This window comes from Paenibacillus sp. FSL R10-2199 (genome assembly GCF_038000235.1).
In the GTDB taxonomy this organism is placed as follows: Bacteria; Bacillota; Bacilli; order Paenibacillales; family Paenibacillaceae; genus Paenibacillus_AQ; species Paenibacillus_AQ phytohabitans.
In genome coordinates this window covers 2,652,173-2,767,515 of the sequence record NZ_JBBOBO010000001.1, presented here as the reverse complement: position 1 = coordinate 2,767,515, position 115,343 = coordinate 2,652,173, and the positions used below count along the sequence as shown (strand labels likewise).

Annotated in this window: 86 protein-coding genes; 21 read left to right on the top strand and 65 right to left on the bottom strand. The window is 52.5% G+C overall.

Translation table 11 applies throughout. The features are described 5' to 3' along the window. Positions 1–564 precede the first annotated feature (564 nt). Positions 565–1,515 carry a ComEA family DNA-binding protein gene (locus NYE33_RS12060; RefSeq protein WP_341065917.1) on the bottom strand — a complete coding sequence of 317 codons (951 nt, stop codon included), beginning with the start codon at positions 1,513–1,515 and terminating at the stop codon, positions 565–567. A 147-nt stretch (positions 1,516–1,662) separates the two neighbouring features. Between NYE33_RS12060 and comER the strand changes: the two genes are divergently transcribed. Then, positions 1,663–2,514, top strand: a complete 852-nt coding sequence (gene comER, locus NYE33_RS12055; RefSeq protein ID WP_042139487.1) for a late competence protein ComER — start codon at positions 1,663–1,665, stop codon at positions 2,512–2,514. Positions 2,515–2,722: 208 nt separating this feature from the next. Here the strand turns inward: comER and leuS are convergent, their stop codons facing one another. The 3 genes from leuS to NYE33_RS12040 all read right to left on the bottom strand — a co-directional run bounded on the left by leuS (position 2,723) and on the right by NYE33_RS12040 (position 7,107). Continuing rightward, positions 2,723–5,170, bottom strand: coding sequence for a leucine--tRNA ligase (leuS, locus tag NYE33_RS12050; RefSeq protein ID WP_076245101.1), 2,448 nt, complete (start codon positions 5,168–5,170; stop codon positions 2,723–2,725). Between the two features lie 214 nt (positions 5,171–5,384). After that, positions 5,385–5,669 carry a hypothetical protein gene (locus NYE33_RS12045; protein WP_341065916.1) on the bottom strand — a complete coding sequence of 95 codons (285 nt, stop codon included), beginning with the start codon at positions 5,667–5,669 and terminating at the stop codon, positions 5,385–5,387. A gap of 370 nt (positions 5,670–6,039) precedes the next feature. Beyond that, a complete protein-coding gene (locus tag NYE33_RS12040; protein ID WP_076245106.1) occupies positions 6,040–7,107 on the bottom strand; it encodes an AI-2E family transporter in 1,068 nt (355 codons plus the stop codon). Positions 7,108–7,335: 228 nt separating this feature from the next. Between NYE33_RS12040 and bglS (NYE33_RS12035) the strand changes: the two genes are divergently transcribed. Next, entirely contained in the window at positions 7,336–8,025 is a 690-nt protein-coding gene (gene bglS / locus NYE33_RS12035; RefSeq protein WP_371916283.1) for a beta-glucanase, read from the top strand. 191 nt (positions 8,026–8,216) lie between these two features. Further along, entirely contained in the window at positions 8,217–8,951 is a 735-nt protein-coding gene (bglS, locus tag NYE33_RS12030; protein ID WP_076245239.1) for a beta-glucanase, read from the top strand. Positions 8,952–9,015: 64 nt separating this feature from the next. Here bglS (NYE33_RS12030) and NYE33_RS12025 read toward each other — a convergent pair whose 3' ends face one another. Beyond that, positions 9,016–10,596 carry an extracellular solute-binding protein gene (locus NYE33_RS12025; protein ID WP_076245109.1) on the bottom strand — a complete coding sequence of 527 codons (1,581 nt, stop codon included), beginning with the start codon at positions 10,594–10,596 and terminating at the stop codon, positions 9,016–9,018. A gap of 143 nt (positions 10,597–10,739) precedes the next feature. Here NYE33_RS12025 and NYE33_RS12020 point away from each other — a divergent pair, with 143 nt between their 5' ends. Both NYE33_RS12020 and NYE33_RS12015 read left to right on the top strand, forming a co-directional pair. Further along, a complete protein-coding gene (locus NYE33_RS12020) occupies positions 10,740–12,467 on the top strand; it encodes a sensor histidine kinase (protein WP_341065915.1) in 1,728 nt (575 codons plus the stop codon). Continuing rightward, positions 12,445–14,052 carry a response regulator gene (locus tag NYE33_RS12015; RefSeq protein ID WP_076245112.1) on the top strand — a complete coding sequence of 536 codons (1,608 nt, stop codon included), beginning with the start codon at positions 12,445–12,447 and terminating at the stop codon, positions 14,050–14,052. The genes NYE33_RS12020 and NYE33_RS12015 overlap by 23 nt, the downstream gene beginning before the upstream one ends. Before the next feature lie 5 nt (positions 14,053–14,057). Here the strand turns inward: NYE33_RS12015 and NYE33_RS12010 are convergent, their stop codons facing one another. From NYE33_RS12010 to NYE33_RS11970, 9 genes are all read right to left on the bottom strand, one after another. Beyond that, the gene (locus NYE33_RS12010; protein ID WP_341065914.1) at positions 14,058–17,027 is read right to left on the bottom strand and encodes a GH36-type glycosyl hydrolase domain-containing protein; all 2,970 of its coding nucleotides are present in this window, start codon (positions 17,025–17,027) and stop codon (positions 14,058–14,060) included. Positions 17,028–17,059: 32 nt separating this feature from the next. After that, the gene (locus tag NYE33_RS12005; protein WP_076245114.1) at positions 17,060–17,917 is read right to left on the bottom strand and encodes a carbohydrate ABC transporter permease; all 858 of its coding nucleotides are present in this window, start codon (positions 17,915–17,917) and stop codon (positions 17,060–17,062) included. After that, complete coding sequence (locus NYE33_RS12000; RefSeq protein ID WP_081970185.1) at positions 17,914–18,894, bottom strand: carbohydrate ABC transporter permease; 981 nt, start codon at positions 18,892–18,894, stop codon at positions 17,914–17,916. The genes NYE33_RS12005 and NYE33_RS12000 overlap by 4 nt, the downstream gene beginning before the upstream one ends. A gap of 74 nt (positions 18,895–18,968) precedes the next feature. Then, positions 18,969–20,366, bottom strand: a complete 1,398-nt coding sequence (locus NYE33_RS11995; protein WP_341065913.1) for a sugar ABC transporter substrate-binding protein — start codon at positions 20,364–20,366, stop codon at positions 18,969–18,971. A 132-nt stretch (positions 20,367–20,498) separates the two neighbouring features. Next, positions 20,499–25,037 carry a carbohydrate binding domain-containing protein gene (locus NYE33_RS11990; protein WP_341065912.1) on the bottom strand — a complete coding sequence of 1,513 codons (4,539 nt, stop codon included), beginning with the start codon at positions 25,035–25,037 and terminating at the stop codon, positions 20,499–20,501. Between the two features lie 386 nt (positions 25,038–25,423). Beyond that, positions 25,424–25,633: a hypothetical protein gene (locus tag NYE33_RS11985; protein WP_039300906.1), complete on the bottom strand. Its 210-nt coding sequence runs from the start codon at positions 25,631–25,633 to the stop codon at positions 25,424–25,426. Between the two features lie 14 nt (positions 25,634–25,647). Further along, positions 25,648–26,169, bottom strand: a complete 522-nt coding sequence (locus NYE33_RS11980) for a PRC-barrel domain-containing protein (protein WP_039300903.1) — start codon at positions 26,167–26,169, stop codon at positions 25,648–25,650. 88 nt (positions 26,170–26,257) lie between these two features. Beyond that, positions 26,258–27,409, bottom strand: a complete 1,152-nt coding sequence (locus tag NYE33_RS11975) for a cysteine desulfurase family protein (RefSeq protein WP_042139499.1) — start codon at positions 27,407–27,409, stop codon at positions 26,258–26,260. A gap of 233 nt (positions 27,410–27,642) precedes the next feature. Continuing rightward, on the bottom strand, positions 27,643–28,131 hold the full coding sequence (locus NYE33_RS11970; RefSeq protein ID WP_076245120.1) for a DUF523 domain-containing protein: 489 nt from the start codon (positions 28,129–28,131) through the stop codon (positions 27,643–27,645). Between the two features lie 132 nt (positions 28,132–28,263). Here NYE33_RS11970 and NYE33_RS11965 point away from each other — a divergent pair, with 132 nt between their 5' ends. Both NYE33_RS11965 and NYE33_RS11960 read left to right on the top strand, forming a co-directional pair. Beyond that, on the top strand, positions 28,264–28,947 hold the full coding sequence (locus NYE33_RS11965; RefSeq protein ID WP_076245122.1) for an SOS response-associated peptidase: 684 nt from the start codon (positions 28,264–28,266) through the stop codon (positions 28,945–28,947). A gap of 255 nt (positions 28,948–29,202) precedes the next feature. Then, positions 29,203–31,035, top strand: a complete 1,833-nt coding sequence (locus NYE33_RS11960) for an alpha-glycosidase (protein WP_083705587.1) — start codon at positions 29,203–29,205, stop codon at positions 31,033–31,035. A 1,061-nt stretch (positions 31,036–32,096) separates the two neighbouring features. Here NYE33_RS11960 and NYE33_RS11955 read toward each other — a convergent pair. The 17 genes from NYE33_RS11955 to cymR all read right to left on the bottom strand — a co-directional run bounded on the left by NYE33_RS11955 (position 32,097) and on the right by cymR (position 53,514). Next, on the bottom strand, positions 32,097–32,276 hold the full coding sequence (locus NYE33_RS11955) for a hypothetical protein (protein ID WP_039300892.1): 180 nt from the start codon (positions 32,274–32,276) through the stop codon (positions 32,097–32,099). Positions 32,277–32,664: 388 nt separating this feature from the next. Next, positions 32,665–33,504: a carbohydrate ABC transporter permease gene (locus tag NYE33_RS11950; protein ID WP_042139506.1), complete on the bottom strand. Its 840-nt coding sequence runs from the start codon at positions 33,502–33,504 to the stop codon at positions 32,665–32,667. 23 nt (positions 33,505–33,527) lie between these two features. Beyond that, positions 33,528–34,463: a carbohydrate ABC transporter permease gene (locus NYE33_RS11945; protein ID WP_081970191.1), complete on the bottom strand. Its 936-nt coding sequence runs from the start codon at positions 34,461–34,463 to the stop codon at positions 33,528–33,530. Between the two features lie 17 nt (positions 34,464–34,480). After that, on the bottom strand, positions 34,481–36,394 hold the full coding sequence (locus NYE33_RS11940) for a GH32 C-terminal domain-containing protein (RefSeq protein WP_341065911.1): 1,914 nt from the start codon (positions 36,392–36,394) through the stop codon (positions 34,481–34,483). Between the two features lie 95 nt (positions 36,395–36,489). Further along, complete coding sequence (locus tag NYE33_RS11935) at positions 36,490–38,109, bottom strand: response regulator transcription factor (RefSeq protein WP_042139507.1); 1,620 nt, start codon at positions 38,107–38,109, stop codon at positions 36,490–36,492. 5 nt (positions 38,110–38,114) lie between these two features. Further along, a complete protein-coding gene (locus NYE33_RS11930; protein ID WP_340943087.1) occupies positions 38,115–39,896 on the bottom strand; it encodes a cache domain-containing sensor histidine kinase in 1,782 nt (593 codons plus the stop codon). Positions 39,897–40,053: 157 nt separating this feature from the next. Continuing rightward, positions 40,054–41,382, bottom strand: coding sequence for an ABC transporter substrate-binding protein (locus NYE33_RS11925; RefSeq protein WP_042139508.1), 1,329 nt, complete (start codon positions 41,380–41,382; stop codon positions 40,054–40,056). A 382-nt stretch (positions 41,383–41,764) separates the two neighbouring features. After that, complete coding sequence (locus NYE33_RS11920) at positions 41,765–43,348, bottom strand: response regulator (RefSeq protein ID WP_341065910.1); 1,584 nt, start codon at positions 43,346–43,348, stop codon at positions 41,765–41,767. Positions 43,349–43,375: 27 nt separating this feature from the next. Next, positions 43,376–45,115, bottom strand: a complete 1,740-nt coding sequence (locus NYE33_RS11915) for a cache domain-containing sensor histidine kinase (protein WP_042139510.1) — start codon at positions 45,113–45,115, stop codon at positions 43,376–43,378. 72 nt (positions 45,116–45,187) lie between these two features. Beyond that, positions 45,188–46,024 carry a carbohydrate ABC transporter permease gene (locus NYE33_RS11910; RefSeq protein WP_081970193.1) on the bottom strand — a complete coding sequence of 279 codons (837 nt, stop codon included), beginning with the start codon at positions 46,022–46,024 and terminating at the stop codon, positions 45,188–45,190. Beyond that, complete coding sequence (locus NYE33_RS11905) at positions 46,024–46,917, bottom strand: carbohydrate ABC transporter permease (RefSeq protein WP_083705588.1); 894 nt, start codon at positions 46,915–46,917, stop codon at positions 46,024–46,026. Before NYE33_RS11905 ends, NYE33_RS11910 begins: the two co-directional genes overlap by 1 nt. 70 nt (positions 46,918–46,987) lie before the next feature. Beyond that, positions 46,988–48,337 (bottom strand): ABC transporter substrate-binding protein, encoded by a 1,350-nt coding sequence (locus tag NYE33_RS11900; RefSeq protein ID WP_042139513.1) that lies wholly within the window; start codon positions 48,335–48,337, stop codon positions 46,988–46,990. Positions 48,338–48,352: 15 nt separating this feature from the next. After that, positions 48,353–49,813, bottom strand: a complete 1,461-nt coding sequence (locus NYE33_RS11895; protein ID WP_042139514.1) for a glycoside hydrolase domain-containing protein — start codon at positions 49,811–49,813, stop codon at positions 48,353–48,355. 701 nt (positions 49,814–50,514) lie between these two features. Further along, positions 50,515–50,991, bottom strand: a complete 477-nt coding sequence (locus NYE33_RS11890; RefSeq protein ID WP_042139525.1) for a hypothetical protein — start codon at positions 50,989–50,991, stop codon at positions 50,515–50,517. Then, positions 50,988–52,247 (bottom strand): DNA polymerase IV, encoded by a 1,260-nt coding sequence (locus NYE33_RS11885; RefSeq protein ID WP_042139526.1) that lies wholly within the window; start codon positions 52,245–52,247, stop codon positions 50,988–50,990. The genes NYE33_RS11890 and NYE33_RS11885 overlap by 4 nt, the downstream gene beginning before the upstream one ends. After that, the gene (locus NYE33_RS11880) at positions 52,240–52,437 is read right to left on the bottom strand and encodes a hypothetical protein (protein ID WP_081970197.1); all 198 of its coding nucleotides are present in this window, start codon (positions 52,435–52,437) and stop codon (positions 52,240–52,242) included. The genes NYE33_RS11885 and NYE33_RS11880 overlap by 8 nt, the downstream gene beginning before the upstream one ends. Before the next feature lie 657 nt (positions 52,438–53,094). Beyond that, positions 53,095–53,514: a cysteine metabolism transcriptional regulator CymR gene (cymR, locus tag NYE33_RS11875; RefSeq protein ID WP_039294546.1), complete on the bottom strand. Its 420-nt coding sequence runs from the start codon at positions 53,512–53,514 to the stop codon at positions 53,095–53,097. A gap of 319 nt (positions 53,515–53,833) precedes the next feature. Between cymR and mnmA the strand changes: the two genes are divergently transcribed. Continuing rightward, entirely contained in the window at positions 53,834–54,955 is a 1,122-nt protein-coding gene (gene mnmA, locus NYE33_RS11870) for a tRNA 2-thiouridine(34) synthase MnmA (protein WP_341065909.1), read from the top strand. Between the two features lie 157 nt (positions 54,956–55,112). On the opposite strand, the gene NYE33_RS11865 is transcribed toward mnmA, so the two are convergent. From NYE33_RS11865 to NYE33_RS11850, 4 genes are all read right to left on the bottom strand, one after another. Beyond that, positions 55,113–57,998: a glycoside hydrolase family 48 protein gene (locus NYE33_RS11865; protein WP_341068643.1), complete on the bottom strand. Its 2,886-nt coding sequence runs from the start codon at positions 57,996–57,998 to the stop codon at positions 55,113–55,115. A gap of 30 nt (positions 57,999–58,028) precedes the next feature. Then, positions 58,029–60,719 (bottom strand): glycoside hydrolase family 9 protein, encoded by a 2,691-nt coding sequence (locus NYE33_RS11860; RefSeq protein ID WP_341068641.1) that lies wholly within the window; start codon positions 60,717–60,719, stop codon positions 58,029–58,031. A 453-nt stretch (positions 60,720–61,172) separates the two neighbouring features. Next, positions 61,173–62,477: a replication-associated recombination protein A gene (locus NYE33_RS11855; protein WP_341065906.1), complete on the bottom strand. Its 1,305-nt coding sequence runs from the start codon at positions 62,475–62,477 to the stop codon at positions 61,173–61,175. 187 nt (positions 62,478–62,664) lie between these two features. Next, positions 62,665–62,946 carry a CD3324 family protein gene (locus NYE33_RS11850; protein ID WP_039294537.1) on the bottom strand — a complete coding sequence of 94 codons (282 nt, stop codon included), beginning with the start codon at positions 62,944–62,946 and terminating at the stop codon, positions 62,665–62,667. Positions 62,947–63,548: 602 nt separating this feature from the next. Here NYE33_RS11850 and NYE33_RS11845 point away from each other — a divergent pair. Then, entirely contained in the window at positions 63,549–65,564 is a 2,016-nt protein-coding gene (locus NYE33_RS11845) for a methyl-accepting chemotaxis protein (RefSeq protein ID WP_336102553.1), read from the top strand. Between the two features lie 636 nt (positions 65,565–66,200). Here the strand turns inward: NYE33_RS11845 and NYE33_RS11840 are convergent. From NYE33_RS11840 to NYE33_RS11795, 10 genes are all read right to left on the bottom strand, one after another. Beyond that, positions 66,201–68,402: a HelD family protein gene (locus NYE33_RS11840; protein WP_341065904.1), complete on the bottom strand. Its 2,202-nt coding sequence runs from the start codon at positions 68,400–68,402 to the stop codon at positions 66,201–66,203. 181 nt (positions 68,403–68,583) lie between these two features. After that, positions 68,584–69,885 (bottom strand): NCS2 family permease, encoded by a 1,302-nt coding sequence (locus NYE33_RS11835; RefSeq protein ID WP_341065902.1) that lies wholly within the window; start codon positions 69,883–69,885, stop codon positions 68,584–68,586. 234 nt (positions 69,886–70,119) lie between these two features. Continuing rightward, positions 70,120–70,878 carry a tRNA threonylcarbamoyladenosine dehydratase gene (locus NYE33_RS11830; RefSeq protein WP_039294521.1) on the bottom strand — a complete coding sequence of 253 codons (759 nt, stop codon included), beginning with the start codon at positions 70,876–70,878 and terminating at the stop codon, positions 70,120–70,122. A gap of 76 nt (positions 70,879–70,954) precedes the next feature. Then, entirely contained in the window at positions 70,955–72,733 is a 1,779-nt protein-coding gene (aspS, locus tag NYE33_RS11825) for an aspartate--tRNA ligase (protein WP_340943046.1), read from the bottom strand. A 77-nt stretch (positions 72,734–72,810) separates the two neighbouring features. Continuing rightward, the gene (gene hisS / locus NYE33_RS11820; RefSeq protein WP_042139535.1) at positions 72,811–74,064 is read right to left on the bottom strand and encodes a histidine--tRNA ligase; all 1,254 of its coding nucleotides are present in this window, start codon (positions 74,062–74,064) and stop codon (positions 72,811–72,813) included. A gap of 1,354 nt (positions 74,065–75,418) precedes the next feature. Then, the gene (locus NYE33_RS11815; protein ID WP_039294513.1) at positions 75,419–75,865 is read right to left on the bottom strand and encodes a hypothetical protein; all 447 of its coding nucleotides are present in this window, start codon (positions 75,863–75,865) and stop codon (positions 75,419–75,421) included. 33 nt (positions 75,866–75,898) lie between these two features. Beyond that, positions 75,899–76,405 carry a type 1 glutamine amidotransferase domain-containing protein gene (locus NYE33_RS11810; RefSeq protein ID WP_336102555.1) on the bottom strand — a complete coding sequence of 169 codons (507 nt, stop codon included), beginning with the start codon at positions 76,403–76,405 and terminating at the stop codon, positions 75,899–75,901. A 162-nt stretch (positions 76,406–76,567) separates the two neighbouring features. Continuing rightward, complete coding sequence (locus tag NYE33_RS11805; protein ID WP_156118723.1) at positions 76,568–76,723, bottom strand: hypothetical protein; 156 nt, start codon at positions 76,721–76,723, stop codon at positions 76,568–76,570. 168 nt (positions 76,724–76,891) lie between these two features. After that, positions 76,892–77,335 (bottom strand): D-aminoacyl-tRNA deacylase, encoded by a 444-nt coding sequence (gene dtd / locus NYE33_RS11800; RefSeq protein WP_042139538.1) that lies wholly within the window; start codon positions 77,333–77,335, stop codon positions 76,892–76,894. A gap of 37 nt (positions 77,336–77,372) precedes the next feature. Beyond that, positions 77,373–79,553 carry a RelA/SpoT family protein gene (locus tag NYE33_RS11795; protein ID WP_039294505.1) on the bottom strand — a complete coding sequence of 727 codons (2,181 nt, stop codon included), beginning with the start codon at positions 79,551–79,553 and terminating at the stop codon, positions 77,373–77,375. A 308-nt stretch (positions 79,554–79,861) separates the two neighbouring features. On the opposite strand from NYE33_RS11795, the gene uraA reads away from it, so the two are divergent. Continuing rightward, complete coding sequence (gene uraA / locus NYE33_RS11790) at positions 79,862–81,172, top strand: uracil permease (RefSeq protein WP_042139539.1); 1,311 nt, start codon at positions 79,862–79,864, stop codon at positions 81,170–81,172. 106 nt (positions 81,173–81,278) lie between these two features. Here the strand turns inward: uraA and NYE33_RS11785 are convergent, their stop codons facing one another. From NYE33_RS11785 to NYE33_RS11760, 6 genes are all read right to left on the bottom strand, one after another. After that, the gene (locus NYE33_RS11785; protein ID WP_039294499.1) at positions 81,279–81,797 is read right to left on the bottom strand and encodes an adenine phosphoribosyltransferase; all 519 of its coding nucleotides are present in this window, start codon (positions 81,795–81,797) and stop codon (positions 81,279–81,281) included. Positions 81,798–81,885: 88 nt separating this feature from the next. After that, positions 81,886–84,288 carry a single-stranded-DNA-specific exonuclease RecJ gene (gene recJ / locus NYE33_RS11780; RefSeq protein WP_341065900.1) on the bottom strand — a complete coding sequence of 801 codons (2,403 nt, stop codon included), beginning with the start codon at positions 84,286–84,288 and terminating at the stop codon, positions 81,886–81,888. 29 nt (positions 84,289–84,317) lie between these two features. Continuing rightward, positions 84,318–85,280 (bottom strand): cation diffusion facilitator family transporter, encoded by a 963-nt coding sequence (locus NYE33_RS11775; RefSeq protein WP_076245170.1) that lies wholly within the window; start codon positions 85,278–85,280, stop codon positions 84,318–84,320. A gap of 120 nt (positions 85,281–85,400) precedes the next feature. Next, entirely contained in the window at positions 85,401–86,303 is a 903-nt protein-coding gene (gene secF, locus NYE33_RS11770; protein WP_042238718.1) for a protein translocase subunit SecF, read from the bottom strand. Next, positions 86,293–87,546 carry a protein translocase subunit SecD gene (gene secD / locus NYE33_RS11765; protein ID WP_039294486.1) on the bottom strand — a complete coding sequence of 418 codons (1,254 nt, stop codon included), beginning with the start codon at positions 87,544–87,546 and terminating at the stop codon, positions 86,293–86,295. The genes secF and secD overlap by 11 nt, the downstream gene beginning before the upstream one ends. Before the next feature lie 231 nt (positions 87,547–87,777). Further along, complete coding sequence (locus NYE33_RS11760) at positions 87,778–88,029, bottom strand: post-transcriptional regulator (protein WP_042238721.1); 252 nt, start codon at positions 88,027–88,029, stop codon at positions 87,778–87,780. A 211-nt stretch (positions 88,030–88,240) separates the two neighbouring features. Between NYE33_RS11760 and spoVB the strand changes: the two genes are divergently transcribed. Further along, entirely contained in the window at positions 88,241–89,842 is a 1,602-nt protein-coding gene (spoVB, locus tag NYE33_RS11755; protein WP_076245172.1) for a stage V sporulation protein B, read from the top strand. A gap of 10 nt (positions 89,843–89,852) precedes the next feature. Here spoVB and NYE33_RS11750 read toward each other — a convergent pair whose 3' ends face one another. Then, on the bottom strand, positions 89,853–90,653 hold the full coding sequence (locus NYE33_RS11750; RefSeq protein ID WP_418793972.1) for a YetF domain-containing protein: 801 nt from the start codon (positions 90,651–90,653) through the stop codon (positions 89,853–89,855). Positions 90,654–90,975: 322 nt separating this feature from the next. On the opposite strand from NYE33_RS11750, the gene NYE33_RS11745 reads away from it, so the two are divergent. Further along, a complete protein-coding gene (locus NYE33_RS11745) occupies positions 90,976–91,368 on the top strand; it encodes a TIGR04086 family membrane protein (RefSeq protein WP_076245177.1) in 393 nt (130 codons plus the stop codon). Positions 91,369–91,460: 92 nt separating this feature from the next. After that, on the top strand, positions 91,461–92,309 hold the full coding sequence (locus NYE33_RS11740) for a phosphatase PAP2 family protein (RefSeq protein WP_256703919.1): 849 nt from the start codon (positions 91,461–91,463) through the stop codon (positions 92,307–92,309). Between the two features lie 85 nt (positions 92,310–92,394). On the opposite strand, the gene yajC is transcribed toward NYE33_RS11740, so the two are convergent. The 12 genes from yajC to NYE33_RS11680 form a co-directional block, all read right to left on the bottom strand. Next, a complete protein-coding gene (gene yajC, locus NYE33_RS11735) occupies positions 92,395–92,709 on the bottom strand; it encodes a preprotein translocase subunit YajC (protein ID WP_039294472.1) in 315 nt (104 codons plus the stop codon). Positions 92,710–92,754: 45 nt separating this feature from the next. Then, on the bottom strand, positions 92,755–93,891 hold the full coding sequence (tgt, locus tag NYE33_RS11730; protein ID WP_042139546.1) for a tRNA guanosine(34) transglycosylase Tgt: 1,137 nt from the start codon (positions 93,889–93,891) through the stop codon (positions 92,755–92,757). 21 nt (positions 93,892–93,912) lie between these two features. Beyond that, complete coding sequence (gene queA, locus NYE33_RS11725) at positions 93,913–94,941, bottom strand: tRNA preQ1(34) S-adenosylmethionine ribosyltransferase-isomerase QueA (RefSeq protein WP_039294467.1); 1,029 nt, start codon at positions 94,939–94,941, stop codon at positions 93,913–93,915. 10 nt (positions 94,942–94,951) lie between these two features. Continuing rightward, positions 94,952–97,054, bottom strand: a complete 2,103-nt coding sequence (locus tag NYE33_RS11720; protein WP_076245179.1) for a SpoIID/LytB domain-containing protein — start codon at positions 97,052–97,054, stop codon at positions 94,952–94,954. Positions 97,055–97,526: 472 nt separating this feature from the next. Then, positions 97,527–98,534 carry a Holliday junction branch migration DNA helicase RuvB gene (ruvB, locus tag NYE33_RS11715; protein WP_039294462.1) on the bottom strand — a complete coding sequence of 336 codons (1,008 nt, stop codon included), beginning with the start codon at positions 98,532–98,534 and terminating at the stop codon, positions 97,527–97,529. Between the two features lie 26 nt (positions 98,535–98,560). Beyond that, entirely contained in the window at positions 98,561–99,184 is a 624-nt protein-coding gene (gene ruvA, locus NYE33_RS11710; RefSeq protein ID WP_042139549.1) for a Holliday junction branch migration protein RuvA, read from the bottom strand. After that, positions 99,181–99,684 carry a crossover junction endodeoxyribonuclease RuvC gene (gene ruvC, locus NYE33_RS11705; protein ID WP_039294456.1) on the bottom strand — a complete coding sequence of 168 codons (504 nt, stop codon included), beginning with the start codon at positions 99,682–99,684 and terminating at the stop codon, positions 99,181–99,183. The genes ruvA and ruvC overlap by 4 nt, the downstream gene beginning before the upstream one ends. A 223-nt stretch (positions 99,685–99,907) precedes the next feature. Further along, complete coding sequence (locus NYE33_RS11700; protein WP_160311780.1) at positions 99,908–100,654, bottom strand: BofC C-terminal domain-containing protein; 747 nt, start codon at positions 100,652–100,654, stop codon at positions 99,908–99,910. A gap of 102 nt (positions 100,655–100,756) precedes the next feature. Continuing rightward, entirely contained in the window at positions 100,757–102,001 is a 1,245-nt protein-coding gene (locus tag NYE33_RS11695; RefSeq protein ID WP_341065898.1) for a serpin family protein, read from the bottom strand. A gap of 112 nt (positions 102,002–102,113) precedes the next feature. Further along, entirely contained in the window at positions 102,114–104,240 is a 2,127-nt protein-coding gene (locus NYE33_RS11690) for a CocE/NonD family hydrolase (protein WP_341065896.1), read from the bottom strand. Between the two features lie 13 nt (positions 104,241–104,253). Further along, positions 104,254–105,420 (bottom strand): dipeptidase, encoded by a 1,167-nt coding sequence (locus tag NYE33_RS11685; RefSeq protein ID WP_052422061.1) that lies wholly within the window; start codon positions 105,418–105,420, stop codon positions 104,254–104,256. A gap of 452 nt (positions 105,421–105,872) precedes the next feature. Further along, a complete protein-coding gene (locus NYE33_RS11680; RefSeq protein WP_341068638.1) occupies positions 105,873–106,841 on the bottom strand; it encodes an ornithine cyclodeaminase family protein in 969 nt (322 codons plus the stop codon). 150 nt (positions 106,842–106,991) lie between these two features. Between NYE33_RS11680 and fabV the strand changes: the two genes are divergently transcribed. From fabV to NYE33_RS11660, 4 genes are all read left to right on the top strand, one after another. Next, a complete protein-coding gene (gene fabV, locus NYE33_RS11675; RefSeq protein WP_341065894.1) occupies positions 106,992–108,182 on the top strand; it encodes an enoyl-ACP reductase FabV in 1,191 nt (396 codons plus the stop codon). Between the two features lie 166 nt (positions 108,183–108,348). Then, on the top strand, positions 108,349–108,939 hold the full coding sequence (locus tag NYE33_RS11670) for a PadR family transcriptional regulator (protein ID WP_341065892.1): 591 nt from the start codon (positions 108,349–108,351) through the stop codon (positions 108,937–108,939). After that, the gene (locus tag NYE33_RS11665) at positions 108,932–109,708 is read left to right on the top strand and encodes an EFR1 family ferrodoxin (RefSeq protein WP_341065890.1); all 777 of its coding nucleotides are present in this window, start codon (positions 108,932–108,934) and stop codon (positions 109,706–109,708) included. Before NYE33_RS11670 ends, NYE33_RS11665 begins: the two co-directional genes overlap by 8 nt. 14 nt (positions 109,709–109,722) lie before the next feature. After that, a complete protein-coding gene (locus NYE33_RS11660) occupies positions 109,723–110,181 on the top strand; it encodes a hypothetical protein (RefSeq protein ID WP_076245203.1) in 459 nt (152 codons plus the stop codon). Positions 110,182–110,301: 120 nt separating this feature from the next. Here the strand turns inward: NYE33_RS11660 and NYE33_RS11655 are convergent, their stop codons facing one another. Beyond that, complete coding sequence (locus NYE33_RS11655; protein ID WP_042139560.1) at positions 110,302–111,060, bottom strand: SDR family oxidoreductase; 759 nt, start codon at positions 111,058–111,060, stop codon at positions 110,302–110,304. A gap of 295 nt (positions 111,061–111,355) precedes the next feature. Here NYE33_RS11655 and NYE33_RS11650 point away from each other — a divergent pair, with 295 nt between their 5' ends. The 4 genes from NYE33_RS11650 (at position 111,356) to yidC (ending at position 115,308) form a co-directional block, all read left to right on the top strand. Further along, positions 111,356–112,489, top strand: coding sequence for a glycoside hydrolase family 88 protein (locus NYE33_RS11650; protein ID WP_340943000.1), 1,134 nt, complete (start codon positions 111,356–111,358; stop codon positions 112,487–112,489). A 129-nt stretch (positions 112,490–112,618) separates the two neighbouring features. Further along, complete coding sequence (locus NYE33_RS11645; RefSeq protein ID WP_341065887.1) at positions 112,619–113,050, top strand: hypothetical protein; 432 nt, start codon at positions 112,619–112,621, stop codon at positions 113,048–113,050. 143 nt (positions 113,051–113,193) lie between these two features. Then, complete coding sequence (locus NYE33_RS11640; protein WP_341065884.1) at positions 113,194–114,054, top strand: AraC family transcriptional regulator; 861 nt, start codon at positions 113,194–113,196, stop codon at positions 114,052–114,054. A gap of 411 nt (positions 114,055–114,465) precedes the next feature. Continuing rightward, on the top strand, positions 114,466–115,308 hold the full coding sequence (gene yidC, locus NYE33_RS11635) for a membrane protein insertase YidC (protein WP_336103169.1): 843 nt from the start codon (positions 114,466–114,468) through the stop codon (positions 115,306–115,308). The last annotated feature ends 35 nt before the right edge of the window (positions 115,309–115,343 follow it).

The window sequence follows — 115,343 nt, the reverse complement described above, 5'->3', positions numbered from 1 at the left end:
GCAATCTCCACTTCCTCTTAGATAGTTGTTCATTATTGTAACATAATGCAGCATTCTTTCACTATACAGCTTGTCCTAACACTAGCCTGCCAGCCGTTCTCATTACAGCATCATGCTGCGTAAACCGCAATTGCTGATAGAAACGTCGATTCTGGCGTTAAGCTCAGTTTCCGGCAGGCTCAGGCTTGACCTGTTACTATTCCCTTTCATTTTCTGGACTTAACTGTATTCTGTACAACTAAAAAGACTGAAATTCGGATGAAAAGCAGTTTAATTGCACTTCGTACACTTATATCACGATCTGCTGAGCTAAAATCGCCACACAACGTATTTTAGTTGTACGAAGTGCAACTAACTTTAAGAAATTAGTAGTTTTACAGTTTTTAGTTGTACCAAATACACTTATCTGACTGGCGGAGCATACGGTTGGGCATGGCGGGTAGGCTCGGCTCCATCAGACAACTTTGTGTAACAACAACCCGGTAATTCCCTGCCAATTGTAGTTTATACAAGCGTCAGTATGGATGCTGCCGCCCGTTCGAATCATCCAGCGGGTCCCTGGACTCAAAATGCCACCAGCGGCTTCAGCTGCTCCAGCAGCTTCGGTCCGATCCCCTTCACCTTACCCAGATCGGTCAGGCTGCGGAACGCTCCCTTGCTGCTGCGGTACTCGATAATCGCCTGCGCCTTCTTCTCCCCGATGCCCGGCAGGTCCATCAGGGCTGCGGTATCGGCAATGTTCACATTGACCCTGCCATCAGCAGCCACTGCTGGAGCTACTGCTCCTGCGGCACCTGCGGCACCTGCCGCTCCAGCGCTCCCAACTGCACCAACTGTCCCGCCACCTGCAGCGCCGCTGCCCGCCGATCCAATCACTGCACCTCCAGTTACTTCACCACCGCTAACGGCTCCACTTCCCGCTACCCCAGCCGTTCCACTTACGGCGCCATTTCCTGCTACTCCTGCCACACCACCATCTACAGCGCCACTCCCAACTGCACCAACCATCCCCCCACTAGCGGTCCCACTCCCAGCTACTCCTGCGTCCCCACCACCAACCGTTGCCCCGGCCTTACCGTTCGTATTCCCGTCATCCCCACCTGCCGCTGCCCCGGCTGTCCCCGCCGGAGCAGCAATCCCGGTGCCATTAATCACTCCGGCCTTATCACTTACAGCACTGCCCTCACCACCTCCGGCCTTATCACTTACAGCACCGCCCTTACCTCCGGCCTCACTTACAGCACCGCCCTCACCTCCGGGCGCTGCCAGCGCCTTACTACTCCCGGCACCGCTGCCACTAATAGCCGCTGCCCCTTCAGCGCCGCTCCCACCATCTTCACCACTCACCCCTGCCGTTCCCGTGCCGCCATCCGCCACCCCCAGCGCCTGCGCCATCCCGGCGTTCAGGGTCTCCCACCCGGCGATGCCGTTCTCTGCCCTGTGGTCTGCAGCCCAGACCAGACCACCGCCCAGCAGGGCAGCGGCGATGGCGCAGCCGATCATTCTTTTGCCCATGAAGCTGTCCTCCTTCAGTAAACTGGAATTTTATTCAAAAACAAGCTTAAAACCTGTCATTTGTCCAAGACTGCCGTGCATACATTGAACGAAGAGTATTCCTGTAAGCCCAGAACCCAGCAACATTAGAAAGGAGGTAACCACAGGATGAAAGTGGGATTTATCGGAACAGGCAGCATGGGCGGTCTGCTCATCGACACCTTTCTTCGTTCGGGAGCCCTTGACCCGTGTGATGTGCTGGCCAGCAACCGCAGCCCGGGCAAGCTGAGAGAGCTGAAGAAGCTTCATCCCGGAATCACTGTATGCTCGGGCAACATCGAAGCCGCGTCCGAGAGCGATATCGTGTTTCTGTGTGTCAAACCTTTGCAGTTCAAAATGTTAAGCGATGAGATTGCCCCTTACCTGCGCAGCGAGCAGATTGTCGTATCCATTACTAGTCCAGTTCAGCTGTACCATCTTGAATCCGTACTGCCCTCCAAAATTGCCAAGATTATTCCCAGCATCACCCATTCCGTCAAAAGCGGGACTTCTCTGTGCATCTTCGGAAGCAGATTAAATAAAAAAGACAGGCTGGTCCTGCTCCGGCTATTCTCATGTATTGGTGTTCCTGCGGAAATCCCGGAGAGTCATACGCGGATTGCCTCTGATTTCTCCAGCTGCGGCCCGGCGTTCATCAGCTATTTCCTGGAACGGTGGATCGAAGCGGCTGTAGAAGCAACCGGCATTGATGAGGCCCTGGTCAGCCGTCTGGCCGGTGAAATGCTGCTTGGTACAGGCAAGCTGCTGACAGAAGGCTCCTTCACCCCGCAGGGGCTGCAGGAACGGGTTGCCGTCCGCGGAGGCATTACAGCGGAAGCGCTGAACCACCTGCGTACGAGTCTGGAAGGGGTGTTCGAACGCCTGATCACCACTACGCATGACAAATACGATGAAGATGTGGAAAAGCTCGACGAGCTGTTCGGGCGCAGCAGCATCGTCCAGAGCCCACTTGACCGCTAAGGCAGCTGCGGCGATAGCCTTCTGCCAACGTCCATTGCCATAGCTTATTGCAAGGGCCGTATGCCTTGCCATCGTCCTTCCCCTCTTGCCATGCCCGCCTTATGCTACGCTCTGCCGCTCCGTTCTCCGCTTCCGGTGCACTGCCGGAAACCAATAAAACCCGCAGCACGGAGTCATCCGTTGCTGCGGGCAATGTTGCGTTCTTCGCTTAACCCACTACTATATTTACCAGCTTGCCGGGAACGGCAATAATTTTACGTACGGTTTTGCCTTCGACGGCTGCCTTCACGTTCGGCAGGGCCAGCGCATGGTTCTGCATGTCTTCCTGACCCATATCCATAGGGATCAGTGCGCGCTGAACGATTTTACCGTTAACCTGCACGACAATTTCCACTTCCGCATCTACGGTCCAGGCTTCATCATAAGCCGGCCATGCGACATAGCTGATGCTTCCTTCGTGACCCAGCAGCTGCCACAGCTCTTCGGCAATATGCGGTGCCAGCGGCGACAGCATCTGGACGAACTGTTCTGCCGCTTCTGTGGACAGGCTCTCCTGCTTGTAAGCGTCGTTGATGAAAATCATCAGCTGGCTGATCGCCGTATTGAACCGCAGATGTTCAAAGTCTTCGGTTACCTTCTTCAGCGTCTTATGCCAGGTCCGTTTGAATTCATCGGTACCGCCATCTGCCGAGATCTTAGCGCTGATGCTGCCATCTTCGTTCACGAACAGGCGCCATACGCGGGAGAGGAAGCGGTGGATGCCTTCCACGCCTTTTTCATTCCAAGGCTTAGTCGCTTCCAGCGGCCCCATGAACATTTCGTAGACGCGCAGTGTATCTGCGCCGTAAGCTTCTACGATTTCATCCGGGTTGATGACGTTGCCGCGCGATTTACTCATCTTCTCATTGTTGTTCCCCAGGATCATCCCCTGGTTCACGAGCTTGTGGAACGGTTCCTTCGTATCGACTACGCCGATATCATAGAGAACCTTGTGCCAGAAGCGGGCATACAGCAGGTGGAGCACCGCATGCTCGGCTCCGCCGATGTACAGGTCAACCGGCAGCCATTCCTTCTGCTTCTCGGGTGAACACAGCTCCTGATCATTGTGCGGATCAATATAGCGCAGGTAGTACCAGCAGCTGCCGGCCCATTGCGGCATGGTGTTGGTCTCGCGGCGGGCTTTCATTCCTGTCTCCGGATCAATTGTTTCGACCCATTCGGTTACATTCGCCAGCGGGGATTCACCTGTGCCCGAAGGCTTGATGGCATCCACATCCGGCAGTACCAGCGGCAGCTGGTCCACAGGAACGGTCTTCATTGTGCCGTCTTCCAGATGCAGAATCGGAATCGGCTCCCCCCAGTAACGCTGGCGGCTGAACAGCCAGTCGCGCAGGCGGTAGGTTACTTTGCCCTTGCCGCTGCCCTTCTCTTCCAGCCAGGCAATCATTTTGGCGATAGCTTCAGTATTCGACAGGCCATCGAGGAATCCGGAATTTACGTGCGGGCCGTCGCCGGAATAAGCCTCTTCTTCGACGTTGCCGCCTTGCACTACTTCAATAATATTCAAGCCGAACTGCTTGGCGAACTCCCAGTCACGGGTATCATGGCCCGGAACAGCCATAATCGCTCCGGTTCCGTAGCCGGCCAGCACGTAGTCGGCAATCCAGATCGGCACCTGTGCGCCGTTCACCGGATTGATTGCATAAGCGCCGGTGAAGACACCGCTTTTCTCTTTGGCCAGATCGGTACGCTCCAGATCACTCTTGCGGGAAGCCTTGTCGCGGTAGTCTGCAACGGCAGCCTTCTGCTCTTCTGTTGTAATCACATCAACCAGCTTATGCTCCGGTGCCACGACGCAATAGCTTGCTCCGAACAGGGTATCCGGACGGGTGGTAAACACTTCAAGCGTAGCCTCATGCCCTTCAATGGCAAAAGTCACCTCAGCGCCGGTCGATTTGCCGATCCAGTTGCGCTGCATATCCTTAATGCTCTCTTCCCAGTCCAGCTCATCCAGATCCTCGAGCAGACGGTCTGCGTATTCGGTAATTCTCAGAATCCACTGGCGCATCGGTCTGCGGACCACGGGATGGCCTCCGCGCTCGCTTTTGCCGTCGATCACTTCTTCATTCGCCAGGACGGTACCCAGCGCTTCACACCAGTTCACGGAAACCTCAGCTACATACGCCAGACCGCGGTTGTACAGCTGGATGAAAATCCACTGCGTCCATTTGTAGTAACCCGGATCAGTTGTGCTAATCTCGCGGTCCCAGTCGTAGGAGAAGCCCAGCGACTTGATCTGGCGGCGGAAATTATCAATGTTCTTGAAGGTAATGTCACGCGGATGCTGTCCGGTATCCATCGCATACTGCTCAGCCGGCAGTCCGAAAGCGTCCCAGCCCATCGGGTGCAGCACGTTGTAGCCGCGCATCCGTTTGAAACGGGAAACAATATCAGTAGCGGTGTAGCCTTCAGGATGGCCTACGTGCAGCCCTGCGCCGGAAGGATACGGGAACATATCCAGGGCGTAGAACTTCGGTTTGCCTGCTTCTTCACTTGTTTTGAATGTCTTGTTCTCGTCCCAGAATTTCTGCCATTTCGGCTCGATAGTCTGGGCACGGTAGCCGGTGTGGGCTTGGGTAAATGTGTTGTCGCTCATCTTATGCTCCTCCTTGGAGTGTTGCTGTCTTAGGTAAGGCTAATGTTATAAAAAGAAATACTGTAAATAAGGGTCACTGCAGAAAGTTTTGGGCTTCCGCCCGCTGTTATATTCGGATTTCCTGATTAGAACCGCTCATCGCGGTAGAAATCCGAATCTAAAGGCGGCCACTAACGTTGCTACAGCTCCAAAATTTCTATCCGTTCCTTTATCTTTACATAAGTTCTGTTAAACCAATCCGCTGGCCCTGGCGGAACAGCAAAGTCCAAGAACCCGCAATGCTTCGCTGGGGCCGGTAGGGCCTGAAAAGCCAAACCCGCCATTGATTCGCCGGGTTGGTAGGAACCCGCCCAAGCTTCGCCGGACCGGCAGAATCCGCAAAGCCCAGGCCCCGCTTCGGATCGCGGAACTGCTGGAATATCCTTGACCGTGCGGCGCCGCTGGAACCATCCCAGGCTTCCCGCCGCTCCGCCGGACTAACCGCAAAAAAACCTCCCATCCCTAGCGTATTATCGCTAGGGACGAGAGGTTTGAATTCCCGTGGTACCACCCTAGTTAGCGGCGGACATTCTTTGTCCGGCACTCACTTTGACACCCTTTAGCGGGGGTGAGGCGACGACGGTTCACACGCCGGTCTCCTTATTAATGAAGCTTAAGGAACCTGCGGCTCGCGCCGTTACTCCGAGGTGAGTTCACTGCGGTCCGTTAACCGGCTCGCACCTGAGGTGCCGGCTCTCTGCAATAACGGTCTCACGAATTAATACTCCTCTTCATCGCACTGCTATGTGTACTGCTTCTTATTCGTAATATTCACCACATTATAACCAAAAGATACATGTACCGTCAATGATTTAGCAATATCCCTGCTTTTATGCCGGCTTTCTGCGGATATAATAGGCGATGATATGCTGAATGACCACTTTACCGGCTGCGAAGAACGGCACCGCCAGAATCAGTCCGATCATTCCGGCGATCTCCCCGCCGACCAGCAGCGCGAAGATAATCAGCAGCGGATGCAGATGAAGCTTCCGTCCGACCACCTGCGGCGAAATGACGTTGCTCTCCAGCATTTGGCATAGTGTATTCACCACAGCTACCATTAGTACCAGGCGCCACGAGAGGGTTGAAGCCATTACAATGGCCGGAGCCGCACCCAGAAACGGACCCATATAAGGCACAATGTTAAAGACCGCTACCACACAGGCGAAGAGCAGCGCATAAGGCATACCGATAATCATATAGCCGATATAGGCCAGCACGCCGATGATGATGCAGACAAGAAACTGCCCGCGGATATAATTGCCAAGCGCTTCATCAATGTCCTTCAGCAGGGTGACAATCGACTTGCGGCGGGAACGGGGCAGGCAGGATACAACGGTCCGTTCGAACACATCGAAGTCCTTGAGAATGTAGAACACCAGAAAAGGCACAATGAATGCATTGAACAGGATACCGATCGTCGACGCAATATTATCAAGGAAATGGGAGATACCTTCGGCCAGGCGGTTTTCCAGCTGATAGAACCAGTTATTCATCCCCGTCTCCACGCCGGGCGGAATCAGTCTGGAGTTCATGTTCCGCATCAGACCCTGCGCATGCAGTGTCATCTCCGGCAGGTGCTCGTTTAGCTCCTCAAGCTGCTCGATGAACATGGGGATCAGGTTGATCAGAATGACCGCCAGGGAGGTGAGAAATACGGCATAGATCAGCAGGACGGCCACGCTGCGCGGCATTTTTCTCCTGGAGAGCATGGATACCACGGGATTCAGCACATATGAGATGATCATTGCCGCCAGGAACGGGGCGAGGATCGCTTTTAGAAACAGGAATATTCCCTCCAGCATGGGGCGGAGCAGCCAGACGAAATACAGAATGATCAGGGAGAGCAGCACGCCGATCATCCAGCGGAACCATTTACTTTGGGACCATTGCTCCATAATACCCCTCCTGAACATGTACAGCCTCTAACAGTCATGCAATATTAGTATGTGTGAGAGGGTAATGAAATACTCTTGCCTGCAAAAAATTGGTTTTTTGTTATTTGGGTTGGAAAGTTGGTATAGTGGCCGGCATCAAGGTCCGCTAAAATCATATTGTAAAACGCTTTCATTCCGAGGAGGGGTACTTTTATTATGAAAAGGTTAAAACGATTATGCGGTGCAGGCATGCTGTTGCTGCTTGCCGGATTGCTCACTGGAGCTCCGTCTGTTTCGGCAGCCACCGTCTTTGATGAGCCTCTGACCTACTTCAATTCCGCAACCTGGCAAAAAGCCGACGGCTATTCCAATGGCGGGATGTTCAACTGCACCTGGCGCGCTAACAATATCTCATTTACAAGCGGCGGACAGCTTCGTCTGGCACTGACCAGTCCCAGCAATAATAAATTTGACGGTGCAGAAATGCGGTCTGTCTACAAGTACGGCTACGGTAAATATGAAGTCAGCATGAAGCCTGCCAAGAACAGCGGAATCGTCTCTTCCTTCTTCACCTATACCGGACCTTCCGACGGTACGCCCTGGGATGAAATTGATATCGAGTTTTTGGGCAAGGACACCACTAAAGTCCAATTCAATTATTATACAAACGGGGTTGGCGGCCATGAAAAGATCGTGAATCTGGGATTTGACGCTTCCCAAGGTTATCATACGTATGCCTTCGATTGGCAGCAGGGCTACATTAAGTGGTATGTGGACGGCGTTCTGAAGCATACGGCCACCAGCAATATTCCGTCCCGTCCCGGTAAAATTATGATGAATCTCTGGAACGGAACGGGAGTGGACTCCTGGCTCGGTTCCTATAACGGAGCCAATCCGCTCTACGCTTACTACGACTGGCTGAAATTTACAGGCAACTAAAAACGAAATTTGGACTCCGGCGGCGCACAGAGCGCACCTGCCGGAGTCCTTTTACATCTGCCCGGAAGCCGTTATCTTCAGAATTTGTTATCCGGATTGACACATTGGTATAGCGGCCAGAGCCTGGGTTCTGTACGATAAAAGCAAGAAACATCATCACAGGAGGAACAGAATTGATACGCAACAGGTTAATCAAAGCATCCGTAGCCGTTGCTGCTCTGTCAGCAGCAGTATGGGGCCTATGGGCCTTCACTACAGCACCCCGATCCGAAGCAGGAGGCGCGAAGGACAATTTTACAGAATTCAATTCGGAGTTCTGGAAGAAAACGGATGGCTATTCCAACGGAGACATGTTCAACTGCACCTGGCGAGAAGATAACATCTCATTTGCCGGGGATGATCTTATGACCCTGTCTCTTACCAGCCGGTCCCCCGGCGAGTTCGACGGTGCAGAATACCGTTCGCTGGAAAAGTACAGCTATGGCAAGTATGAAATCCGTATGAAGCCGGCGGCCAATCCCGGTGTAGTCTCTTCTTTCTTCACGTATACCGGCCCTTCGGAAGGCGAGCCCTGGGATGAAATCGATATTGAATTTTTGGGTAAAAACACCCGCCAGATGCAATTGAACTACTTCACAGACGGCATCGGGGGACATGAAAAGGTGATTGACCTCGGCTTTGACGCGTCAGAAGAATTTCACTGGTATGGTTTCGACTGGAAGAGGGATTCCATTACCTGGTATGTAGACGGCCGCCCTGTTCATACAGCGACCGAGAGTATTCCCTTTACTCCGGGCCGTATTATGATGAATCTCTGGAACGGAACAGGTGTGGATTCCTGGCTGGAGGCTTATGACGGCAAGGCTCCGCTACATGCTTATTATGACGAATTCCGCTATACTCCAGCGCCAGACCGGGGCGAGTAAGAAGCTCCAGCGCCTCTCCGACAAGAAACCGCCTTGATGAAGGCGGTTTCTTGTCCCTGCGGACTCATCGGCGGCTGCGGTCCCAGGCATTGACCTCCGAGGTTTCGGACAATCCCCCGTAGGCCTTCCATTTGCCGACAAACTCGTCAAATTCCCCGATACCGCTGTCTGCAAAGATAATGTTTTGAAAGCTTTTTTGTTCCAGCTTCTTCAGCAGCTCACCGTCGCTCTTCATCGTCTTGGTGGGCGGTCCCGTGAACTGTTCCTTACGGGAAGCCTCCTTCTGGCCCAGCAGCACCGGGGTAATATCCTCCGGAATCTCCTTGATCACTTCGGAGGGAATTCTCGCCCCGTCGAAGGTCAGTGTGTAGGAGGCCGCCCGGATGACGCCCATCGGCAGCGCAGAGGGCTCAATGGTCGCCTTGCCGTCCGCCATTGCCCAGTCATAGCCCTCTGCAAGACCATTAATGAACTCGCCGGTGGAGGTAGCATAATAATCAAACATATAATTCTGATAGGTAAAAAAGATTTCGGGGTGCTTCATTTTCTTGTTAATCAGTATTGCTCCGTTGACAGGTAAGGTGCCTCTTCTCATAGCGGTACCTTCCGGTCCGGAGGGTATCGCAACAGCCTTGACAGACGCCTGCGGGTCTGCGGCAGTCAGGGAAGACAAAGGCCAGCCGCGCATCCAATACGGGCCGGCAATCATGCCGGCCTTGCCGGAGACAAACCGGTTGGCGGCGCCCTCTTCATCAAGCCAGGCACTGTCCGTCGACAAGTACCCCTGCTGGACCCAATGCTTCATAAGCGCGACAGCCTTCCGGGCGCCGGGCTGCACGGAACCATATTCCAGGGTTCCGTCACTCCGGCGGTTCCATTGCTCGGGAACCGTGCCAAATGCTCCAAAAATCCAGCTGCTGTCCCCCATCCAGGTACTGGGACCGTTTCGGAATCCTAACGCAAGGCCGTAAGTATCCTTTAATCCGTTGCCGTCCGGGTCCTGGTTGACAAAAGCGTCCATGACCTGTTCCAGCTCATCCAGAGTCCGCGGTGTTTCCAATTTCAGCTTGTCCAGCCAATCCTGGCGAATCCAAAGCAGCGGATCGGAGTTGTATTCGTAATCCATGATGGGAATCGCATACTTATGCCCGTCCCGCACGAAGGCATTCCATGCCGAGGTGTCCTCGGCAACAGCCTTCTTCCACACCCGGGAGGCATAATGTTCAAATAAACTGCCGACTTCCATGAATTGCCCGGAGTCAATCAGCTCTTGAATGATGGCTGCATCCCTTGTAGTGACAACATCGGGCATATTGCCTTTGGCCAGCTCAAGCCTCAGCTTGTTGGCGTAGTTCTCGGAGGTGCCGGAGATGGTCCAGAGATAACGGATACGGATTCCCAACCGTTCCTCCGCCCAGGCCGTATGCACATTATGTTCAAGGCTCTCGCCTTTTTTAAAGGTCAAATTGGGGTTCACGGAGCCCACTGTGTACAGGTCTATGGGCGGATTATATTTACCCGCTTTGACGTCAAAATGAGGCGCCGTGCTCTCCGGGGAAGCTGCCGGGAGAGTGCCCCCGGAGCTGCGGAAGGTGCAGCCCGACAATATCAGGACCAGCGCGATCAACGGCAATCTGAATTTCATGGAACCACCTGCTTTTCGTAATGTTCTGGAGGGCCGGACAACTTGTATCATAATCTTCTTCGGCATCACATGGTACACTTCTTTTATTACGGCTAACAGTGAAAGCTTCTGAAAAGGATGATTTTATGGCCTGGCGTCCGAGTTTGTTTATTAAAATGGTTGCAATCCTGCTCTCCCTTATATCAACCACACTCTTATTCTACGGATTATCCTACCGCAAGGATATCGGAGTCATCACGAGTCAGATCAAGACAACGGACCTGAATCACCTGGAGTTCCTGACCCAGCAGATGGACAACAATATCAACCAATTGGCGGGCAGCATGTATGCTCTTCAGAGAGACCCGACCATCCGTGACTACGAGCAGATCCGGCAATTGGGCCATCTTATTGACCCCGCCCAGACCATTATGACCGTGCTGGAGAAGCTCTCCCTTCAGACCAGCTCCAGTACGTGGGAGAACCGGATTGTCCTGTACAAGCCGCACAACGGTGAGACCTTGGGGTCAGATTCCTCACTCTCCTTTGATTCCTCCGTACTGGAGAATCCGCTTCCGGCAGGCTGGGAGTATATTTCTGAGGACAGGGGCAGCACTGAAGCGGGCTTCCGCCTGCTGCTGTCAGATCCCGCTACAGAAAGCAGCCCTCCCCGAGAGGCGGAACTGCTGTTGTCGATGTATTTCCCTGTATCCAACATTGAACGAATGTTCGATGCCTACCAGTCACAGAACAAGGGCGATACCTTCCTGTTCCATCCGGTTTTCGGGATGATCCTCTCCCGCAATACCGACCGGGAAATGGCTGAACGGATCACCGCAACGCTTGATTCCGCAGACGGACAGGGCACATCGGAGATCCTCAACCTCAAGAAGGGCAGCTTTCTTATCAGTTCGGTTCCTTCATCGGCCATTAACTGGCGGGTCGTGCATTATTCGCCGCTGAAGCAGATTCTTCAGCCGATCCGCAGCAGCCGTTATTTCTTCCTGACGGGATCGGCTTTTCTCCTGGTCATGAGCCTGTTGTTCTCATTGCAGCTATATCGTCAAGTGCAGCGTCCGGTTAGCCTTTTACTGCGTTCGCTCAACAGGATGAAGGAAGGACGCTGGTCTACCCGTATTCATACCAAGACCAATCCTGAGTTCACAATGCTCAACGAAGAATTCAATGAAATGGCAGAGAAAATTCAATTGCTGATTGAACAGGTCTACCTGGAGCAGCTCCGGGCCAAGGATGCCCACTTGAAACAGCTTCAATCGCAGATTAATCCGCACTTCCTCTACAATTGCCTGTTCTTTATTAAGAGTAAGGCCGTTGTCGGCGACACCGATTCGGTGGAGGCTATGGCGCTTAACCTCGGAGAATATTACCGCTACATCACCAAGGCGGACCATTCCCTCACTACGCTGCAGGACGAGCTGAAGCTGCTGGAGAATTACCTGGAGATTCAGAATTTGCGGAAACAGCGCATCCGCTATGAGATGGATATCGCGGAAGATCTGCTGGGTCTGCAGATTCCCCGGCTGCTGATCCAGCCCTTGGTGGAGAACAGCATCATTCACGGCATTGAGAAAAAGATCGGCCAAGGCTCCATTCGGATCACCGCCTCCCATACACAAGAGAGTGTCATAGTCACCGTTGCAGACAACGGAGCTGGCATGACGGATGAGGCAGTTACCGCTTTGCAGGCCCGGATTTCCGAAACGGCGCGCGAGGACGGAGGCTGCGGGCTATGGAACATCCAGCAGCGCCTCAGGTCCCATTATGGTGATTCATCCGGCCTTCTGATCGCCCCTTCACCTGAAGGCGGCTTAAAAATCACTCTTCGCATGGAGAAGAAAGAGGAACCCTATGCATCAAATTCTTCTGATTGACGATGAACCTTATGTCGTCGACGATCTATCCATTTCGCTTCCTTGGACGGAAATGGGATTTGAACAAGTCCACAAGGCTTATTCCGGATACGAGGCACTGGAGCTGCTTCAGCGTTATCCTATCGACATTGTTGTCACAGACATCAATATGCCTGAAATTTCAGGCATCGAACTAATCGCCTCCATCCGTAGCCGCTGGAAGCATATCCGGGTCGTTATGCTGACCGGTTATGCCGAATTCGAATATGCCCGCAAGGCGATTGAAGAGCAAGCCAGTGCCTATCTGCTTAAGCCAATTGCCAATGACCAGTTGGTTGCCGTTATTGGCAGGCTCCAGGAAGAGCTGCGCGGCGAATGGGAGACTTGGTCCTCCTATCAGCGGACAATGCAGACCTTCCGCGAGCATCTTCCGCTCCTGCGGGACCGGCTGCTCGGCGAGCTCCTGCAGGGGCGGAAGATGTCCAGGCCGCAGCTGCACGAGCGGCTCTCCCAATTCGATCTGCCGTTCTCCACCAGCCTGCCGGTATGCCTTGTAATCGTCAGACCGGAGGAGTTCTTCCGGCGTCAGGACATGGGCAGCATGCTGCTGTTCGAATACGCCATTATTAATATCGCGCAAGAGCTGTTTCAAGACCGGTTCCACATCTGGTCAAGCAAGGATGTCCATGATTATCTTGTATTTCTGCTGCAGCCCAGGGAAGACATTGAACCCCGCCTGAATCTGGCAGATGATATCACCCAGGCCGCCTATCAGCTGCAGAATCATGTCAGCACGCTGATTGGCGGCGGCCTTTCTGTGGTCACTACGGGTTGGGGAGGATTCCCGGATCAGGTGTACACGCTCTATCAATCCGGCATCTCAGCTATCCGCCAGCATATCGGCAGCGAAACAGGCATCTATCTGGATGCCACGGACAACAGCAGCTTTAACCCTGTAGAAATTCTCCAGCCGCTCTACGAGCCTCCGCTTTTCTTCCATTTATTCGAAGCGAACAACTGGCAGGGGATCGAAGACAAGCTGAACGCCATCGCTTCGGAGCTGGCCCGGAATCCGGACCACTCTCTTGAGCATATCCATGAGGCCCGCCTGCATCTGGAGACGGCATTCTATTATTTCGCCCATAAGAATAAGAAGATGCTGGGCGAGATCGTGGGCAATCCGCTAATGAAGCAGGCCCCCTTCCAGACGGCAGACAAGCTGCGGGAATGGGCGCTGGAGATGGTTAAGCTGCTGAAGGAGCATTTCGAATCCGAGCGGCGGGACAGCCGGACAGTCCTGATTCGGAACGTACATGAATATATTGACCGCAATATACATTATGTCTCCCTTCAGGCCATCGCCGATCACGTCCAGATGCATCCGGTATATCTGTCCAAAATGTACAAGCTTGAGACAGGCAAGCGGATCAGCGACTACATTAGTCAGGTTAAGATGGAAAAAGCGGCGTATCTGCTCATTCATACGCCGCTGAAAATTTATGAGGTTTCCGCCGAGCTGGGCTACTCCAATGCCCATTACTTTATCAAACTCTTTAAGGAGTACACGGGGATGACCCCGCATGAATTCCGTGACCGGGCATTATAACATCTTTACTCTTCAAACCGCAGCTCCACCTCATGGGTGAGCCGGTCATCCGGAGTCGGAATAAACCCATCCTCCAGCGCCCGGCCATCCAGTGTCAGACGGGCATCACCGCCGTGCATCCGGCGGAAGCCTTCCGGTTTACTGATCCGGATACAGTACGAAGATTTGCCAAGCTTGAGAGTGTAAGAGAATTCTGTCTGCTCTTCCCGCAGGATCGGACTCAGTGCGATGCCCTGCGCCGTATATTCAATGCCTAGCGCTTCCATCAGCGAGAGGGTGAGCCAGGTCGAGGTGCCGCTTAGCATCGGACCGATATTCTCACCGGTCTCGCTGTTATTATATTGAGTGCAGAATCGTGGATTTCCGCAGACTGCAAACGGATCCTCCATCGTCTTGAACGGCATGATCCGGTCCAGCAGCCAATAGCCGAGGCGGCCCAGCTCGGCAGCAAGCCCTGAATCCGAGACTTCCTTGGCACCCTTGAACATCGCAGCTGCGGCCATCATGCAGGCATGCTTGAATACGCCGCCGTTCTCCCGGTCACCCGGAAAGTATTCGTCCGAAGCTGTGTGGGTAGAGACCCGGCCCAAGGCAACCGGCGAAACCAGCTTCAATCCGAAAGGAGTCATAAGATGCGACTTCATAGTGTCCAGCATCACCGAGATCTGCGACTCATCGGCACAGCCCGACAGGATGCTCCAGCTGAAGGAGTTTAAGAAGTAAGAACCCTCGGATGCCGGATCTGCTGACAGACCGTCTCCGGCAGCTCCCAAATAAGTGTATTCGCCATCCGGGTACCGGTTGAAGAGCACGCGGGCGAAGAAATCGCCCTTCCAGGCATGCTCCTGAATACGCCCGCGCAGCTTGGCTCCGAAGCGGTTCAGCTCATCGGCATCATCCTGCTCCCCTTTGCGGGCAGCCAGAGCAGACAGTCCATCTACCGCTACCTTCAGCAGGAAGGCGTTCATGACGCTCTCGGAATAATCGCTGTCCAGTGAATCCCCGAAGACCCCGCCTGCCTGCAATTGCTCCCGGTAGAGCTTTTCCTTAGCTGGACCGTTCAGATACGTGTCATCCAGCTTAAGACAGTCGTTCCAGTCTGCGAAGTCCAGTAAGGGCAGACCGTGGCGGCCGATTGAAATCTGCCCTGAATAGACAATAATCGCCTTGAGTGTCTCGAAGACCGGCCGGCTCGCGTCTTGTCCCGCTACCGGACAAGACTCGTCCAGGAACTCGAGATCGCCGGTAAGCATTACATAGCGGTAGACGGCTTGAACAAGCCATAACGCATCGTCGGACCATTTGCCCGGCTCCTTGCCGGCCCAGAAGAAGTTATGATAGGCATAGCCCAGTTCAAACACCATGCCGGTCCATTCCTTAAGCAGACTTTTCACCAGAGCGCTTCGTCCCATGCCGACAAAATAATACATCGATGCGTACAAATCCTGGATTTCGCGGAAGCCGATCTCCCTGTAGCCCTTCTGTGTCTGGCAAAAGGAACGGGAGACAAAGCTTTGATAGAGCACCTGAAACGGCAGATTGCGGTTGACAAAGACATCGAAATTCTTGTCATCGGAGAATACCTGCAGGAACTTGCTGTAATCCCGCACGAACCCGGCTGATTCCGCCAGCGCTGATTCCGCCGCGCATGGGTCGGAGAAACGGGCGACCAGAGCCCCCACTTCATCCGCCAGCACTGTGTCATTCCAGGGCGCCCCGCTCTTGTCGGAGACAAGACCGGTCAACTGGTCAACAGCTGTCTTAGTTCCCGCAGCCGCTTGAATTTCCCCGGCTACCGCGAAGAAGCCGGGCCCCTTACGGTGCAGAATGTTACTCAGTCTGAGCGCGCCGGACGGACGGTGCAGCGAGCCTGTGCCGACAAATTCATTGTAGCTGACGCAGTATTCACGGGGCAGCACCGGTCCTTCTGGCCCGTGAACGATCATTGTGTGGAAGCGCAGATCATGACGGCCGCCTTCGGGATAATAATCCGGACTGATGGCTGCCACGGCTCCCGTATTATCCTGGAGCACTCCGCCCTGCATAATAACGTTGCTGTACAGCACATCCTCAAACAATGCACCCGGTGCGGCGGAACCGAACATTCCCGTGTAGACGATCCGCAGACGGCGGTCGGCTTCTCCATGGTTCTCAATCTCAATCCGCTGTAATTCGGTAGCCAGAGGCAGGCCCTCGTATTGAGGCAGAATAGAGATGATTCGTGTAATCTCCAGTCCGCAGCGCGTGCGGCAGGTGATTCGGGTTACATTCTGTGAATGCCGGCAGACCGCCGATTCCATTCCCTCATCTCCGGGGTCCGCGGAATAGAAGATCTGCTTCCCGTCCTCGAACAGATAGAATTGCCGGTTAGCCGGGAACCCGTTCTCCTCCTGGCGCATATCCCAGCGGGTGGCCAGCACCTGGGTGGCCGCATGTGAACGGAAGCTGCCGCCGCCCAGCCGGTCAACAACGCTTTTCGGGGTGGTCTGAAGCGGATGGGGAAAGCTCAGACGGTTGCCCATCAGCAAATTGACCGCGAAATGCGGACCCGGCACGGGTGAACGCAGATCAATTACATGCTCGCCCTCAGCGTTAAGCGCGCCTGCCCAGCCCGGGGCAGCCTGCAAGTGCGCCAAAGCCACGCTTGCGGCAGCCTCCGGTACGTCAACAGTCTGCTCCTGTCTTCCGGTGTGCCGGATATACAGTGACAATTCCGTGGCATCTTCGTTTACGGCGAACAACGCGGAGGCACCCGCTTCACCCGGCAGCAGCGCTGCCACATCGGGGAGCTTGAGCAGCTCCTGAATGGCAGGCAGCCGAAGCGGCAGACCGGCTATGCCTACAGCCCCCCGGCGTTCCGAATCCGTAAAGAGGGCGCTGATGTGCGCCCCGGGGCCAATCCGGTCTGCGAAGGCTTGTCTCAGGATATCTTCAGCCGAAGCCATCGCTTCTCTTGCGGTAGTAAATTTCAGCATGATTGCTCTCACCTTTCCTGGCATGCTGCGGGTCAGCCCTTGACGGCCCCCGCGGTCATACCGCTGATAAAGTATTTTTGCGTCATGAAGAATATGACCATGACCGGCACGGTTACAACCGTGGAGGCTGCCATCAGCAGATCGTAGCGGGTATTGTATTGGCCGACAAACAAGCGGATACCGACCGGAATCGTCTGTACATCCGAGCTGGTTGTCAAAACCCAGGCGAAGAGGAGCTCATCCCACGCGGTAAGGAAGATGAAGATGCCTGTCGCAATAATGCCGGGCAGAGACAACGGCAGAATGATTTTGTAGAAAGCCTGAAATTTCGTACAGCCGTCAATCGTAGCCGACTCTTCCAGATCTCTTGGAATTGAGACAAAGAAACTCCGCATAATCCAGATACTGATTGGGGTGTAGAACGCCGTGTAGACGAGAATCATTCCCCAGTACGTATTGATCATCGGCAAACCGAACGTATTCTTGATCCACAGGAACATCAGATAAATCGGGAACAGGAACATAATCCCCGGGATCAGCTGGGTGGATATGATACTCATGCTGAACAGCTTCGCTCCGGGAAAATCAAACCGGGCCAGCGCATACCCGGCCAGAACGGCAAAGGAGCCGGCAAGCAGGGTTGTCGCACCGCAGATCAGAAGGCTGTTGCGGAAATAGACGGCAAAATTAACGGTATCCCACATATTGATATAATTGACCCACTGCGGCTTCGGCAGGCTAAAGGTAGTGATACCGTTCAGAATTTGGTCATTAGAGTGCAAAGAGGTGAAGATCATCCACAAAATGGGGAATATCGTCAATACAACGATGACCCAGGTTAGTGAGGTCAGCAGGAACGAACTGACGGAACGTTTACGGTGTGTACTCATTGGGCATTCAACTCCGATCTAAAGGCGCGGTACCAGATACCGACGACCATCAGCATGGCAAACATCAGCATGATTGAAGCGGCAGAACCCGAACCGAAGGACCAATAACCGAAGGATTGGCGGGTCAAGGCTGTCATCAGGAGGTCTCCCCATTCCCCCGGATATCCGGCACCGTTGCCGAACATCGTGGAGACGATGTTGTAGGAGTAGACATTGTTAATAATCTGGAATAAAAGCTGTACCGCAATAACCGGCTTAAGCATCGGCAGCGTCATGTTCCAGAACTGGCGGAACTTGCCCGCACCGTCAATGGTTGCCGCTTCATAGATATCTTCGGGAATAGTCTGGAGTCCAGCCAGGAAAATGACCATCAGGAACGGCCAGCCGCGCCAGATGGTTGGGATAATGATCGCCCAGATCGTATTCGGCCCCAGCAGCCAGAAAGGCTTCTCATTGAAGAGATGCAGGACATCGACCAGGAAATAGTTGATAATGCCTTCCTTCTGCCACATGAAACCCCAGAGCACACCGACCACATAAGACGGAACGACCCATGGGAGCAGCATGGCTGTACGGGCAATGCTGCGTCCTGGAAAATCACGGTTCAGCAGCAAGGCCATCATCAGGCCCATGATCATTACACCGATCGTTACAATGACCGAATAAATCGCGGTGTTGCGGATGGCAAAGTTGAGCCCCTGGCGGACCGGGTTATCGGTGTTGAACAACAGGCCAATATAATTGTCGATCCCCACAAACGGCGCCTTGAGATATTTGCCCAGTGTAAATTGGTTCAGCTTCAGGAATGACATCCAGAATCCCTGAATCATAGGGAGCAAATGCACCAACAGCATGAAAATGATGGTCGGCACCATCAGCATGTAAGCAAATTTATTCTCTCTGACCCGTTTGCGCCACAGTCCGCGCTTGTCGGAAGCAGCCTTCGCAGGCAGATTTTTTTCAGTATGGAGTCCCATCTCTTATCCCTCACTTTACTAATGGAAGAACCGCCGCACCCTATCGCGCGGCGGCATCCCCCTAATCCTCATAATTATTGGTTAATAATTGCTTTGACTTCGGCCGCTGCAGAATCCAGCTCTTGCTTGACGGTTTCTTCACTATATTTGCCCTTCACACCGGCGACAATATCCCAGATGTTGGCAAAATGCTTTTGCAGCGCCGTTTCCGTAGGTCCCCATTGAGGAATGGATGGATAGGTTCTTCCGTATTTCGTGGCTTCCGAGAATGCTTTCATGCTTGCATCCAGATCAGGCGATTCCAGAAGTGACAGTCGAGCCGGGAGCTGGCCGGATACGGCAGCATAAGCCTTCTGCGCTTCATCGCCAGTCAGGTACTTAATCAGATCCCAAGTCGCTTCCTTGTTCTTCGAGCCGCTGAATACGGTCAGCTCGCTGCCGCCGACGAAGGTAGCTTGTCCGCCCGGACCTGCCGGAAGCGGAGCCACCGCGAAGTTCTTGGCCGCTTTCTTGTCATCCATACCGCCGTTTGCTTTCGGTGTCGCAAAGTTCTTGGCGAGCCAAGGGCCGGAGATAATGACCGCCGATTTACCGTCGCCGAAGTCGCTCTCAATCTGAGACGAATTCTTCTCAAGCGAAGATTTATCCACAAGGCCTTCAGCGGCAAGTCCGGTGTAGAACATCACGCCGTCAAGCCCCTTCTCTTCGTTGAAGGCAACATTTTTGTTATCCTCCGAGAGAACATCGCCGCCTGCAGCCCAGATCCAAGGGAAGATATTATGCACTACGTTCCAGTCGTTTTTACCCGGAAGTCCGAGTGCAGCGATCTTTTTGCCGTCAACGGTCTGTCCGTTGACCGCTTGCAGCGCGCTTTTGAAGGAATCCCAATCCTTGAAGGCTGTGGCTGTATCAACCCCGGCTTGCTTGAATACATCTGTCCGGTAGTAGATAGCACGTGCATCTACGAACCAAGGTACTCCGTAGACTTCACTGTCGCCCGCGATGGAGGTAGTCTGCCAGATTGCCGGCAGGAAGGCTTCGGCGCCGCCCACATCAGCTACCTTATCCGTTACTTTATCAATGCCGCCCATGCTGGCGATAGCAGGGACCCAGGTCGAGCCGAGCTGAAGCAAATCCGGGCCTTCGCCGCTTGTAGCCGCCGTTGTAATCTTGGTCCAGGCGGAACCCCAGTCCAGCACGGTTACCTTAACGGTGACATTCGTATGCTCCTTCAGGTAAGGATCAAGCGTCTTCAGGAAGTCAGCATCCGGCTTGGGACTGTTCGGCATCACCCACGCGTTCAGGGTAACAGGGTCCGTGCTTGGCGTTGCAGGAGCGGCAGTTGCACTGGAATCTTCTTTCTTTACTCCGTTGTTAGGCGAACTTGATTGGTTGTTATTGCCTCCACATCCGCTGACCACTACTGAAAATGCCATGAGCAGTGCGGTGATGGATACTGCTGTCTTTTTCACAATAAATCTCCCCCATTGTCATTTGAAAATTACGGAGAACGGCTGCCCGTCCTCCATGTACTGATTATAAAAGTGTTTCTTGCCGGTCTAAATACCAAATCGCAAGCCTGGATAACAAATTCTAAAGCTTGTTCAAGGTGCAGCTACGGTTCCGTTATTCATAAGCACAATATCATCGATATCCACCGCAAGCTGACCCGTGCCGCCATCCTTAATATTGCCCAGCTCGAAGGAAATGCGGCCGATAGAGGTGCTATCTCCGGCAACATCGAATTCCAGGGTATATTCGGTGTATTCCGTACCCAAATCAACAATCTTGCTTGTGTACCCGTGCCAGGTGTAATTATTCGCCACATCCAGCCAGCCGATGCTGATATTCATTTTGCGCATAAGATCCGCCTTGGCCTTGAAAGTAAGTGTATAATGATTGCCTTCGTTGTAAGCGACTCCCTCATAAAAGACCTGCCGGTCCCAGCTGTTCGTTCCTGTGGAACCTACCTTTATCTTCAGCGCCCCATTCACATTGTCAATGGATAACTCGCCGCTGTCGGAGGAGAAGCTGTTCCAGCCCTTAAGCGGAGCGGAGAAGTCTCCGTTCGGAATCAGATTCTCCCCGTACGCCTCACCCGCCATGACCGGGCTCACCTGCAGCAGGGAAATATTGCTCAGTCTAACCGTATGTTCTCCCAGCAGCCCGTTAACCTTGCCCAGACTGAATTGCAGTACGGCAGCGGAATCGCTTGCCGGAGCGGTGAACAGATATTCATAATGTCCGCCCGCTTCACTCAGGCTGACCTTCTCATTCGTATATGGGGTCCAATTGCCGTCCAAGGAGCCGTCACGCTGAACCAGCACCCGTATCTCCCGGTCCATGGAGGCATCGGCATCGAAGCGAAGCAGATATTTCTTGCCTTGCTCTACGGGTATCGCTCCTTGCTTCACCTGTACATTCCAGTCGTCATCACCGGTGCCGCCAAGGTCAACCCGCAGTGCACCGTACACAGCGTTCATTACGGTGTTCTTCACCGGATTACTGTCCCAGTCCCTCTTGTACAGCGTCCAGCCTTCGGTAGAATCACCCTTGAAGCTGCCGTTCACCACCAGCTCGCGGGTCAGATCCAGCCAAGCCAGATTGTAGCCGCTGCCGCCAAGACGGAAGTAATAGGTTCCGGCAGGCAGCTCAAGCGGTGCCCCGATGATTGCGCGGTAGGAATGAGGTCCTCCGGTATCTCCGATTGCCGTACTATAGACAGAGGTCGTCACTACACTCTGTTTGCCGGCATCCAGCACCGACAGCGTAAGCTCCGAATCTGCTCGTACACTGGATACCCGGGTTACCGGAACAATACTGGCGGCCTGAGGGAGAACCACTTTGTATTCCACATAGTCGCCCTGGTCCATATCCGTGATGTCCTTGCCGCCTTCGCCGCTCGGAATCAGGCCGGTACCCGATGTTCTCCAGTACTGGTCGCCCCGCAGATGCAGGTAATCGTTCATTACAGGCGGATCAACCATCCGAACCAGACGCACATTGTCGATCTCGGTCTGCCCCGGAGTCTGGCCCAGAAGGAACGATAATGCCGCTTCTGTACCGGACCCGCCAGACAGCGCTATTTCCGCTGTATAGCTCTTCCACTCCGTTGTCAGCGTGAAGGTAGACCCGTCAGGATAGACGGTCTTCCCATCGCCGCCGTCCAGCTTGATGCCAACCGGCAACTCCTGCTCCGATCTCGCCTCAAACGCAAGCTGATAGACTCCGCCGGCTGTCACAGGGATTCCTGTCTGGATGAGCGTCACATCCTCAGCCGAGCCTCCGGCTTTCTGGACATCTGCCTTGAATTCGCGCTTCATCAGCGGCAGCTCCAGGACATTGGTTACACTGGCCTTCGCAGCAGCTCCCGATTCCGGCTTAACGGCGAAGCTCCAATAACCCAGCCGCCCTTCTCCCAGCTCGAATCCGCCATTGTAGATCAGGTTGCCGTCAGACAACGGAGTACGTACCACTGGCAGGGGCTGCGTCTCCACCACTCGAACGTTAGCGAAATAGGCGGCAATATCGCTCAGTCCCAGATTGAACTCGAACCGGACATTATTGTCGGAATTCTGGGCCATGGTAAAGGTATACTCAAATGACTGCCAGTCCGGCGAAAGCTGGAAATTTCGTTCCTTGGAATACGCCGTCCATCCTCCGCCGAATTCGGTCAGCTTGCTCATCAGCGGACGGTTTGCGTCTGCTTTGGCATCAAAAGTCACTTTGTAGGCTTTGCCCTTCTCCAGCAGAAGCGGCTTCTGGGTGAGCTGAATGGAATAATTCTGCGTTCCAGCCTGCTCGACGGCAACCTTCACTGCCGCACCCTTATCCTTGTCTTCAATGACCGAGGCTGTTCCCTCACCACCTGCATTATTGATCATTTCCCAGTATTCCGGCAGGCCGTCCGCTGCTACCGCACCCTCGAACTCCCCGTTATAGATCTGATTGCCGTCAGCCAGGGCAGGACGCTGCGGAGTCGAGAGCTCCGGATTCGTTGGACGCTGTCCTGTCACATCAGGCCATTGATCCAGGTTCTTGTACTTGTAGACCCGGACATAATCTACATACATCTCGTCGGACTTGAAGTCAGCTGCCGGATTCCCCGGCCAGTCACCGCCTACCGCCAGATTAAGAATCATATAAAACGGCCGGTCAAACGGTGCGGGGTACGTATAGTAATCCGGCTGGCCCTCACTTTTGGTTCCCCAATCGCTCGTTTCAAAATACATTTTACCGTCCACGTAATACCGAATCAGGCCCGGAAGCCATTCAAGCGTGAAATCATGAAAATCGTCAGCGAACGTCTTGCCTTCCGGTAGAACGTAGGTCTTGGACTGGGACATATGCGGGATGTCGTAATGAAGTGAGCCGTGCACGGTTCTTGGATACAGATCCGCCTTCTCCTTATCCCCGGCTACCGGTCCTGTTAATTCCATAATGTCCATCTCGCCGCTTCCGGGCCAAGGTCCATATTGCTTCTCTTCATCCGTTGGCATCATCCAGATGGCCGGCCACATTCCCTGCTGAATCGGCAGCTTGGCGCGCACCGTGAATTTGCCGTAGGTCCAGTCGCCCTTCAGCTTGGAGGTCAGCTTGGCCGATGTATACTCTTTTCCGCCGTAAGCCTCCTTCCGCGCTTCCAGCGCCAGTACGCTGTGTCCGCTCTCTGTTGTAAGTGAAGCGTTGCCCGGATGATAATATTCCAGCTCGTTATTGTATACCGTTCCGGTATCCTGGACATTCCATTTGGTCTCATCTATGGAGCTGCCGTCGAATTCGTCATTCCAGACCAGCTCCCATGGATTGTCTTGGGTTGGCGGAGTAACCGCCGGCGTTGCTGTCGGCGTTGCCCCAGGTGTCGCTGTTGGAGCAGGTGTCATAAGTGCAGGCGTTGGCGTTGACATCGCTCCGCCTGAACTCCCGCCACTCCCCGCAGAGGTGGCGGCTGCACTTGCCTGTGGTGTGGCTCCATTGCCGGACAAGCCCCGAAGCGTCTCACCTGCCTTGAGCGCTAGGCCGTTGAGAAGCACACGATCCGCTTGGGTCTCAAGCAAGCCGATGTCTCCCCGGTTCACAATCTCTGATCCGGCAGCGCCGGGACCGATAATCAGTGCTTCCACCCTTGTGCCGGCCCCAATCTCAACCTTGGCCGGCTGGAGCAATTCAATCCGGGCTACGGTGCTGCTATCCTCCAGAACGAGCCGTACCGGTGCTTTGGGCTTGTTCAGCTTGATCTGCCCCAGTGAAGATTTACGGAAAACTACCGAATGGTCACCGCCTCCAGAGATATGAGTGGTTCCCTGCACCTTGATTCCCGAGAACGTTACTTCTCCCTCTCCTACTCCGGCAGTCACATAGAGATTTCCGTTAACCGGCCCGTTCTCGATCTGCACATTCGCCCGGTTGACTATCACATTGCCAGACACCCTGCCAATCGAATGGCTTCCTTCGCCTGAGCTGATCCACCCGATCATCCGGCCCAGCAGCTCCGCCAGTTCAGCCCGGGTCATCTGCGTCTGCGGATTCAGCTTGCCATCCGGCCCGCCGCGCAGGTAGCCTGCGTCAAGCATGGCACTCACTGCTTCCCGGGCATAGTCGCTGACCGCTGACCCGTCAGGCTGCGCAGCCAGCGTAGTTTGCGAGGCCGCCTCCAGGCCGAAAGCCCGGCTCAGCATCGTCATGGCCTCCTGCCGGGTTACAGCTGCTCCCGGCTGAAACCGTCCGTCCGCGTAACCTTGGATTATGCCTGCTGCACTAACCCCGCCCACATCCTTGGCATACCAGGAAGAAGCGCTTACATCACTGAACACAGCCGTTCCCGGAGCTGAGTAACGAAACACACGGCCCAGGATAACCGCTATCTCTGCGCGTGAGATTGCACGGCTTGGTCCAAATCTCCCCTGCCCGTTCCCTTGCAGGATTCCGGCGGCTGCCAGCCTGTCCACCGCCGGCGAAGCCCAGTGCTGATTCATATCGGCAAATGCTGCCTTTCCGGCTGCAATAGCGCTGCTTGCTCCTGCGGCTGATACGGGAAGCTCTTCCAGTCCCTCTGCTCCTGCCACTCCCGTGTTTCCCGGAAGCTGAATCCCTGACAGCAGCATACCCGCAATCAGCAACTTGGATATTCCTTTACGGTACATTTCAATATTCCCCCTTATGCAGAACCTTGCAGAATCCGGCGTTGCCGCCAGTCGATTTCAGTATAGAGCCCGTATCCCGGAGGCGACATACCAATTCGTTAGCACATATAACAAAGATGCAACTTCCGCATTTATAGGAGAAGTTATCCTGTAAACAAACGCTGTCCAGGGTCCACACACAACAAAAACCAGCCAATCCTGGTCCAGGATTGGCTGGTTTTTGTGTTGCAGAAGATTGAAGAATCGTTACGTGGAACACCCACCGCAGGCTTGCGGATCTCCTGCTTAAGAGCAAACAAGGCTGACCCAGGCATCCATTCGACGCTTTGAGGTCAGCCCCACGGCGAATCTATGTAACTTTATCCGGGAATGAATCAGGCTAATGATCAGGAGGATGCATGGATCTGCGGGAAATCCTGTGCAACATCTTCACCCGAGAACAGATCGTCAAGCGAACTGAGCGTGCCATCTTCTTCAACCTGATAAACCGACATTTTCTCGCCGTTGACCGTTAGTTCGATGAAACAGCCCCAGCAATAGAACTGGTGGGAACCGATCTTGCCGATATCCTTGGAGTTGCAGTTTGGACACTTCATATAATACATTCCACCTATCCGTTAACAATATTAATGGCTTTTTGAAGCCGTTCTTCGCTCATCGCAGGAACCAGTACCGAATTCTCCCCGATAGACATTCCTTCAGAACAAGGCAGCCATTTGCGGCCTTCGATCAAATCAGTTACAAGCCCGTCACTGATTTCCAGCGCTACTATTGTGTTTCCCATCTTTTGGTCAAAATAAACATCCGATATTCGTCCAAGTATCGTTCCGGATGCTGTAAGCACCTGCAAATCCTTCAACTTGTTCTTTCCCAAGAGGAAAGTATAGGGTATATGGTCAGCGTCGGTCTTAATAATCGACTCTTTATTGCGGATCATGACAGCATCTTCGCCATAAGCGACAATATCATCCCATGCCACAACTTTCACATGACTGGAGAAAAAAGTTTTGCTTTCCAGTTCAATACCCGTAATGTTCCAGTTTGAATCCAGTCCAATATCGATTATTTCACCGACTTCAGTACCTTCTTCAACTTCATATACGGTGAGGCCAATCATATCTTGAAGTTTCATGGCGTCCAAAGTCCCCTCACCTTAAATAGTACTTACGAGTTCCCTGAGGCTAGAAACCTTCCAAACGGATGCCAGACCGCAAAAATGCCTAGTCTTTAGTACGCAGCCGGTTTAAGATGGTTCCAACTTTTTGGGCAACAACCTGCATTTCTTCATTAGTATTACCCAAACCTGTACTAAAGCGAATCGCCGAGTTCAAAAGTTCTTCCGGAAGCTTCATCGCCTGCAGGACATGCGAGATTTCCAGAGAGCCCGAGGTGCAGGCTGAACCGCTGGCGGCCGCAATCCGCTCCATATCGAGATTCATCAGCAGCACATCTGTCTTCGCACCCGGGAAGCTTACATTTAGAATTCCGGGCACCGTCTGCTGTTCATTTCCGTTAATTACATATCCGCCGGCTCCGGCATGCTTGTCCAGCTCCTGCAGCAGTGTACTCCGCAGACTGACAGCCTGCTCATGATGCTCCGCAAGTCCGCCTACAGCCAGCTCTACCGCTGTAGCGAAGCCGGCTGTACTGGCCAGGCTCTCCGTACCTGCCCGTCTGCCGCGCTCTTGAAGTCCGCCATGTTGCCTTGGCTGCAGCGGTGCTCCCCGCCGGACATACAAACCGCCAATTCCCTGCGGACCGCCAATCTTGTGGGCCGAGAAGCTCATATAGTCGACAGGCAGCTCGCGGAGCACCATAGGTAGCGTGCCCAGGGCTTGTACAGCATCCACGTGAAAAAGAATGCCCCGCCCGGCCGCCAATCTGCCAATCTCTTCTATAGGCTGTACAGTTCCCACTTCATTATTCACAAACATTACGCTAATCAATACTGTATCCTCACGCAGGGCAGACTCCACATCCCTCAGAGAGACAAGTCCTGTGGAATCTACGGGAAGATAAGTAACCTCGAAGCCCTGTTGCTCCAGTTGTCCGCATGTATGCAATACCGCATGATGTTCGACTGCTGTGGTAATAATATGTTTACCCTTATGAATAGAGGCATAGGCTGCGCCGAACAGGGCGAGATTATCGCTCTCTGTACCGCCGCTGGTGAACACCCACTCATCAGGGGAACAGCCCAAAAAGCCCGCGATCCTGTCGCGCGCTCCGTTTACGATTCTTTTGGCCGACCGTCCGAACTGGTGTACACTGGACGCATTGCCATACTGGTTCAATAACATATTGTACATAACCATAGCCACCTCCGGATGAACCGGTGTTGAGGCGGCGTGGTCCAAATAGATGGGTTTCATAACGAGATTCTCCGCTTCTTGAAATTCAGGATTTTCTTAAAATATAAGAATTTATATGCTTCACACGATAATTTATCCTTCTATTTCTCGCTGAAACGGTACCGTCCTTGAGAGAACGGCAAGGCCGTTTCCACTTGCAGGACTACTCAATTATACTGCTGAACAAGCCCTTTTACCACCTGTTAATAAACACAATATTGTAACATTTGTCCATGGAGTATTATTGGGAAAAACTATGGCTTGGCCGGTTCGTCAGCCCCGAGTTCTTGCAACCGCGCAGCCAGCTGCTCCTCGGAGATCACTTCAATGCCGTGCAGCCGCAAGAGCGCTGAGGTTACACCTTCTCCCGGCACCTTCACACCGGCAAATTCTCCGTTATAGATCATGGAACTGCCGCAGGACGGGCTGTTCTCCTTGAGCACCACCAGAGTTGCCGATAAGCTACTTGCCTGCTCCAGTGCGGCATAGGCTCCCTTTATATACATTGCAGTTACATCATTGCCTGTTCTGTCGATCACCCGGGCCTGGCCTTCCAGTACATCCCTGCCATTGCCGCCTATGATCTCAGCCGGTTCCCGGGGAGTAGAGAAGCCGCCCATCAGTTCAGGACATACGGCAACCGCCTGCTGATTGTCCAGCAGACGCTGGATACCCGGATTCAGACAATCCGTGCCGTTATATCTAACCTTCATTCCGGCCAGGCAGGAACTTACGATAATCATAGCCGCCGCCCCTCCTTCACAATCCTTAAGTTTCTTCCTCTATAATGTAATGCTATCATGAGAAATATAGGCAGCATAGCACGAAGCGGCTATGCTGTAAACTGGCAGCCACTAAAGGGAGGCACGGGCAAAATGTGCGGAAGATATACGATTACCGTAACACTGGAAGAGCTGATGACCAGGTATTTCACCGGCGATCCTTCCTTCGACCATTATGCACCGAAGTTCAACGCGGCTCCGATGCAGTATATTCCGGCTGTTATTCATGATGGCAAGCGCAATAAGCTTGGCCAGCTGCGCTGGGGGCTTCTGCCTTCCTGGTCCAAGGAGGATAAGAACGCTGCGAAGCTAATCAATGCCCGCAGTGAATCGCTGCTGGAGAAAGCTTCATTTAAAGGGCTTGTATCGTCCCGCCGCTGCATCATTCCGGCAGACGGCTTCTATGATTGGCAGGTCAAGGAGAGCGGCAAGCAGCCGCTGCGCATCACCTTGCGGGACGGACAGCTCTTCTCCATGGCCGGCCTGTATGATATCTGGACAGATCCAAGCGGCCACAAAATCGCCACCTGCACCATCATCACCACAGCTGCGAACAGCCTCATGGAGGAGATTCATGACCGGATGCCGGTCATTCTGGGCAAGGACGCGGAAGCACAGTGGCTGGACCGCAGCAATCAGGATATCCCCTCCCTGATGAAGCTGCTGCAGCCTTATGATGCAAGGCAGATGCTGGCTTATCCAGTCTCGTCCGCAGTGGGCAATGTGCGTAATGACTACCGGGAGCTGATTAACAGAGCCGGGGCAGATGCCATATAGGCTGCATCACTCTATCCGGGTATTATCTGCCGGTCATCCATCTGCTGACCGGCAGTTGTTTTGACCAGCTGAGGCTGTATGATTCGGAAATCCCCACCTTTGTAAGCTCTCTATCCCCGCTCCCGCTCACCCACTATTTTCCATCCCATGACCCTTCCATCTGGTGTTTAATTCCTATTTATCCCGGGTATTAACTAAAGCTCATAATTCATTCGTTATTATATCCATTCATTATTGATCCCAGGAGGAATAGACATGGCTATCAGCAGACATGCACTGACATCAGCAACAGCACCAGGCACCTCCATTGAGCTTGAGTGCCTCTATCATTCTCCGCAGGGCAAATGGGCCTATGCTTATAACAGCACTACCTTTCACCTGCGTCTGCGCAGCAAAAGGAATAATGTGAAACGGGTATTTGCGCTAACGGGCGATAAATACGATTGGGAGCATCATCATCAGGAGTTGGAAATGCTCAAGGTGGGTTCAGATGCCTATTTCGATTACTGGGAAGCTGAGGTAACGCCCGAACGCAAACGTTTCTCCTACGGCTTCCGCCTGGAAACGGATGCGGAGACGGTATGGATGGTTGAATCCGGCTTCTATAGGAAAGAGCAGCCTACGCCTCCCGGAGGCTATTATGAAATGCCTTATATTCACGAGGTGGATCTGCTGCATGTTCCGGAATGGGCGAAGTCCGCGGTCTTCTATCAGATCATGCCGGACCGGTTCGCCAACGGCGATCCGGCGAATGATCCTGAAGGAACGCTCGAATGGGGCGCTACGCCGGCGAATGACAGCTTTTTTGGCGGAGACCTGCAGGGCATTATCGACCATCTGGATTATATTGTTGAGCTTGGCGTAACGGCGCTATATCTGACACCTATCTTCCAGGCTCCCAGCAACCATAAATACGATACGGTAGACTACGGAACGATCGACTCCAGCTTCGGGGATTTGGAGCTGCTGAAGCAGCTGGTCAGCCTGGCCCATTCCAAAGGGCTTAAGGTAGTGCTGGATGCCGTCTTCAACCATACAAGCGCGGAGTTTCCGCCATTCAAGGATGTAATTGAACATGGGGCAGCCTCCAAATACGCCAATTGGTTTCATATCTATGATTATCCGGTTAAAGCCGAAGGTGACAATCCCAATTACGATACGTTTGGCTTCTTCGCCGGGATGCCCAAGCTGAATACGGCCAACCCGGAAACCAAAGAATATCTGCTGGATATCACCCGCTTCTGGCTCAGTGAGGTTCAAATCGACGGCTGGCGGCTGGATGTGGCGAATGAGGTGGACCATGTATTCTGGCGCGAATTCCGCCAGGCGGTCAAAGAGATTAACCCGGAGGCGTTCATCATCGGTGAGGTATGGAGCGACTCCCTCAACTGGCTGCAGGGGGATCAGTTCGATTCCGTAATGAACTATCCTTTCTCTGACCGGCTGCTGGAGTACTTCCGGGGAGAGGAGATAAATCCGGCAGCCTTCGCCTCCCATATCTACGGACTGCTGATGCGTTACCCGCGGCAGGCAAATGAAGTACTGTTCAATCTTCTCGCCAGCCACGATACTCCCAGAGTCCTTACCCGGCTGGGCGGGGATACCCGGAGACTGAAACTGACAGTCACCTTCCTGCTTACTTTTACCGGAACCCCGTGTATCTTCTATGGAGATGAAATCGGACTTACGGGAGAAGATGACCCGGATTGCCGTAAATGTATGATCTGGGAGGAGGACCGTCAGGACCGTGAGCTATTCAGCTTCTATCAGCGCATGATTGCCCTGCGCAAGGAACATGAGGTACTGCGTACCGGTCACTTCCGTTTCCTGCAGAGTGATGCAGATAGCCGGGGCCTCGTGTATGAACGGTTTGATGACAACAGCCGCTTTACCGTCTGGATGAACAATTCCAGCGAACCGTTAACCCTTCAGCAATCATTCACCGGGGGCAGCTGGCAGGACGCCTTCAGCGGTGAGCCGGTGGAGATGGACGGCGATGGAATCAGCATTACGCTGGAGCCGCTGGGGTTCCGGATACTGCGGAGTGTGGCTGAGGCTGCGGATGATGGTGCGAAGCCTGAGAATTAATTGACCCGGCAGGCTGCCAAAAAAGGAGGTGTTCCCGGAGCCATTACTGGCTGCAGGGACACCTCCTTTGCATGCTGGACAGCGACGTTTGCAGCTAAGAACGCCGCCGCACTGTAATCGCAGGGACCTTTCGGCCGCTCACTTCATCGTTTCCGTACTCGCGCACACTATTCGGTTGCTCACTTTGCCGATTCTCCTCACTGCCTGGACAAACATATAGTCGCCTCGCACTTCGTATACCGTTTCGCGACTCAAGTTCGCCGTACGCACCTGTAGACACTTGTTGGTCGCCAGTTTTGCCACACCGCCCGAAATAAGTGGATTTTCAGCATCTATTCATCCCTTGGAATTCACTTTACGGGTAACAAGTGGATTAACGTCACTTATTTCCATCCCATTCCCCGTTATTAGGCAGCGTTAGTGAATATAAGTGTCGTTTATCCAACTAATCCTGCGCAAACAGCAAATCCCCCAACTTTAGATGTCGTTTATCCACTTATTTCCCCGGCGCAGATAGCGCTAATTATATAAATCCCATCCGCGCTATTGATCTCCGGTGTCGCGGTATATAACCCAGGCTCATAGAAGCCAACGACCTTCTTTTGGCGGTAATTACGATCCGCTGAATGCCCAGCTTCCTGATCCATTGCCCGGCAGCCCCGATCAGCTTCCGGCCATAGCCTTGGTGCCGGAGGAGAATGAGCAGGTTGCCGCCACCGCCCGGATTAATCTGAACATGGGGAATACCCCAAGATCGTCCATGCTGTCATCCTTCGCCAATGCCGGGGTATGCGGAGCATCTCTTTCGTTTTCCTATAGGCGAATTTAGCGAATTGGAGATTCCGGTCGGGGACGTTCTCCCGCATGCAGCAGATACAAGCACAAGCCCCTCAATTGCGGGTATATTGTAATTGTTAAAATGAAAAAGCCGCCAATAAGCGGCTTTTAATTTTTGGCTCATACCTAGTGAATTGTAAATGCAGATTGATCTTTACGATGAAATTGTCATAGCTTTATGCATGCTAAAGCTGTGAGGTATGAGGAAGCTACCCGAAGAAAGGCTATGTGCTCTGAGTTGGCTTTTTGCGTATACTTGTGAGTTCAAACGCCTCTTTAGGAATTCCCAATTCATGAGCCTTCTTCTTCTTAATCACCATGGCTTGTTGTAAGCTTGTAGCTTGAAATTCAATTGTAGTGCCAAGCGGATCCTCAAATGCATAGTAGCTTTTTTTATTGGACATTAACTTAGGGCCTCCTCATCTTATTCTCTAATGATTGTGCAATTCAAGGCCGCTCACCGAGTTTCCGGATCGCTGCAGCTGTATTTGCTTGCAATGAGACTGGATGGTAAATCGCCCTAATAGTGTGCGTCTCCTCTTAGAGATCTATTCCCGAAGACGGCCTTGAAACAAGCTGCCCTTTCGGTTTCTTGTTTCGCGCGGTTCAGGCACTCAACTGGCTAAAACCTAAATAAGATGACTCCTGATTCATTCAAGAGTCATCTTATTTACGCCTAGTGGCTATCCCTTTTCTGTCATCCGGCCGTTTGCCTGCCGAGCCGCGGCAATGCGGCCGGCACATTAACCGGGCGCCACTCTACCGTATTTCATCGCTTTCCCCGTTCCTTCATTACCCTTTCACACCGGACATCGTAATGCCCTGAATGTAATAGCGCTGCAGGAACAGAAACAGGATCAGGATCGGTACCGTGGAAATGGTGCTTGCGGCAAGAATCTTAGACCAATCTGTTCCTTCCACCGAGGAGAAAGTGGCAATGGCTACCTGGATCATCTGTTTCTTTTCGTCATTGATAACGATTAGAGGCCACAGATATGAATCCCAGTTGCCAAGAAAGGTCATCAGCGCAAGGGTGATCATCGGCGGGACAGCCGCAGGCAAGACAATACTGGAGAAAGTCCGGGACATCGAGGCTCCGTCGATTTTGGCCGCCTCCAGAATCTCATCCGGAATTTCCGCGAAGAACTGCCGCAGCAGAAAGATTCCGAACACAGACAGCATCGAAGGAATCACCAGCGCCTTATAGGAGTTAAGCCAGCCGAAATAATTCATCAGCAGATAGTTTGGGACCAGCGTTACTTCACCGGGAATAATCATCGCCGACATGAACAGGGCGAAGACAACCGCTTTTCCACGGAAACGCAGCTTGGCAAAAGCAAACGCCGACATCGAATTCACCAGCAGCACCAGCAGGGTTACAATCCCTGCCACAAACAGTGTATTAGCGATATAGCGGAGAAAAGGGTTGCCCTCACTGAAGATAACTTCTTTGAAGTTATCCAGCGTTGGCTGGACAGGAACGAACAAATGAATATTCAGGCTGGAGGAGTACTTGAACAATTCCTCATAAGGGCGTAGTGAACCCGAGATCATCCAGAGGATCGGGATAATTGAAATGACAGCCAGGACGGTCATAACCGTATACTTGGCAATGCTTGCAAAGCGGTTCATGTGGATTCCTCCTAGTAGTCTCATTAATATTCCGCATTCCGGAACAGTCTCATCTGTACGAGCGAGATGGCGAGAACAATCGCGAACAGAATAAAGGCGGCAGCGGTGCCGTAGCCCATCTGCATCTGCTGGAAGGCCATTTTATAAATATAATAGACTGCGGTTTCGGTAGCCCCGTTGGGTCCTCCACTGGTCAATACAAAAACAAGGCCGGACAGCTTAATGGCATCAATTGTCGTCATAATCACAACGAAGGCCGTGGTACGGTTCAGCAAAGGAAGCGTAATGCGGAAGAACTGCTGTATTTTTGTAGCACCGTCTACCCGGGCCGCCTCGTATAAATCTTGCGGAATGTTGTTCAGTCCGGCCAGGAAGATAATCATGAAAAAGCCTACGCCTTTCCATATTCCCAGCATGATCACACCGTTCATCGCCGTATCCGGGTTGGACAGGAAATTGGTAGTGGGCAGATGAAATGTCTTCAGCACATTGTTCAGAATCCCGAATTCCTTGTTGTAGATCAGTTTGAACACCGTTGCGGCCACTGCCGTAGAAATGACAACCGGAATGAAATAGAGGGTGCGGAACAGACCGGTAAGCTTGAACTTTTTCTGGATTAACAGTGCTAGGCCCAGTGAAATCGAGGTCTGAATCGGAATAACTACGATGGCAAAATGAAACGAATGCCTGAGACTGGCCAGGAAATCCCTGTCCGTCACCAGAGTCTTGTAATTATCCAGCCCGATAAAGCTGCGGGTCGATCCCACCAGGTTATAATTCTGAAAGCTGATCACAAAGGCTTGCAGCATCGGATAGAACACAAAGATGAGCAGCAAAGCAAAAGAAGGCAGCACGAACCACCAGGCGGTCATTTCTTCTCCCCGCAGAAACCGGCGGGGCTTTTTGCTTGATGGGGCAGTTTTGGAGGCAGACTCAGCTGCCGCTGTAACGCTTGTCATGATCTTTTCACTCCATTTCAATCCGGTTTATAGACGTACACGTTCATTACGGCATACACTTGCCCACCCGGGGCAAGAGCTTTAATCTCCGTCTGGCCTTCCTTCAGCCCCTTTACGACAGCGGATGTTCCGGCACGGCTCTCCACCTGTGCAACTGCCTCATCACTCGACACCCAAGTAAGATCCTGGGGAGCTGTCAGCGGAACGACCGCCGCTGCCGCTTCCACAGTGCCGCCAAGCGGAACATCCACACTGGATTGGCTAAGCAGGACGCGAAGCGGTTCCGAGCCGTCCGGATCCTCATTCCGCCATACACTGGCCATCGGATAAAAGACGGCCTGGTCCAGCATCACATCACCCTTTTTCACATACAGCTCCAACCCGTTGCTGGTAGCCCCCGGGAAAAGAATACTGGAAACCACAGTCTCACCGTCTGCGCCGAACACCTCCAGCGTCGATTCATCCACATAGATATGCAGCCTGACTTTACCGTTTACCGCTCTTAAGGGAGCCTGAACCGTTTCGGCAAACCCGGCTTCAAATGAACTGTCGCCTGATCGGGTTCGATCCACTGTTAGTGTCGAATTAACGTTGTTATAAGATATAATAGTTTCCTGATCTCCGCCTTTTCTCAGTTTGAATCCGAATTCCGCCTCTCCCTTCACGGTGAACTCGGTATCGAGTTCATAGGAAGTCCCGTGCAGACTGGCCAGGGGATTGTTGCCTGGCTTGAGCCGCTGGGTTCCCACCTTGACCGCTTGGCCACGCAAGGCTTCCAGCTCTTGTACCGGCTGCTGGACGAGGCGCAATCCCTCACCGGGAATGTCGCGCAGCTTCAGCTCCCGCGGCAGCGACATATTCCCTTTCCACGGAGCGCTTGGCATAGAGAACGGATAGCGCCAATTGGACATCCAGCCGGCATAGATCCGGCGGCCGTCACTCTGCGGAATATCAGAGTAGGACACTGCGGCGTAGAAGTCTTTTCCGTAATCGGTCCACAGCACTTTGGAGGGCTCATTCTCGTTCTTGAATGTCTGTCCGTCAAAGCTACCGATGAAATATTGCGCCGCCGAGCCACGGGTTGAGCTGTTATTGCCGATGCTGAGCGCCAGCACCCACCGGGTCTCCTTGCTGCCTTCCACGGGAAGTTCAAACAGATCCGGACATTCCCAGACGGCGGCATGCGAGCCCTGATCGGCGCCGAATTCGCTGGCCAGCTGCCAGGTCTTCAGGTCTGGAGAGGTATAGAATCTCACCCGGTTGTCCACCGAGACAACCATCACCCAAGCGTGCGAAGGCTCATGCCAGAACACCTTGGGATCTCTAAAATCCTTGAGTCCCGGATTCGGAATCACGGGATTGCCCTCATATTTGATCCAGGTGCGTCCTTTATCAGAACTGTACGCCAGGCTCTGCGACTGCATTCCACCTTTGAAATGGGTGAAGATCGCAACCAGTCCCGCTTTTCCGCCAAAAAAACCGCTCGTATCCTTCCAGTCCACCACGGCGCTGCCTGACCAAATCTCCCCGAGCGAATCGCGCAGGAGCGCTACCGGCAGATGCTGCCAATGGATCAGATCCGTGCTGACGGCGTGACCCCACTGGCCGCTGTTCTGGTAGAACTGGTGATATTCACCTTCGAAATAAACCATTCCATTCGGATCGCTCATATTCCCGCTTTCCGGCGACAGATGATACTGCGGGCGGTATAGCTCCGTGTAGTAATCAGGAACCGCAGAAAACTGAAAGGCCGCAGGTGCAGTAGCAGAGATGGCATTGGACGGAGTTTTAGAGTCAGAAGTATTGCTGGTATGATTACCGTTGCCGCCAATAGTGCACCCTGCGATAACCAGCAGTACTACGGCCACACATGCCAGTTTGCTTGTAGCTTTGCTCTCTTTATGTGCTTGCTTCTCTCCAGAAACATTCATGCTGCATACTCCTATTCCTTGTTTGGTTGACACTATTGTAGCTGAACGGCTAGAGAAATCATTTCAATATGATCGGCTCAGAAGTTGTGATGTTTTCAGGGGTGATTCTTCAAATACCATTCACGGTATTCTTTGGGGCTTTTGCCGCTGTTTTTTTTGAAAGAGGTGCTGAAATAGCTGGAACTGGAATAGCCGACAAGCATGGCGATATCGGTCAGCTTCAGTTCGTTCTCTTGCAAAAGCTGCTCCGCCTTGGTCATTCTCAGCCTGGTGACATAGTCGCTGAACGTAATGCCCACATGCTGCTTGAACAGCCCGGATAAATAGGTCTCATTCAGATGAAACATTTCGGCGAGGGAAGAAAGCGTCAACTCGTAGGAGAAATTCTCCTCCACGTATTTTCTGACCGCTTCGACCATATGCTGTCCGCTGGAGAAGCGGAGCTTCCTCACTTCGTCCATAACCAGCTGCGCCAGCTCATCGATCTGTCCCCGCACGCCTTCACGCGACTGGTAATCGGCAATGGTCATCTGACAGTTCCACAAATACTTCTGCAGGGCGGAGCCGCCGAGCTCGAACTTCTTGGCGATGGAGCTGAACATCAGCAGCATCCGCAGGGCCAGAAAGGTAAAAGCAAACATCGGCGTATCTCTTTCGCTACTGAAAATGGTGTCAAGCTGCTGGCGGAAGGTGCTCATGTCCAAATTTTCAATCGCCTGCACCAGCTTCCGCTCCACCTCCGGGGTAAAAGCCTGCGTAAGCTCCATCACCCGGCTCCGTTCGCCCTTTCCATCTTTATACACGGTGCTTTGGCTCCAGGACAGCATGCATGAAGCATAACCGTTCTTCAGCCGCTTGAGTCCGTTCACTTCCTCGCCAATCCCCGTCACACATTCCAGCTTCAGGTAACTGGCGATGTTTCGTTTCAGTTCTTCTACGAACCTGTCCGTTCGATCGGCATGCTCCGGCCCCGGCTTCATAATAACCAGAAAATACATCATCGCTGAATTGGCGACATCGCTGAACGGATAGATTCCTTTCCGCTTAGCAGCCGTCTCCCGGCATAACATCTGAAAAGCCAAATTGAGCAGATCCCGGCGCTCCTGCCGGTCCGCCATCCGCCCCGCCGGCACTCTCATCTCCACAGCAACAAACTGCAGCTTCAGATCATCCGCCGTCAGCGGGGTCAGCTGGAGCTGCTGCAGCCGTTCCCTGATAGCCGCCAAGCTGTACCACTCGTCCTTGACCATTTGCAGCAAAAAATTCTCCTGCAGCAGCCGCAGCTGCTCATTTTTCTGCAGCAGATCCTGCCGTGAGGCCTGCAGGTTTTTTTGCTCCTGTCTAATTTCTTCACCCAGCTTGCCAAGCAGCTCATTCAGTTCTGCGCGGGCTACCGGCTTCAGCAAATAATCCTTCACTCCAAGCTGTATGGCCGATTTCAGATAATCAAAGTCAGAGTATCCCGACAGCACAACCGTCCTCAGCAGCGGATACTTCTTTTTGCAGATGCGGATAAATTCAATGCCGTCCATCTGCGGCATACGGATATCGGAGATGACCAGCTGCGGCAGCGGTCCCTGCTCCAGCAGCTGCAGCGCTTCATTGCCGCTTGAGGCCTCCGAGACCACCCGGAAGCCGGCGGCTTCCCAATCGATTTTGGCTTTGATACTGTTGCGGACCCCCTTCTCGTCATCCACCAGCATAATCTCATACATGATTATCACCTCTCTATCATCGGCAGCTTCAGTGTAATGGTTGTTCCTGTATATAGCTTCGAATCAAGCACGGCTTCAAACTGCTCGCCGTAATACAGGCGGCAGCGGGAGAGCACATTGCGTAGTCCGATGCTGTCCCCTTTATGATTTAAGATTCCCACACTGTTCCTAAGCTCCGTATCGGCAAGAATGCTGGCGATCAGTTCCGGTGTCATTCCTGGACCGTTATCCTGGATCTGCAAGTGCAGGCGCTCTCCACACACACTGGAGGTGATCGCCACCTCGGCGACCCCCCCTTTTTCCAGGCTGTACTTCACCGCATTCTCTACCAGCGGCTGCAGAATAAACTTGGCGATGAGCAGCTGATCCGCGGCGGAATCCTGCCGGACCGTCACCATCAGATGATCCTCATGCCGCAGCTTTAGGAGGAACAGGTAGTCACGGATATAGCCAAGTTCCTCGCTGACTTGTACCAGATCCGTATCGAGACTCAGCGAATAACGCATCATTTTACCCAGTGCTTCCGTGGCGTCCATGACCAGATCCTCCCGTTTCATCGCCGCCAGACCGCTGATGATCTCCAGTGTATTGTTGTAAAAATGTGGATTGATTTGCAGCAGGAGCGCTTTGTATTCGGCATTTTTCCGGCGCAGATTGGTCTCGAATTCCGTCTCAATCAGATACTTCAGCTGATGGGTCATCTGCTCAAATACACCGGCCACATAGTCCACTTCGCTCTGCCGTGATCTAACCTTTGGCATGTCCTTAATCGCCAGCTCGAACTGCCCGTTTTTGACATGCCGCATGGCCCGGGCCATGGCACTTAATGGCTTCGTTATGCCGGTGGAGAGCCACAGCGCGACAATAATGACAAGGATCAGCAGAACAAAGCTGGCAACGAGCAGCGTTTCTTTGAGCATTGTGATGGTGGCATACAGCTCCGCCTCCGGCACCTCGCCGACGATCAGCCAGTTCTGCGCAGGCAGCCTGCGGTAAAAGAACAGATAGTCGGTCCCCCCTTGGCGAAGCGGAAACATACCGCTGGTCTGTCCTCCACTATGTTTCTGCACAGTAGCAAGCCCGTCTCTAAGCAGGCCCTCAGATCCTGTCAGATCCTGATTGAGTACACTGAGGCCTTCAGCCGTCAGCAGGAAGGCTTTGCCGCTTTTGCCGAAGCTGATTTTATCCAAATCCTGGCGCAGCAGCACCGTAGGATAATTGATTTTGATCACTCCGACATCCTTAAGGGACTGGAGCTGCACCAAAGGGAGCACAAGGCTATTGACATCGCGCGAACGTATGTTGTCGTCGGCCTGATCCCTGTCCTTATGAGCCTGCGTCCAGCGTACGTCCTGCTCCTTATACTGGCTGTACCAGCTGCTCTTCAAGTAGCTCAGGTCCTGTGTCCATAACCCGCCCTTTCCCTCCGCAAAGGTGGAAATGGAAATCACATTCGAATTATTGATCGCATAAGAGGATAACAGCTCCCGCATCTTTTGCTTGGCCAGATACTTTTCACCCTTCGTGCTCTCATCGTTCAGGTCGGCGGTTATCCATTCCTGTGTGATGTCGCTGCTCAGCACCTGGTTGCCCATATCCTCAATCTGCGTCAGCAGTGTGCTGACATGGGAGGCAAATTGGTCTATGGTTTGCAGCGTGGAAGTCTGGGTAGATTTTCGGATCTGCTCCGACGATTCCTTGCTGAGGATAAAGACAACCGCCGTAATCGGAAGGATCAGCAGAATCGAAAAAGCCAACATCAATCTGCTGCGTAACGAGTAGAACATGACAACCGCGCCCCTTGCTATCATTATGGTCCAAAAATTCAAAATAACCCCACAACGTGGAGCTAAATCTAAAGCTTCTTTAAGCTGAAAGAAGAAACAGCTTTACCGCCCTTTTGATAAAGGGCGGCTGCCGTTTCTGCAATGTTTGGAAATTTTATTATTTTTGCGGCAGATCTGCATATGCCTTGTCAATCTTTTTGATGGCGTCGGCAATGGCTGCATCCGTGTTGCGTCCGGCGATGGTCACTTCCTCAATCATCTTGTTTACCGCTTCGGACATTTGCGGGAAGATCGGTGTAATCGGACGCGGTCTGCCGAATTTCTGATTCTGTACGACAAAGATATTCTTCGGATATTGACCTAGCTCAGGGAACTCGTTGGCTACTGAATAGCGGGCCGGAATATCTTTTGTGATAGAGCAATAGGTCTTAGCCCCTTCAGTACCAGTCACCCAGTTTACAAACTGCCAGGCAGCTTCGGCATTTTTACTCTTCGCGGAAATGGCCAGCGACCAGCTTCCGTTCGCGACAGCCTGCTGGGTTTCCTTCGGAAGTGGTGCGATATCATAATCTTCGCCTAATTTGAAATTAGGGAACTTGTCGGCATAATTGCCCAGTGACCAGGAGCCGTCAACCGTCATCGCCAGCTGGTTGTTCGGGAACGGATCTGGCGGGTATTCCAGGGAGGACACTTTATCTTTATTATACAGGTCGGAGAAGAATTGCAACGCCTTTTTGGTCTCTGGCTTATCCAGGTAGCCTTTGGAGGTTGTTCCATCCGGGCTCATGATCTCGCCGCCAAACTGCCAAATAATCGGATATTTAAAGTATGCTGTTGTTCCTGCATTACCGAAGCCTTGCGCCGGATCAATACCGTACACGCCTTTGGCCGGGTCGTTAAGCTTTTTAGCTGCATCCAGCACCTGATCCCAAGTCCAAGGCTCTTCCGGGTTCTTGGAGGGAAGAGGGATTCCCTTCGCTTCAAACATTTTTTTATTATAGAAAAGAGCAATGGAGGATTCGGTGAGCGGAGCCATGTAAATTTCATTATTATAGGTATACGTGGCAATGGTCGATTCCGGAATATCCTCCAGGTTACCGTCCTTCTTGAAATAGGCGGTCAGCGGCTGTAAGGCACCCGCATGGGCGTAAGAAGCCATATTCGGGCCGTCGACGGCCATAATATCAGGGGGACTGCCCGAAGCAATGGATGTTCTCAGCTTGGTATCGTAATCGGCATACGGAATCGGACTCATCTCAACCTTGATATTAGGATGCGCTTCATTAAACGAGGCCACCAGCTTGTCATAGGCTGAATTCTCGGCGTCATTGCCCGAGTTTCTCCAGAACGTGAGCGACACCTTCTCTTCTTTGGGTGCCGACGAACTTCCCGCCTCCGGCTGCGCGTTATCCCCTTTGCTTCCACATCCGGCGAGCAGTCCGCATGCCAACATCGCGCTTAGTACCACTTTACTCTTACTGTTCAATAATGCCCTCCCCTTTCATCTACTGTCTGCGCTTACAACTAAATATTATCAAACATGCCCGATGATAAAATTCATTATTCTCTGCACTAAACTTTCAAAATGTTCGGTATTTCTATCAAAAGCAATTATACCGGATACGATCGGGTGACAAATGATTAGAGGCAAGGCAATATCTACGAACAGAGGCAGACCCTTATCTTTTTTCAAAACTGCGCGAACGGACCGTTGTTCCAATCGCTGTTTAAACGGGAAATGGACAATAGTTATAAAAACGCAAAGCAGCGATCCTCTAATACCAGGAGAATCGCTGCTTTGCTGAGTTTTACCGTTTAACAATGAAGGTTTGCTATGACAACTAACAATCAGGGTTGGAATAAATAGCTTATATCCGCTTACAACACGACTCTTCACTTTTCATCATATGTTCTTCTCTATACTGGCCGGGACTTACGCCCACAACCTTCTTGAACACCTGGCAGAAATACCGCTGGTTATCATATCCGACATTTTGGGATATTTTGAAGATTTTGAAGCTGCTTTCTCTTAGCATCTTTTTCGCTGTCTGAATGCGCAGCAATGTAACATATTCCAGAATGGTCTGTCCGGTCGACTTGGAATATAAGTTGCTTACATAGGAAGAATTGAGGCCGAATCGTTCTGCCAATTGATCCAGCCCAATATTTTCATGGTAATGGGATTCAAGATACGCTTTGATTTCTTGAACCACCTTTTCCTTCATGGTAGTCTTGGTTACACTCAAATAAAATTGCACACTCTTCGCTAAATCCTGCAACTGTTGCTGCAAAGACGACCAATCCGGCGTTTCCAGTATCCTGTCAATCAGCTGCATGCGGGCGCCGATCACTTTCTCAATCTTGATTCCATAGTCCTGTTCGATCAGATCGAGCATCCGGTTCACCCACTCTATGCCTGCCTTCTTCAGCAGAACAGGAGCCATCAGCCGTCCCGTCCCCCATTCCGTCCAACGTTCAAGCATCTCCTCGAACTCTTTCTGTTCGTAACGGACGAAGGATTGGGTGTTGTCAGACCAACGGGTCAGCCACTGCCCGGATACGCGGGTAATCTCCTCTAAGCGGCTCCCCTCCATAACCGGAACCCCAAAGAACACCCCCATTTCACATGCCTTGTCGGCTGCCGCAAAAGAGAGATTTGCATCTATAATTCCAGCTACAACCGGACCCAATCCAAACGACAATGAAATATCGTCCGCTGAGCTGTCATTCGAGAAGGCTTCGGCTGCAGACAGCAAAATTTCTGTTAATGGCTCGTTGTCCTCCATGGCCGCCATGCATAATAAGATGACTTTCTGTTGCTCGTAGAGTAGGTCCACAACGATTCCGTGATTCGTCAAAAAGCTAAGGAGAGCATCTGTAGCGCCATTGTTCTTCATTCGTTCGAGCCACAGCGTCTCCGTGCTTCCAATCACTAGGACCGCAAACTGGTTATATCGTTCGTAGGGCGTCTGATCAAACGATGGGCGTTTGGCATGGACGATTAGATCTGTAAACGCCGCCCGGTCCAAGGCTGTTGCATTCCGAAGCTCAGGGTGATTCCCCGTTGTATCCGCTTTACGCTCCAGACGCTTGAGCGCCCTCGAGACAGTCTTGGCTACTTCCTCAAGCTCTGCCGGCTTGATCAGATAATCCACCGCCTCCAGCTCAATGGCTTCTTTGGCGTATTCAAACTCGGAATACCCGCTAATGATGATACATTCCGCCTTACGGCCTTTCTCCTTCAAGGCACGGATCAGCTCCAGCCCATTCAGGCCGGGCATCCGAATATCTGTCAGCACAATGTCCGGATCGGACTGAAGAATCCGTTCCAGGGCTTGTTTGCCGTTAGTTGCCGTCCCCACGATCACTATGCCATACGAGTTCCAGTCGATCACAGCCGACAATGTCTCCACCACCAGCTGTTCATCATCCGCTATAAACAGTTTATACATGATGTAATCCCACCTTCATAGCCGGTCTTAATCCATTATTCCGATCCTTAGGGTAACTTTGGTTCCGATGGCTGGAATGCTGTCTATGCGCAGCCCGTGGTTCTGGCCATAATGCAATTGAATCCTCTCCTGGATATTCCTTAATGCATATCCCTTAGGCTGCGTAACCGCAGGATCAAAGCCTACGCCGTCATCCTCGACTTCGAATACAAGCGTCTCTCCTTCGATACGTCCCCGAATGTAAATATTCCCTTGGCTCTCCTTCAGCTCGATTCCATGAAAAATCGCATTCTCCACCAGCGGCTGTATCAGGAGCTTAAGCATACGGATATGCTCAATTTCCGGTTCGAGCTCAATGGCCACCTCGAATTTTCCGTTATAGCGGATATTTTGAATCTCCAAATAATTTTTCACCTGGTCGATCTCATTGCGGACAGTGGTAATGTAATCTCCATTATTCAAGCTTAACTTAAACATGTTAGACAGCGACATGACCATTTTCGAAATGTTTTTGGCACCGATTCGTTCGGCCATTAGATAGATGGAATTCAGCGTATTGTATAGGAAGTGAGGGTTGATTTGACTTTGCAGCGCGTGCAGCTCTGCTTCCCGCTCCTTCAGCCTGGCTTCTATTAATTTGTCCGATAATTCAGAGTTGGTGCGGAAGGTCCTCAAGAACTGATTGCCTATTTTCCCAATTTCATCTTCCTCCTGAAAGAGGATTCCTTCGATCATCTCCCGTTTGGCCGCTTTTCTGGCGACGGAGGAGAGTAACGTCAATTGCTTCGTGATACGCTTCGAGATTAAATACGAACCATAGGCAGCCAACAGGAAAGCCACCATTGTCAGTGTGAGCGTAACATTACGTATCCAGACAATCTCCGAATTGATGTTAGAATAAGGGATCATGCTGACCACTTTCCACTGGGTTACCGGATTGGTATCGAAGGTGATAACATACCGTTCTCCGCCCATCGTTTCGATGCGGGTACCCCGTTCAGGCAAGCCATAGAGCAGATTCATTTCTTTGGGAGGAAGCTGTTTCAAGTCGGCAGTGCGGGAATTATAATAAATGACTTTATTTTGCTCCAGGATCATCAAATTCCCGTTTTCCGCATTGGAAATATTCCGGAACATTTCATCGAAGACCCGCCTGTCGATTGAAATAATTAACATGCCGATCGGTTCGAGCGTCTCCAGGTTGTTTAACTGTTTACCGTACAGCAGCAGGTTCGGACTGTCCTTGACAAGCCGGACTTCATCGCTGTTCAGCCACAAGCCCCGCCCGCCCATACCTCCCACCTGTTGATACCATTTCGTCCGTGAGACCGCCTGGTAGATATTGTCGTACGTTAACCTGTCCCATTGGTTCGTGGTAATCAGTTCCCTTTGCCCGCTGCCCACGTAAACGTAACGTATATAGGATTTGTTGTTGGTAATATTGACGATCAGATTGCGGGTCGCATTTTGAAGGTCATAGATCTCCTTGAAATCATTTTTAGTATAGGAAAGGAAATTCTGAACGTCACGGGAGGACAACATCAGCTTCGAGATCGCTTCCACATCATTCACGAACGTCTGGATATTCCAATTGATGGAGCCCAGCAAGTTGGAGGTGGTATCGGACATCTTGTTTTCGATCACTTTGCTTAAATAGACGAAGGTTAAGGAAGCAATCAGGACAAGCGGCAGCAAGGAACAGGCGATGGACAGTATAATGATTTTGCTGCGGATGCTGATTGACAGGAACAGCCGGTGTATTTTCATGAGATCCCCCTGACCCAGCAAAGTTGCAGCCTGGTACTTTCAGTATACCTTCTGACAAAGGGATGCGGGAGATCAACCTTTCGTTGCTCCTGCGGTCATGCCGGAAATAACGCTCTTGTTGAAAATGAAATAGACCACCATCGTCGGAATGGTCGTGATGCTGATTGCAGCAAAGGTCGCTCCCCAATCCGTCAAACCGTACTGTCCAATATAATCCATTAAGCCAACTGGAATGGTCCGTGATTTCAGATCATGAATAAACGTATTGGCAAAAATAAATTCATTCCAGACAAATATCAGATTCATAACGACAACTGTGACGATCGTATTCCGGGATAGAGGGAAAATCATCCGCCAGAACACCTGGTACACACCGCAGCCATCCATTACAGCGGCCTCCATGATCTCATTCGAAATGTATTTATAGAAGCTCACGAACAGATAAATCGAGATCGGCAGGGCAAAACCCACTTGGGGCAAAATAAGAGAAGCGAGCGTATTGATAATTCCTATTTTGTTATAAAGTATGAACAGCGGGATGAGCACGACCTGAATCGGGATCATAATGCCGCACAGAAATAAGAACAACACACTTTGGCTCCATTTAAAAGACATCTTCTCGATCACGAAAGCGGCCATGGCACTGAATAAGATCACAAGCACGATGGTCGTCACGGCGACTATGAAACTATTGGAAAAATAAGTCCCCAGGTTCCCTTTGCTCCACACATTGAAATAATTATCGAAAGTGTATTGGCTTGGCAGGCTGAGCGGATTATCCCCTGAAAAATCGTTAGGCCCTTTAAAACTGGAGATGAACACCCAGACCAGCGGATACACTTGAATGACAAGCAGAGCAAAGGAAACAACTAGAAGAACCGCCTTGGAATAGCCAGAAATTTTCATCATCAGGTCTCCTTACTGTCCATCATCCGTCTGATAAAGGCAACTGCAATGAGGCTTTCAATGACGATAAATACAGCCATCGCGCTGCCATAGCCGAAGTCCAGACTGGAGAATGCGGTTTTATACATATAGGTTGGCAATAATTCTGTTACGCGGCCAGGTCCCCCGTTCGTCATGATATACGGGATGTCGAACCCTTTAAGCGCCCCCGTAGTCGCCATAATGATTGAGACCATCAGAACCGGCTTAATCAGCGGCATTTTGATCGAACGAAACAGATTCCAGGAAGAAGCTCCGTCAATTCTGGCAGCCTCCTCGATATCGGAAGGAATGGAAATTAATGCACTATACAGGATAATCATATAAAGACCGATATAACGCCAGCCTTCGGGTACCGATACCGCACCCAGAGCCCAATTAAGGTCGGACAGCCAAGGTTTGCTCCAGTCTCCAAGACCTATCTGCTGCAGACAAAAGTTCAGGATTCCGACCGGCTCAAACGAGTACACATTTTGGAACAACTGTGCTATCGCTACTGATGTGATGATGGCAGGGGCAAAATATAATGTTTTGAACAATTCTCTCCCTTTGGTGATGCTGGTCAGCAGGATGGCAACCAACAAACCAAGAAATACCTGCATGGCTACAATAATGGAAACATAGATCAGATTGTTGCTGAACGCCTTCCAGAATGTTTTGTCGCCGCCGAACATCTTCGTGTAATTGTCAAAGCCGATATAGAGCATATCTGAAACTCCGTCCCAGGAGAAGAAACTGAAATACATCGACCAAAGGATAGGCGCCAGCACGGTGAGCAAATACACCAATAATGCAGGCAGCAGAAAGACGAGAGCGGCTTTGCGGTTGCGCAGGACTTTATCCATATGCTTGCTCATTCCCTAATTTTAGTTTTATTGTACTTACAGCAGCCAACCGGCTTGCGGCTGGCCGCCATGTTTAGAATCGCTATTTGAAGTATTTCGGCGCGTTTTCTTTAATCGCCTGATCCATTAGTTCGGCAAATTCTTCCGGAGTATGGGCTCCCAGAGCCAGGGCATTCAATTCGTTGCCCAGCAGCTCATTCGTGGCCGGATCAAGGCGCGTATCCCACGGGACCGCAAAGACGTTGCCGGATTTCGCGATTTCGTCCTGAATTTTATAGAAGAGCTCCGGCATCCCCTGTTCTTGATCAAGTGAATAATTGAAAGGCGAGAATTGGCCTTTTTCCGTATAGGCCTTCGGGTATTGCTCCAGAAGGAATTTGACGAATTCCTTCATCGTATCATCGAAGGTCTCCTGGTTGAAGGCAACGCCGATACCCGAGTTGATAAAATAATCATTGTCAGCCGTTGTGGCGCCTTCCATCATGGGAAGCCGGAAAAACCCGATATTATCCTTCATTTCTGCGCTTACTTTATCATTTACGAAGTTCATGGTCTCCCACGAACCCATGTAATACATGCCGGCTTTGCCGCTCAGGTACAAGTCGCGCGCTGCGGTGTAATCCGTTGCAGTGAATCCTTGCTGAAAGTACCCTTTGGTGCCCAGATCGTGAACGAACTTAATCCCTTCCATGCCGGCCGGGTCCTTGAAGGATGCTTTGCCTTGCTTTACATTTTCGATAAAATCATTGCCTGTCATGCGGAACGGTTTGTACGCCAGGTACCGGAGAACCGGCCATTTATCCTTGCCGTCGACGGCAATCGGTGTAACCCCGCTTTGCTTCAGCTTCTCGGCAACCTCCATGAACTCATCGAACGTCTTCGGCGGCTCCAGGCCAAGATCCTTGAACATCTTGATGTTGTACCAGAATACCTCGATTCCATATTCCAGCGGGAAAGTATACATGCTGCCGTCTGCGAACTGCTGATATTGCAGGGCCACCGGACGGAAATCTTCATATTTCCCAAGCTCCTCCAGCAGTTTTTTCATATCGACCAGTTTGCCTTGCTCCACGAGCTTGGAAGCATAGGCATCCGGATCTGTATCAAACATGGCGGGCATCTCATTGCTCGCAATCAATGTCCGCAGCTTCTGCAGATAGGACGGGCGATCACCCGTGCCCTCCAGAACCAGCTCGAATTCCGGATGCGTCCTTGAGAACTCATCTGCAATCTCCTTTACAGTAACAGCCGGAGGGCTGTCTACGCCGCGGGCCACGAACCACTTGTATGTTTTCTTGTCCACCTTCTGCGGATTTGCCGATCCGGTTTCTGAAGCGCCGTTATTAGTATTTTTGCCTCCGCATGCGCTCACCATCGCCGCCAGGACAACCAGTGATAACGAGAGAGTCAGCCATTTGACATAACGTTTCATTTATAAGACCTCCTGTTAGTTGGGAACCGAAATGGATGCCTGTTCGAAATTCGCCCGGCCTTCCTGAACAAAACAGCCCCAGTTGCCGGTTTTTAAATTATACAAACGTGTAGTCATGGCGACCTGGTCGGCCAAGTATACGACGCAAACCGAATTCTCCACAACGATCTCGATATTATAATCCGTATCGGCATGCAACTCTATGGGTACTTCCAGCTCTACCGCATGCGGGTGGTCTCCTTTGATATGCCACTGCATCTCACCCTCTATCCGGCGGGGCCACATGTCGAACACCAGGCGGTTATGAATGGGTTCCAGGCGAATATAATAGGCATCGTCGTTGTCCTCGCTAACACGAAGCATAATACCGCAGCTTCTGGTTCCTTCGGAGAAGGATAACCGGGCCGAAATTTTGCAGATTTCCGGCATGGAACCCGCAGATATGCAAGAGAAGGTCTCGTCAGCCACCGCCGCTATGCCTCCCTCTGACTCCTTCCAATCCCCAAGCCGGGAACCCCACACGGCAGCCTGTTCATTGGCAAAATGACGGGAGACTGTCTCCGGGATACGAACCGTTAATGTTCCATCCTGTTCCTGAACGAGTTCATGCACGACCAGATTCCCCGCCCATTGCCAATCACCGTAGTCATCCTCGTTTTCCTTGCTGGGGTCCCAGCCAAAAGCATATCGCTTGTTTCCGTCACTCCATGTTTTGGCGGCATAGAACGCCCTGGCGTCAAACGCATCGTTTCTCGGTGCCGTCCAAGGACCGCTTAAAGATTTACTCATGCGGTAATGGGTGACAAACCGCTCCGAGAACGTGGAGTAAACCAGATACCACCATTCCCCGATTTGAAATAAGTCCGGGCATTCGTGGGTCACGTACATTTTCGGATTCCAGAACGGTTCGCGGATTTCCCATTGCCTCAGATCCTTGGAAGCACAGAGTCCGATACTTCCCCGGCGCCGGGAAGGCCCTTCTTTGTTCCTTGCGGCGAGAAGCATCCAGTACTCTCCCGCCTCTTCGTTCCAGAATACAAAGGGATCGCGCCAGTCATGCCTTTCATATTGAATTCCGTCGGAATAGAAGGTATCCTCGGGGATTTTCCGCCACTGCTCCATATCCGTGCTCACCGCGTGCATGACGCATTGGAGCGGCACTCCGTTCTCCACGAATTCCGGATCCGGATTGAGGCCGGTGTAGAACAGATGATATTCTCCATGGGCTTCGATGATCGAGCCGGTGTAACAGTTGAGATCCTGCTCGCTCACACTTCCATGCTTCAGCATTTCGCCCATTTCTTCATAGTGTACAAAATCGCTTGTGCGGAGCTCAAACCAGGAAGTTCCCTCCCCGTGAATACTCTTATTCTCCCTCCAGTCATGAAGATAGAACAAACGGAATGTACCGTCTTTATAGTAGGGAATGAGGTCTCCCACCCAGGCTCCTGCCGGCCTGTAAAACAAATTCGACAATGTTTGCAACCCCTTTCTTTTAACGTGCCTTGAGTATATAACATTAAGAAAGCGCTTTATATTCCAAGTTCTTTATCCTGTGTTCAATATTTTTGGTTTTCAAAAAAACCTCCGTCTGCCATCACAACGTGGCAACCGGAGGTTCTTTTGAATTATTAGTTTAAAGTGACGCCTCGGCATTTCCTCTGATCTCAAGATTTGTAAAGACCGCTTCACCGTTCTCGATGAACAGGCCGGCTCCCTCACCGCCAAAAACTCAACTTTTAGGAAGAATAGCAATAGAATAGCTCCTGAAATCGCCCGCGTCAAAAAAATGCTGCCATCTCCTAGGCCTCTTTCCCTCTTGTCTCTAATAACAATGCTTCAAATGCCAGCCGAAGAGTCAGTTGATCAGTGACCAAGTCACATTCAAGATTACTATCAGTGCGAGCTTGACGAAAATAGTGTGACAACCAATACTGTTCTCACGGAAGCGCGCTCCAGATTGCCCACGATGCCTTCAAAGGGTCTGACGACAAAATTAATGGGCAAGAAAAAAAGGCCTCCTTAGAGACCTGTAATATAACATGAGATTACTATACTCGAAGGAGGCAGGGCTTCAGTATACAAGAGTTTCAACGTGCAATGAAGTGGCAAAAAGACTGTTCTGACTCCTTGGGACCTAAAAACGTTGGAGCACCACAGCACCGGCTAAGCTGGTGTTATAATTTCTGATGATCCTTCAGTGCTGCCCCGAGCTCCGCTGTATATTTGGTCAGCCTTAAGCTTATTTCCGTGCGCATCACATCACGCGTAAGTCCGAACCGTTCCTGATACCCCCGGCACAAGATTTTGTGATACACCAGGAACTCCTCCTGCTCATCGGGCAGCACTTTGATATTGCGCTGCTTCAGCTCTTTTTGCAGCTGGTAGGTATCCTGCATGATCCGGCGCTGTATCGCTTGACCGGCAATCACAAAGGCGCGCTTAAGAATACTGCTGGACAGCTCGATCTCCTTCAGGCTCCGGCTGACCATAGTATCTATGTAAGGGAGCAAAATGAGGTCACGCACCATCGTCCGCTCCTCGACAGTGATCATTTTTCTAACCGTATCCTCTTGCTTCTCCTCAAACTGATCCACATGCTCACTCATCAACATCTTAGTTTTCCACCGCTCATTTCCGTTTAATTTGCTCATTTATAATGACCCCCAATCTGCTGCGCCCGTTCCAGTGCAACCCCGGATTCCAGCAAAGAGGATGCGCGGATAAGCGCCCGGCTGCCGTATCTGGTTTTGATCTGATCCACTGCCCGTTCTCTGCTCAATGTGCGGAGGCGGTCATCGAATAAGGTGAGCTGCATGACACTGTCATCGGTCAGCTGGGAGATAGAGATCGCCAGACGGCTTAGCGGCATCCCCGTCCAATGATCCACAAATAAGCGGTAGGCCGCCGCTGCCACCTCATGCGTTAAAGACGACGGCTCCGGCAGTGTCACTTGTCTGCTGTAGGAGTTAGATTTGTTACCGTCCGTCTCTGCCACCACGATAGACACCACCGACCCCATATACCGGTATTTCCGCGCCCGCTGGCACACCTCGATCACCAGCTCCAGCAGAACAACCTCAATTTCCGGCAGCCGGGTATAGAGATTCCAGCGCAGCGCCTTCCCGTGCCCGACCGACTTGATCTGGTGCCGAATCCCGGTAACGACCGGGCTGGGATCGATCCCGCGTGCCGTCTGCCAATAATATTCCGCCTGGATATCGCTCTGCTTGCCCATGGTTGTGCGCATTCTCCGCTTGAATTCCCCCAGCTCCATCCGGGCAATATCTCCAATCGTGGTAATCCCCATACGGTAAAAATTCTTGGTCATCCGTCCAGCCACCATGAACATTTCATGCACCGGCAGCGGCCAGAGCTCTGTGTCTATATTGTCGTAATCGAGCCTGAAGATCCCTCCTTCCTTCTTCTTGGCAAAGTTGTTGGCCATCTTGGCCAGAATTTTGGTCGGTCCGACCCCCACCCGGGTCCACACCCCCGTAGATAACAGGACATGATGCTGGATGGAACGAATCATATCCGGCAGATCTCCTCCAAAAACACTCAAAGAACCGGTCACATCCAAAAACTGCTCATCGATGCTGAAGGCCTCAACCTGGTCGGTATACCCCTTATAGATTTCTGAAATCATCAGCGAGACCTTGATATACGTACTCATCCGCGGGCGGATCACTACGAGATTCCGGCATTTGGTCATGGCTTCACCCACGCGTGATGCGGTGGTTACACCATGAGATTTGGCGATGGGGCAGGCAGCCAGGACAATACCGTTCATCCGCGTAGGATCGCCGACTGCGACAGGCATATCTTTATACTCGGGATGCGCAGCCTTTTCGACACTTGCATAGAAGGATTGGCAATCCGAGAGCAGAATGATCCGGTCTTTAGGCATATTTCTGCCTCTGTACCGGGTGCCAGGACAAGATGCTGTCCGTCAGGAAAACACGGGGCAGGCCGGTGCTCAGACAGGTAGCCCGTATGCGGCCGTCACGAATTCCATGCACTTCAATTTTCCGCTGCGTAATCTTGCCCGCTTTGTCCAGGTATATCATTTCAATCGTTTGGCCGATACTCATTTTCATGACTGATCGCCTCCGGTATAATAAGAACATTTGTTTGTATTATAACCAGGATTAAGTTTTTTAAGCAATGGTAAAATAGAACAGGTGTTCTTGTTTGGTAAGAGTAGCTTATGCATTGCAGATAATTATTAGAACCGGATATGGTAGGGATGGGTTAAGGGAGAGATAACAGTGGGGATAAATCTTATGAGGAATAATGTGAACCTTAGGCTCATCCAAAAGGCAGGCTTATAAAGTCTCCTTTTTTTGTTTGCGGCGTTATGCGTAAAGATGCTACGGAATTTATTGGAAAATCGGGATAAAAGCATCCGGACTGCGAGGCGGCTGATGTTGACGCAAGAATTCCTTGATCCAGCGATATCTGTGGCAGAGATCAGGGGGGGTTTTATAGAATCCTGCACATAATACAACATTTCCCCTCATCCTATCGGCCCAAATCCAACATTGTTGTATAAAATGCAGGATTTCACCTCACCCAAGCGGCTTAGCAGGATTATTCTTGTATTTCATACAACAATCCTCCCAAATACCTCGCTATCTATGAATCAAAGTTGCAAAACGTACAACATTTATCTCTAAAGAGATGTATATCCAGCAACACAACAAAGCCCCTTCAAAGTCGCGGACGACTCGAAGGGGCTTTGTGTCCTAATTACCTTAGATATAGAACATATAATTATCCGCGTGGCTCTCTTCCTTGAAGTTGATCAGATCGGATAATGTGGTGGAGTCCAGCACATCGGCAATGCTGTCGCGGATACGCAGCCAGAGGTCGCGCTTGGCCGGGTCATCCTCTTCTGTGAAGTCCACAGGAGAAATCGGGCCTTCCAGTACGCGGATGATATCTCCGGCAGTAATGGTGCTGGTCTCGCGGGACAGAATATACCCGCCGTATGCGCCGCGGATACTTTTTACAAGTCCGGCATTACGCAGCGGGGCGATCAGTTGCTCCAGATAATGCTCGGAAAGTCCGTTTTTCTCGGCAATGCTCTTAAGTGATGTTGGCCCTTCACCAAATCTCAGGGCAAGCTCCATCATAATGGTTAATCCGTAACGTCCTTTGGTTGATATTTTCAAAGGGGCACCTCTTTCGGTTTAGTTGCTGGTTCTGTGGTTCCTGTTTCGCTGGTTAGACATGAGATATGTCATATCAACGTATTCCGATGTTTGCTCTCAGCTTATGTTATCATATCTTTGGACACATTTGGAACACCCAACGGGAATAATTCGCGATTTTGTTCACCAGTGGTGGACAAATTGTCAATTTTGGACTCTTTTTCGCAGGAATTTATACCAGCCTTGTCCTGTTTGGGGTAGACAGGTATGTTATAATACACAATGAGCCGGGTGTTCAGTCAGAACGCCGGTATTTTGTGCATAGAAAATGGTGATCACGATGACAAAAGCTAACCAGGATATCCGTGTCGTCGTCGGTATGTCGGGTGGGGTCGATTCCTCTGTTACAGCGCTTCTGCTGAAGCAGCAGGGTTATGACGTCATCGGCATCTTCATGAAGAATTGGGATGATACCGACGAGTTCGGCGTATGTACGGCGGAGACCGATGCCGAGGATGTGCGCCGCGTGTGCGAGCAGATCGATATTCCTTACTATACCGTTAATTTCGAGAAGGAATACTTTGATAAAGTCTTTTCCTATTTCCTCGAAGAATATAAGGCCGGCCGGACACCGAATCCGGATGTGATGTGCAACCGCGAGATCAAGTTCGGAGAATTCCTGAACAAAGCGCTGCAGCTTGGCGCAGATTACGTGGCTACCGGACATTACGCCCGGGTCATAGAAGAGGACGGCATGTTCAAGCTGCTGCGCGGCGTGGACAACAACAAAGACCAGACTTATTTCCTCAACGCACTGAACCAGTATCAGCTCTCCAAGGCCATGTTCCCGATCGGGCATCTGCCGAAGCCGGAGGTGCGGAGAATTGCCGAGGAAGCCGGACTCTACACCGCCAAGAAAAAAGACAGCACCGGCGTCTGCTTCATCGGAGAACGTAATTTCCGTGAATTCCTGAGCCAATACCTGCCGGCGCAGTCGGGCAATATGGTCGATACCGCCACCGGTGAAGTCAAAGGCCGTCACGACGGCCTCATGTATTACACGCTGGGCCAGCGCCAGGGTCTTGGCATCGGCGGCTCCGGCACAGGTGAACCGTGGTTCGTGGCCGAGAAGGATCTGGCAAGCAATACCCTGTATGTTGTACAGGGCGAGAAGCATGTCAGCCTGTACTCCACCAGCCTCACGGCTTCAGGCGTGAACTGGATCGATGCAGCTACACTGGGCGATACGCCGCTGAAGTGTACCGCCAAGTTCCGTTACCGCCAGCCGGATCAGGGCGTTACGCTGACGAAGCAGGCAGATGGAACCGTGCATGTTGCTTTTGATGTTCAGCAGAAGGCGATCACGCCGGGACAGGCTGTGGTGTTCTACCTTGGTGAAACATGTCTCGGCGGCGGAACCATTGAGACTGCCGAGAAGGTTGTGCCCCTGCCGCAGGTGTAACTGCATCACCTGCCTGAGACGAGCCCCTAATGCATACAAAAGAACCTTCAACACCACCGGATCGTGGAGCTGAAGGTTCTTTTATTCGTTATTGTACGGGATAATGCTCAGACCAGCAGACTCCGGCCGGATTCCCGGCAACAGAATGTCCGCTTTATTACGGCTGAACCCCCCATACCCGTACACCATTCAAGTACAGTGGTACCCGGTTCCAGTCTGTATAAGCCGTTTTGGTTGAATCATAGGAATAATCATCGGCCTTATTGTAATTGCTCCAATCGGTTTTGTTGATGCGCAGCTGAATTTCCCCGGTGTTCGCCCCGGGTGCCAGACTGCCGGCACCGGCGCTGAAGGAAATCTCCACATAATAATCCGCTCCTGCAACCGCAGGATCAAGCTTCACGAAGCTGCCCAGCACATTGCTGCCGCCGAGTGTTGCATAATCGACATTGAACTGCTGAGGTTTCTCTCCGTCAATCGTGTAATAGTAACGGAGCTTGACCTTACTGAGATCTACCGCTGTCGTCCCGTTGTTGACAATCCGCAGCTGCGGACGGAACTGCGAATCTGTGGCGTTCGTATCCGTTGTACGGTATTGAACCACCAGGTTCGCCGCAGCAGGCGTAGCCGTTGGCGTGACCGTTGGTGTAGCCGTTGGCGTCGGCGTAGCTGTTGGTGTGGCCGTTGGTGTGGCCGTTGGCGCTACTGTCGGTGTGGCCGTTGGCGCTACTGTCGGTGTGGCCGTTGGTGTAGCTGTTGGAGTGACCGTCGGCGTGGCCGTTGGCGTTGTGGTCGGTGTAGCTGTCGGTATTGGACCGCTGCCGTTATTGATTAGCCGGTCGTATTCCGCATAGGCTGTAGCGATGTCCACCTGTGACCAGAAGCGGTGATAGGTGAACTCAGGTGCGCCATTGTCCCATGTCTTGGTTGTTTTGTTGTACGAGCTGTTGTACTTGCCTTCCAGATAACTCCACTTGGGATCATTTTTGATATCGGGAAGCACATCGGTATAGCTCGCATAGACTCCGTTTCCGCCCTTGGCCGGATCAGAAGGTACTGTCGCGCTGCCCGGTATAGTGTTTCCTTGGCCGAAGGTACCCGTCCAGCCCGCAGGGAAATATACCTCTTTGGTGAAGAACCGGAAATAATCCGCACGCTTCTCAAGCGTCGTAATTCCCAGTCCATCATTGTAGCCCCAGGCTGTATCCAGCAGGGACTTGGCCAATTGTGAAGCGGTTCCGCCGAGCGCAGTATAACTGCCGTGTTCCGCTTTGCTTCCTGCGGCAAAGAACGTAAGCGCTTTAATATAGCTGCCCAGCACGCCGGTATCCTGTCCGGGATCTTTGGTCACTGCCTTGAGGCCGCTGTTGCCGCTAAAAGAGTTGAAGCCGCCCCATGTATCCGGCTGGCCCTGCCACTCCACATTGCCCGGAATCCAGAACTCTCCGGGTGCGGACACGGTGGCAATCTGCGGATCATCTCCGCCCAGAATCCGGTTTCCCTGCAGGTCCAGATAATAGCCGGCGGCATCCGTTACCGGACGGCTGCCCGCAAAGGCATAATCTGTAGACCAGTCAATCCAGTTCTCAATCACCCGTTTGGCCATTTTGAAATTGGCCGAGGTGGTATCCCCGCTGGAAGCCAGAATGTAATACAGCTCGGCTACCCGTTCCACACTCCAGGCCTGCATCCCGAACCAATTGTTGGATGGCGGGTCATGGTAGACTGGGGCCTCGTCGTAGGCCATGCCGTAGAAGGTGCTTGTACCGGCGGGATAAGCACTGTATGAGCCGCCGTAGCTGTTCGTGGCACCGCCTGCAATAGCTCCTTCAGAGGATTGCAGCCAGTTGTAGAATTCCAGCTGGCGGGTCAGCGATTTGCCCCAATCCTCTCCGGCCGTTGCCGAAGCCGGAATCAGGCCGCCGTCTGCAGTGGACAGTGCATAGGCTGCAACCACATTCTGATAACCCTGGTGCGCATGGCTCGCGCCAATTCTCCAGGCCCAGTTGCCGGTTGTTCCAAGGCCCCCGCCCCAGGCAGTATACCAGGCCAGCAGATACTGGCTGGAATCCTTGCCGGTTCCCGCTTCAGGTGTGCCGTCAGCAGCGCTGCCGACTTTCTGGAAGTACTTATCGTACATGCCGTAACGCAGGAAGTCGCCCATTTTCTTGGCTTTGTTCAGATAGACCGTATTGGTGTATCCAAGGTCCTTGGCCCAGTACATCGCTTGCACAGCGCGCGCATCCGCGTCTGTAGCATTCGTATAACGCCATTGTGCGGAAGGTACGCTATTTTCCTTGGTGAACAGGCTCATGAAGCCTTCATTCGTCTTGCCGAACGATTTGTCATCCTGTGAAGGATGCGCCACCGCTTCCCAGACGGATTCCTGCACTCCGCGCTGGAAGGTATTCACATAGGCAGCGGTATGCGCAGGATTCAGCAGATTGCCGAAGCCGTACCAGTTGTCCACATCCACCAGCCAGTGCATCAGATAGGTTTGGTTGTTGCCGTAGGTCGACTTCAGCTCTCCATCCAGCGGGTCCTTGCCCGGCGTATATTTGCCGTTCAGCGCACTTGGATACAGGTCCGGCTGGGCAAGCTCCGAGGCGTAGGTTGCCGGACTATTCGGGTTGTAATTGCTCATCGTTGGCTGCTCCTGCACGCCGTCGCCTTCATTAACCGGGATGATGTATTTCTCCATATTGTCCCAGGCGGCTTCGAGCTTGCTCCAGTCTCCGGTATTATAGCCATACAGCACTTCAAGCCACATCCAGTAGCTGTAGGCCTCGGAGGTGGTCATATGCCCGTAGTTGGGCGCCTCGCTAAGCAGGGTCTCCACCGCGTGATAAGGAATGCCTTCCGCCGAGAAATAGCCGCTCGCCGGGTCTTTCAGCTGGGCATATAATTGCAGAAATCTTGTCTTTTCTACCGATGCAGCCTTGGCTGTCCCGGGTCTGAAATTAAAGATACCGCTTGTAAGAGAAATGATCAGGATGGCAGCCATTACTATGGAGAATGGTTTCTTGATTGAACTCAGCTTCATCATTTCGGCATACTTCCTCTCTGGAATGATTTATGGTTCCAAGCCCCACACAAGCGTTCCTGCACGGTAAAGTGTAGCTTTCTCCCAATCCGCGAAGGTCTGCTGGGTTCCTCCATAGGAATAGTCATTGCTCTCATTGTAGGCCGTCCAGTCGGTCTTGTTGAACCGCACCTGAATCTCCCCGCTATCCGCCCCCGGAGCCAGGCTTCCTGCCCCTGCGGCAAAGGAAATCTCCACATAAGAATCCGCCAGGGATACCGGCGCGTCCAGCTTCACAAAGCTTCCGCTCAGGTTGCCGCTGCCGACAACAGCGTAGTCACAGTGAAATTCCTGCGGCTTGTCCCCGTCCACGGTGTAATAATAGCGCAGCTTCAGACCACTGAGTGCAATGGTCTCGGTCCCTGTGTTGACAATCCGGAACTGGCTGCGGATCTGCGAATCGCCGGGACTTGTGTCATTGGTGCGGTACTGTACACGCAAAGCTCCAGTAACCGGCGGGGTGGTCTCGCGCGGCCGGGCCGTAGCCTGTGCAGACGCCGTACTCTCCCCCACACTGTTCGATGCGGTCACCACGTAATAGTAGTCCACTCCGTTCGTCAGCCCGCTGTCGCTGTAGACGGCTCCGTTTGCCGTGCCAATCACCGTGTACGGTCCGCCGCTCACCAGAGAGCGCTTGACCGTATACTGGGAAGCACCGCTGACCGCATTCCAGCTCAAGGCCACGCTGGCATTGCCGGGTACCGCCTGCAGGCCGGACGGACGGCCCGGAACCTGGGGTTCACCGGGGGTTCCGCCGCCGGGAGGCAGCTCCCCGTACACCTTGACACCCGCATCAAATACCGGAATATACGGATTCTTCGTCGCCGAGGAAGCACCTGGAGCCACTCCCTTGAACGAGAAGTCATTACTGTTGTCCCAGAAGGTGGTGTTCAGCGGCCCGGCAATCCGGAACTGGACCTCCTTGCGGTAAGCGGATTGTCCGCCCGGATAAATCGGTGTGCCGGAGAAATCTACTTTGGTGTAGTAGATATGATTCGCTTCATCATAAGGCAGCAGCTGCGAGACGGTTGCCCCCTGATTGTAGCCTCCCGCCTTGACGGTGATATCTGCTGGTCCATACCCTGCAGCCACAGCCTCACTTATGTCCATATAGTAGTTGAAGGACATTTGACTGCTGGAGCGGGCAGGCCACCCGGAGCGGTTATTGAGCAGCGCACGGATTTCCACAAAATTGCTGCCGCTGGCGTTCACAGAGGTCTCGGTGAACATTTCATCCTCACGCGTTTCGGCCGGCGGGAAATTCACAAGCGGCTGCTGGCCCTGCCCGTGGAGCAGCATCATTTTGGCCAAAGCGCCGGTAAAGGCTGAATTGTAATCGGTTGCAACCTCATTGGAGACATAATCGCTGATTGTATCGGTGTAGCTGTCTGTCTTGGAAGGTCCTCCGACCAGTGCGCCGTACAGCACATGCCGGTGGTTCGCAGGAGTCGTCTGGCTGTCGCTCCAAGAGCCGTGTGAGGTGCGGTGATGGGGATGCTGGGGCGAATTTGCGCCGAAGCCAATCACATAGCTGCTATTGCGCGGATTATCGCCCAGCATATAGGTAATCTGCCGCTCCGCAAAGGTCTGGGCGGTGTTCTTCTTCACCGGATCTGAAACCCAGTCCGCATAGACAAAGGCCATGAATGCCTGGTTGGCCGCATACCGCAGCGCCCCCCATTGGTCCAGATGGGCCAGCCCCCCAGGAGTATAAGCTACCCGGTCAGAGGTACCGTTCACTCCGGTGGTCCAAAACTGCATATTCCGTTCAGTGGATTGAATGAATTTGGGATCACCCGTAATGCGGGACAGCAGGAGTTGTGCACCGTAGTGCTTGTCATCCCAGGATTGGGTCCATTGATAACCCCAATCTCCGGCTTGGTTCGTGCCCCACAGATTGCTGGCGGCAGTAGCCTTATCCAGATAGGTCTGCTCGCCGGTCGCTAAGTACAGCCAGACACCACCCCAGCTTAATTCATCGGCGTAGCTGCTCCACGAATTGTAATACTGCTTGGCATCAGTGATTGTATCGGAGTAAGCCCCGCGGTACGTATCGGCAAAATTGTATAATTGCTTGGCATGCAGCAGCAGCTTGTCCGCATAAGCGGCATCCGAATCCCTGAAAATAATGGAAGCTGAGGCAAGCGCAGCAGCGGTCTCCGCTGCCAGATCAGAGCCGGGATGCGCAGCATCAATCTTGTAGGATGGACGTGCCATTTGCATGACCTCCGCCGGTCCCCACCAGTTATGATCCGCCGTGCCGTTGCCGACCTGTCCCCACAGCTCATTAGGATCCGTATGCGCTTTCACAAAATAGTCTGTTGCCCAGCGGATATTGTCCAGAATCTCATCCAGCTGCCCCGATTGCACGTATCCATCCTTGTATTCATAGACCGACCATGCCAGCATGGTGGAGGTGTACGCCATAGGAAATCCGAATTTAACATGATCCCCTGCGTCATACCAGCCTCCCGTCAGATCGTGGCCGACATCCGCACCGTCCTGCAGCCCCGAATCGCCCCGCCATTCCACACGATTGTTCGCCGGCAGATCACCCGACCGCTGTGTCTCATAGAAATAGATAGATTTCTGCAGTGCCTCTGCATAATTAATCCCTGCGGTTGCAGCTTTGCTGACTTGCGGATGAATAACAGTCCCTGAAGCAATAGTGCAGGTTAGCATTAAGCTCAGTGCTGCGATACAGCCTGTCTTCCGTCTCGTTTGCTTCACCTTAACTCATCTCCCTTCGATTCTTACGTTTCAGCCCGATCGGGTGACTCACGCGCAGATACCTCCCCAGCGTCCATTGAAGACATTTCATAAGACATTCTATTCAGTACACTCCATCCTCCACCCCCACTTACAAATTAAGGAAATAATCTCCCTATCTACACATATACCACATAAAGTAATTTAATTCTATATATTTACAATTATATCCACCGAAAACAGACTCGTTTTGTCAAAAAATTTCCATTTTTATCATATTTGCCGTTTCATCAACCGAAAAAAATGCCTAACGTGCTTCAGGTGCACGCCGATACGCAAGCAAAAGACCACCGCAGTTGAGTGCATGCGGTGGTCTCACTTTACTTCTCTTCCTTTATTGGTCTTCCCATGCATCTGAGTGGAGCGCTATTGCCCGCGCCGCAGCTGCTGGTTATGGCGGATCTTCGCCTCGTTGCCCTGCTCGGTCGCCTGATAGAACACTCTCCGGGAGATCGCCTTCGGAAGATAGTCCTGCTTCACATAATGGCCGGGGAAATTATGGGGATACTGGTATCCCTCATGCCCCAGCTGGGCTGCGCCTTTATAATGCGTATCCCGCAAATGCAGCGGCACCTCAGCCGACTTCAGATCCTCCAGGCTATCCATAACGTTCGCGATTGCCATTACCACGCCGTTTGATTTCGGGCTCTCCACCGCAAACAGGATTGCCTGTGCGATATTCAGCTTCGCCTCCGGCCAGCCGTTGTTGCGGTAGGCATCCAGCGCACTGACAGCCTGAACCATCGCCTGCGGGTTAGCCAGGCCGATATCCTCGCTGCTCGCGGCGATCAGACGGCGGATGAAGGTCATCGGATCCATGCCGAGCTTCTCCACGGCGTAGAGGAACCAGAACAGGGCGGCGTCGCTGGAGCCGCGGATGCTTTTGTGAAAAGCGGACAGCACATCATACTGCGTAGACTCGTCCGCTTTGACAATCGGCCGGCGGATCGACTCCTCGGCCACCTCCAGCGTGATATGCACGCTGCCGTCACTCTCCGGGGCAGTGGTCATCGCCGCCAGCTCCAGCGCGTTCAAGGCGCGGCGGATATCGCCGTTAGCCATCGTGGCGATATGCTGCAGCGCGTCCTCATCCGCCTTCAGATCCATGAACCCCAGGCCCCGCTGCTCATCGGCGAGCGCCCGCTTCATGGCAATCAGGCTATGCTCACTGGTCAGGGACTCCAGCTGGAACAGCGTGGAGCGGCTCATAAGCGCCCCGTTCACATAATGGAACGGATTCTCCGTCGTGGCGCCGATGAAGGTAATCGTCCCCTTCTCCACTGCCGGCAGCAGCGCATCCTGGCGGGAGCTGTTGAAGCGGTGGACCTCGTCCAGAAACAGAATGGTCTTCGAGCCGTACAGCGCCTTGTTGCTCTGGGCGCGTTCAATAACCTCGCGGACATCCTTCACCGAGGCTTCCACCGCGTTCAGCCGAACAAATTCACCTTGGGTATGATGCGATATGATATGAGCCAAGGTTGTTTTGCCGCAGCCCGGAGGCCCGTACAGCAAGATGGAAGACACCTGATCGGCCTCTATGGCTCTGCGCAGCAGCTTGCCGCGGCCTACAATATGCTCCTGTCCAATATATTCATCGAGATTCACGGGCCGCATCCGGTCTGCAAGCAGCCGTCCGTTCCCGTTATCCTCACCCAGCGAGAATAAATCCATAACTCCACTTCCTTGCTAGTAATCTGGTATTTCGCTATTTCTTCGATAGAAATAACTGGCTGCCTTCTATCATACCATACCCGCAGCTTTCATTAAAAAGAGCATGACCTCGCCATCACCGGCGGGAGCATGCTCTTTGTTCTATTCTTAGAACTTATATGTTGTGGGGCTGTTTCAAATATTCAGGCTAGCTGTTCAGTGCCAGCCGCATTTTTGAAATGATTTTGCGGATGCTTTCTTCGGATAAATGATATCTCTTCTGCAGCTCGTTCACCGAGCAGCCACTGCTGTGACTACAGAAGATCTCTTCATTGCGGTTCGCAATTTCTTGCCGGGAGCCGCTGTTCTCGCCCCATCGTACCCGCTCTTCCGTCTTCTTCGGGATGTATAGCAATTCACCCTGGATGTAGCCCTGTAGCTCTTCGAGCAATCCCGGGGGGAGCACATCCTTTCCATTTACGTAACTCACGTTCTGGTTCCTCCTTCAACAGGTGTGTTCCGTTAAGTCCGATCACTGCGCTGTTCTTGATAATCATGCCACCTGCCTCCTTTCTTCTCCTCAAATTTGGTAAATAACCTAAATTCATTATATTAAACCCTGCGGTTAGCGTCTACATTCATTGTTTATCAGTAATCTATCAGTGGTTTGTCAGTGTACTTCTATATATTTTAGCTAAGCCTGAAATATATAGCCGCTATCTATACATAAGGAGGCCTCGCGGCCTCCCCTTAAACAGGCTTCCGTCTTAGACGGAAACCACCTCGTATTCTGAAAACATTGCCATCAGCCTCCTTCCAGAAGTAATCTTGCCCGGCCGGACACTTATTATTAAGCCACAGGTATCCGCGGGTTACAAGTTCAAGAATAGTTATAATCGTTCTCCACCTTGAGCTCACGTTAATCATAACTTTCAGGAGGAATGCATAGCGGTAATTTTAGCCAAAAAAATTTTGACGAAAAACTAATTTTTTAGTCGATTAGTGTCGAAATATATATTAAATTATCTATTTACTTCGAGATATGGAAATTAATTTAACCCCATCCATTCAGAAATTCAGGAGGAACCTTCTATGACAACCCCACGGAATCCTTTAAAGCGTGTACTTCACATCACCAAGCTCAGAACGGAACTCATGCTGCTAATCATCATAGCCATTGTGCTCCCCTCCCTTGCCCTGGTTGTCATATCCACAGAAACCTCAGAGTCGGCACTGCGCTCCAAGATGGAAGAGACCACAAACTCAAGCATTCATATTCTCGATAAAACCCTTTCGCAATTAATCCAGCTGGAGAGCGCAGGTGTGAATGAGCTTGCTTACCAGATTAGTGCCGCCGATCTCACCAGCGATACTGCAAAAGTACGCAGCCTGATCGACAAATTCAAGCTGGAGCATCCTGAAGTGGATATCGTAGCTCTGGGCAACGATGAAGGTAAATACATGTTCGCTCCGGATTCAGAGCAGCAGGATTATGATCCCCGCATCCGGGACTGGTACATAGACGCTCTAAAATCACCGGAGACCACATCGGTTATTGATCCGATTTTCTCCAAAGTGACGAACAGCTACATTCTGCCGGTTTCCAGGGCTTTTCCGGACGGCAAGGGTGCCGTTACCATCAGCATCAGCATGAACGAGCTTATGGAGCTGACCAAAAATGTCAGTCTGGGCGACAGCGGTTATGTATATATTCTAGACGGCAATAACAAGGTGATCTATCACCCTACCATGGAGGTGGCTTCTGATGCAACAAGCCAGATGCTGGCTGAAATGGGTAAAGGCCCGGCAGGCAAAATCTCTTACAAGGACGATACAGCCAATACACAAATGGACGGCTTCTACATTACGAACGAGCTGACCGGATTCAAAATGGCCGGTGTGCTGCCGGAGAATGAATACACCAAGGCTGTATACCCGATTCTGTACAAGTCAGGTATCGTGCTTGTCGTCTCCCTGCTGCTTGCTTCGATCGTAACCTTCCTTATCATCCGCCGCATTACCGGCGCTGTGGAACGCTTGAACCGTTCGGCCAAACGGGTAAGCGAGGGTTATCTGGATGAGTCCGTGGAAACGAACCGCAAGGATGAGATCGGTCAGCTTGCCGGCAATTATAATGCGATGGTGTCTTCCCTGCGCAAAATGGTTCAGGAGGTCGCTGAAACGTCAGGCCACCTGGCGGCAGCCAGTGAACAGCTGACAGCCAGCACCGGCGAGAACAGCAAAGCGGTCGAATATGTGACTGAGCTGGTCGAGGAATCCACCCGTGGTGTGGAAACCCAGGCTTATGCTTCCGCCGAAGTGGCTATAACGATGGATGAAATGTCAACCGGCATTCAAAAAATCGCCTCCGCCTCAGAGATGATAGTGGGCGCCGCAGTACAGACGGAACAGGATGTCTCCACCGGCAGCGCCAAGATGCAGCATGTCGGAGAACAGATGAAGACGATCCGCGAATCCGTACATCAGTCCGGCACGCTGATTGCTGAGCTTAACGGATTAAGTGCCAAGGTGGCGGACACCAGTACGGCCATCTCTGCCATTGCCAAGCAGACCAATCTCTTGTCGCTGAATGCCGGCATTGAGGCTGCACGGGCCGGAGAACATGGCAGAGGCTTCGCTGTAGTCGCCGGTGAAGTGCGCAAGCTGTCCGAAGCTTCCAATGTCAGTGCAGGACAAATCCAGGAGACCATCTCTGAGATGGTGGACCTGATTGCCAGCGCCTATGATGTGATGCGGCATAAAGTGGTTGGAGATGTGGAGCAGGGAATGGCGCTTACACAGGAAGCCAGCGAGGCCTTCCACCAGATCGAGCAGTCCACCCGGCATGTAGGCGAGCAAATTCATGAAGTATCCGCGATTACCGAGCAAATGTCAGCCAGCAGCGCAGAAGTAGCAGCGTCTGTTCAGGAGATGGCCAAGATCGCCCAGGCCGCGCTGGAATCCTTCCAGAGTGTAACAGCGGCGACAGAAGAGCAGCTTGCTTCCATGGAGGAGATCACTTCATCCTCCGCTGCGCTCTCCGCCATGGCTTCGGATATGCAGGGACAGGTGGAACGGTTCCACTTTGAGCCGAAGGGCAAGGCTTAAGAACTTCCGGGTAACTATCACCGGCTGCTTGGGCGGACGGTCCGCAAACAGACCAACATCACATTCTCCATTCGCCTACTTCTGGCGGCATCCGGCATAATGAGGAGCACTAATGCTCCTCATTTGCTCATTTGGCCCGCTTCCAGTGAATTCAGGGGCATTAATGCTCCTCATTTGCTCAATTGGCCCGCTTCCAGTGAATTCAGGAGCACTAATGCTCCTCATTTGCTCATTTGGCCCGTATCCACCGAATTCAGGGGCACTAATGCCCCTCATTTGCTCAATTGGCCCGCTTCCAGTGAATTCAGGAGCACTAATGCTCCTCATTTGCTCATTCAGCACGCAAAAAAACCTCTCTTTTGAAATGGTTAATACATTTCGCCAAAGAGAGGTTTCTTTTTTGCGTTTTTTTAGATTGCATATACGTTTCCCGCTTAAATAGCGGATCGGACCGGACGACCCGCGGATAAAGCGTTAGCGGTCGCCATGTGCCCGAATTTTCACCGCTAAGGGAATTTAAAAAATCTGGATTGGGCAGCGATTGGAACAACGTTCCGTTTGCGGAGTGTTCTCACCAAGCGCAACCCTCTATCCCATTCCAAAACAGGGCTGCCCTTGCCCAAGATAATGTAAACCTTAATTCCCTTCAGGTACCGGCCAGCCGGAGACCGTCTCGTCTCCAAGCAGCTGTACGTAATGCGGAAGACCGCCGTCATGCAATAGCCACAGCTCATGCAGGGCGCGTGTACAACCTACATACATCAGCTTGGCATCCCAGGCTGCCTCTCCGTAGTGCGCAATGTCCGCATCCGCCAGGATGACGGCATCGAACTCCAGTCCCTTGGACAAATATACGGGCAGTACGGACAAGCCGCCGCGGTATTCGGTGATGCTGCCGTCAATGAGATGAATATCCTCGAACTGTCCGGCAAGCTCAGCGTACAGCTCAGCGGCTTCCCGCAGGCTGCGGGTCAATACAGCCACTGTGCGGTATTCGCGCCCGGAGAGCGACGACAGGGCGCTTCTGACAGCGCTGAGCCGCTGGCTGCCGCCTGTAGCCGGTTCCGGCTGCGCATCCTCATAGGAAATCAGCCGCACAGGATTACCGCTGCGGAAGACCGGCACGGCCAGCAGCGCGCTGCCGACGCCGGCGGACAGGATCCCGTTGGCGAATTCAATAATCTCCATCGTTGAACGGTAGCTGCGGGTAAGCGCATGATACGCTGTATACTCCCCGGCAAACAGCGACTGCATCTCATTCCACTCATGTACCCCTTTGTAGGCATGAATCCCCTGGGATAAGTCACCCAGAATGGTGAAGGAGTGTCCCTTCACGTACAGATCCAGCACGGCGATCTGGAACGGGGAGAAGTCCTGCGCTTCATCAATGACGATATGGTCGAAGCGTTCGGTTCCCTCATTGCCGTTCAAAAGATAATGAATATAGAGCAGCGGCGGAAGATCCTCTTCACGCAAAATGCCTTTCTTCAGCTCTTTCACCGTTTCCTTCAGTACAGCCTGAGGAATTTCTTCCGGCGCCTCAGCCGGCCAGTCCTCCGGAGTCTTCGCCGCACGGAATATCTGCTTGTAGATGGCCAGCGGCTCATATTTCGGCCACTTGGCGCTGTACGCCTTCTCGCGGGCTGCGCCTTTTTTCTTGCGGTCCTTCAGCGCAGCGGCCGACGGGCTCTTCTTCAGCTCCATCTCGATCCAGCGGTGAATCCGCGCCATCACGCGTTCCTTGCGTTTGGCCGGCGGATACGGAGCGTATTCTTCATTATGCCAGCGCAGAATCATCGAGCGGCGCAGCACAGCCCCGTCCCACGGGCTGAAATCTCCTTCAGGCACGGCGCTGGTCTCCAGCAGCTTAATGCTGGATTCAATGACGCTCATCAGCACCGTGGAGCCTTTGAAGCGTCCCGGGGTCTCTTCCGTAATGACGGGCATCGCTCCTGCTGTTTCGAACCAGCGGTTCATCGTTTCCGAAGCGTCCTGCTCCGGCAGAGTCACACCCAGCACACCCGCCGCCCAGTCCGGGAAGGTGCTCTGGGCAATATTGCCGACACCGAGCTCCGGCAGCACATCTGAAATATAATCCAGGAACATCCGGTTCGGAGCGAAAATAATCATTTTCTCCGCCGAGACCTGATCCTTGTATTGATACAATAAAAAAGCCAGCCGGTGCAGCGCGACGGTGGTTTTACCGCTTCCCGCCACCCCTTGAATAATCAGCGCCGTGTTCTTCGCTGCCCGGATAATCTTGTCCTGCTCCTCCTGGATCGTCGAGACGATATCACGCAGCCGGTTGTCCTTGTTCTCACCGAGCCGGTACACCAGGAATTCATCCGACACCGCCGGCGCATCACTGTCGCGGTTATACGTATCCGCAACCCGCTCCAGAATCTGCTTGCGGATGACCACGTTGCGTTTGAGGTAGACGAGCCCTTCAATCAGCCCTTCCGGTGCTTCATAGGAGGCCGCTTCTGTCCCTCCTGTAAACGAATAGAACAGGCTTGCCACCGGTGCCCGCCAGTCAATGACCAGCGGACGGTCGCTTACCTGCTCACGGTCTACGCCGATTTTACCAATATAAAGTGCCTTGCGTTCTTCCTCGTCATTGCCCTGAAAATCAAGCCGTCCGAAATAAGGCTCCTGCCTAAGCTTGGCAAGATCTTTGCGCTTCTGTTCCCTGGAGTCCTCCAGCACTTGCTCCGTATACTCGTGTCCCGTGTACACCGGAGTGCTGCGCAACCGCTCAAGGGTAGAGTCAATCTCTATAAGCGCATGGTTCAGCCTGTCTTCTTCCTCTTGATAGGCACTTTGAAAGTTGTCTTCCAATTTCAGTTACCTCCTAAAAGTTATGCGGGCATTAGCTTCCTGAATCTCTCCGAGCAAAACTCGCTCCGGAAGCATGCACCTTAAGTGATGTGAGCAGTACATCATATCACAAGAGGACAGGGAAAGCCATATATTTCAAACTGCCGTATAGAACGGCTCACCTGCCCTATATGAGGCGCATTTAGCCCATCAGCGCATGGAGCACAAAGTTCGCTACGAACAGCCCGGCAATGCCGTACAGCGCCGGCGGGACATCCTTGCCTTTGCCTGTAGCCAGCTTCACAACCGGGTAAGTGATGAACCCAAACGCCATCCCGTCCACGATGCTGTAGGTGAATGGAATCATCACCATAATCAGAAACGCGGGGAACAGCTCCGTCATGTCGCTGAGATCCATCTCGCGCACACTCTGGACCATCAGTCCGCCGATCACGATCAGAATCGGCGCAATTGCGCTGTCCGGCACATAAGCCAGCAGCGGAATGAACAGGAACGTCGCCCCGAACAAGAGACCGGTGACGAGTGAGGTGAAGCCGGAGCGTCCGCCGGCAGCGATGCCGGCTGTAGATTCGGCAGCGGCTACTACGGGACTGCTGCCGAACAGACCTGCTGCGATGTTGGCTATGGACAGCGCCCGCAGACTGCTTTTGAAGCGTTCCGGACGGCCTATCATCAGTGTCTGGGAGGAGATCAGGCCGATGTTCTCGAAGACAACGATCAGCAGCAGCAGGAATACGGCAATCCAAAAGACGAGGCTGATGAAGCCGCTCCATTGCATACTGGCGAACACATCGCCATATCCGCTGAACACATGTCCGGATTCGGTATTCTCAGGCGCATGAGCCGCTCCCAGCAGGTAGGCCAGGCCTGTCCCCGCCAGCATGCTGATCAGCAGGCCGCCGCGCGTGCCGCGGATGAACAGGACCAGGGCGAGCAGCAGCGTCACCACCGAGGTAATGACGGCAGGATCGCTGAAATGCCCGATGGCGACAAATGTCGTGGCATGGGCAATGACAATCCCGCTTTTTTGCAGGCCGATAAACGTCAGAAACAGACCGATTCCGACAGTTATCGCATGCTGCAGATTATGGGGTATGGCATCACTCAGTATGCGGTAGAGCGAAGTGAACGCTACAATGGCGAACAGCACACCCGTCACCACAACAACGGCAAGCGCCTCACGCCAATCCAGCTTCATAGAATGCACCAATGTATAGGTGAAAAAGGCATTGATGCCCATGCCCGGGACGACGATAATCGGCGTTTTGCCGCCAAAAGCCATTAGCAGACAGCCTGTAATCGCTGTCAGCAGTGTGGCCACCATTCCCGCCCGCAGCGGCATTCCTGCATCATGCAGAATCGCTGCATTGACCATAACAATATATACCGAAGCGAAATACGATAGGATGCCTGCCGCCCACTCCCGTTTCCAGTTGTCGCCCGGCGCAAGTCCCACGCTATCCCGCCAAAAATTCGATTTCATCTAAAAACCTCCACTAGAGAACGTGAACTTAAGAATGTTATACAAGAAGCTGCAATAATGCCGCAGCCCACTGCTCCATCTTAAGTTTTCTTATATTATGATGTTAAGTTCCGCTGGCTATTACCCGGCTTGTCTGGTCTGTAATCAGCCATCTCACCGGTATGCTGCTCCAGGCAGCAATAAAAGGGCATGCAGCGGGGAATCAGCTGCACGCCCTTGAATCCTGTCAAACCCTCATTCAAACGTGATGCCGCCGGTCTCCAGCAAATCACGTACCGTAACACTAACCATAATCAGACCAACTACCGGAGGCACGAAGGACGTACTGGCCGGAGGCTGCTTCGCCTTACGCCGGTCCGGCGCATTGGCGGGAACAATCTGCTCGGTGACATCCTCACGCGGCTTCACAGGCTTTTCGGTTGAAAATACTACCTTAACGCCTTTCTTGATCCCTTCCTTGCGCAGCTTTGTGCGGATCACCCGCGCAATCGGGTCCATACTCGTCTTGGAAATATCGGCCACCTGGAAACGGGTCGGGTCCATCTTATTCGCCGCTCCCATGCTGGAGATCATCGGGATCTTCCGGGTCAGACATTCCTTGATCAGATGAATTTTGTAGATAATCGTATCCGAAGCGTCAATGACATAATCCAGCTTGTATTTGAACAGCTCCTCATAGGTCTCTTCGGTATAGAACATGTTTAGGGCAATCGCTTCGCAATCCGGGTTGATCAGCTTGACGCGGTCTACCATCAGATCGGTTTTGTTTTGGCCGATGGTCGTCGTCAGCGCATGGATCTGGCGGTTGATATTGGTAATATCGACGGAATCCTTATCAATCAGGATGATGCGTCCGATACCGGTACGGGCGAGGGCCTCTACAGCCATGGCGCCCACTCCGCCAATCCCCAGCACAGCCACTGTGCTGTTCTTCATGATCTCGAGACCTTCCGGTCCGATCGCCAGTTCCGTACGTGAGAACTGATTCAGCATGATGTCAGCCTCCTTTAGCAAGCCTGCGGGGCATAGCCGCTTAAGTCCGCCCTATGCCCCGTCAGCCATTTATGTTTTATTTCTTTTCTTTTTCCGGTTTTGGCGCCAGCTTGATATGCAGCTGCTCGAGCTGTGCAGCATCTACAGGTGCCGGAGCATCCATCAGCAGGTCGGTTGCACTTGCTGTCTTAGGGAAGGCAATCGTCTCACGCAGGTTCGTGCGGCCTGCCAGCAGCATAATCAGACGGTCGAAGCCAAACGCGATTCCCCCATGCGGAGGCGTTCCGTATTCGAAGGCATCCATCAGGTAACCGAATTTCTCATGGGCCAGCTCCGGTGTGAAGCCCAGTGCCTCGAACATTTTCTCCTGAACCTCACGTTTATAGATACGCTGGGAGCCGCCGCCCACCTCGTAACCGTTAAGCACGATGTCATAAGCCTGCGCACGGATCGCACCCGGATCTGTATCGAAGAGATGGAGGTCTTCATCCATCGGGCGTGTGAACGGATGATGCTCCGCCATGTAACGCTTCTGGTCTTCGTCATAGCTGAGCAGCGGGAATTCTGTAACCCAGGCGAACTTGAACACACTGTCGTCGATGAGGCCAAGCTGACGGCCGATCTTCAGGCGGAGTGCGCCGAGTACATCCGCAACGACCTTCTTAGTGTCAGCGGAGAAGAGCAGAAGGTCGCCTTCTTCAGCACCCGTGCGTTCCTTCACGGCGGCAATTTCCTCTTCGGAGAAGAACTTCACAATCGGTCCTTTGAACTCGCCGTCTTTGACTTGAATCCAGGCCAGGCCCTTGGCGCCGTAACGTGCAGCGTAAGGTCCTAGATCATCAATTTCCTTACGGGTCCAAGTACCGCAGCCCTTGGCGTTAAGGCATTTCACTTCTCCGCCTTTTTCGATCACGGAGGCGAACACCTTCACACCGCTGGCAGCAACGATATCGTTCATCTCTATCAGCTCCAGGCCAAACCGCAGGTCAGGCTTGTCCGAGCCGTATTTGCCGATAGCTTCGGCATAGGTCAACCGCTGGAACGGAGTAGCAACCTCAACACCAATGGTTTCCTTCAGCAGGCGCTGCATCAGAGTTTCCATCATGGACAGCAATTCATCCTGCGGCATGAAGGAGGTCTCGATGTCGAACTGGGTGAATTCCGGCTGGCGGTCTGCACGCAGATCCTCATCGCGGAAACAGCGTGCCATCTGGTAATAACGCTCGATGCCGCCGACCATCAGCAGCTGCTTGTAGATCTGCGGTGACTGCGGAAGCGCGAAGAATTCCCCTTCATGCACACGGCTTGGCACGAGATAATCACGTGCGCCTTCCGGTGAGCTTTTGGTCAGAATCGGAGTTTCCACATCGATGAAGCCTTCGCTGTCCAGGAAGTCACGGAAGATCTTCGCCGCTTTCGAACGGAGCAGCAGCGTCTTGTGCATTTCCGGACGGCGCAGATCCAGGTAACGGTATTTCATCCGCAGCGATTCATCCACTTCCACACCGTCTTCGATGAAGAACGGAGGCGTCTTGGCAGCATTCAATACTTCAATATCTGTAATCTGGACTTCAATCTCGCCGGTCGGCAGGTTGCGGTTGATGGTTTCATCATCCCGTTTAACCACTTTACCCGTTACGGCAAGCACGTATTCACTGCGCACCTTATCGGCAATCTGCAGCGCTTCTCCGGAATAGTCGGGGTTGAATACAATCTGTACAATCCCTGTGCGGTCGCGCAGGTCAATAAACAGTACGCCCCCAAGGTCACGGCGGGTCTGTACCCAACCGTTCAGTGTTACTGTCTCGCCGATGCTCGCCGTTGTTAATTGTCCACAGTTATGGCTTCTGGTCATCTCTTATCCTACCCCTTCATGGTTAAAATTACATGTGCTGACTGCAGCTTACTTGCGGATACATCCATACTTAAATCCTAACTCAACGCCTGCGCCAGCTCTTCCAGCTTAACGGTCCGCTGCTCGCCGGTTTCCATCGACTTCAGGGCGATAACGCCGCTGTTCAGCTCATCTTCGCCAAGAATCGCCGTATACCGGGCCGACATGCGGTCCGCCGACTTCATCTGTGCCTTCATCTTCCGCCCCAGGTAATCGCGTTCTGCGGAGAAGCCCAGGCTGCGCAGATGGAACAGCTGCTTCGTGATCTCCAGATCTGCGGCTTCACCGAGTGCGACAAAGTACACATCCAGCGGCTTCACTGCTTCCAGCTCTACCCCCTGATTCTCCAGAATCAGCAGAATACGCTCAAGGCCGATCCCGAAACCGATACCCGGCTGATCCGGTCCGCCGATCTCTTCCACCAGGCCGTTATACCGGCCGCCGCCGCCCACCGTGTCGATGGAGCCGATGCCTGCCGCTTTATACTCAAACGCTGTATGCGTGTAATAATCCAGGCCGCGTACCAGACGGGGGTTAATGCTGTACTCCACGCCCATCACGTCCAAATGGCCCTTTACCTTGGCAAAATGCTCTGTGCACTCTTCATCCAGACTGTCCAGAATAGACGGGGCACCGCCGAACTTATCCTGATCGACCTTGCAGTCCAGCACGCGCAGCGGATTACGCTCCATCCGGCGCTGGCAGTCGCTGCACAGGCTCTCTCTCATCGGTCTCAGGAAGTCCAGCAGCTTCTCGCGGTAAGCCGCGCGGCTAGGCGCGTTGCCCACGGAATTCAGCTCCACTCTGACATCCTTCAGCCCCAGATCAAGATAGAACTGGTACCCGAGCGAAATCACTTCCGCATCGATTGCCGGGTCCACTGCACCGAAGGCTTCAATGCCGAATTGGTGGAACTGGCGGTATCTGCCTGCCTGCGGACGTTCGTAGCGGAACATCGGGCCGATATAATACAGCTTGCTGACATCCGGCTCACCATACAGCTTGTTCTGCACATACGCGCGTACAACGCCTGCAGTCCCTTCGGGACGCAGTGCCAGATCGCGGTCGCCTTTGTCCTTGAAGGTATACATTTCCCCTTCTACAATATCCGTTGTCTCGCCTACACCACGCTCAAACAGCCCGGTGTGCTCGAACAGCGGTGTGCGGATCTCCCGGTAGTTGAAGCGGCGGCAGAGATCTCTTGCTTTGCCCTCAACGTACTGCCATTTCTCCACTGCACCCGGAAGCACATCCTGCGTACCGGTTGGTTTCTCGAATCTTTCTTTAGCCACAGCCTATCCCTCCTGAAAATAACCCCTCTTACTCCTCATGGAACCCATTGTCTCTGCTTCTAAAAACAACAAAAAATCCCCCGCCCTGTTTAATTACAAACAGGGACGAGGGATTATCATAACCAATAATTCACCCGTGGTACCACCCACATTCCGGACTTAAGCAGCTGCGCTGCTCCAAATCCGCTCTAAGCGGTTAACGCCCGCCTACGCGCAATCGGCTACTGACTCTGGGCAACCTGCTGCTGCCTGCTTTCGCCGTGCGTTCTCGGGGAGGTCATTCATCCGTTCATCAACAGAATCCTTACAGCCGTGCGGATCAGGTGTTGCCGTCCTTCACTTGGACAGCCGCCGGATCAGCGGGATTCCTCTCTGGGGTTGTGGGTTACGGATTACTTGGTCCCGTCATCAAAACAATATAACATACCGTATATTGTTAGATTCTACTGAACCACTGCGCTAAAGTCAAGGAATGAATTGAATTGAATTGAGCTGAGTTACGTATCCCGGCTCGCAGCCAGGGTGAATCAGCCGGAGCTGTGCAAGCGCACATGGCCTGCGCAAGAACTGGGCGCGGCTCCTCAGGATTACCTGCCAGCCAGGAGGACAGAGATTCCGTTATGTGTCCAGAGATGCCTCATTTCGAGCTGGAATGAACAAGATAACGGAATCTCAGTCCGTTTCATCCTCTAGCGTAAGCTTTTATGGAAAATAAGGGCTTCTCAGTCCGCTTCACGGTCCGCTAGACGATCCGCTACACGGTCTGCTTCACGCTGCCGATTACTGACGCCCTTCTGCTCCAAGCATGCCCGCCACAGTAGCAATAAGTCACAAACCCCCTCTAAAATACCCCCACAAAGTGGGGCTTTGGCGTAGATAGATGACTCAGGTACTTTGCGGGGACCCCGAAACATGTAGATTCTGATATTGTAAACAAGTGGAAACAGCTTTGCTGTCCTTGTATAAGGACAGAACCGTTTCAGCGAGAAATATGAGGATAATTTATAGCGCGAAGCATGTAAATTCTTAGATTTCAAAAAAAATGACCTGCAGCCGATTGCTGCAGGTCCATCATCATATATTATAAAAAAGGGGGTCATGCTTCTATTATAAACACGCTATATTAAGGAATCATGAATGTAATATTACAGTTGCATTACAGAAAAGAAAGCGTTTTATTGAGTGGTCCATGCCTGTGTCTAAACCCTACACAACAGGTTACACTACAACCCTATTCCCTGTCTAGAGAATTCATGCAGTTTCCGCTGCCCTGCGGGTAAATAAACAGCTCCAGCCTCTCCCTGAGGGAGGACTGGAGCTGAATTGGTTATCCGGACTACGCAGGGCCTCCTGCTTAATCAAAAATCTCCACATAGGCCTGCTTGCCGCGCAGAACCTCAACAACCTCATTGTAATGATTCTCGGCCACTTTGAGATCCATGACGTAATGCAGGTTCTCCAGATCGCTGTTTTTCAAATCAGAGCCGCTGTGAACCTCTCCCGCCGTACGTTCATCATCTGTCCGGCCCAGATCATCATCAACAGTAACTCCAGGCACAATGGCTGCTCCGGTAAGCGGCCCTGTCGCGCCCCCTGCTGCGTAGACCCCTCCGGCAGCTGTAGCCGAAGTATTGTAGGGAGCCAGCGGAATCAGAATATTGCGGCGGTTGTTTCCGCCCGTATCCAGAGGATCTGTCAGCGCCGACACTTCAATTCCTTCCACACCGTATGGAATCAGTGCAGTCTTGGCACCTTCCGCTGCATCTTCCGTGCTGAAATAGGCTTGGATTCTTTTAGTCATTGTCAATCCCTCCCAGTGGTTTGTTTAAATGTATTACAACACCTTAAGCAGCTCACGCACAAATGCGGGCTCATCCTTGGGTGTGCGTGAAGTAATATAATTGCCGTCCAGGACGACCTCTTCATCCTTGAATTCCGCACCGGCATTGATGAGATCATCCTTCAGCGGCGGATAGGAGGTAAGCGTGCGGCCTTGTACCAGACCGGCACTGATCAGAATCTGCGGCCCGTGACAGATAGCAGCTATAGGCTTGCCGGCACTGTCCGCATCTTTTACAAATTGCAGGATATCCTGGTCAAGACGAAGGTTCTCCGGCGAAGATCCGCCCGGGATGACTACAGCATCATACTCTCCGGCTTTCACCTCGCTGACCGCTTTATCGGCGGCATAAGACACGCTGCCTTTTTTACCGAGCAGGGTCTCATTTTTCTTCAGACCAATAATCTCTGCCTGATGTCCTGCCTGCAGTACTTCTTCATAAGGCACCTTCATTTCGGAATCTTCAAAACCATTAGCGAGCAGAAATGCTACTTTACTCATTGAGATTAATTTCTCCTCTCTACGCTATTCTGTTCTCGTCATTCTATTACCCGCATTCCCCGGCTTTCTAACGAGCCCTCACAGGTTTCGCGAATTCCCGCCGGCTAAACACCATTTGTACGCTCCAAAAAACAGAGAAATAAGCCGCCTTCCCCGCACTCCTTACGTTCGCGGCAGAAGATTGCGGCTTGTTCCCTTCAGCACCTGCAGATCCCTCTGCTCCCCGGCTCCCCTTGCCGTTGCAGAAGCTTCTGTCATCGACCCCGCCGTATGGCCCTGTATACTGTTCCATATCCACGCTTTCTGTGATTGTCTCATGCTACTGGCTCCCCGCAACTTGTGAATATTATTCGTTCATCACTAGTTTATCCAGCAGGGGAGAACGCTATCCTATATCAAAAAAGACCCCACAACGTGGAGTCCTCACATCAAGCTGTAAAATTAGACCGGCATATTAAGCCCGCTCTGCTGCGCCTCATTCAAGGCCTAGCCCCGGCTGTCCAGCAGCAGGGTAACCGGTCCCCAATTCGTCAGGGAGACGTCCATCATCGCTCCAAAAATACCGGTCTCCACCTGAAGCCCTCCTCTGCGCAGCTCCTGGTTGAAGTAGTCGTAGAGCCGCTCGGCCTCTGCCGGAGCCGCCGCAGCCATGAAATTGGGCCGCCGCCCTTTGCGGCAGTCCCCGTACAGGGTGAACTGGGACACGGACAGGACGCTGCCTCCGGCATCCGTTACGCTGAAGTTCATTTTACCGGCGTCATCCTCAAAAATCCGCAGTCCGGCTACCTTATCAGCCAAATACTTGGCATCCTTCTCCGTATCCTCATGGGTTACGCCGACCAGCAGCATCAGGCCCTCCCCAATCGCTCCGGTCACTGTTCTGTCCACCGTAACACTCGCATCCCTGCAGCGCTGTACAACCACTCTCATACCATCCTTCAGCTCCTTGCCTTGTTGCCTTCAAGCCTTATTGCATAATACGGTTAACCGTATAGACATCCTTCACGCGCTTGACCTTATCCACCACAGACTGCAGATGATCGGTGTTGCGGATCAGAATCGTCATATGAATCATCGCCATCTTGTTCTTGTCAGAGCGTCCCGTAACCGCCGAGATATTGGTCTTGCTCTCCGATACCGCCTGCAGCACTTCATTCAGCAGTCCGTTGCGGTCATGGCCCGTAATCTCAATATCGACGCTATAATTGGCTTCCATGCTGCCTTCCCATTCCACTTCAATGACACGGGCTGATTCCTCCCCGTCTCCTTCACCCGGAATATTCGGACAATCCTCACGGTGCACGGATACGCCGCGTCCGCGGGTTACATAACCGATAATATCGTCGCCCGGCACGGGATTACAACATCGTGCGAAGCGTACAAGCAGATTATCAATCCCTTTGACACGCACACCGTTGGTCGGCTGATTGCGCTTCTCCCCGCTGGACTTGATCTCCTTCATCTCAGAAGTAAGCTCCAGATGACCGGCAGCTTCTTCCTGGTCCTTACGCAGCTTCTCGGTCAGCTTGGAGGCAATCTGCGCGGCCGTAATTCCGCCAAAGCCTACTGCGGACAGCATATCCTCTACATCATTAAAGGCAAATTTCTTCGCCGCTTCTGACAATTTATCTTCCGTCAGCCAGTCAGAGATCTCCACGTTCAGGCGCTTCAGCTCGCGTTCGATCGCTTCACGGCCCTTTTCAACGTTCTCTTCCCGCTTCTCCTTCTTGAACCATTGCTTAATCTTGCTGCGTGCATGTGAAGACTGGGCAATCTTCAGCCAGTCACGGCTCGGCCCGTACGAGTTCTTCGAGGTCAGGATCTCCACGATATCCCCGGTCTTCAGCTTATGGTCGAGCGGTACGATGCGCCCGTTGACCTTGGAGCCGATCGTCCGGTTGCCGACCTCTGTATGGATGCGGAAGGCGAAATCAAGCGGCACAGAGCCTGCAGGCAGCTCTACAACCTCACCCTTAGGCGTGAACACGAAGACGAGGTCGGAGAAAAAGTCCATTTTGAGCGACTCCACGAATTCCTCCGCATCCTTGGCTTCATGCTGCAGCTCCAGAATCTCGCGGAAGAACGGCATCCGGTTCTCCGGATTCACATTGTTGCTGCTGCCTTCCTTATACGCCCAATGCGCGGCTATCCCGAATTCGGCAGTGCGGTGCATCTCCCAGGTACGGATCTGCACTTCAGTAGGCTCCCCGCCGGGACCCACTACCGTTGTATGCAAAGACTGATACATATTCGCTTTGGGCATGGCGATATAATCCTTGAACCGGCCAGGCATCGGCTTCCAAAGAGTATGGATAATTCCTAACGTAGCATAACAATCCTTAATATTGTCGACGATAATGCGGATGGCCAGCAGGTCATAGATTTCGTTGAACTGCTTGTTCTTGGTGCTCATCTTGTTATAGACACTGTAAATATGCTTCGGACGTCCCGAAAGATCGCCTTCGATGCCCATTTCATCCAGCTTGGCGCGGATTCGCCCGATAACGCTATCGATAAACTGCTCACGTTCTGCCCGTTTCTTGTGTACAAGATTGGCAATCCGGTAGTACTGCTGCGGATTCAGATAACGGAGGGCAATATCCTCCATCTCCCATTTAATCGCAGAGATCCCCAAGCGGTCTGCAATGGGACAAAAAATCTCCAGAGTCTCATAGGAAATTCGGCGCTGGCTCTCTTCCGACTGGTACTTGAGCGTGCGCATATTATGCAGACGGTCCGCCAGCTTGATCACAATGACCCGGATATCCTGAGCCATAGCGATGAACATTTTGCGGTAATTCTCGTTCTGCTGCTCTTCCTTGGAGCGGAACCGGATGCGTTCCAGCTTGGTCAGACCATCCACCAGCATTGCGCAGGTATCGCCAAATTTCGCGCGAATCTGGTCCAGTGACACCGTCGTATCTTCTACAACATCGTGTAACAGCGCTGCAATAATAGATATAACATCCATTTGCATATTGACGACAATATCTGCGACCGCCAGCGGATGCAGAATGTATGGCTCCCCCGATTTCCGAACCTGCCCGTGATGAGCCTGATCGGCAAACTCATAAGCTTCCCGGATGCGGAGAAGATCTTTTTCTTTTATATAGGCGCCGGCCTTTTCGGTTAATTGCTCTATGCCCATTCTCGTCGTATCCGTTTCCCTTCTATAATAAAATGAACCCGCAAGCCGTGCAGAATTTGCAGGTTCCATATGTTCCAAACTGCACTACGCACAGATTAAAGTTGTCTATAATTATGACGCTTACGGAGGATTACGTCAACACTTGCCATAGCGTGGTATTCCTGTAAGGGAAAGGGACAAGAAAAGACAATTTTGTGGCGCGCGCAAAAATGTTGTTGTAAAAAGGCGCCGATCTATTTAATCTAGTAAAGGCGGTTTTTTAGCGCCAGGCTTACATCAAATTAGATCAGAAAGAGAAGTGAACTCCATTGCAACGCGAAATTCAAGTTAACGAAAGACTCCCTTGGGGCCCGGGTTTCCTCCTGAGTCTTCAGCATTTGTTCGCCATGTTCGGCAGCACAGTGCTTGTTCCCAACCTGTTCGGGGTAGATCCCGGCATGATCCTGCTGATGAATGGTATCGGCACCTTGCTTTACATTTGGATCTGCCGCGGCAAAATCCCCGCATATCTTGGCTCAAGCTTTGCTTTTATTTCGCCGGTACTTATGGTCCTGGCTAAACACACAGACGATCATGAGCATGGATATTCGCTTGCACTTGGCGCATTTATTGTTACCGGTGTTATTTTTATTCTAGTCGCTTTGATCGTTCGTTATGCGGGCACCGGCTGGATTAATGTCGTATTCCCTCCGGCGGTTATGGGCGCTATCGTAGCCACCATCGGACTGGAGCTCGTTCCTGTTGCAGCACGTATGGCCGGACTGATCGCTCCTGAAGGTGTGGCCGCCACTGACTGGATTCCGGACGGCAAAGCTATTACCTTATCCATGGTCACGCTGGGCGTTACCGTACTCGGCTCCGTGTTATTCCGCGGCTTCCCCAAAATCATTCATATCCTCATCGGTATCGTTACCGGTTATGTACTCGCTTATATCCTGGGCCAGGTAAATACTGGTGCTATCTCTGAAGCCCATTTCCTGTCCCATCCAACGATTATCACCCCATCCTTCGACTGGCAGGTTATCTTGACGATCATCCCTGTATCGCTTGTTGTAATTGTTGAGCATATCGGCCACCTGCTGGTTACCAGCAACATTGTCGGCAAAGACCTGACCAAGGATCCCGGACTGGACCGCTCACTGATGGGTAACGGGATTTCCACGGTACTCTCAGGATTCCTGGGCTCCACCCCGAATACCACTTATGGTGAAAATATCGGCGTTATGGCGCTTACCAAAGTCTACTCGGTATACGTAATCGGCGGCGCTGCAGTGATCGCTATCCTGCTCTCGTTCTCCGGAACGTTCTCGTCGGTCATTGCCAATATCCCCCAGCCGGTCATGGGCGGTGTCTCACTCTTACTGTTTGGTGTAATTGCCGCATCGGGCCTGCGTATTTTCGTAGAGCAGAAGGTCGATTTCTCCAAAGCCACCAACATGATTCTGGCTACTCTGGTACTGGTGGTAGGTATCAGCGGCATCACATTAACGGTTGGCGGTGTACAGCTGAAAGGGATGGCATTGGCGACTATCGTCGGTATGCTTCTCTCCTTGCTCTTCAAGCTGTTTGAAGTTCTTGGCCTGTCCAATGAACAGGAAACAGAGAAATCCGCTCATTAAGCCTCTTACCATTTACCACGTTCAACCTATAATACAAAAAGCGGACTGCTGTCTTAAATCGACAGCAGTCCGCTTTATATTTCCCGGGAAAAGATGTCCGGGCGAATTAATCCTCGTAAGTCAACAGGGTAACCACTTCAATATCGGACAGCTTATTGCGTCCGGCCAGAGCCGTTAGCTCAATCAGGAAGGCAGCGCCGACAACTTGTCCGCCAAGCTGTTCCACCAGGCTTACCGAAGTAGCGATCGTGCCGCCGGTAGCGAGCAGATCATCGGCAATCAGAACCTTCTGTCCCGGCTGGATAGCATCCGTGTGTACAGCAAGGGTATCTTTGCCGTATTCCAGATCGTATCCCACTTCAATCGTCTCGTAAGGAAGCTTGCCGCTTTTGCGGATGGGCACGAAGCCAACGCCCAGTGCGTACGCCAGCGGTGCGCCTACTACAAAGCCGCGCGCTTCCGGTCCGGCAATGACATCAATCTCCAGATGGGCAACGAGAGCCTTAAGCTCATCAATAGCGGCACGGTACTTGGCCCCGTCTTTAAGCAGGGTAGTAATATCCTTAAAGCTGATTCCCGGCTGCGGGAAATCCGGAATCACACGAATACTGTCTTTGAAATCCAAAAGTATCATCTCCTAAAAGTTATGAGGATAGGCTATCCTCACCTGAATTCTCTGTAAAAGCTCTTACTCTGAAAGCACGCTACACCCGTTACGAGGCGCCTAACCGGCGTGACAGCATGAATTCCTGCAGTTCGCCGCGGCTGCCCTCCATGAAATACTGCTCCATTTCAGCAGTCTTGCCCAGCCTGATGAAGTGCTCTGACGTCGTCAGGCTCTTGGCGGCAGGCTGCGTGACAAAGGTAATGCTGCCGCCGCTGCGTTCAATGAAATCAAGCTCAGCGAACACATCAAGCATCCTGCCCAGCATGCGCACACCCAGTGCAGACTGGCGGCTGAGCCGCAGCAGTACTTCATGCTCGGGGGTTGCCGTTGCTGCGATCGAGGCGATCAATTTATATAATGACTTGAAATGATCCCGTGTAGGAACCTGCAACCGGTCACGGCCGTCGCGGATCGAATGCAGCAGGGCAATATTCTCTGTGCGGGGAAACGCAGTGAACAGTGCTTCCAGCTGCTCCGGCGTTTCCGGCATATCCAGCAGACAGAGCAGCGTTATCTCTGCTTCGTCATTCCCCGGCTCACCCTGATGCACCTGTGAAATTCCTGCATCCTCATCGTAGACCCACAGCGACATGCCCTTCAGCTCGCGCAGTGGAGATCTGCGGCTGTTCTGAAATACCGCCGCTGTCTTAACCGGACTGCTGCCGTTGTACGAACGGAGCAGCTCCTGAATATGCGCTGCCTGCTTAACCGCATCGGCAGCACCGCGCAGGTCGAACAGCTGCGCGGCAGGCACTGCAAGATCCTGCAGCATCAGCTGAGGCTTGCGTGAGCCGTTCCATTCATTCACCGACAGCTCCGCCAGTACATCAATGATTGTACCATCAGGCAGCAGATCAGCCAGCGATCCCTTGCCGAAGGCCACCGCTTCGATCGTCACCTTATCCTGCTGCAGGACAAGCCTCAGATGTTTGCCGTCCTGACCCATCTTGCGGGTCTCCTTCACAGTAGCTCCGCGCAGAATGAATCTCGGCAGCGGGTTAGCCATCCCGAAAGGGGCAAGCCGCTCCAGTTCAAGCGCAGCCTGGAGTGACAAATCAGCAATAGAGACCTCACCGTCTGCAGCCGTCACGGCTACAAAGTCCTCTGGTGTCAGGATAGATGCAGCATAAGCATTAAGCGCTGCATCAAAGTCTTCAAGCTTGTCCTGCGGCAGGCTCATTCCGGCCGCAGCCGGATGCCCGCCGAAATGGTCCATCAATCCGGCACATGAAGACAAGGCCGCATAGATATCCAGCCCGGGGATCGAGCGGGCAGAGCCTTTGCACATCCCTGTATCCGGGTAAATATCCAGAATAATAACCGGACGATAATATTTTTCCAGCAGCTTAGAGGCCACAATCCCGACAACACCGACATTCCAGCCCTGCTCAGCCAGCACAATAATATCCGGAAGCCCGGTTTGACTGATTCTCTGCTCCAGCTTGGCCGTAGCTTCTCCTACAATTCTCTCCACGACCAGTTGACGTTCCTTATTCAGGAGGTCAAGCTCTCCGGCAAATTGTTCAGCCTCTTCAGCATCTGCGGTAGTGAGCAGTGTGACCGCCCGGCCTGCATGGTCCAGCCTTCCGCTGGCATTAATGCGCGGAGCCATGCCGAAGGCAATATTAACAGCGCTTACGGTGCTCATCGTAATTCCGCTGACAGAGAGCAGCGCCCGAATTCCAGGAAACGGCGAATTCCGCATGCTGGTCAGCCCCCGGCGCACTAGACTCCGGTTCTCCCCAAGCAGCGGCATCAGATCCGCAACGGTACCGATAGCGGCAATCTCACACCATTCTTCAGGAACTCCGCTACCAAGAAGAGCCTCGGCCAGCTTGTAAGCTACCCCCACTCCGGCAAGCCCCTTGAAAGGATACGGGCAGTCCGGCAGCTTCGGATTAATGAGTGCATAGGCCTCAGGCAGCAGCTCCGGCGGCTCATGATGATCTGTGACTATGACATCAATGCCCAGCTCTGAAGCGTAGGCAATCTGATGGTAGGCACTGATACCAGTATCCACAGTAATAACGAGAGATACTCCCTGCTGCAGCGCCCAGTCGAGCGCATGATTATGCAGACCATAGCCTTCGTTGGAACGATGCGGGATATAAATGTCAAAAGAAGCACCCAGATGACGCAGAAGAAAGATCATCAGCGCAGTACTGGACACCCCGTCTGCATCATAATCGCCATACACCAGAATATGTTCTTCATCTTGCAATGCCTTTCGAATCCGTGGCACAGCCTCGGCCATTCCTTTGAGCAGGAATGGATCATGACTATCCTCCGCTCCGCCATCCATGAATACCAGCGCCTTATCGGCAGTATCCATGCCTCTTTGCACGAGCAGTGAGGACAGAAGCGGAGAAATAGAAAGGCTCCGGGCCAGTTCCCGGTTTTTCTCGGGATCGGCTGCCGGAGATTGCCATCTTGTTTTTGAATGAAGCAATACAGCTCACCTTTCTCTCACCTTGCAGACTACTGAAGCAGCGTGGGAATATCATTATCCACGAGCTCATGGTTGCTTTTATAGGGATAACCCGGGTCATACGGCACCACATCCATTTGAACCTCGCCTACATGAACGAACCGGTGCTGCAGCAGCTTCCGGGCACATTCCGAGATATCCTGGGCTTCCATCACGCTAATCCGCGGATTTACGCTGATCTTGACATGAAGATTCACATAACTGCCTTCCTCCATTGCCTTGAGCTGCTCCACCCGGATGACTCCATGCACACGCTGGACGGTCTCAATGAAGCTGGCGGCCTCTTCGGAAGGAAGCTCCTGAATCTTTTTGCTGTAGACAGAGGAAGTAATCAGAGAATAGCCTTTGCGGATAACAAGACATCCGGTCAGCAGTGCGGCAATCGGGTCCATATAGAGCATAGGATGCCAATTGAAATACCCGCCAGTCATGGCCAGAGCAATACCTATAAATACGGTTATGGAAGTATATAGACTGAAACGGTGGGTATCCGCATACGCGGCATGACTGCCATCGTTCTTTTTTTTATAATAACGGTATTGGTATTGAAAGATAGCCTCTTTGAACACAATGCAAATCAGGACGGTTACAAGTGCCGACTGCCCAGGTGCCGATAAATGTCCCCGGGTTAAATCACGAATGGCCGAGAAAGCAATCTGCAGCCCGCCCATAAGAATAAGCACAGAAAAAAGAATGGCCGCCATCGGCTCTTTATTTCGTTGACCGGCCCGGCTGCCCGATGATGCTGCATACTTGTGACTCTGCTTCGAGTTCCACGGAATAACCCCTGCCAGCTTGGCGGCAGCATCTGCTCCGGAATAGATGGCATCCCCCATCAATGCTTTGCTGCCTGAAAGATAACCGAAGGCGCCTTTGGCCAGAGCCAGCCCAACATCACTGAGGATTCCGGTCCAGGCAACGGTGTCTTTTGCAGCTAATTGTTTGTCATTCATAACGAGGCCCTCCTTACCACTAGCAAGTAATCTCATGATGATGAAACCAGCTAAGATGCTGATCCAAAGATTCCGAAAAGCCGCGTCGCTTGTGACACGGCTTTCCGGGAAACTTAAGTTTTAGGCTTTGGCCGGGTTGCTCTTTACCGGTGTCTTCTGGCGTTTCTTGAGCAGCAGCCAGAGCGGGCTTGCAATAAAGATCGAAGAATAGGCTCCGAAGAGCAAACCGATTACCATGGCAAGTGAGAACATTTTGATCGACTCTCCGCCCATAATCAGCAGGAAGAATGCGGCAATAAATACCGTAAAGGCTGTATACAGGGAGCGCATGAGGGTCTGGGACACACTCTTATTGACCAGGGACTTAAGATCCTCATACGACTTCTGTTTACCGAACCGCAGGTTCTCGCGGATCCGGTCGAAGATAACGATCGTATCATTAATGGAATAACCGATAATGGTCAGCACCGCAACAATGAAGGTCAGGTCTACCTCCAGACGGAAGATGGAGAAGATCGCTACAACCATAAAGGCATCATGGAGCAGCGCCACGATGGAAGCCAGCGCAAACCGCCATTCAAAGCGGATACTGACATAAATAATAATCCCGATACTGGACAGAAGCACAGAATAGATCGCATTGCGGGCCAATTCCTTAGCCATCTCTGTATCTACTGTGTTGACTTCGAAAGATGCCTGATCGTCAATCTTGTTGATTGCCGTTTTCAGGGTTTCACTCTGAGTATCATCCAGTTCTTCATCGTAGCGGATATTAACCCGTTTATCCCCGACGGTAATTGTAGGATCATGACCAATTCCAGCTTCATCCAACGCCGGCTGCAGCTGAGCCAGCGTCATGCTCTTGGAGAGAGCCACGTCCACGTTGGACCCGGCCTTGAAATCAACGCTGTAATTCAGGCCGAAGGTTGCCAGAAAGACCAGACCCGCCACAGTAAGGGCGATGGAGAAAATATAGAAAAATTTACTTAAATGTACGAAATCAAGCTCTTTCTTAAAGCGCACTGATGTCACTCTCCTTTACCCCAAATTGCTTCGGCTTTTTGAGTGCGCCGGCTTTAACCAGCACTGTCAGCAGCCAGTGGGCAAAATAAAGGTTTGTTACAATACTAAGTACAATTTCCACGATCAGAATCAGCGCGAAGCCTTTAACCGCACCTGTACCGAAGGCGAACATGACAGCCGCTACAATGATCGTAGTGACATTCGCGTCCATAACGGTACGGAATGAAGTTTTGTTACCTGCTTTGACGGAAGACAAAATACTCTTACCGCTGCGCATTTCTTCCCTAATCCGTTCATTGGTAATGATATTGGCATCGACCGCCATCCCTATACCGAGAATGAACGCGGCAATACCGGGAAGGGTCAAGGTGAAATCAGCTATAACGAACACCAGAATCAGCAGCCAGGTATGAAGAATCAGCGCGAAGCTGGCCAGTACACCCGGAAGACGATACATAAACATCATGAAGACCAGAATGATCAGGGAACCCACAATACCTGCTTTAACCGTTTGGTCAAGAGACTGTTTACCAAGTGTTGCCCCTACGCTCTGGGAATATTTCTCCGTAAGCTTCAGCGGCAATGCACCGAGATTGATCGTATCTGCAATCTCACGGGCCTCATCCAGTGTATATCCCCCTGATATGGAAGCTTTACCATCGGTCAGGACTGCCCTAACATAAGGAGGCTCGGACAATAATGTCTCATCCAGATAAATGGCGAGTTGCTTACCCAGGAGACGTTCAGTAATTTCCGCAAATTTATCTTTGTCCTTAATAGAGATGCTGATCTCCGGACGGTTGAGGTTATCGCGTTGCACGTCTGCCGCGCCTTCAACAAAATCACTGCCTACCAGTTCAATCTTGCTGAAGACTCCGGGTGCATCACCATCAGCGGCACTGCGGAAGGTCAGAACTGCCGGTTCTTTCATTTTCTTGCGGACCTCGGCTTCGTCAGTAACGCCCGCAATCTTCAGACGGATGCGGTCCGTACCTTCGGTTGTAACCTCAGGCTCGCTTGTTCCGAGTGCATTCGCCCGTTTCTCCAGGCTCTCCGCTGTTTTTTGCAGCGAAGCACGGGTCAGGGTTCCTCCCGTATCCATCGGCTCGGCGTGGTACAGAATCTCAAATCCGCCCTTCAGGTCAAGACCTAGACGGACCTTGTCCAGCAGCCCGGGAGTTGTAAATCCCATGACGCCGGTTAGAACGACCACGGTGATGATAAAGCTCAACATTCTCTTCATGCTCTAGCTAGTTCCCCTTTCATTACTCAATATTCCTATTATAGCTACGTGCGAAATCACCGTCAATTCAAGAGGAATGACGGTGCCGGATTCACACAAAGAAACGGCCGGTTCTGCTTCTGGGCGCAAACCATCCGTTTGGATAGGAACTGTTGAATTACTCTTCTCTTACTTTACTGCTTCCTGTAGCCGTTTGCAAAAGAAAATCGTTCCTTTTGGCAAATTAGGCCGTCAGTTCAACCCCCGGTAGGCCGCAATGGTCAGGTAATTCATGTAACTGCCTGATTTCAGCGAATAAATATCATTGACCAGTTTATGCAGAGGAGGTCTTCCTTCCTTAACATAATTACGGCTGACACAATCCCAAATATCCTTACCGGTCACATATTCATAGCCGAGGAGGCGGAATTCCTCCGCTTTGCTGATGCACATGGCTTCGATTTCTTCACTAAGCTCGTCATATCTCCATTGTTCCGATTCCACGTGTTGACACCTCCAAAGATTCCCCCTTACGTATGCTCAGAGATAAATATTCGACCCCTCTGCCGCTCTTTCCTTCTTTCGGCCAAAAACTTGTCATATGGAAAGCTTGTCATGGAGTTGACCTGTAGCAGCATATCCTTATACAAGCCTGCTTGAGAGAGGAACAAATTCACCGGAAGTTTTCATCTAATTTGGGAAGAAGGAGTGCCCTTTGAGGAAACAGACCTTTATACAAGGAACATTAATCCTGTTATTTGCAGGCATCATTAACCGGATGCTTGGTTTTATTCCCCGGATTGCTTTGCCGCGGATCATCGGCGCCGAAGGAGTAGGACTATATCAGCTTGGATATCCGTTCTTTATCGTACTGGTAACCGTCATTACCGGCGGGCTCCCGCTGGCAATTGCCAAAATGGTTGCTGAAGCAGAAGGAGAGAACCGGCCGGAGCAGTCCCGCAAAATCCTGCATACGGGCCTGGCAATCAGCCTGACGCTCGGTATTTTTTTCACCATTGTAGCTCTCCTCAGCGCCTCATGGGTATCAAGCGTTATTCTGACCGACCAGCGGGTATATTACACCTTTGTCAGCATGACTCCAATGATTGCAATCGTGGCCGTTTCGTCCATCTACCGCGGATATTTCCAGGGCAGGCAGAATATGCTTCCCTCAGCGTTTTCCTCTGTGCTGGAATCAGTCATCCGGATCTTCTTTATGCTTTGGTTTTCCTGGCTGCTGCTCCCGAAAGGAATTGCTTTTGCGGCGGCAGGTGCGATGCTGGGCGTTACTGTGGGTGAGATTGGCGGAATGCTGGCCCTGCTGCTGCAATATTATTATATCGTTAAAAAGGACAAGAATGAGGCTCCGCCTCCTGCCGGAACAGCTGTTTCCGGTAGCTCTGCTGAGTCCGGAGATGAACCGCAGAGACAACCAGGGAGTGTGCTTAAGCGGCTGATCGGCATCTCTGTACCTGTAACCGCCGGACGTTTGATCGGTTCCTTCTCGTATCTGCTCGAATCCATTATTACTGTGCGCAGCCTTGCACTTGCCGGAATAGCTGCTGCAGCTGCAACTGCACAATATGGTTCCCTACAGGGAATGGTTATCCCGCTGCTGCTGCTGCCGGGTGTGCTCAGCTCCTCGCTGGCCGTGTCCCTTGTCCCTTCCTTATCCGAGGCGGCTGCCCGGAATGACCTGCCCACGATTCATAAAAGAATGCATCAGGCCCTGCGGCTGGCTATGGTAACGGGCGCTCCGTTTGCTGCTGTTATGTACGTTCTTGCCGTACCGTTGTGTACACTGATGTACGGCAATGCAGCGGATACGGCACCTATGCTGCGGATGATGGCACCGTTCGCTTTATTCCTCTATGTCCAGGCCCCGCTGCAGGCTGCACTTCAGGCAATGGACCGCCCGGGCAAGGCACTGATTAATACACTGATTGGTGCGGTCGTCAAAATCCTGCTGATTCTCCTGCTCGCCTCCCGGCCGGAATACGGGATTCAAGGAGCCATCATCGCCATTATTGTCAATAGCCTCCTTGTGACTATACTTCATGGATACAGTGTTATCCGGCTGACAGCCATGTCCTTAAGATGGTCGGATCCGGTCAAAATTATAGCGGCTACGATCATCATGGCTGCCGGAATGTCTTACGTCTATACCTCAGTTCACATCTCCTCCTCACAGTGGATACAGTTTCTGGCTGCCGCTGCCTGCGGGATGGGCGTATACTTTAGCATTTGCCTGTTATCGGGCCTGATTTCCAGGCGTGATCTGGAGCGTGTGCCCTTCTTCAAACGCTGGCGCAGCTAACATCTTCTCCTTATCTTGAGCCGATCGGGTCAATATATATCTGTCCCTTATGATCAATTGAGCATAGGAAAACATCACGGAAATCGGAGACACCCTTCTGGCGGATCTGGGTTCTAAGCCAGAATCTGTTCTTACCGATCATCTCCAGGTTATCGTCCTGCACCTTTCCGTCCATTATCAGCGGAATCGGGAGGCCTTCGTAGCGGATCTTGTGCTTCGGAAGCTTAACTTTACCGGAACTGTCTGATTTGTCTGATTTGTCTGAACCTCCGGAGCTCTCCTGGCCTCCGCTGTTCTGCTCCTTCTGCTCAGCGCTTGAACTGCTGTTTCCGGTCTGATTGGACGAAGATACACCTTTATTCTTCTCAATCACGGTAAGCTGCCCGCTTGTTTCAAGAATGGCAAACTCTACATCGGCCGGACTGTCTATGTTCTGCCCGCGTAACTGCAGCAGCAGATCATCAATGTTATATCTCTGTTTACGCATCTCGCCCCGGTGGAGCTTACCGTCCGAGATGAGGATACTCGGCTTGCCATCCACCAGTAGGCGAAGCTTCCGGCTCTTCAGACTGAGCTGTGCGACCAACACCTGAATCAGAACCAGCGTTGCCATGGGCACGAACCCGTCATAGATGGGCCGCTCGATATCTTCAATTACAAACACAGCGATCTCAGCAATCATAATGGAAATCGTGAGGTCAAATACCGACAATTTGCCGATCTCCCGTTTGCCCATGATCCGCATACTCAGGAAAATGAAGATATACATCAGCACGGTCAGAAAGATATGGGCAGTAATATGCTGGAACAACATATTCTCTTCGCTCCCCTTCCGCTTCTCACCCGGCGGCTGAGAGCCGTAACGGGCGGATTAATGTACCCCTATTCTGACCTGCCTGCCAAGGGAACATTCGGAAGCCTGCTGATTAATTACTGGTAAAAGTCCAGTCTGCCATTCTTGTACTATTGGGGCAAGCCTTCCCATACAATGATTAGTACCAGCTCAGGCAGGACACTTTTTTTCAAAGCCCAACCAGAAAGTAACGCAAACAAACTTAGCGTATGCTTTCCAAGCCAGTTTGTAAGGAGCCCGTCCAGGAAGTAACGCAAACAAACTTTTAGGAGGTTTTACCATGTCGTTAATTAGGCGTCTATTCTCATGGAAAATATCTAGTCCTGTATTGTCGGGTTTATGCCGGTCGTTCCTGTGGATGCTGCTGGGCGCATTCGTTCTCTCCCTGCTGCTCTGGGGCAGCGGACTGCAGGAACAGGATCTTACCATGTACACCTATATTGTACACGGCATAGCTGCCGCTTTCGGAGGCTTGACCGCAGGCGGCAGAGCTTCAAGCAAAGGCTGGTATCAGGGAGCACTCACCGGCGCATTCTATGGATTAATTGTTCTGCTGATCGGATTCCTGGCTCTGGAAAGCGCCCCGGCAGGAATTGATTTCCTTTGGGTAATGGCTGCAGCAGGCATTGGTGCACTCGGGGGAATATTTGGGGTTAATTTGCAAAAATCCTAATTAATATAATTTTTCGAAATTTGAAACCTATCCTTGAAAATATGTTACACTGAGTGCATCTGACTTCATATGAGGGATTTATCAAGGAGGCTTTGAATGCTTTGCTTTACCAGTCCATGAATCTTGTAGTTGTATACACCGTTGCCATTGTAGTGGTATTGATTTGGATCGGCGCCCGGCGCAATCCGCTAATGGCCCTAGTTGAAATCGGGAGAGAGCTGCTGCGGTCCTATAAATTCACTCTGATTATTATAGGAATGTTCAGCGTGCTTGCTCTGAATAAATATGAGCTGCAGATCGAGCGGAAGATGAACCTGACTTCGGATTACACAGCCTTTGTCTTTGGTCTCGAGGGCCACTTTGTCAGACATGTGCAAGAGCTGTTCTTTACGCCTTGGCTGACCCCAATCATCGTCTTCTTCTATATCTTCATGCTGCAATCGGTGCTCGCCGCCTCGCTAGGTATCTATCTGCTGGATAAGAACCGCGTGATGCTCTATGCGACCTGCTACACGATCATGATAACCTATGCTGTTGCTATTCCATTCTATCTGTATTTTCCGGTAAATGAGGTGTGGTCCTATCTGCCCGCAGGGGTGCGATTTACCATGCTGGATGTTTTTCCGAAGTTTGAACAGGAGTACCGGCCGCTATCGGGCCTTAACAACTGCTTTCCCAGCCTGCATACTGCCATTTCCGTATCTATGGCGCTGCTGGCCTACCGTTCCGGCAACCGCCGCTGGATGGTGATTAGTACAATCTCGGCCGTTGCTATCGTCTTCGGAATATTCTATCTCGGTATCCACTGGCTGACCGATATGCTCGGCGGCACTTTGCTGGCCGTTCTGTCCACAACTGTCGCAGTGCAGCTTGCCAAATTCACCCTGCGCAGCGGGGAAGAACGGCTGAGAGTACGAAGCCGGGCAACGGATGTACGTTAACATCAGCCTTTGAACTGTATAATGTAAAAAAACCGGCGTTCTCTTACGAGAGACGCCGGTTTTTATGTAATTTGGTGCAGACAAATCAATCTTTGTCTTCTACTTCCGTGACAGAGTGACTGATCGAACCCCGGTCAAAGGTCAATCGGGTCACGTCATTAACCCGCAATACAACGATGTCATCAGAAATCTCCATAATTGTTCCGTGAAGACCGCCGATAGTAACTACCTTATCGCCTTTTTTCAAAGACTTGAGCATCCCGTTACGTGCTTTGGTTTTCTTCTGCTGTGGACGAATCAGCAGGAAGTAGAAGACAACAAACATAAGTACAAATGGACCTACCAGGCCAAGAATATTGCCTCCGCCGCCTGAAGCTGCTGCCAGTTGAAAATGTGACATATCATTCCCCCCTTTCCAAAAAATTTAACATATCACTCAGTACTTTTAGAAGCCTTTTAGATTATCATATAATCCGTATTGTGCAAAAAACTCATCGCGAAAATCAAGCAGCCGATCTTCCATGATGGCTTCACGCACTTTACGCATCAATTCCAGCAGGAAGTGTAAATTATGGTATGTCGTTAACCGCAAGCCGAAAGTTTCGTCAGCTTTGATCAGATGGCGCAAATAAGCGCGGGAATAATTCCGGCAGGTGTAGCAATCACACTCCGGATCAAGCGGCCCGAAATCACGGGCATACTGCGCGTTGCGTACAACGAGTCTTCCCTGACTGGTCATCGTCGTTCCATTGCGGGCAATACGGGTAGGCAGAACACAGTCGAACATGTCTATTCCGCGGATTGACCCTTCCAGCAGTGCATCCGGTGAACCTACGCCCATTAAATAGCGCGGTTTCCCTTGCGGCAGCAGTGGAACTGTATAATCCAGCACTTCATACATTAGCTGCTTGGACTCTCCGACGCTGAGCCCTCCAATAGCATACCCCGGGAAATCCATGGAAGTCAAATCTGCCGCGCTCTGACGGCGCAGATCCTCGTGCATGCCCCCCTGTACGATTGCGAACAGCCCCTGATCATTAGGACGTGCATGGCTCTTGAGGCATCTTTCTGCCCAGCGGGTGGTGCGTTCAAGTGACTTTTTGACGTATTCATATTCTGCCGGATAAGGCGGGCATTCATCGAAGGCCATCATAATATCGGAACCGAGTGCATTCTGGACTTCCATCGCTACTTCCGGCGAGAGAAACTTCTTGTCCCCATTTAAATGAGAGCGGAAATGAACGCCTTCTTCGGTAATCTTACGCATGTCGCTCAGCGAGAATACCTGGAAGCCGCCGCTGTCAGTCAGGATGGGCCGGTCCCAGTTCATGAATTTGTGCAGACCGCCGGCTTCGCCGATGATCTCATGGCCCGGACGAAGGAACAAATGGTAGGTATTACTCAGAATAATCTGCGCATTCATTTGCTTAAGCTCTTCGGGGCTCATTGTTTTGACGGTGGCTTGTGTGCCTACCGGCATGAAGGTCGGTGTTTCAATAATTCCGTGTGGAGTATGGACTCTTCCGAGCCGTGCTCCGGACTGCTTACAGGTCTTAATGTGTTCATAAGTGATTGCTGCCATAGGTTTAACCCTTCCTCTTGCTTAATAAATGAACATTGCATCGCCAAAGCTGAAGAACCGGTACTGCTGCTTAATCGCTTCTTCATAGGCGGCGAGAATATGCTCCCGGCCGGCTAAAGCGCTCACCAGCATGACCAAAGTAGACTTTGGCAGATGGAAATTGGTAATCAATGCATTGACGACAGTGAATTCGTAGCCGGGATAGATGAAAATATCCGTCCAGCCGCTTGATGCCTTCAGCGGTCCGCCCGCCGCTTGTCTCCCGGCCGTCTCAAGGGTCCGGCAGGAGGTTGTGCCGACAGCGATAATTCTTCCGCCTCTGGCTCTTGCGGAGTTCAGCATCTCTGCCGTCTCTTGGGATAATTCGTAATATTCGGCATGCATCACATGCTCTTCCACGGTTTCTACCGACATTGGACGGAATGTGCCAAGACCTACATGCAGGGTGATATAAGCGATATTCACACCGGCCGCTGCAATCTGCTCCAGCAGCTCTTGGGTGAAATGCAGTCCAGCCGTAGGGGCGGCCGCCGATCCTTCATGCCGCGCGTAGACTGTCTGATAACGTTCGCGGTCATCCAGAGTTTCCTTAATGTACGGAGGAAGCGGCATCGATCCGAGCCTGTCCAGTATCTCCTGGAAGATACCCTGATAGATAAAGCGCAGCGTCCGGCCGCCCATATCCGCTTCGTCCTCTATTACGGCGCGAAGCTCTTCGCTGAAGATAATCACCGCTCCGGTCTTCAGCTTCTTGCCGGGCTTAACCAGCGCCTCCCAGCGGTCTTCACCGAGATTCTTCAGCAGCAGCACCTCTGCCTTCGCCCCGGTATCCTCCTTGACACCGAACAGTCTGGCCGGAATAACTCTCGTATCATTCAATACCAGTGTATCTCCGGGACGGAATTGCTGCAGTATATCTGTGAAATGCCCGTGTTCCAGCTGACCGTTCTCCTTGTTTACGAGCAGCAGTCTGGATGAGCTGCGGTCGGCAAGCGGAGTCTGGGCAATCAGTTCCTCCGGCAAATTAAAATCATAATTATCTACATTCATGATGGGATCTTCATTCCTTAACTATAGTAACGTTATTAAAATAGTGTTGCAATATTTGACGATAATCATACCCGCTATCTGCCATGCCCTTTACGCCCCATTGGGACATGCCCAGGCCGTGCCCGTTGCCCCAGCCGATGAAATAGAATCCGGGACTGCTGGTGACCACTCTGGAAGATTGATCAGCACCCATGACTACGGTTCCGCTGCCATTTGCAGTTACTTTGCCGGTTGCAGAAAGCACCCCGGCGCTTGTTGAACTACCAATAGTGGCTGTAGTGCCGTCAGCGCCTAGTACAGTATAACTGCCTGCCGGGACAATATCAAACAAAGTACTGGGCAATCCGCCAAAGGAAGAACGGAACAAATCCGGGTATTTCACCTGCAGAATCTGGCCGTTAGCCTTGACTTCCACCGCTCTCCCCGAAGGCCCGCGCTTAGTCACCTGGAGACTGGTTATGGAAGACGGAAGAGCGTTGCTTGTTTTGCCGGACAGGCTTTTGAGCAGCTCTGCCGAGGTATACGGCCCTTTGATCCAGCTGTAGCTGCCGGATTCATAGACCTGGCCCAGCACTACGGCGTTATCGCCGGGGTTCAGCTTGCCTGCGGGAGTAACACTGCTATCAATAATAGGCAAAGGCCGGATATTCACATCCTTGGTGGTAGCCGTAGCCAGCGGAAGTCCGGCTGCCGTTGTGTTCCCGGTTAATTTGATATTGTCTTCACGGGCATAACCGGAGATACCGCTGTTCAGCAGCACATAATACCACTTTTTAGATGAAGCAACTGCCGCAGCATCCTCGCTGCTGACTACACTGACGAAGGTATCGCCGCCGTTGTTCCACACCTCAGACGGGTCTGCGGTAACGCCGCCGCCGTTGGAGGAGAACACAGCTTCTACTATTTTGCCGCCGCTCATCAGCACTTCGCCTGCGGTAGCATCCACTGCCTTGGTAATGACTGGAGCTTCAGCGCCTATGCCGTTGTACACCTGGCTCAGCGTGGTATCGACAACATTGGCTACATCGAAGCGGTTGCCCTGGGCCAGCGCATAGCTGCGCGCCGCAACGGCCTGGGCTTTGAGCGCCTCTTCCGGCCAGCCGGATGAAACCTCTCCGCCGACAACCGCATACAGATATTGCTCCAGCGGCACTACGTTGATTACAGACAATGAACCGTTCAGATTGCCCAGCTCCAGATTGCCTCGGTAAGTACGCTTGGATCTCTCCGTAAGCAGAATCCCCTTCTCATTGCCGGCGGCTGTGAACTTCGCGTCGCTTCCGGATAACAGATAATGAAAGGCCTGGACTTCACTGCTGAAATCAAGTCCTGCGTCCATCCGGATAATTAGTCCCGCTGTACCTGCCGCCACCGGCGACAGAACAAGCTGCGGGAGCAGTGCAGCTGCCGAGGCAGAGACCGCTGCAAGATCGCTGTCGCTCGCCGCTTCGCCTACCCAAACTTCAGTCCGTGCACTGCCGCCTTCTCCGGACACGAATACCGGCCAGGCATCGAACCCGGCAGCGGTTAGGCTGCCGACAACCGCCTGCGCTTCCTCCAGCGTCGCGTAGGAACCTGCGGACAGATGTTTGGTCCCGGCAACAGCCGGTGTCTGTCCTTCCGGAAGGCTTACTCCGGCTTTCATCACGGAGGTCAGCCCTGTTTTGGCGGCAGCTTCACTGGCATAGCTTCCAGTGTAGAGCTGATACACCTTAGCTCCGCCCCGTGATGCCATAAACAGCTGGGGTTTATCGGAGGTAGCCTGCAGCTTCTTGGCTGCATCCGCTGCCACCTGCCAGGTTGGCGTTTCCAGCACCTTCACCCGGTAGCCGTCCAGACTGACACGTACTTTGTTCTGGGCAGGAACCGACAGCAGAGGTGTTCCGGCCTGCGAGAGCAGGCTGAAGCCCAAATCGGACTGAAGCGTGACCAGCGGTACGGTAGATTTATATTTGCTGCCAATATCGGCATACAGTGCAACCCGGATCGCCCCGCCGGTATCGGCGTGAGTGGTACCCGCAAAGGTCAGAAGGCTGCCTGCTACCATTGATGCGGCCAATACTCCGCGGCCCAGCAGCCCTAACCCTGTTTCTTTCCACCTGGCAAGATTCATTGTAGGCCTCCTAAAAGTTTTGAGAGTAGCTGCTCCCGAAGCAGGCTTCGTTCCAAACCCTGCTTCGGAAGCATACATACTCTTTAAGTTTTGAAAGCATGACATCCTCAGAAAGCTTCGTTCAAAACCCGCTTGGGAAGCATACTCTTAAATGTGTTATATAAAACGCACTCTAGACTGCAACCAATTAAGCACCCGGCCGGGCACTTATGTGACGAGCGGTTTATTCAACTTCTCGCACCTAATCCATTGCAAAGAGCATTCAAATTCTTAAGTTTCTCACTTGTTTAGGCTTAATTGTTGTACGGATTGCAACTTGATCCCCTAGTTATCTGGCGGTTGGGACAGATTGTTGTATGAAATACAAGATTTGTCCCGCCAAACCGCTTGGAGGAGAAGGAATGTTGCCTTTTATACAACAATTCGGGATTGTAGCCGGGATCATACGAAAAATGTTGTATTATGGGCAGCATCAGTTCTGCTGCGGAGGGAGCGGAAGTCCCAGATGATGATACGCCGCCGGGGTCACTATGCGCCCGCGCGGCGTGCGCTGCAGGAAACCGATCTGCAGCAGATAGGGTTCGTATACGTCCTCAATAGTCTGGCTCTCTTCGCCTATCGTAGCGGCAATGGTATCCAGCCCGACCGGTCCGCCGCGGAAGGAGCTGATCATCGACTGCAGCATCTTGTGGTCGATGCTGTCCAGTCCGCGCGGATCTACCTGAAGCATCTTGAGCGATTCAGCGGCAATCTCCGGCGTAATAATACCGTCGCCGCGGACCTGCGCATAATCGCGCACCCGCTTCAGGAGACGGTTGGCAATCCGCGGAGTCCCACGGGCCCGCAGGGCAATCTCTTCCGCAGCATCGCCCAGAATCTCGATGCTGAGCAGCTCGGCGTTGCGGGCTACGATGAAGCTCAGCTCATCGATTGTGTAGTACTCCAGCCGGCTGACTACGCCGAAGCGGTCGCGCAGCGGAGCGGACAGCAGCCCCGCGCGTGTCGTTGCTCCAATGAGCGTGAAGGGCGGCAGGTCCAGCCGCACCGAACGGGCACTCGGGCCTTTGCCGATCATAATATCCAGCGCGAAATCCTCCATCGCCGGATACATAACCTCTTCCACCGTGCGGTGCAGGCGGTGGATCTCATCAATGAACAGCACATCGCCTTCCTGAAGGTTGGTCAGCAGCGCGGCCAGATCGCCCGGCCGCTCAATTGCCGGGCCGGAAGTGGTCCGCAGATTCACACCCAGCTCATTGGCGATAATATTCGCCAGCGTTGTTTTGCCGAGACCCGGAGGCCCGTACAGCAAGACATGATCCAGCGCTTCGCTGCGCATCTTGGCTGCTTCTATATATATTTTCAGGTTTTCTTTCACCTGGTTCTGGCCGATATATTCACCCAGATAACGGGGCCGCAGACTTAATTCAACCGCCTGCTCGTCCATCATCAGATTTGCTGATATAATCCGGTCATCCATTATTCCTCACTCCGTTCTTCAGGGACCTATTTGGCTATAAAAAGCAGCCCCAGCGCCTTTTTCATCAGCACGTCAACCGGTCCGGTATCCGTTCCCTCTTGCTTCATCTTCAGCCATACGCGGTCCAGCTCGGTATCGGTATAGCCCAGCGCCCTCAGGGCATCCCTGGCCTCTTCCCACGGGAGTGCCTCGGCCTTAGCCTGGGCTTCAGCCGCTACAGCGAACAGGCCTGTCTGCAGGGCAGCTCCACCGAAGCCGTCCAGCTTGTCCTTCAGATCCAGAATCATCCGCTGCGCCGTCTTCTTGCCGATGCCCGGCAGCTTCGTCAGGAAGGTGATGTTCTCCTGATAGATCGCCGAGATCAGCTGATCCGGCGTTCCGCCGGTCAGAATGCCCAGCGCCACACGCGGGCCGATGCCAGACACCTCGATCAGCTTGCGGAACAGCTTCTGCTCCTCACGGGTCGGGAATCCGAACAGGAGCGTCGCATCCTCACGGGTCTGATAATGAATGAAGATGGTCACCGGACCCTCCACCTTGGCAAAAGCATACGGATTCGGGCAGAAGACCCGGTATCCTACGCCTTGAACATCCAGTACTACATATTCTGACTCCAAATGTACAACCGGTCCTCTTAGGAAATCTATCATTTTCGCAATACCTCATTTAATTTGGAATTAAGACTCACGGAATGGGCGTGGCATACCGCCACCGCCAGTGCATCCGCCACATCATCGGGCTTCGGTACAGCCGACAGCTTAAGAAGCAGCTTGACCATCTCCTGAACCTGTTTCTTCTCCGCCTTGCCGTACCCTACTACTGCCTGCTTCACCATCATAGGGGTGTATTCCGCCACTGGCAGCCCGCGCTGCACGGCCGCCAGAATCAGCACTCCGCGCGCCTGCGCCACCGGCAGGGCCGTTGTCACATTGCGGCTGAAGAACAGCTTCTCTACCGCAACCGCATCCGGCTTATATTTATCAATCAGCTGCACCATGCCTTCATAGACATGCAGCAGACGTTCTTCTTCCGGAGTATGCGCCTCAGTCTGGATGCAGCCGTACTGGACCGGAGTCAATTTGTTTCCAACCTTATCTACAAAACCAAAGCCGACAATCGCCAGCCCCGGATCAATCCCCAAGATGCGCAAGATCCTTCTCTCTCCTCTGTGCCAGGGCAGAATAGCCCCTGCGGGTTCATCCATGAATCCGCCCTAAAGCGAACATATGTATTCCTTCTACCCATTATAGCAAAAAAATTTCCCCGGGGAGACAAAAACTTTGTCCCGGGGAAATTAAAATCAAGCTGTATTTTAAACAAAAAAACCCGTGAGCCTCCTGCCCACGAGTCTTCAAACAGTTAGGTCCTTCACTTCATTCCGCATGCATCACCTGTTCCGCCGAGTCCCGCGCATAGTCGCTGAAGGTAGACAGTACACTGTTGTACTCCTCCATGTCCTGTACCCGGATGCCCTGATGAAGCTGCTCCCAGATCCCCTCCGGCAAAGAGGATTTCATCGAGCCCATATCCAGCTGGAAAAAGGTCTTCATCACCTTTTCCGACGTCGGCGGTCCTTTGAACAGCGTCAGATTCCCCTGCTCATCCACTCCGAAGTAGGCTTCTTTTTTGGTGAGCGGCGACAGATCATTGACTCTCTGCTCCAGCCACAAATCGCCTTCCTCGCTGAGCCAGCCGCTCCAATCGGAATGCTGTCCGATCATCATCTTCAGCTGGGCCGGTGTCTGCTTGCCGGGCAGTGTCTGCACCTCTTCACCGGATACATAAATTGTCTTCAGGTGCACCGTTCTGCTGACCGCTTCCCGGCTGACTGCTTCAAGCAGCTCTTTGCTGTCCATCACAGCAGCTTCATCTTCTGCTTCATTCCCTGTATGGTTATAAACGGCTGCCACAGCCGGAATGCTGCTGCCGGGTTCCCGGTTCTGCTCTTCTATTCCGCTTAGTGTTCCGGGCAACGTCCAGGCCGTATGCTCCAACAGCAGGCTGATCTCTTCCGGAACCTGCATGCCACGCCACGCCAGCACCGTAAGCGCAATGCAAGCCGCTCCCACCCAGGGAGCCTTTTTCCAACGTCTCCACCGCCGCCACAGTTGTTTTTTCAAGCGAAAAGCATTCACGTTAATCCCTTCATTCTGGTTTTTCCCTATTGTGACCTGTGAAGGGAGCATTTATGCGTAATTGCTTGAAATTCATTCCAAGCGGAATTAATCTGTGTCCAGCGGATTCTCAATGGCTCCGAGGAACAGGACCACCTGAGTCTGCACATCCTTGATCATGAACAGAAACGGCCGGTTGACCGTCATTTCAAAAGGCGTACCTGCAGGAGCAGCTGATCCTACCCGCATCTGGGTTACTGTGGACGCCGCCGCCTCTGTTCCCCGCTCATTCACATCGATGTAGGTTTTGTGGATGACCTTGCTGAAATAAATCGGGCGATTCAGGTCCGCCAGCAGCGGGAAATCCCCCTGGTCCGGGTCGAAAGCCAGCTTCACACCCAGCGCCTGCAGAACCTTTGTAAGCTCTGCCCCGTAGCTTGCTGTAAAACGCGGTAGCCGCAGCGTCCCCCGGGCACTGGCGAAGCCCTCATCAAGCGGGAGTCTTCCCGCCGCAAGCTGATCCGCAAGCTCCTGTAAGGAAGATTCTCCGCCCGGCAGGATTACGGTCATCTCCATCTGGCCCTCTCCATAAGGAAGCTTCACAGCCTGCCAGTCCTCATTCTCAGCATATTGGAACAATCCGCTCCGCTTCATCATCATTGCCCGCACTGCTGCCCCGTCCGGGGGATAGAAGTCTGCTGGCGCAGTCGCCTCCTCCGGAAACACATCACTCCAGCCGGCTTTGAAATACAGTGCGTTGACAAGCACCGCAACTGCCTGGTCACCCGGCGGCTCCGTGAGCATCTGCCTGATCTTATGCCCGGTATGCTTCGAGACCCAATCATTAATCTGCGTCACAGATTTCTCTGCAGCTAAGTCTGTCGCCCTGATCTCTGCGTTATAGAAATCCTCGCCTGTCTTGAGATAGTCCTTGCGCAGCGGCAGCTCCTTCATGCCCCAGACCGAATTCGCTATCTTCAGCTCAATTCCCGGTCCGGCGTCATTCAGCAGCTGCAGCAAAACCTGATGGCTGGTATTCAGCTGCTCCCGCTCATCAGGTGCATGGCCCAGCAGCGTTCCCAGCTCCTCTGCCGTCTCTCCGTCCGCACCGTTATAAGCAAGGGCCAGCGCAGCGGCAACACTATAAGGTGACACCGTCAGATTCCCGCCGCCCGGCTTCCACAACTGGCCAAACAGCATCGCGCCCAGCCGGTTACTCTGCTCGGCCAGCCCGAAATCAAGCCCGGCTGCAGCTGTCTGTCTCTCTGAATAGCTCATTTTGGAACCTCCTTTACTGCAGCCGGCCAGGAGCAGCACGGCTAACAAGAGTACGGATATTCTTTTGATCATCATAGCTCCCTCCTTGAGTCCATCCGAAGCGGCAAGGATATGTACCAGATGCCCTTTCACATTTCATGGACGATCCCAATTGGAAAAAGTTGCAAATGACCGGCTCAGATATTCATTAGAAATTCGGCACCACCGGCAGCTTAATATGGCTCGGATACTCCTGGTTATGGCAGATCGTCTGCTGCACAATGACTGCTTCCGTATCTTCATACGGATTGTTTCCGGTGTTTGTGTTAGGGAAGGCCACGAATTTGCTGGAAGAAGTGATTGTGAAGCGGACCCGGTGTCCCGCGGCAAACGAGTGGGCGATGTTCTGCAGGAAAATATCGTACCGCTCCACCTGCCCCGGCACCAGCAGCTGCGGCTGTTCCAGCCCGTGCCGGTATTTCGCCCGCACGATGTAATTGGACAGGCGGATGGAATCCCCTTGTTCATTCACATCACTCAGCGTCACGACCCAGTCCGTATCCAGACCCGAGCTTGCCGCATAGATGACCGCTGATAGTTCCCCCGCTACCGTCAGCTTCTCCGCCAGCGGCTCACTGGTATAGACGACAATGTCGCTTCTCAGCTCATGCTTCCGCATATTCTCCGGCTCCCGCTCTCCGCTGTCGGCAACCGGGTCAGCCGGATTATAGATATAAGTGTCTGCTGCTGAATGTTCCTCCGGCTCCATAATCAGCCGTCCATCGCCCAGGGATGAATTCGCCCGGCCGTCTCCGCCCAGATAGAACGGAGTTATCTTTGCTTCTGCCGGTGTCCAATCCTCCGAGGTTCTCCAGCGGTTCTCGCCCACCACATAATAGGAAACCCGCGGCTCCTGGTCGATGCCGTTCGGAATACCTTTCAGGAACCGGTCAAACCAGCGCAGCACAGATATATCATAATCGTACACCACTGCATCATTGCCGAAGGATACGCCCAGCAGATCCCGCGCCCGGTTCGGTCCGTGCTCCCAGGCGCCGAGGCGGATTTTGCGGCTCTTCACATCATGCTCCGTCAGCATCCGCCAGGTCTCCGATACCCCCGGGCTGTCACCGTCATACCAGCCGGAAATCACATACATTGGAACCTTAACCTGATCTCCGCGTTCGGTGAACGTACAGTTTCTCCAGAAATCGTCATACTCGGGATGCTGGCTCCACAGCTCCCACGGCCCCGAAGTGCGGCCGATCATCTGCTGCGGAATATCCCTGATCGGTCTGGCATCGACCGCCGCTTCAGGGTCCACTGTAATGCCACCAAAAATATCAAAGTCCGTCCGCGTCCCCACCGACTGCGCAAGCGTCCAGGACAGCAGCGGCCAGGAGCAGAGTGTTCCGCCTTTGCGCGCAGTATCCACGAACGGTGAACCTACATTAACCTCATCCACAACCGCCAGCAGGTTCGGATGGCCGCTGGTAGCGGCTGCTACAACGACATAGCCGAGATAGGAGGCGCCCCACATCCCAACTTTGCCGTCAGACCATTCCTGGGCGATAATCCAGTCAATGGTATCGTAGCCGTCATCGCGTTCATTGTAGAAGGGAATCAACTCCCCTTCCGAATCCGCGCGGCCTCGTACATCCTGGGAGACCACGGCGTAGCCTTTGTTCGCCCAGCGCATGAAGATTTCTTTTTTACCATTCCGGTCGTAACAGGTTCTCACCAAGATAGTCGGCACCTTCGTTCCCGGCTCAAGCCCTTCAGGAAGAAACACATCGGTAGCCAGCTTCACGCCGTCCCGCATCGGCACTAGGTACGTACCCAGATCATTCACCCCGTATTCGGGCTGCGACAGCAGCGGTTCAGCATAGAGGGCGAGCGGGGTCAGCTGCTCATATCCTGCCTTAACGATCAGCTCAATGCCATAGCGGTTAGGGGTCAGAAAGGCGATCACCTCCCCGTCCAGCGTTACAATATCCAGCGCCGTGCCACCGCGGTAAGCCCATACCTGCGAAGTCCGCTCTACACCGGAGATCTCCGCCTGATAGGTAATATGCTTCTGATATTTGTCCCCGTTCTTGAGGATAACCTCGTCCCCGGCCCATTCCGCATCGGTGTACACATGAAGCTGCCCCGCGATCCGCGCTAGCGGAAGAACATATTTCGCGCCAGCATCCAGCACATTCTCCTGCATCTGTGTGCGTCTGCGGGTGTCAACCTTGGCGTGCATGACCTCCTTGTCCGTGAAACGGATGGTGCCGCTGTATATCCCCGAGCAATAGAAGTTGAAGCTTGTCTGCTGTAAGTATGAATTCATCTGTAAAAGTCCCCTATCCGCAAATTTGTTCGAACACACGCAGCCAGTTGCCTCCCATAATCTTAGCGATCTCTTCATCGCTGTACCCGCGCGCCACCAGTCCCCGCGTGAAATTGCTGAAATAACTGTATTTCTCAAGCCCTGCTACGGTTTCCGTGGAGGGACCATCCCCTTTGGCGAATCCCAGCTTAGGTGCAATCTGCTCCTTGAAAAAGACCAGTGACCACTCCAGGTCACTCATAGGCCAGTCCGTTCCGATGCCCACATGCTCTACGCCTACCAGCCTGATCACATATTCAATATGATCCAGCACATGCTCAATGGTGGTATGATCCGGATCTTCATGCACAAACCACGGCATCGCAAAAATACCAATCACCCCGCCGGTCGCAGCAATCGCGCGGATCTCCTCGTCACTTTTGCAGCGCATATGCGGATAGATAGCTTCCACGCCGGTATGCGAGGCGATAACCGGCGCTTTCGAGGCTGCACAGGCATCCAGGGTGGTCTGCCTGCCGCAATGTCCGGTATCGACGATGATTCCGAGCGTGTTCAGCCGTTCCACAAACCGCAGACCGTATTTGGACAGCCCGCCATTGCCCGGCTCCGCACAGCCGGAACCTATCAGATTCTGGTTGTTGTACGTTAACTGCAGAATCCTTAGACCAAAGCCATGCAGCGCGTCAAGCAGCTCCAGATTTTTCCCCAGCGCATCCGTTTCCTGTGCCGTTACAATACCGGCCTTCCTGCCCTCACGCTTAGCCCTGCGGATATCCTCCGCCGTCAGTGCCTTCACCAGCCAGTCCGCGGAATCGAACTGCAGCTGAACCTCGCCCATACTGGTAATCATGCTCTCTATATCATTCAGGTGCAGCTCACGGTTCCCCGCCGTAATGCCGGACTTGTACCATTCCTCTTTGTACTCCGCAATCTCACCGCCGGCCGACAGCCGGGTAATGATCTGCGCCGGCATGGCGCTGTAGACCATCGGTTCATCCTTGTACGGCTCGCACAGCGCCTTCACCTTAAGCGAGACGCTCTCCGGGATAGCGCTTGGGGACAAGGGCCCCTGGAACAGCAGATCAATATTGATATTCTCCTCATGCAGGCGTTTCGCCCGCTCCTCCTGTGCAGCACTCAGTCCGAACTCATACCAGCCTTCCCGTTCCTGTAAATTCACTTGATCCGGCCCCTCCTCTATGAAACTACCTATTTACTTGATGCTCGCTCGTCCCTGCGGTGAATATTTGGGCTTCCGGCAGCCGCCGCTCCTGCCATTCCAGAAATCGCTTGCTGAGGCTTTGCAGTAACCAATTACGCTAAGCTTAACTGCACTTTGTACAACTAAAACGTCTGATTTTCAACCGATTATCCGTTTAGATGTATTCCGTGCAATTAAACCGACCTATGTAGAAGGTTCTCACCCATTCGGGCAGATTTAGTTGTACAGACTACAGTTATAAGCGGCAACCAGCTCTTTTCTCTGTTTTTAATTGTACATTATACAACTATCACTGAAGTTTCACTTCGAGCTGAATACATCCATTGCCGCTTGCTGCATTGTTGAATCGACACACTTCATTAGTGCTGATGCTGGACTAGTTACTCTTAATAAGAAATGCCGAGTTCTATTTAAAATGAAATCTCCACGCCTTTATGCAGAGCAACCGCCTGTTTATAAATATAGAAGGCTGCGGCAAGATCCTGAACGGCAAGCCCCAGTCCCTTAAAAAGGGTAATCTCATCGCCGCTTCCCCGGCCGGGGACCCGCCCCTTCAGCAGCCCGCCAATTTCGCCAATAATATGGTCCGCCGTAATCGCCCCTTCACTGAGCGGGATCAGATAATCTCCCGCTTCATGGACCGCCGACTCCAGCCGGTCCACATAGAGCCTCGCCCCGGCTACCAGCGCCGTGTCCAGCTCCCGTTCATGCGCCCTGCATGCGCCGATCGCATTGATATGTGCGCCTGGCTTCACCCAGGCGCCGTGCAGCACCGGCTCCCCCGCCGCCGTTGCCGTACAGATAATGTCCGCGTCCATCACCGCGTCCTGCACAGACAGCGCTGCCGTGATCACTGCGTTCCACCGGCTGCTCATGGCATCGGCGAACGCCCGGGCCTTGCCCGGCGTTCTGCTCCAGACCTTGGCGCGCTTAATGCCGCGCACCTGCAGCATCGCCTCCAGATGGCTCCGGGCCTGCTCCCCGGTGCCGAGAACCGCCAGGGACTCCGCCTCTTCCCTGGCGAGCAGCTTCGTCGCCGCCGCACTGACCGCCGCTGTGCGGATGGCTGTAATCGACTGGCCGTCCACTATGGCCAGCGGCACGCCGGTGGCGGCGTCGAACAAAGACACCATCCCCTGATGCGACGGCAGACCGCTCCCGTGGTTGCCAGGGAATACGCTGATGATCTTAGCACCAGCGATCCCTTCACGCCGCAGATACCCGGGCATCATTCCCAGCACATTCCGCTCCTCCAGCGGCAGGACCTGGCGGAGGCTCTGCACGGCCTCCCCCTCCGACAGGTCAGCGAGGACGGTTTCCATCACAGCGATGCAGGACTCCATCGTTAGAATCTCCGCAACTTCCTTCCCGTTTACCATCAGCACATTTAGACCCTCCCGGATTCTTGATAACGCATATCCATTCTTATCTTTTCAAAAAAAGATTCAAGCTTATCTTTCTATGCCATCATTTGCTATACTCTATATTAGCGAAAAAAGTTAAAAACTAAAACAAAGGGGATATCCTTGATGATTATTCAGCCAAAAACACGCGGCTTTATCTGCACGACTGCTCACCCGGAGGGATGTGCCGGACAAATACAGGAACAGATTGACTATGTACGGGCACAAAAGAAACTTACCGGTCCGGCCAACGTGCTGGTCATCGGCGCTTCTACCGGCTACGGGCTGGCTTCCCGGATTGCGGCTGCATTCGGCGCAGGTGCCAATACCATCGGTGTCTTCTTCGACAAAGCTGCTGAAGGTGCCCGCACAGCATCCGCAGGCTGGTACAATTCCGCTGCTTTTGAGCAGGAAGCGGCCAAGCAGGGGCTGAAATCGTTCAGCATCGTCGGCGATGCCTTCTCGGATGCCATTAAGACCAAGACCATCGACCTCATCAAAGCTGAATTCGGCACCGTTGATCTCGTTATCTACAGCGTAGCTTCCCCCCGCCGCACCCATCCGGTTACAGGAGAAGTCTTCTCTTCTGTAATTAAGCCGGTTGGAGAAGCTTACACGAACAAGACAATGAACTTCCACACTGGTGAAGTATCCACGGTTACTATTGAGCCGGCTACGGATGACGAAGTCCGCCAGACCATCGCTGTTATGGGCGGAGAAGACTGGGGCATGTGGATCAATCAGCTGCTGGAAGCAGGCGTGCTTGCAGACGGCGCAACAACCGTGGCCTATTCTTATATCGGGCCTAAGATCACCCATCCCATCTACCGGGACGGAACCATCGGCCAGGCGAAGAACCATCTGGAACAGACGGCGGTCGCGCTGAACGAGCAGCTCTCTGCTACAGGCGGACGGGCCTTCGTATCCGTGAATAAGGCTCTGGTTACCCAGTCCAGCTCCGCCATCCCTGTGGTGCCGCTGTATATTTCCGCACTCTATAGAGTAATGAAGGAAAAAGAACTGCACGAGAACTGCATTCAGCAGATGTACCGCCTGTTCGCAGACCACCTGTATAACGGCGGCGAAGCTGCAGCAGACGGCAGCCACCTGATCCGGATTGATGACTGGGAGATGCGCGAGGATGTGCAGATCGAGGTCATGAGACGCTGGAATGAGCTTGAAACGGATAATGTTCCTGAACTTGCAGACCTTAAGGGCTACCAGGATGACTTCTTCCATCTGTTCGGCTTCCGCACCGGAGGCGTGGATTACGAAGCCGAGACTGACCCTGCTGTTGCTATTCCCAATATGGCATAAGCATTCCGCCTAATACATGAAGCCGTTCCCTTCACCGGGAGCGGCTTTTTGGCGTGCAGATTCCAGGTTACCGCTCCAATTCGGGCATAAAATAAGGTTTGACTTTAGGTTATCCTTGCAGTATTTTATATCTAAAAGATATATCTTACAGATTGGATGCGTGCATATGGCTGCTAACAGGAGCAAGACAGGTTACGTGTTACTGGGACTATTAAATGAAGAGAACTTGACTGGGTATGAGATCAAAAAGATCGTAGATACCCGGCTTTCCTTTTTTTGGAGCGAAAGCTTTGGCCAGATCTATCCGGAACTGAAGCGGCTGGCTGCGGGGGGCCTGATCGCTGTGTGTGAAGAACCTGTTACTGCAGAAGGCAAGAACAGCAAACAAAGCATCAAGTATCAGATAACCGTATCCGGAAGGTACGAATTACAAGAATGGCTTAAGACACCGGTGGAAAAAGAAACCGTACGCTACGAGCTGCTGCTTAAGCTGTATTTTTCCAATTCTTCCTCTTCCGCCACCATGCTGGAGCATGTGCGGGAGTTTGAAATCAACCACCGGCGGCAGCAGCAGCTGTTCGGCAAATTCGAGGAACAGCTGAAGCAGAATCTGGATGTCCACAGTAATCACAGCCGCATTCTGATGGTCCTGTCCTTTGGCCAGAAGCTGTGGGAGTCTTACGCCGACTGGTGCGGGCAGACTATAGCTTTGCTGGAGCAGGAAATCGCAGAACATGAGAACCCGCCGAATGAATAAAACCGTGGATTTGTATTACTTTTCAGGCACGGGCAATACGAAAGCGATTGTAGACTTTGTGGGCAGAACCCTTAAGACCTATAACATCCGCACTTCTCTCAATCTGATCGGCAGCGAATCTATGCCAAGCAGTCCGGTTAATGACCTGTGGCTGGCCTTCCCGGTCAATTCGCAGTCCGTATCCCCGTTCATCTGGAGATTCCTCCGGCGGCTCCCGAAGAGCCAGGGCACCAGAGTATATGTGATCGCTACGCTCAATAACTCAGCCCATATTCTAGAGCCGCTCTATACCCTGCTGAAGAATAAGGGCTACATCCCTGCCTCCGCCTGCGAGATCAGTATGCCTAATAATATGCTGAATGCTGATGCAAGACCGGAGGATGATCAGGCCCGGCTGAGCGCAGCCTATCAGAAAGCTGAGACTTTTGTCCATCAGGCACTTGCCGGTGAATCCGCCTGGAAGTCAGAGTATCCCGGGTCGAAGGCCGTCTCCGTTCTCTCAAGAAGAACCGTGCTGCCCTGGATTTCGATGCGGCTGATGCTCAGATTGCGGACGGTCCCTTCCAAATGCATCAGCTGTGAATTATGCGTTCTGCAATGTCCCACCGGTAATATAGTAGTGGTCGATGATCTGCCATACCATGGGTACAAATGTGATTTCTGTATGAAGTGTGCGGCGAACTGTCCGCGGAACGCAATCGTAGTATCGGGCAAAGAGAACCTTCATTTCCGCAATGCCAGAATGCATCAATCTACTTTGGAACAATAGGACGGAGAGTTCACATGGGTCTGCACATTAAAGGATTCATCATACCCTTATTAGTATTGCTGCCGAATCTGATCTTCATTTTCTTCCCGCCCCGGAATGCTCCTGATTCTTTGGCCTCTACACCCCTGATCTTCACGATCTTGGAGCGGGCAGGCCAGATCACTTGCTTCATGATGCCTATTGTCCTGGGCCGCAAGCTTGCAGAACAGCCCCTTGGCCTGTCTGCCGGACTGATGGCTGTCTGCCTGCTGATTTATTATATATGCTGGGCCCGCTTTTACTGGAATGCGAGAGAATTTGCCGTGTTGTTCACGCCTTGGCTTGGAATTCCTATTCCTATGGCCGTCTTTCCGGCAATCTACTTCATGCTGCTTGGATTCTGGCTTGAGTCCTGGCTGCTCCTGATCCCCGCTTTTCTGTTTGCCGTGGGTCATTTGGTGAACAGCTGGAATGTTTATGCTCAGGTCCGCTAGAAGCCCGCTGGTATCCGCTTCACAACATATCGATCCTGTCTTTCATAAAAAAACCGCCATTCCCATCAGGCTGAAGTTTTTGCAAACTTGCCCGGAGGATGGCGGTTTCTTGCAGATCTATTATGCTTCTGATACGGAAGCCGCAAGCCAGTCCGTTAACCGTGTAGGGGCAATTCGCGGATGGTCTCCGGCCGGAACAAGCGAGTGATCCTGCAATGCTGTTCCGAAATAATGTGCCTCCGTATCGCCGACCACCTGACGCGCATCCCCCTTAGCCTTCAGCGCTTGCCGGACGAATTCATCCAGAGACAGCTTATCCGGTCCGGCCAGCTCGGCTATCCCGTTCACTGGGGCTTCAAGGGTATAATCAACCAGCGCAGCTGCTACATCCCCAGAGGCTATGGGCTGTACCCATGCCGAAGGCAGACGGACGATATCCCCCTCTGTAGCGGTATAGGCAATGCCCTCCGCGAAGTCGAAGAACTGGGTCGCCCGCACGATGGTGTAGGGAACCGGGGAAGCCTGGATCAGCTCCTCCTGAGCCATTTTTCCGCGGAAATAACCGCTCTGCAGCAAGCCGTCAGTCCCCACTACAGATAGCGCCACATGATGCTTCACTCCTGCTTCAGCTTCAGCAGCCAGCAGATTGCGGGTCGTTGTCGCGAAGAATTCCAGCACAGCATCGTCTGCGAATGAAGGTGAATTTGCTACATCAACAACGGCATCAGCCCCTTTAAGCGCTTCTGCCAGCCCCTCACCAGTCATAGCATTGATGCCCAGAGAAGGTGATGCAGCCACAGTCTCATGACCCAGCCCCTGAAGCCGGCTCACCAATTGCTTTCCAATAAGTCCGCTGCCGCCAACCACTACAATTTTCATGTCTATTTCCTCCTGGTTTATAGCCTATATCCATAGGCCGGTATTTAGTAAACGCTTTGCAACAGACACAAACCGCCCTGCCACGGGCGCTCTGCCTCCATCCTATTTTCTTTGCTGTACATCCTGTAGACAAACTAGACCGGAGTTCTGTGACAAACAGCCCTCTCCCCGCGTAACAAGTTCCGGCACCGTTCCTACTAAACCGCAATTCACCTAAGAATTCGCGCAACAAACCAACATAGCAGCAGGCTTATAATAACCATAAGAACAATATAGCGATATTATGGAGGTTATTATGAACTGGAAAAATGCGATTGAGCACACGCTCTCTACCACCCGCCTTAACATCAAGCGCTTTGGTGACAAATCTCCAATTGTAAGCCTGGGCGACGGCAAATATCATCTGACGGACCATACCAGCTGGACGGAAGGCTTCTGGTCCGGCATTCTGTGGCTGAGCTATGAATACAGCCAAGACCCTGAGATTCACGCCGCCGCCATCCGGACGGTTGACTCCTTCAACAAGCGCATGATTTCCGGGAAGGAGCTCGACCATCATGATATCGGCTTCCTATATTCACTGTCCGCCAAGGCACGCTGGATCACCGAGAAGGATGAGGCTTCGCGTCTGCTGGCCTTGCAGGCAGCCGATGTACTGATGAAGCGCTGGCGCTCTGCCCCGCAGCTCTTTCAGGCGTGGGGACCGGAAGGGGATGCAGACAACGGGGGCCGGATTATTATCGACTGCCTGATGAATCTTCCGCTGCTCTGCTGGGCCACTGAACAGACCGGAGATCCCAGCTATGCCGAGTATGCCCGAATTCACGCCGAGAAAAGCCGGCGCTTCCTGGTGAGGGGAGATGACTCCTCCTACCATACTTTTTATTTTGACCAGCAGACGGGGAATGCCCTGCGCGGAGGAACCGCACAAGGTTATCAGGACGGCTCCACCTGGACGCGGGGACAGGCCTGGGGGGTCTACGGCTTTGCCTTGGCATACCGCTATTTTAAAGAACCTCATTATCTGGAAACCTCCAGAAGAATGGCCCGCTATTTCCTGGAGCATCTTCCCGCCGACCATGTCGCGTATTGGGATTTCGATGCCCCGCAGGAGGAGTCCACTCCACGTGACAGTTCAGCTTCCGCCATCGTTGTATGCGGTCTCCTTGAGCTGCTGGAGCACCTGCCGGAGGAGGACCCGGAACGGGCATGGTATGAGGAAGCCGTCAACAAATCGATGGATTCCCTGCTGAACCGCTACTTTACCGCCGGCAGCCCGTCGGAAGAAGGCTTTCTGCGTCATGGCTCCTATTCAGTCAGAGGGAACTCATCTCCGGATGATTTCATGATCTGGGGAGATTACTTCTTCCTAGAGGCGCTGCTGCGTCTGCAGCAGGGTGTTCCGGGGTATTGGTACGAACGGGAATAGCATATTACTGCATCTTCATTGACTAGAATCTGATCTGCTGGTGCGCAACATCAACTGCGGCACCCGGTTGATAATCCTTTATACCGGCAGGCTCTTTTACAGAGTCCTGCCGGTTTGTGCTCCTCTAGAATGAATGCTGCCGGTGGATACTGTTACAATCCTGCAAGAAATACAACATTCTCCTCATCAAATCAGCCCAAATCCGGAATTGTTGCAGAAAATGCAGCAATTCCCCTCCTCCAAGCGGCTCAGCGGGACAATTCCTGTATTTCATACAACAATTCTCCCGAACGCCCAGGTATCCGGGAACCAAAGCTGTATTACTTACAACATTTTAGGAATGGAGGATGGGATTTTCACAGTTGCCCTGCCAAAGAGCCATGGATTGGCTGGTTGTTTGGTTCGTTGCTTGGTTCGTTGCTTGGTTCGTTGCTTGGTTCGTTGCTTGGCTGGTTGCTTGGTTCGTTGCTTACTTGCTTGGTTGCTTGGTTCGTTCGTTTTTTGCTTACTTGGTTCGTTCGTTGGTTCGTTGCTTGGTTCGTTGCTTACTTGCTTGGTTAGTCGGTTGCTTGCTTGGCGATTGTAGTCTTATAAGTGTGGCCGAAATCGCAGTTTTTTTTTAGCAGCCTTCTATTTATACTGAAGTTAGCAGTAATGGAATTAATAGCAGTGAACTATGGTTGATAAGGGAGCGTCGTATGAGCATGGACAGGAACAGGAACGATCATCCGCCCGAGGGAATGGACCCCGGTTTGTTTATGTACAAATATAAATATATTGACGGGGAATCCCTCTATTTTCATGCGCATAGGGGAATTGAAATCCTGTACATTTACAGCGGCTGCGGTGAGATCATGGTGGAGAATCAGACCTACCCTATTGAGGATCATACACTGGTCTTGTTTCAGCCCTATCAGCTGCACCGTGTAATGGTTCCTCCGGCAGAAGGCCGTTCCTATATCCGGACCAATCTGACCTTTGATCCTGGTTTCATGGACCATTATCTTTCCGCGTTCCCTATCCTGGGGCAATTCTTCTGGAACCTGTGGAGGGGCAGCCTGCGGCAGCCGGTATTCTACGGAATGAATGACACCCGTATTCCCGAGGTGCTGGAAGAGCTGCATCAGTGCACCAAGCACGCTGCTGCCGGCCAGGAGGAGAACACAGGTCTGCTTATGCTTCAGCTTATCCGGCTGTTTCAGACCCGGCTGCCTGATGTCCTGTCCAATCTCCTCCATTCACGCGGCAGCTCACATGTCCAGCGGATTACCGAATGGCTGGATGAACATTACAAGGAGCCGTTCAGCCTTGAGGCGCTGGCCGCCAGCCTGCATCTGTCTCCCTACCATATTTCGCATGTATTCAAACAATATGCCGGCATCACACTGTCCGAATATCTGATGCAGCGGCGTGTCAGAGAAGCCTGTATCCTGCTCGCCAACACCAGCCAATCTATCGGGGAAATCGCGGTAGAAGTAGGCAATCTGTCCCCGTCTTATTTCAGCCAGATGTTCAAGAAGAATAAAGGAATCTCCCCGGAGAAATACAGGAACAGCATCTATTGAATCTGTAACGCGGTGAACCGCTTTTAAGGTTTTAAGCTAACAGGCAGGTTAATGAAACCACACAGTTCTTCGAATCGTATAACCATTATTCAAATTTTCCCAATACGGCTCATACGGAGGTGAACTTGACTGGAGCATTTTTATGACTTGGTTCAATTGGCATTCTCAATTGCGCTCATCTCTTCCTTAGTGTTAATTCCATTCACCCATTTTTCTTTACAAGAGGTACACTGTGGTCATGAAACACTTGCTGCAGCCGGTTCAACCTGGTATGTGGCTGTCAGACTGTCTCAACCGAACAGCATTCAGAAGTGGATAGTTCGTACCGTCAGACGAAGAGAAGCACCTGATGATGAAGACCATAGTCCTTCCCCACATTGATATTCATACTTTCAATTAGGGAGGACAACGATGAAAAAGATTATGTTGCTACAAAAATGGGCCAAGCCCATTCTCGTCATGTTGATTGGAGTTATTCCGGTCATTGTGCTCAGCGGGTGTTCGGCAGCATCCCAATCCAACCCGATTAATGCCGGTTCACCAGGAATATTTAACCATTTTTTTATTTATCCATTTTCGATCTTGATTAAATTTTTCGCGGATACCTTTCACGGAGACTACGGATTAGCGATCGTGCTGATGACATTCATCATCAGACTTGCGATCCTGCCGCTCATGATGAATCAAACCAAGAAACAAATGGTTATGAAAGAAAAGATGGCCGTCCTCCAGCCGGAATTAACTGCACTTAAGGAGAAGTATAAGAACGATGTCAGTACGGATGCCAAAAAACAAGAGCAAACCGAGATGATGCAGCTCTACCAGAAGCATCAATTCAATCCCTTAAACATGGGGTGTTTACCGATGCTTCTCCAATGGCCGATCACTCTCGCATTTTATTATGCCATTCGCCGTACCCCGGAGATTGCCGCTCACGATTTTCTGTGGTTTAACTTGGGGACAACAGATATGATTTTGCCGCTGATTGCCGCTGCGGTGTATTACGTTCAGTTCCGTGTGTCTCAATCTGTTTCAGCACAGCCTCAGCAGAATCAGAATAGCCAAATGGCTTTTATCGGATTGTTATCACCGGTCATGATGGGTTTATCTTCTTTTGCTATGCCCGCCGCGTTGCCGTTATATTGGGCAGTAGGCGGTATATTTATTATCGTGCAAACAGTGATACTCAATAAAATGTACACGAAGCCAAATGCAGCGGGTAAAAATCTGCCTGCCAGTGTAGAAGATTTATAAGATTTCAACCAGTCATAGAACAATACTAAATACAA

Bases quoted from the DNA above. Each gene is read 5' to 3' on its own strand.
- NYE33_RS12010 (WP_341065914.1), bottom strand. From the start codon at position 17,027: ATGCTGAAATTTACTACCGCAAGAGAAGCGATGGCTTCGGCTGAAGAT.
- NYE33_RS11960 (WP_083705587.1), top strand. From the start codon at position 29,203: ATGGCTATCAGCAGACATGCACTGACATCAGCAACAGCACCAGGCACC.
- NYE33_RS11745 (WP_076245177.1), top strand. From the start codon at position 90,976: ATGTCGTTAATTAGGCGTCTATTCTCATGGAAAATATCTAGTCCTGTA.
- yidC (WP_336103169.1), top strand. From the start codon at position 114,466: ATGAAAAAGATTATGTTGCTACAAAAATGGGCCAAGCCCATTCTCGTC.
- NYE33_RS12040 (WP_076245106.1), bottom strand. From the start codon at position 7,107: ATGGAGCAATGGTCCCAAAGTAAATGGTTCCGCTGGATGATCGGCGTG.
- NYE33_RS11830 (WP_039294521.1), bottom strand. From the start codon at position 70,878: ATGCTGAATCAGTTCTCACGTACGGAACTGGCGATCGGACCGGAAGGT.
- NYE33_RS12025 (WP_076245109.1), bottom strand. From the start codon at position 10,596: ATGAAATTCAGATTGCCGTTGATCGCGCTGGTCCTGATATTGTCGGGC.
- NYE33_RS11650 (WP_340943000.1), top strand. From the start codon at position 111,356: ATGAACTGGAAAAATGCGATTGAGCACACGCTCTCTACCACCCGCCTT.
- NYE33_RS11865 (WP_341068643.1), bottom strand. From the start codon at position 57,998: ATGAAGCTGAGTTCAATCAAGAAACCATTCTCCATAGTAATGGCTGCC.
- NYE33_RS11775 (WP_076245170.1), bottom strand. From the start codon at position 85,280: ATGAATGACAAACAATTAGCTGCAAAAGACACCGTTGCCTGGACCGGA.
- leuS (WP_076245101.1), bottom strand. From the start codon at position 5,170: ATGAGCGACAACACATTTACCCAAGCCCACACCGGCTACCGTGCCCAG.
- queA (WP_039294467.1), bottom strand. From the start codon at position 94,941: ATGAATGTAGATAATTATGATTTTAATTTGCCGGAGGAACTGATTGCC.
- NYE33_RS12060 (WP_341065917.1), bottom strand. From the start codon at position 1,515: ATGGGCAAAAGAATGATCGGCTGCGCCATCGCCGCTGCCCTGCTGGGC.
- ruvB (WP_039294462.1), bottom strand. From the start codon at position 98,534: ATGGATGACCGGATTATATCAGCAAATCTGATGATGGACGAGCAGGCG.
- NYE33_RS11985 (WP_039300906.1), bottom strand. From the start codon at position 25,633: ATGAAGTGTCCAAACTGCAACTCCAAGGATATCGGCAAGATCGGTTCC.
- NYE33_RS11975 (WP_042139499.1), bottom strand. From the start codon at position 27,409: ATGAAACCCATCTATTTGGACCACGCCGCCTCAACACCGGTTCATCCG.
- NYE33_RS11965 (WP_076245122.1), top strand. From the start codon at position 28,264: ATGTGCGGAAGATATACGATTACCGTAACACTGGAAGAGCTGATGACC.
- NYE33_RS11860 (WP_341068641.1), bottom strand. From the start codon at position 60,719: ATGCTAACCTGCACTATTGCTTCAGGGACTGTTATTCATCCGCAAGTC.
- NYE33_RS11955 (WP_039300892.1), bottom strand. From the start codon at position 32,276: ATGTCCAATAAAAAAAGCTACTATGCATTTGAGGATCCGCTTGGCACT.
- NYE33_RS11660 (WP_076245203.1), top strand. From the start codon at position 109,723: ATGGGTCTGCACATTAAAGGATTCATCATACCCTTATTAGTATTGCTG.
- NYE33_RS11665 (WP_341065890.1), top strand. From the start codon at position 108,932: ATGAATAAAACCGTGGATTTGTATTACTTTTCAGGCACGGGCAATACG.
- fabV (WP_341065894.1), top strand. From the start codon at position 106,992: ATGATTATTCAGCCAAAAACACGCGGCTTTATCTGCACGACTGCTCAC.
- yajC (WP_039294472.1), bottom strand. From the start codon at position 92,709: ATGTCACATTTTCAACTGGCAGCAGCTTCAGGCGGCGGAGGCAATATT.
- NYE33_RS11905 (WP_083705588.1), bottom strand. From the start codon at position 46,917: ATGAGCAAGCATATGGATAAAGTCCTGCGCAACCGCAAAGCCGCTCTC.
- ruvA (WP_042139549.1), bottom strand. From the start codon at position 99,184: ATGATAGATTTCCTAAGAGGACCGGTTGTACATTTGGAGTCAGAATAT.
- NYE33_RS11680 (WP_341068638.1), bottom strand. From the start codon at position 106,841: ATGGTAAACGGGAAGGAAGTTGCGGAGATTCTAACGATGGAGTCCTGC.
- NYE33_RS12000 (WP_081970185.1), bottom strand. From the start codon at position 18,894: ATGGGACTCCATACTGAAAAAAATCTGCCTGCGAAGGCTGCTTCCGAC.
- NYE33_RS11940 (WP_341065911.1), bottom strand. From the start codon at position 36,394: ATGAATGTTTCTGGAGAGAAGCAAGCACATAAAGAGAGCAAAGCTACA.
- NYE33_RS11855 (WP_341065906.1), bottom strand. From the start codon at position 62,477: ATGGATTTATTCTCGCTGGGTGAGGATAACGGGAACGGACGGCTGCTT.
- NYE33_RS11950 (WP_042139506.1), bottom strand. From the start codon at position 33,504: ATGAACCGCTTTGCAAGCATTGCCAAGTATACGGTTATGACCGTCCTG.
- aspS (WP_340943046.1), bottom strand. From the start codon at position 72,733: ATGACCAGAAGCCATAACTGTGGACAATTAACAACGGCGAGCATCGGC.
- NYE33_RS11945 (WP_081970191.1), bottom strand. From the start codon at position 34,463: ATGACAAGCGTTACAGCGGCAGCTGAGTCTGCCTCCAAAACTGCCCCA.
- NYE33_RS11805 (WP_156118723.1), bottom strand. From the start codon at position 76,723: ATGAGACAATCACAGAAAGCGTGGATATGGAACAGTATACAGGGCCAT.
- NYE33_RS11720 (WP_076245179.1), bottom strand. From the start codon at position 97,054: ATGAATCTTGCCAGGTGGAAAGAAACAGGGTTAGGGCTGCTGGGCCGC.
- NYE33_RS11845 (WP_336102553.1), top strand. From the start codon at position 63,549: ATGACAACCCCACGGAATCCTTTAAAGCGTGTACTTCACATCACCAAG.
- tgt (WP_042139546.1), bottom strand. From the start codon at position 93,891: ATGGCAGCAATCACTTATGAACACATTAAGACCTGTAAGCAGTCCGGA.
- NYE33_RS11980 (WP_039300903.1), bottom strand. From the start codon at position 26,169: ATGAAACTTCAAGATATGATTGGCCTCACCGTATATGAAGTTGAAGAA.
- NYE33_RS11695 (WP_341065898.1), bottom strand. From the start codon at position 102,001: ATGATGATCAAAAGAATATCCGTACTCTTGTTAGCCGTGCTGCTCCTG.
- comER (WP_042139487.1), top strand. From the start codon at position 1,663: ATGAAAGTGGGATTTATCGGAACAGGCAGCATGGGCGGTCTGCTCATC.
- NYE33_RS11640 (WP_341065884.1), top strand. From the start codon at position 113,194: ATGGACAGGAACAGGAACGATCATCCGCCCGAGGGAATGGACCCCGGT.
- mnmA (WP_341065909.1), top strand. From the start codon at position 53,834: ATGACAAAAGCTAACCAGGATATCCGTGTCGTCGTCGGTATGTCGGGT.
- NYE33_RS11880 (WP_081970197.1), bottom strand. From the start codon at position 52,437: ATGAAAATGAGTATCGGCCAAACGATTGAAATGATATACCTGGACAAA.
- NYE33_RS11915 (WP_042139510.1), bottom strand. From the start codon at position 45,115: ATGAAAATACACCGGCTGTTCCTGTCAATCAGCATCCGCAGCAAAATC.
- NYE33_RS11910 (WP_081970193.1), bottom strand. From the start codon at position 46,024: ATGATGAAAATTTCTGGCTATTCCAAGGCGGTTCTTCTAGTTGTTTCC.
- dtd (WP_042139538.1), bottom strand. From the start codon at position 77,335: ATGAGAGTGGTTGTACAGCGCTGCAGGGATGCGAGTGTTACGGTGGAC.
- NYE33_RS12045 (WP_341065916.1), bottom strand. From the start codon at position 5,669: ATGGGAGGTTTTTTTGCGGTTAGTCCGGCGGAGCGGCGGGAAGCCTGG.
- NYE33_RS11970 (WP_076245120.1), bottom strand. From the start codon at position 28,131: ATGATTATCGTAAGTTCCTGCCTGGCCGGAATGAAGGTTAGATATAAC.
- NYE33_RS11655 (WP_042139560.1), bottom strand. From the start codon at position 111,060: ATGAAAATTGTAGTGGTTGGCGGCAGCGGACTTATTGGAAAGCAATTG.
- NYE33_RS12015 (WP_076245112.1), top strand. From the start codon at position 12,445: ATGCATCAAATTCTTCTGATTGACGATGAACCTTATGTCGTCGACGAT.
- NYE33_RS11670 (WP_341065892.1), top strand. From the start codon at position 108,349: ATGGCTGCTAACAGGAGCAAGACAGGTTACGTGTTACTGGGACTATTA.
- NYE33_RS11810 (WP_336102555.1), bottom strand. From the start codon at position 76,405: ATGAGTAAAGTAGCATTTCTGCTCGCTAATGGTTTTGAAGATTCCGAA.
- NYE33_RS11900 (WP_042139513.1), bottom strand. From the start codon at position 48,337: ATGAAACGTTATGTCAAATGGCTGACTCTCTCGTTATCACTGGTTGTC.
- NYE33_RS11885 (WP_042139526.1), bottom strand. From the start codon at position 52,247: ATGCCTAAAGACCGGATCATTCTGCTCTCGGATTGCCAATCCTTCTAT.
- NYE33_RS11835 (WP_341065902.1), bottom strand. From the start codon at position 69,885: ATGAAATCGAATTTTTGGCGGGATAGCGTGGGACTTGCGCCGGGCGAC.
- NYE33_RS11795 (WP_039294505.1), bottom strand. From the start codon at position 79,553: ATGGGCATAGAGCAATTAACCGAAAAGGCCGGCGCCTATATAAAAGAA.
- secD (WP_039294486.1), bottom strand. From the start codon at position 87,546: ATGAAGAGAATGTTGAGCTTTATCATCACCGTGGTCGTTCTAACCGGC.
- NYE33_RS11890 (WP_042139525.1), bottom strand. From the start codon at position 50,991: ATGAGCAAATTAAACGGAAATGAGCGGTGGAAAACTAAGATGTTGATG.
- NYE33_RS11930 (WP_340943087.1), bottom strand. From the start codon at position 39,896: ATGTTCTACTCGTTACGCAGCAGATTGATGTTGGCTTTTTCGATTCTG.
- bglS (WP_371916283.1), top strand. From the start codon at position 7,336: ATGCTGTTGCTGCTTGCCGGATTGCTCACTGGAGCTCCGTCTGTTTCG.
- NYE33_RS11645 (WP_341065887.1), top strand. From the start codon at position 112,619: ATGAATGCTGCCGGTGGATACTGTTACAATCCTGCAAGAAATACAACA.
- NYE33_RS12005 (WP_076245114.1), bottom strand. From the start codon at position 17,917: ATGAGTACACACCGTAAACGTTCCGTCAGTTCGTTCCTGCTGACCTCA.
- NYE33_RS11935 (WP_042139507.1), bottom strand. From the start codon at position 38,109: ATGTATGAGATTATGCTGGTGGATGACGAGAAGGGGGTCCGCAACAGT.
- NYE33_RS11990 (WP_341065912.1), bottom strand. From the start codon at position 25,037: ATGTACCGTAAAGGAATATCCAAGTTGCTGATTGCGGGTATGCTGCTG.
- NYE33_RS11690 (WP_341065896.1), bottom strand. From the start codon at position 104,240: ATGAATTCATACTTACAGCAGACAAGCTTCAACTTCTATTGCTCGGGG.
- NYE33_RS11920 (WP_341065910.1), bottom strand. From the start codon at position 43,348: ATGTATAAACTGTTTATAGCGGATGATGAACAGCTGGTGGTGGAGACA.
- NYE33_RS11815 (WP_039294513.1), bottom strand. From the start codon at position 75,865: ATGACTAAAAGAATCCAAGCCTATTTCAGCACGGAAGATGCAGCGGAA.